This window comes from Frigoribacterium sp. Leaf172, assembly GCF_001424285.1.
Lineage (GTDB): Bacteria > Actinomycetota > Actinomycetes > Actinomycetales > Microbacteriaceae > Frigoribacterium.
In genome coordinates, this window is sequence record NZ_LMPB01000003.1 from 1 (window position 1) to 115343 (window position 115343).

The 115343-nt window shown below is 71.4% G+C and carries 92 protein-coding genes and 1 tRNA gene (1 of these 93 running past the window's edge); 43 read left to right on the top strand and 50 right to left on the bottom strand.

Features of this window, described 5'->3' with window-relative positions; genetic code table 11:
- Nucleotides 1-149: 149 nt before the first annotated feature.
- From gltX to ASF89_RS11625, 3 genes are all read left to right on the top strand, one after another.
- Nucleotides 150-1637 (top strand): glutamate--tRNA ligase, encoded by a 1488-nt coding sequence (gene gltX / locus ASF89_RS11615; protein ID WP_055814968.1) that lies wholly within the window; start codon nt 150-152, stop codon nt 1635-1637.
- A complete protein-coding gene (locus ASF89_RS11620) occupies nt 1637-2572 on the top strand; it encodes an NAD(P)/FAD-dependent oxidoreductase (protein WP_055794993.1) in 936 nt (311 codons plus the stop codon). Before gltX ends, ASF89_RS11620 begins: the two co-directional genes overlap by 1 nt.
- Nucleotides 2573-2624: 52 nt before the next feature.
- Nucleotides 2625-2696, top strand: a tRNA-Gln gene (locus ASF89_RS11625).
- A gap of 261 nt (nt 2697-2957) precedes the next feature.
- On the opposite strand, the gene purL is transcribed toward ASF89_RS11625, so the two are convergent.
- From purL to purS, 3 genes are read right to left on the bottom strand one after another with little or no spacing between them, the layout of a single operon-like run.
- Nucleotides 2958-5300, bottom strand: coding sequence for a phosphoribosylformylglycinamidine synthase subunit PurL (gene purL / locus ASF89_RS11630; RefSeq protein WP_055814970.1), 2343 nt, complete (start codon nt 5298-5300; stop codon nt 2958-2960).
- Complete coding sequence (purQ, locus tag ASF89_RS11635) at nt 5297-5992, bottom strand: phosphoribosylformylglycinamidine synthase subunit PurQ (protein ID WP_055794998.1); 696 nt, start codon at nt 5990-5992, stop codon at nt 5297-5299. The genes purL and purQ overlap by 4 nt, the downstream gene beginning before the upstream one ends.
- The gene (gene purS, locus ASF89_RS11640; protein ID WP_055795001.1) at nt 5992-6264 is read right to left on the bottom strand and encodes a phosphoribosylformylglycinamidine synthase subunit PurS; all 273 of its coding nucleotides are present in this window, start codon (nt 6262-6264) and stop codon (nt 5992-5994) included. The genes purQ and purS overlap by 1 nt, the downstream gene beginning before the upstream one ends.
- A 410-nt stretch (nt 6265-6674) precedes the next feature.
- Between purS and ASF89_RS11645 the strand changes: the two genes are divergently transcribed.
- Both ASF89_RS11645 and ASF89_RS11650 read left to right on the top strand, forming a co-directional pair.
- Nucleotides 6675-7145, top strand: coding sequence for a Fur family transcriptional regulator (locus ASF89_RS11645; protein ID WP_055795004.1), 471 nt, complete (start codon nt 6675-6677; stop codon nt 7143-7145).
- Nucleotides 7146-7207: 62 nt separating this feature from the next.
- Nucleotides 7208-8710: a catalase gene (locus ASF89_RS11650; RefSeq protein ID WP_055795007.1), complete on the top strand. Its 1503-nt coding sequence runs from the start codon at nt 7208-7210 to the stop codon at nt 8708-8710.
- Between the two features lie 100 nt (nt 8711-8810).
- Here ASF89_RS11650 and ASF89_RS11655 read toward each other — a convergent pair whose 3' ends face one another.
- From ASF89_RS11655 to purD, 4 genes are all read right to left on the bottom strand, one after another.
- Nucleotides 8811-9398 carry a GNAT family N-acetyltransferase gene (locus ASF89_RS11655; RefSeq protein ID WP_055814973.1) on the bottom strand — a complete coding sequence of 196 codons (588 nt, stop codon included), beginning with the start codon at nt 9396-9398 and terminating at the stop codon, nt 8811-8813.
- 139 nt (nt 9399-9537) lie between these two features.
- Complete coding sequence (locus ASF89_RS11660) at nt 9538-10446, bottom strand: VOC family protein (RefSeq protein WP_055814976.1); 909 nt, start codon at nt 10444-10446, stop codon at nt 9538-9540.
- Between the two features lie 101 nt (nt 10447-10547).
- Nucleotides 10548-11459 (bottom strand): phosphoribosylaminoimidazolesuccinocarboxamide synthase, encoded by a 912-nt coding sequence (locus ASF89_RS11665; RefSeq protein WP_055814979.1) that lies wholly within the window; start codon nt 11457-11459, stop codon nt 10548-10550.
- Nucleotides 11456-12724, bottom strand: a complete 1269-nt coding sequence (gene purD / locus ASF89_RS11670) for a phosphoribosylamine--glycine ligase (protein WP_055814981.1) — start codon at nt 12722-12724, stop codon at nt 11456-11458. Before purD ends, ASF89_RS11665 begins: the two co-directional genes overlap by 4 nt.
- Before the next feature lie 49 nt (nt 12725-12773).
- On the opposite strand from purD, the gene ASF89_RS11675 reads away from it, so the two are divergent.
- Both ASF89_RS11675 and ASF89_RS11680 read left to right on the top strand, forming a co-directional pair.
- Nucleotides 12774-13163, top strand: a complete 390-nt coding sequence (locus ASF89_RS11675) for a sterol carrier family protein (protein ID WP_055815478.1) — start codon at nt 12774-12776, stop codon at nt 13161-13163.
- Between the two features lie 73 nt (nt 13164-13236).
- Complete coding sequence (locus tag ASF89_RS11680; protein ID WP_055814984.1) at nt 13237-13674, top strand: hypothetical protein; 438 nt, start codon at nt 13237-13239, stop codon at nt 13672-13674.
- A 126-nt stretch (nt 13675-13800) separates the two neighbouring features.
- Here ASF89_RS11680 and ASF89_RS11685 read toward each other — a convergent pair whose 3' ends face one another.
- The 3 genes from ASF89_RS11685 to purF all read right to left on the bottom strand — a co-directional run bounded on the left by ASF89_RS11685 (nt 13801) and on the right by purF (nt 17840).
- A complete protein-coding gene (locus ASF89_RS11685) occupies nt 13801-15375 on the bottom strand; it encodes a transporter (RefSeq protein WP_156463390.1) in 1575 nt (524 codons plus the stop codon).
- On the bottom strand, nt 15357-16256 hold the full coding sequence (locus tag ASF89_RS11690) for an ABC transporter ATP-binding protein (RefSeq protein ID WP_082489979.1): 900 nt from the start codon (nt 16254-16256) through the stop codon (nt 15357-15359). The genes ASF89_RS11685 and ASF89_RS11690 overlap by 19 nt, the downstream gene beginning before the upstream one ends.
- Before the next feature lie 123 nt (nt 16257-16379).
- Nucleotides 16380-17840 carry an amidophosphoribosyltransferase gene (gene purF / locus ASF89_RS11695; protein ID WP_055795025.1) on the bottom strand — a complete coding sequence of 487 codons (1461 nt, stop codon included), beginning with the start codon at nt 17838-17840 and terminating at the stop codon, nt 16380-16382.
- Nucleotides 17841-17911: 71 nt separating this feature from the next.
- On the opposite strand from purF, the gene purM reads away from it, so the two are divergent.
- Nucleotides 17912-19036 carry a phosphoribosylformylglycinamidine cyclo-ligase gene (gene purM / locus ASF89_RS11700; protein ID WP_055814989.1) on the top strand — a complete coding sequence of 375 codons (1125 nt, stop codon included), beginning with the start codon at nt 17912-17914 and terminating at the stop codon, nt 19034-19036.
- A gap of 134 nt (nt 19037-19170) precedes the next feature.
- On the opposite strand, the gene ASF89_RS11705 is transcribed toward purM, so the two are convergent.
- Together ASF89_RS11705 and ASF89_RS11710 are read right to left on the bottom strand one after the other, a co-directional pair.
- Nucleotides 19171-19605, bottom strand: a complete 435-nt coding sequence (locus tag ASF89_RS11705) for a VOC family protein (protein ID WP_162240697.1) — start codon at nt 19603-19605, stop codon at nt 19171-19173.
- 12 nt (nt 19606-19617) lie between these two features.
- On the bottom strand, nt 19618-19815 hold the full coding sequence (locus tag ASF89_RS11710) for a DUF3073 domain-containing protein (RefSeq protein WP_055795034.1): 198 nt from the start codon (nt 19813-19815) through the stop codon (nt 19618-19620).
- 216 nt (nt 19816-20031) lie between these two features.
- Between ASF89_RS11710 and ASF89_RS11715 the strand changes: the two genes are divergently transcribed.
- Nucleotides 20032-20547: a VanZ family protein gene (locus ASF89_RS11715; RefSeq protein WP_156463391.1), complete on the top strand. Its 516-nt coding sequence runs from the start codon at nt 20032-20034 to the stop codon at nt 20545-20547.
- 4 nt (nt 20548-20551) lie between these two features.
- Here ASF89_RS11715 and ASF89_RS11720 read toward each other — a convergent pair whose 3' ends face one another.
- The 4 genes from ASF89_RS11720 to ASF89_RS11735 all read right to left on the bottom strand — a co-directional run bounded on the left by ASF89_RS11720 (nt 20552) and on the right by ASF89_RS11735 (nt 24707).
- Nucleotides 20552-21679 (bottom strand): glycosyltransferase family 4 protein, encoded by a 1128-nt coding sequence (locus ASF89_RS11720; protein ID WP_156463392.1) that lies wholly within the window; start codon nt 21677-21679, stop codon nt 20552-20554.
- Nucleotides 21676-22374 carry a hypothetical protein gene (locus tag ASF89_RS11725; RefSeq protein WP_156463393.1) on the bottom strand — a complete coding sequence of 233 codons (699 nt, stop codon included), beginning with the start codon at nt 22372-22374 and terminating at the stop codon, nt 21676-21678. Before ASF89_RS11725 ends, ASF89_RS11720 begins: the two co-directional genes overlap by 4 nt.
- A 242-nt stretch (nt 22375-22616) precedes the next feature.
- Nucleotides 22617-23267, bottom strand: a complete 651-nt coding sequence (locus ASF89_RS11730; RefSeq protein WP_055815003.1) for a low molecular weight phosphatase family protein — start codon at nt 23265-23267, stop codon at nt 22617-22619.
- Between the two features lie 3 nt (nt 23268-23270).
- Nucleotides 23271-24707 carry a polysaccharide biosynthesis tyrosine autokinase gene (locus ASF89_RS11735; RefSeq protein ID WP_055815007.1) on the bottom strand — a complete coding sequence of 479 codons (1437 nt, stop codon included), beginning with the start codon at nt 24705-24707 and terminating at the stop codon, nt 23271-23273.
- A 307-nt stretch (nt 24708-25014) separates the two neighbouring features.
- Here ASF89_RS11735 and ASF89_RS11740 point away from each other — a divergent pair, with 307 nt between their 5' ends.
- Nucleotides 25015-26805: a hypothetical protein gene (locus ASF89_RS11740; protein WP_055815010.1), complete on the top strand. Its 1791-nt coding sequence runs from the start codon at nt 25015-25017 to the stop codon at nt 26803-26805.
- Nucleotides 26806-26819: 14 nt separating this feature from the next.
- On the opposite strand, the gene ASF89_RS16240 is transcribed toward ASF89_RS11740, so the two are convergent.
- Complete coding sequence (locus ASF89_RS16240; RefSeq protein WP_055815014.1) at nt 26820-27314, bottom strand: DapH/DapD/GlmU-related protein; 495 nt, start codon at nt 27312-27314, stop codon at nt 26820-26822.
- 266 nt (nt 27315-27580) lie between these two features.
- Between ASF89_RS16240 and ASF89_RS11750 the strand changes: the two genes are divergently transcribed.
- The 5 genes from ASF89_RS11750 to ASF89_RS11770 are packed head-to-tail and all read left to right on the top strand — an operon-like array spanning nt 27581 to nt 34725.
- A complete protein-coding gene (locus ASF89_RS11750) occupies nt 27581-28711 on the top strand; it encodes a glycosyltransferase (RefSeq protein WP_055815017.1) in 1131 nt (376 codons plus the stop codon).
- On the top strand, nt 28712-30904 hold the full coding sequence (locus tag ASF89_RS11755) for a glycosyltransferase (RefSeq protein WP_055815021.1): 2193 nt from the start codon (nt 28712-28714) through the stop codon (nt 30902-30904).
- On the top strand, nt 30897-32156 hold the full coding sequence (locus ASF89_RS11760) for a hypothetical protein (protein WP_055815024.1): 1260 nt from the start codon (nt 30897-30899) through the stop codon (nt 32154-32156). Before ASF89_RS11755 ends, ASF89_RS11760 begins: the two co-directional genes overlap by 8 nt.
- A gap of 33 nt (nt 32157-32189) precedes the next feature.
- A complete protein-coding gene (locus ASF89_RS11765; RefSeq protein WP_055815027.1) occupies nt 32190-33392 on the top strand; it encodes a lipopolysaccharide biosynthesis protein in 1203 nt (400 codons plus the stop codon).
- Between the two features lie 10 nt (nt 33393-33402).
- Entirely contained in the window at nt 33403-34725 is a 1323-nt protein-coding gene (locus ASF89_RS11770) for an O-antigen ligase family protein (protein ID WP_055815030.1), read from the top strand.
- 36 nt (nt 34726-34761) lie between these two features.
- On the opposite strand, the gene ASF89_RS11775 is transcribed toward ASF89_RS11770, so the two are convergent.
- From ASF89_RS11775 to ASF89_RS11800, 6 genes are all read right to left on the bottom strand, one after another.
- Complete coding sequence (locus ASF89_RS11775; RefSeq protein WP_162240698.1) at nt 34762-36165, bottom strand: sugar transferase; 1404 nt, start codon at nt 36163-36165, stop codon at nt 34762-34764.
- Between the two features lie 305 nt (nt 36166-36470).
- Nucleotides 36471-37529 (bottom strand): LCP family protein, encoded by a 1059-nt coding sequence (locus tag ASF89_RS11780; protein WP_082489981.1) that lies wholly within the window; start codon nt 37527-37529, stop codon nt 36471-36473.
- Nucleotides 37530-37658: 129 nt separating this feature from the next.
- Complete coding sequence (locus tag ASF89_RS11785) at nt 37659-39638, bottom strand: glycogen debranching N-terminal domain-containing protein (RefSeq protein ID WP_156463394.1); 1980 nt, start codon at nt 39636-39638, stop codon at nt 37659-37661.
- Between the two features lie 61 nt (nt 39639-39699).
- Nucleotides 39700-40626 (bottom strand): carbohydrate ABC transporter permease, encoded by a 927-nt coding sequence (locus ASF89_RS11790; RefSeq protein ID WP_055815033.1) that lies wholly within the window; start codon nt 40624-40626, stop codon nt 39700-39702.
- Complete coding sequence (locus tag ASF89_RS11795; RefSeq protein WP_235484111.1) at nt 40623-41762, bottom strand: carbohydrate ABC transporter permease; 1140 nt, start codon at nt 41760-41762, stop codon at nt 40623-40625. The genes ASF89_RS11790 and ASF89_RS11795 overlap by 4 nt, the downstream gene beginning before the upstream one ends.
- Nucleotides 41763-41769: 7 nt before the next feature.
- The gene (locus ASF89_RS11800; protein ID WP_055815036.1) at nt 41770-43032 is read right to left on the bottom strand and encodes an extracellular solute-binding protein; all 1263 of its coding nucleotides are present in this window, start codon (nt 43030-43032) and stop codon (nt 41770-41772) included.
- Between the two features lie 328 nt (nt 43033-43360).
- Here ASF89_RS11800 and ASF89_RS11805 point away from each other — a divergent pair, with 328 nt between their 5' ends.
- A complete protein-coding gene (locus tag ASF89_RS11805) occupies nt 43361-44350 on the top strand; it encodes a LacI family DNA-binding transcriptional regulator (protein ID WP_055795072.1) in 990 nt (329 codons plus the stop codon).
- A 19-nt stretch (nt 44351-44369) separates the two neighbouring features.
- On the opposite strand, the gene ASF89_RS11810 is transcribed toward ASF89_RS11805, so the two are convergent.
- Complete coding sequence (locus tag ASF89_RS11810; RefSeq protein WP_082489982.1) at nt 44370-46631, bottom strand: APC family permease; 2262 nt, start codon at nt 46629-46631, stop codon at nt 44370-44372.
- A gap of 145 nt (nt 46632-46776) precedes the next feature.
- Nucleotides 46777-47403, bottom strand: a complete 627-nt coding sequence (locus ASF89_RS11815; protein ID WP_055815039.1) for a YitT family protein — start codon at nt 47401-47403, stop codon at nt 46777-46779.
- 62 nt (nt 47404-47465) lie between these two features.
- On the opposite strand from ASF89_RS11815, the gene ASF89_RS11820 reads away from it, so the two are divergent.
- From ASF89_RS11820 to ASF89_RS11830, 3 genes are all read left to right on the top strand, one after another.
- Nucleotides 47466-48926: a PLP-dependent aminotransferase family protein gene (locus tag ASF89_RS11820; RefSeq protein ID WP_235484112.1), complete on the top strand. Its 1461-nt coding sequence runs from the start codon at nt 47466-47468 to the stop codon at nt 48924-48926.
- A 166-nt stretch (nt 48927-49092) separates the two neighbouring features.
- Complete coding sequence (locus ASF89_RS11825; protein WP_055815043.1) at nt 49093-52215, top strand: efflux RND transporter permease subunit; 3123 nt, start codon at nt 49093-49095, stop codon at nt 52213-52215.
- Between the two features lie 385 nt (nt 52216-52600).
- Nucleotides 52601-54694 carry a DEAD/DEAH box helicase gene (locus ASF89_RS11830; RefSeq protein WP_055795078.1) on the top strand — a complete coding sequence of 698 codons (2094 nt, stop codon included), beginning with the start codon at nt 52601-52603 and terminating at the stop codon, nt 54692-54694.
- Between the two features lie 179 nt (nt 54695-54873).
- Here the strand turns inward: ASF89_RS11830 and ASF89_RS11835 are convergent, their stop codons facing one another.
- Entirely contained in the window at nt 54874-55380 is a 507-nt protein-coding gene (locus ASF89_RS11835) for a DinB family protein (protein WP_055815046.1), read from the bottom strand.
- Nucleotides 55381-55439: 59 nt separating this feature from the next.
- Nucleotides 55440-55943, bottom strand: coding sequence for a MarR family winged helix-turn-helix transcriptional regulator (locus ASF89_RS11840; protein WP_055815049.1), 504 nt, complete (start codon nt 55941-55943; stop codon nt 55440-55442).
- Between the two features lie 255 nt (nt 55944-56198).
- On the opposite strand from ASF89_RS11840, the gene ASF89_RS11845 reads away from it, so the two are divergent.
- The 3 genes from ASF89_RS11845 (at nt 56199) to ASF89_RS11855 (ending at nt 59836) form a co-directional block, all read left to right on the top strand.
- Nucleotides 56199-56798 (top strand): hypothetical protein, encoded by a 600-nt coding sequence (locus ASF89_RS11845; protein ID WP_055795086.1) that lies wholly within the window; start codon nt 56199-56201, stop codon nt 56796-56798.
- A gap of 374 nt (nt 56799-57172) precedes the next feature.
- Nucleotides 57173-58711 carry a signal peptidase I gene (locus ASF89_RS11850; protein ID WP_055815052.1) on the top strand — a complete coding sequence of 513 codons (1539 nt, stop codon included), beginning with the start codon at nt 57173-57175 and terminating at the stop codon, nt 58709-58711.
- Nucleotides 58712-58852: 141 nt separating this feature from the next.
- A complete protein-coding gene (locus tag ASF89_RS11855) occupies nt 58853-59836 on the top strand; it encodes a magnesium and cobalt transport protein CorA (protein ID WP_055795090.1) in 984 nt (327 codons plus the stop codon).
- Nucleotides 59837-60086: 250 nt separating this feature from the next.
- On the opposite strand, the gene ASF89_RS11860 is transcribed toward ASF89_RS11855, so the two are convergent.
- The 5 genes from ASF89_RS11860 to ASF89_RS11880 all read right to left on the bottom strand — a co-directional run bounded on the left by ASF89_RS11860 (nt 60087) and on the right by ASF89_RS11880 (nt 70028).
- Nucleotides 60087-62147, bottom strand: coding sequence for an acyltransferase family protein (locus tag ASF89_RS11860; protein ID WP_082489985.1), 2061 nt, complete (start codon nt 62145-62147; stop codon nt 60087-60089).
- A gap of 78 nt (nt 62148-62225) precedes the next feature.
- Entirely contained in the window at nt 62226-64625 is a 2400-nt protein-coding gene (locus ASF89_RS11865; RefSeq protein WP_082489986.1) for a GNAT family N-acetyltransferase, read from the bottom strand.
- A complete protein-coding gene (locus ASF89_RS11870; RefSeq protein WP_082489987.1) occupies nt 64622-66127 on the bottom strand; it encodes a lysine N(6)-hydroxylase/L-ornithine N(5)-oxygenase family protein in 1506 nt (501 codons plus the stop codon). The genes ASF89_RS11865 and ASF89_RS11870 overlap by 4 nt, the downstream gene beginning before the upstream one ends.
- Nucleotides 66124-67677: an aspartate aminotransferase family protein gene (locus ASF89_RS11875; RefSeq protein ID WP_055795094.1), complete on the bottom strand. Its 1554-nt coding sequence runs from the start codon at nt 67675-67677 to the stop codon at nt 66124-66126. Before ASF89_RS11875 ends, ASF89_RS11870 begins: the two co-directional genes overlap by 4 nt.
- A 191-nt stretch (nt 67678-67868) precedes the next feature.
- Nucleotides 67869-70028 (bottom strand): alpha-galactosidase, encoded by a 2160-nt coding sequence (locus ASF89_RS11880; RefSeq protein WP_235484113.1) that lies wholly within the window; start codon nt 70026-70028, stop codon nt 67869-67871.
- Nucleotides 70029-70137: 109 nt separating this feature from the next.
- Here ASF89_RS11880 and ASF89_RS11885 point away from each other — a divergent pair, with 109 nt between their 5' ends.
- Nucleotides 70138-71286 (top strand): ROK family transcriptional regulator, encoded by a 1149-nt coding sequence (locus ASF89_RS11885; RefSeq protein WP_055815059.1) that lies wholly within the window; start codon nt 70138-70140, stop codon nt 71284-71286.
- A 385-nt stretch (nt 71287-71671) separates the two neighbouring features.
- On the opposite strand, the gene ASF89_RS11890 is transcribed toward ASF89_RS11885, so the two are convergent.
- Nucleotides 71672-72478 carry a FadR/GntR family transcriptional regulator gene (locus ASF89_RS11890; protein ID WP_055815062.1) on the bottom strand — a complete coding sequence of 269 codons (807 nt, stop codon included), beginning with the start codon at nt 72476-72478 and terminating at the stop codon, nt 71672-71674.
- Between the two features lie 94 nt (nt 72479-72572).
- On the opposite strand from ASF89_RS11890, the gene ASF89_RS11895 reads away from it, so the two are divergent.
- The 3 genes from ASF89_RS11895 to ASF89_RS11905 all read left to right on the top strand — a co-directional run bounded on the left by ASF89_RS11895 (nt 72573) and on the right by ASF89_RS11905 (nt 76080).
- On the top strand, nt 72573-73478 hold the full coding sequence (locus tag ASF89_RS11895; protein ID WP_055815066.1) for a proline iminopeptidase-family hydrolase: 906 nt from the start codon (nt 72573-72575) through the stop codon (nt 73476-73478).
- 131 nt (nt 73479-73609) lie between these two features.
- Complete coding sequence (locus ASF89_RS11900; RefSeq protein ID WP_055815069.1) at nt 73610-75073, top strand: APC family permease; 1464 nt, start codon at nt 73610-73612, stop codon at nt 75071-75073.
- Complete coding sequence (locus ASF89_RS11905) at nt 75070-76080, top strand: acetamidase/formamidase family protein (RefSeq protein ID WP_235484114.1); 1011 nt, start codon at nt 75070-75072, stop codon at nt 76078-76080. Before ASF89_RS11900 ends, ASF89_RS11905 begins: the two co-directional genes overlap by 4 nt.
- Before the next feature lie 57 nt (nt 76081-76137).
- On the opposite strand, the gene ASF89_RS11910 is transcribed toward ASF89_RS11905, so the two are convergent.
- Nucleotides 76138-77301 carry a M20/M25/M40 family metallo-hydrolase gene (locus ASF89_RS11910; protein ID WP_200937172.1) on the bottom strand — a complete coding sequence of 388 codons (1164 nt, stop codon included), beginning with the start codon at nt 77299-77301 and terminating at the stop codon, nt 76138-76140.
- Nucleotides 77302-77384: 83 nt separating this feature from the next.
- Here ASF89_RS11910 and ASF89_RS11915 point away from each other — a divergent pair, with 83 nt between their 5' ends.
- The 3 genes from ASF89_RS11915 (at nt 77385) to ASF89_RS11925 (ending at nt 82088) form a co-directional block, all read left to right on the top strand.
- On the top strand, nt 77385-78551 hold the full coding sequence (locus ASF89_RS11915; protein WP_055815072.1) for an exonuclease subunit SbcD: 1167 nt from the start codon (nt 77385-77387) through the stop codon (nt 78549-78551).
- On the top strand, nt 78548-81685 hold the full coding sequence (locus ASF89_RS11920) for an AAA family ATPase (RefSeq protein ID WP_055815076.1): 3138 nt from the start codon (nt 78548-78550) through the stop codon (nt 81683-81685). Before ASF89_RS11915 ends, ASF89_RS11920 begins: the two co-directional genes overlap by 4 nt.
- A gap of 73 nt (nt 81686-81758) precedes the next feature.
- Complete coding sequence (locus ASF89_RS11925; protein ID WP_156357266.1) at nt 81759-82088, top strand: hypothetical protein; 330 nt, start codon at nt 81759-81761, stop codon at nt 82086-82088.
- Nucleotides 82089-82150: 62 nt separating this feature from the next.
- Here ASF89_RS11925 and yjfF read toward each other — a convergent pair whose 3' ends face one another.
- The 10 genes from yjfF to ASF89_RS15430 all read right to left on the bottom strand — a co-directional run bounded on the left by yjfF (nt 82151) and on the right by ASF89_RS15430 (nt 92843).
- On the bottom strand, nt 82151-83206 hold the full coding sequence (gene yjfF / locus ASF89_RS11930; RefSeq protein WP_082489988.1) for a galactofuranose ABC transporter, permease protein YjfF: 1056 nt from the start codon (nt 83204-83206) through the stop codon (nt 82151-82153).
- The gene (locus ASF89_RS11935) at nt 83203-84228 is read right to left on the bottom strand and encodes an ABC transporter permease (RefSeq protein WP_200913414.1); all 1026 of its coding nucleotides are present in this window, start codon (nt 84226-84228) and stop codon (nt 83203-83205) included. The genes yjfF and ASF89_RS11935 overlap by 4 nt, the downstream gene beginning before the upstream one ends.
- The gene (locus ASF89_RS11940) at nt 84225-85751 is read right to left on the bottom strand and encodes a sugar ABC transporter ATP-binding protein (RefSeq protein WP_055815079.1); all 1527 of its coding nucleotides are present in this window, start codon (nt 85749-85751) and stop codon (nt 84225-84227) included. The genes ASF89_RS11935 and ASF89_RS11940 overlap by 4 nt, the downstream gene beginning before the upstream one ends.
- 28 nt (nt 85752-85779) lie before the next feature.
- Nucleotides 85780-86763 carry an ABC transporter substrate-binding protein gene (locus tag ASF89_RS11945; RefSeq protein WP_055795112.1) on the bottom strand — a complete coding sequence of 328 codons (984 nt, stop codon included), beginning with the start codon at nt 86761-86763 and terminating at the stop codon, nt 85780-85782.
- A 123-nt stretch (nt 86764-86886) separates the two neighbouring features.
- Nucleotides 86887-87924 (bottom strand): LacI family DNA-binding transcriptional regulator, encoded by a 1038-nt coding sequence (locus ASF89_RS11950; protein WP_055795114.1) that lies wholly within the window; start codon nt 87922-87924, stop codon nt 86887-86889.
- A 73-nt stretch (nt 87925-87997) separates the two neighbouring features.
- The gene (locus ASF89_RS11955; protein WP_055815082.1) at nt 87998-89482 is read right to left on the bottom strand and encodes a sugar ABC transporter ATP-binding protein; all 1485 of its coding nucleotides are present in this window, start codon (nt 89480-89482) and stop codon (nt 87998-88000) included.
- Between the two features lie 214 nt (nt 89483-89696).
- Nucleotides 89697-90542 (bottom strand): hypothetical protein, encoded by an 846-nt coding sequence (locus ASF89_RS11960; protein ID WP_156463395.1) that lies wholly within the window; start codon nt 90540-90542, stop codon nt 89697-89699.
- A gap of 6 nt (nt 90543-90548) precedes the next feature.
- A complete protein-coding gene (locus ASF89_RS11965) occupies nt 90549-90809 on the bottom strand; it encodes a DUF6458 family protein (protein ID WP_055795120.1) in 261 nt (86 codons plus the stop codon).
- 292 nt (nt 90810-91101) lie between these two features.
- The gene (gene aroD / locus ASF89_RS11970; RefSeq protein ID WP_055795122.1) at nt 91102-91875 is read right to left on the bottom strand and encodes a type I 3-dehydroquinate dehydratase; all 774 of its coding nucleotides are present in this window, start codon (nt 91873-91875) and stop codon (nt 91102-91104) included.
- Nucleotides 91872-92843, bottom strand: a complete 972-nt coding sequence (locus tag ASF89_RS15430) for a shikimate dehydrogenase (RefSeq protein WP_055815088.1) — start codon at nt 92841-92843, stop codon at nt 91872-91874. Before ASF89_RS15430 ends, aroD begins: the two co-directional genes overlap by 4 nt.
- A gap of 234 nt (nt 92844-93077) precedes the next feature.
- Here ASF89_RS15430 and ASF89_RS11980 point away from each other — a divergent pair, with 234 nt between their 5' ends.
- From ASF89_RS11980 to recQ, 3 genes are all read left to right on the top strand, one after another.
- A complete protein-coding gene (locus tag ASF89_RS11980; RefSeq protein WP_055815089.1) occupies nt 93078-95627 on the top strand; it encodes a 5'-nucleotidase C-terminal domain-containing protein in 2550 nt (849 codons plus the stop codon).
- Nucleotides 95628-95754: 127 nt separating this feature from the next.
- The gene (locus ASF89_RS11985; protein WP_055815092.1) at nt 95755-96720 is read left to right on the top strand and encodes a CPBP family intramembrane glutamic endopeptidase; all 966 of its coding nucleotides are present in this window, start codon (nt 95755-95757) and stop codon (nt 96718-96720) included.
- Nucleotides 96721-96729: 9 nt separating this feature from the next.
- The gene (gene recQ, locus ASF89_RS11990; RefSeq protein ID WP_055815095.1) at nt 96730-98886 is read left to right on the top strand and encodes a DNA helicase RecQ; all 2157 of its coding nucleotides are present in this window, start codon (nt 96730-96732) and stop codon (nt 98884-98886) included.
- A 69-nt stretch (nt 98887-98955) separates the two neighbouring features.
- Here the strand turns inward: recQ and ASF89_RS15970 are convergent, their stop codons facing one another.
- The gene (locus ASF89_RS15970; protein WP_055815098.1) at nt 98956-99486 is read right to left on the bottom strand and encodes a hypothetical protein; all 531 of its coding nucleotides are present in this window, start codon (nt 99484-99486) and stop codon (nt 98956-98958) included.
- Between the two features lie 652 nt (nt 99487-100138).
- Between ASF89_RS15970 and ASF89_RS12000 the strand changes: the two genes are divergently transcribed.
- From ASF89_RS12000 to ASF89_RS12025, 6 genes are all read left to right on the top strand, one after another.
- Nucleotides 100139-100996, top strand: coding sequence for an NAD(P)-dependent oxidoreductase (locus tag ASF89_RS12000; protein ID WP_055815101.1), 858 nt, complete (start codon nt 100139-100141; stop codon nt 100994-100996).
- 245 nt (nt 100997-101241) lie between these two features.
- Nucleotides 101242-102327 carry an alkene reductase gene (locus ASF89_RS12005; RefSeq protein ID WP_055795137.1) on the top strand — a complete coding sequence of 362 codons (1086 nt, stop codon included), beginning with the start codon at nt 101242-101244 and terminating at the stop codon, nt 102325-102327.
- A 235-nt stretch (nt 102328-102562) separates the two neighbouring features.
- Nucleotides 102563-103612: a septum formation family protein gene (locus tag ASF89_RS12010; RefSeq protein WP_055815103.1), complete on the top strand. Its 1050-nt coding sequence runs from the start codon at nt 102563-102565 to the stop codon at nt 103610-103612.
- 132 nt (nt 103613-103744) lie between these two features.
- Entirely contained in the window at nt 103745-104356 is a 612-nt protein-coding gene (locus ASF89_RS12015; RefSeq protein WP_055815105.1) for a CDP-alcohol phosphatidyltransferase family protein, read from the top strand.
- An 83-nt stretch (nt 104357-104439) separates the two neighbouring features.
- Entirely contained in the window at nt 104440-105396 is a 957-nt protein-coding gene (locus ASF89_RS12020; RefSeq protein ID WP_055815110.1) for an SDR family NAD(P)-dependent oxidoreductase, read from the top strand.
- Between the two features lie 220 nt (nt 105397-105616).
- Nucleotides 105617-105904 (top strand): hypothetical protein, encoded by a 288-nt coding sequence (locus ASF89_RS12025; RefSeq protein WP_055795145.1) that lies wholly within the window; start codon nt 105617-105619, stop codon nt 105902-105904.
- A gap of 130 nt (nt 105905-106034) precedes the next feature.
- Here ASF89_RS12025 and ASF89_RS12030 read toward each other — a convergent pair whose 3' ends face one another.
- A complete protein-coding gene (locus ASF89_RS12030) occupies nt 106035-106358 on the bottom strand; it encodes a hypothetical protein (RefSeq protein WP_055795147.1) in 324 nt (107 codons plus the stop codon).
- 263 nt (nt 106359-106621) lie between these two features.
- Between ASF89_RS12030 and ASF89_RS12035 the strand changes: the two genes are divergently transcribed.
- Nucleotides 106622-106963, top strand: coding sequence for a hypothetical protein (locus ASF89_RS12035; protein ID WP_055815113.1), 342 nt, complete (start codon nt 106622-106624; stop codon nt 106961-106963).
- A 3-nt stretch (nt 106964-106966) separates the two neighbouring features.
- Nucleotides 106967-107728 carry an MBL fold metallo-hydrolase gene (locus ASF89_RS12040; RefSeq protein WP_235484115.1) on the top strand — a complete coding sequence of 254 codons (762 nt, stop codon included), beginning with the start codon at nt 106967-106969 and terminating at the stop codon, nt 107726-107728.
- 116 nt (nt 107729-107844) lie between these two features.
- Here ASF89_RS12040 and ASF89_RS12045 read toward each other — a convergent pair whose 3' ends face one another.
- Nucleotides 107845-108057 (bottom strand): hypothetical protein, encoded by a 213-nt coding sequence (locus ASF89_RS12045; protein ID WP_055795151.1) that lies wholly within the window; start codon nt 108055-108057, stop codon nt 107845-107847.
- Nucleotides 108058-108154: 97 nt separating this feature from the next.
- Complete coding sequence (locus ASF89_RS12050; protein WP_156463396.1) at nt 108155-109678, bottom strand: LPXTG cell wall anchor domain-containing protein; 1524 nt, start codon at nt 109676-109678, stop codon at nt 108155-108157.
- Between the two features lie 282 nt (nt 109679-109960).
- Between ASF89_RS12050 and ASF89_RS12055 the strand changes: the two genes are divergently transcribed.
- Genes ASF89_RS12055 through ASF89_RS12065 form a run of 3 tightly spaced genes read left to right on the top strand, consistent with a single transcriptional unit; the run spans nt 109961 to nt 113504 of the window.
- Nucleotides 109961-111739 (top strand): circularly permuted type 2 ATP-grasp protein, encoded by a 1779-nt coding sequence (locus ASF89_RS12055; protein WP_055795155.1) that lies wholly within the window; start codon nt 109961-109963, stop codon nt 111737-111739.
- Complete coding sequence (locus tag ASF89_RS12060; protein WP_055795157.1) at nt 111733-112662, top strand: alpha-E domain-containing protein; 930 nt, start codon at nt 111733-111735, stop codon at nt 112660-112662. The genes ASF89_RS12055 and ASF89_RS12060 overlap by 7 nt, the downstream gene beginning before the upstream one ends.
- A complete protein-coding gene (locus ASF89_RS12065) occupies nt 112659-113504 on the top strand; it encodes a transglutaminase family protein (protein ID WP_055795159.1) in 846 nt (281 codons plus the stop codon). The genes ASF89_RS12060 and ASF89_RS12065 overlap by 4 nt, the downstream gene beginning before the upstream one ends.
- Here ASF89_RS12065 and ASF89_RS12070 read toward each other — a convergent pair.
- On the bottom strand, nt 113488-114393 hold the full coding sequence (locus tag ASF89_RS12070) for a hypothetical protein (protein WP_055815119.1): 906 nt from the start codon (nt 114391-114393) through the stop codon (nt 113488-113490). The genes ASF89_RS12065 and ASF89_RS12070 overlap by 17 nt on opposite strands.
- A gap of 89 nt (nt 114394-114482) precedes the next feature.
- Nucleotides 114483-115343: the 3' portion of an endo alpha-1,4 polygalactosaminidase gene (locus tag ASF89_RS12075; RefSeq protein ID WP_235484116.1), read on the bottom strand. Its footprint extends 45 nt past the window's final position; 861 of the gene's 906 nt are visible here — the last part of the coding sequence; its start codon lies beyond the right edge, outside the window — the gene reads right to left on this strand; its stop codon occupies nt 114483-114485.

Below are 115343 nucleotides of genomic sequence, written 5' to 3' on the forward strand. Positions count from 1 at the left end.
CCGATGGTACTGCAAGGGGGACCTTGTGGGAGAGTAGGACACCGCCGGACTCCTTTTAGTAACACCAGATGGGCCCCTTCTTCGGAAGGGGCCCTTCTGCGTTTAAGGCGCCTCCTGGTCCCCGACGCGGAGCGGTAAGATCATGCTCGATGTCTGCTCCCTTCTCCACCGCGACCGGCACTGATGTGCGCGTCCGGTTCTGCCCCTCGCCCACCGGTACGCCCCACGTGGGCCTCATCCGCACCGCGCTCTTCAACTGGGCGTATGCGCGTCACACGGGCGGCAAGCTCGTCTTCCGCATCGAAGACACGGACGCCGCTCGAGACAGTGAAGAGAGCTACGAGCAGATCCTCGATGGTCTCCGGTGGCTCAAGATCGACTGGGACGAGGGTGTCGATGTCGGTGGTCCCCACGGGCCGTACCGTCAGTCGCAGCGCCACGATATCTACCGGGGCGTGATCGATCAGCTCCTCGAGCGCGGGCTCCTCTACGAGAGCTTCGCGACAGGCGAGGAGATCGAGGCGCGGAACGTCGCGAACGGCCGCGATCCCAAGCAGGGCTACGACAACTTCGAGCGCGACCTGACCGACGAGGATCGGGCGGCTTACCGGGCCGAGGGGCGGCAGCCTGCGCTGCGGCTCCGCGTTCCGGATCGGGACCTCAGCTTCGATGACCTGGTGCGGGGCGAGATCACCTTCCCGGCTGGATCCTTCACGGACTTCGTGGTCGTGCGTCCCAACGGCGTCCCGCTCTACACCTTCGTCAATCCCCTCGACGACGCTCTGATGGGCATCACCCATGTTCTCCGTGGCGAGGACCTCCTGTCCTCCACTCCGCGGCAGATCGCCTTGTACGAGGCGCTCGTCGAACTCGGCATCACCACGTTCGTGCCCCGATTCGGACACCTGCCCTATGTCATGGGCGAAGGCAACAAGAAGCTCTCGAAGCGCGACCCGCAGGCGAATCTCTTCCATCACCGTGATCGCGGCTTCGTGCCCGAGGGGCTGGTCAACTACCTGGCGCTCCTCGGCTGGTCTCTCACGCACGACCGAGACGTCTTCTCGATCGATGAGATGGTGGCGGCCTTCGATGTCATCGATGTGAATCCCAACCCTGCTCGGTTCGATCTCAAGAAGGCGGAGTCGATCAACGGCGACCACATCCGCCTCCTGCCGGCCGACGACTTCGTCGAACGGCTTCTGCCGTACCTCGAGGGCGTCGTCGCGAACCCGCCGAGCGAGTCGGAGCGTCGCATCCTCGCCGAGGCGGCTCCGCTCGTCCAGGAGCGCATGACGCTGCTGGGCGAAGCCCGTGGGATGCTGTCGTTCCTGTTCACGAGCGATGACGAGCTGGCCTACGAGGACGACGCGATCGCCTCGTTGCCGGACGGGTACGAGAACGTGCTGCGCACCTCCTCGGCTGCTCTCGCCGCGCTGGAGTCCTGGACGCATCCCGAGATCCAGGAGGCGCTCAAGGGCGCCCTCGTGGAGGGGCTCGGGTTGAAGCCGCGAGTGGCGTTCGGGCCGTTGCGTGTCGCGTTGTCCGGTCGCAGGGTCAGCCCGCCGTTGTTCGAGTCGATGGAGATCCTCGGACGGCACTCGACGATGGCGCGCCTCGAGAGGCTGCTGGCGCGCTGATGACCATCGACTACGACGTCGCCGTGATCGGCGGGGGGCCGGCGGGGCTCAGCGCGGCGCTCAATCTCGTCCGAGCGCGGAGGCGCGTGCTCCTCGTCGACGGCAACCGACCGCGCAACTCGGCGACCCTCCTGTCGCACGGGTTCATGACCCGGGACGGCATCTCGCCGCTCGAGCTGCGCAAGCTCGGTCGAGACGAGTTCCTGGGGTACGAGGGGGCCGAGCATCGGATGACGATGGCGACGTCCGTCGCCGTAGTCGAGGGCGGCTTCGAGATCTCGTGCGAGTTCCGCGGGCGGGAGAGCAGTGCCACGGCCGGAGTCGTCGTCGTCGCGACGGGTCTTCACGAGACCCTTCCCGAGATCGACGGGCTCAAGGCGTTCTACGGCACGTTCATCCACAGCTGCATCGAGTGCGACGGCTACGACAAGCGCGACCAGCCTCTCGCGGTCATCGGCGAGCATCCCGACCTCGCCGAGCGGGCGCACCTGCTGACGCAGTGGTCCGGCGATCTGGTGGTCTTCACGAACGGCGCCGATGTCGTCACCGCCGCCGAGGAGGCTGACCTCGTCTCGCGCGGCATCTCCGTCGAGCGGCGTCGTGTCGCGTCGATCGACGCCGATCGCGAGGGCATGCGCGCGGTGGTGCTCGATGACGGGACCCGGGTCGAACGGTCCGGCGGCTTCGTCCGGCCGGCCTGGTCGGGGGCTCTCGAGTACGTCGCCGAGACCGGTGCCGAGCTCGACGACGACGGCCTGCTCGTGGTCGACGCCCACGGGCGCACCTCGGTCGCCGGTCTGTACGCTGCAGGCGAGTCGACGGCTCCCGGGCCGCAGCAGCTCATCGTCGCCGCGGGCTCGGGGGCGCTGGTGGCGGCCACCGTCAACCGCGACCTCATCGGTGTCGCGCGAGGCCTCGGGGATGCTGTACAGTAGGTTCTCGGTTCGAGTTTGAACCACGTGATGTAGGGCTGACGCTCGTCATCATTGGGGTATGGTGTAATTGGCAACACGACTGATTCTGGTTCAGTTGTTCTTGGTTCGAGTCCAGGTACCCCAGCTTCGAGAAGAGCCCCGGCCGTGAAGGCCGGGGCTCTTCTGTTCACGGGCCCGGCGCGCCCGCTCGTGCGGAGATCACACAGGGCGCCCTGGCGGGGGCGAGCCTGGGTGGCGCGGCGAGGGTGGTCAGGTGTGACCCTTCGTGGGGTGCTGGGGGCGTCTTCTGCCCACCCATGGGGCAAGGCCCGCCGAGCAGACGCCCGGACCGACGACGAACGCCCTCACCGAGGGGCGAGGGCGTCGGTCGTGCAGCGGGGAGTGCTTACTGGGGGATCGTGGCCCCGAAGCGCTTCGGAAGGGTGGCGCGGTGGGTGCTGCGCAGCTCGTCGATCGAGACCGTGAAGACGTCCTGGATCTCGAGAGACTCGGACGCCGCGTCGGTCACGCCGATCCGGGCGACGGGGTAGCCGCGACCCTCGCAGAGACCTCGGAAGCGCACGTCGTCCTCTCGGGGCACCGAGACGATGACGCGGCCGGTGGACTCGCTGAAGAGCGCCGTGGCCGTGTCGATGCCATCGCGCTCGAGCACCTCGCCGAGCCAGACGCGGGCGCCGACGCCGAAGCGCATGACCGACTCGGCGAGGGCCTGCGCGAGGCCTCCGTCACTGAGGTCGTGCGCGGCGGCGAGCAGCGACTGGTCGGCCCCGGCGGCGAGCAGCTGGGCGAGCTGCTTCTCGGCGTCGAGGTCGACGGTCGGCGGACGACCGCCGAGGTGGTCGTGGATGACGCCCGCCCAGGCCGAGCCGTCGAGCTCGAGGGCCGTGGTGCCGAGCAGGTAGATGTTGTCGCCCTCGTCCTGCCAGCCGGACGGGACGCGCTTCGCGACATCCCGGATGACGCCGAGCACGCCCACGACCGGCGTGGGGTGGATCGGCACGGTGCCGGTCTGGTTGTAGAACGAGACGTTGCCGCCCGTGACCGGGATCTCGAGTTCGAGGCAGCCGTCGGCGAGGCCCTCGACGGTCTGCGAGAACTGCCACATGACCTCGGGGTTCTCCGGGCTGCCGAAGTTGAGGCAGTCCGTGACTGCCGCGGGGACGGCGCCCGTGACGGCGACGTTGCGGTACGCCTCGGCCAGCGCGAGACGCGCGCCCTGCTTCGGGTCGAGCTGGCAGTAGCGGCCGTTGGCGTCGGTCGCGATCGCGAAACCGAGTCCGCTCTCTTCGTCGACGCGGATCATGCCGCCGTCGTCGGGGAAGCTCAGCGCGGTGTTGCCGAGCACGTAGGTGTCGTACTGGTTCGTGATCCAGCTCTTGTCCGACAGGTTGGCTGAGCCGAGCAGCTCGAGGAACTGCTCACGGAGCACGCTGTTGCCCGTCGGCCGGGGGAGCGACGACGCCGTGTCGGCCTGCAGGGCGTCGATCCAGGTCGGGTAGGCGACGGGGCGCTCGTACACGGGGCCGTCGACGGCGACCGTGCGGGGCTCGACGTTGACGATCTCCTCGCCGTGCCAGTCGATGACGAGGCGCCCGGTGTCGGTGACCTCGCCGAGCACGCTGGTCTCGACGTCCCACTTCGCCGTGACGGCGAGGAACGCGTCGAGCTTCGACGGTTCGACGACGGCCATCATGCGCTCCTGGCTCTCGCTCATGAGGATCTCCTCGGCGGTGAGCGACGGGTCGCGCAGCAGCACCTTGTCGAGTTCGATGAACATGCCGCCGTCGCCGTTGGAGGCCAGTTCGGACGTGGCGCAGCTGATGCCGGCCGCTCCGAGATCTTGGATGCCTTCGACGAGCTCGTCGCGGAACAGCTCGAGACAGCACTCGATGAGCACCTTCTCGGCGAAGGGGTCGCCGACCTGGACGGCGGGGCGCTTGGTCGGGCCGCCCGACGAGAACGTGTCGGACGCGAGGATCGAAGCCCCGCCGATGCCGTCGCCGCCGGTGCGTGCTCCGAAGAGGACGACCTTGTTGCCGACGCCGCGGGCGTTCGCGAGGTGGAGGTCTTCATGCCGGAGGACGCCGACCGAGAGGGCGTTGACGAGCGGGTTGCCCTGGTACACCGGGTCGAAGTAGGTCTCGCCGCCGATGTTCGGCAGTCCGAGGCAGTTGGCATAGAAGCTGATGCCGCCGACGACGCCGTCGACCACACGGGCCGTGTCGGGTGCGTCGATGGCTCCGAAACGGAGCTGATCCATCACGGCCACGGGACGGGCGCCCATCGAGATGATGTCGCGGACGATCCCGCCGACGCCGGTCGCGGCGCCCTGGAACGGCTCGATGTAGCTCGGGTGGTTGTGCGACTCGACCTTGAAGGTCACCGCCCAGCCGCCGCCGACGTCGACGACGCCGGCGTTCTCGCCCATGCCGACCATGAGGTTCTTCTTCATGGCCGGAGTGACCTTCTGGCCGAACTGCCGGAGGTAGATCTTGCTCGACTTGTACGAGCAGTGCTCGCTCCACATGACCGAGTACATGGCCAGCTCGCCGCTCGTGGGGCGGCGGCCGAGGATCTCGCGGATCGATTCGTACTCGTCGGCCTTGAGCCCGAGGGCGCCGTACGGCTGCTCTCTGTCGGGCGTGGCCGCCGCGTTGGCCACGGTGTCGGGCGCGTGTCCCTCGGGTCGGACGTCGATCTGCTCGGCGGGCTTGTTGTCGATGCTCATCTGGCCAGGGCCCTCTCGATGACGGACGTGAAGAAGGTGAGACCGTCGATGCCGCTCGACATCGCTTCGGGGGTGTCGGGGCCGAATCCCGGCTCGGTGGCGTGCTCGGGGTGCGGCATGAGGCCGACCACGTTGCCGCGCTCGTTCGTGACGCCGGCGATGTCGTCCATCGATCCGTTGGGGTTCACGCCGAGATACCGGAAGGCGACCTGCCCCTCGCCCTCGATGCGCCTGATGGTCTCGGCGTCGGCGATGAAGCGGCCGTCGGCGTTCTTGAGGGGGATCGTGATCTCCTGCCCCTCGGTGAAGCCGTTCGTCCAGTCGGTCCTGGCGTTCTCGACGCGGAGGCGCTGGTCGCGACGGATGAACTGCTGGTGCGCGTTGCGGGTGTGCGCGCCCGGGATGAGCCGCGCCTCCGCCAGCATCTGGAAGCCGTTGCAGATGCCGAGCACGGGCACCCCCTTGTTCGCGGCGTCGACGACCTCGGTCATGATCGGCGAGAACGACGCGATGGCGCCGGCCCGCAGGTAGTCGCCGTAGCTGAAGCCGCCGGGCAGGATGATCGCGTCGACCCCCTGCAGGTCGTGGTCGCCGTGCCAGAGGGCCACGGGCTCGCCCCCCGCGAGGCGGACCGCGCGCTGCGCGTCGCGGTCGTCGAGGGAGCCGGGGAAGGTGACGACGCCGACGCGCATCAGACGGCGGCGGGGGCGTCGGCGGAGTCGGCGACGGTGATCGACACGACGTCTTCGATGACGGAGTTCGAGAACATCTCGTCGGCCAGGCGCTGGACGTCGGCCAGGACGGCGTCGGTGACCTCGCCCTCGACGGTGACCTCGAAGCGCTTGCCGATGCGGACGTCGGTCAGCTGCTTCTGACCGAGACGGGCCAGGGCGCCGGCGACGGCCTTGCCCTGGGGGTCGAGCAGTTCAGCCTTGGGCATGACCTCGACGACGATTGTGGGCACGTTTTACTCCTGCGGAGACGTCAGCGGGTGGACGCGACGAGTCTACGGCAGCGGGAGGCGCGGGCTCGTGGTGACCGGCGCCTCCTGGGGATCGCGGCGAGAGCGGGGAGGAGTCACGGGGACGCGGATGCTCAGCGGAATGAGGGTGGACGCTCAGCGTCGTCATCGGAAGGGGACGCAGGATGGGTTCAGCGGTGAGGAACGAGGCCTTGTGATCGGGCCTCCTCCCGCGAAATCCGGCCGAGGGCTCCTGATCCGCCCGACGCCGCAGGACGCCCGGTCGGATCCCCCCGTCCGACCGGGCGTCACCCCCTCTTCCCGGCCCGTGACGGCGCCGACTGCCTGAGTCTCCGCACCGAGTGATGCTCACCTGTTTTTGAACAGATCAAAAGAGTGCTTTACTGGAGGCCATGACGACGATCGCCGACGATGCCACCCGAGACGCCCTCCGCGGCGCGGGCCTGCGCATCACCGAACCCCGCCTCGCGGTGCTCGCGGCGCTCGCGGGTCGTGCTCACGCGCCGGCCGACGTCCTCTTCTCGGCGGTCGCGCCGCGCCTCCCCGGCACCTCGCTCCAGGCCGTCTACGGCGTGCTGAACGCCCTGACGGGCGTCGGGCTCGTGCGGCGCATCGAGCCGGCCGGCTCTCCGGCTCTGTACGAGCTGCGCACGGGCGACAACCATCACCACGTCGTCTGCAGCACCTGCGGCGCCATCGCCGACGTCGACTGCGTCGTCGGGCACGCGCCGTGCCTCGCCCCGTCGAACGACTCGGGCTTCTTCGTGCAGACGGCCGAGGTGACCTTCTGGGGCATCTGCCCCGAATGCCGCGCGGCGGAGCTCGACCAGCCGCTCGAGGTCGATCCCCCCGTGACCGACTGATCCGCGCCTCCCGCGCCCACAGACACATCGATCTGAACGACATCGACAGACAGGAAGACAAGATGACCGACGAGAAACGCGTCACCACCACCAACTCCGGAGCCCCCGTCGCCAGCGACGAGCACTCGCAGAGCGTCGGCGCCGACGGCGCGATCGCGCTGCACGACCACTACCTGGTCGAGAAGCTCGCCCAGTTCAACCGCGAGCGCGTCCCCGAGCGGGTCGTCCACGCCAAGGGCGGCGGCGCCTTCGGCACCTTCACCACCACCGGCGACGTCTCGAAGTACACGCGTGCCGCGCTGTTCCAGCCCGGCGTCGAGACCGAGCTCCTCGCCCGCTTCTCGACCGTCGCCGGCGAGCAGGGCAGCCCCGACACCTGGCGCGACCCCCGCGGCTTCTCGCTGAAGTTCTACACGACCGAGGGCAACTACGACCTCGTCGGCAACAACACCCCCGTCTTCTTCATCCGCGACGGCATCAAGTTCCCCGACTTCATCCGCTCGCAGAAGCGCCTGCCCGGCACGCACCTGCGCGACCACGACATGCAGTGGGACTTCTGGACCCTCTCGCCCGAGTCGGCTCACCAGGTCACCTGGCTGATGGGCGACCGCGGTCTGCCCGCCTCATGGCGCAACATGGACGGCTTCGGGTCGCACACCTACCAGTGGATCAACGCCGAGGGCGAGCGCTTCTGGGTCAAGTACCACTTCAAGAGCGACCAGGGCATCAAGATCCTCGAGCAGGCCGACGCCGACCGCATCGCGGGTGAAGACGCCGACTTCCACATCCGCGACCTGTCGGCCGCGATCGAGCGCGAGGAGTACCCGACCTGGAGCCTCTTCGTGCAGGTCATGCCCTACGAGGACGCCGCGACCTACCGCTTCAACCCCTTCGACCTCACCAAGGTCTGGCCGCACGCGGACTACCCGCTGATCGAGGTCGGCTCGATGGAGCTCAACCGCAACCCCGAGAACTACTTCGCGCAGATCGAGCAGGCGGCGTTCGCGCCCTCGAACTTCGTGCCGGGGATCGCCGCGAGCCCCGACAAGATGCTGCTCGCCCGCATCTTCAGCTACGCCGACGCGCACCGCTACCGCGTGGGCACCAACCACGCGCAGCTGCCCGTCAACGCACCGAAGTCGCCCGTGCACTCCTACTCGAAGGACGGAGCCGCGCGCTTCGACTTCCAGAAGGCCGAAGTGCCCGTCTACGCCCCGAACTCGCTCGGCGGCGCCCACGCCGACCCGCAGGTCGCCGGTGACACCGGCGGCTGGGAGAGCGACGGCGAGCTGCAGCGCTCCGCCGCGACCCTCCACGCCGAAGACGACGACTTCGGTCAGGCCGGAACCCTGGTGCGCGAGGTCATGGACGACGAGCAGCGCGACCGTCTCGTCGCCAACATCGTCGGCCACGTGTCGAAGGTCACGCGCCCCGAGCTGCGCGAGCGCGTCTACGAGTACTGGACGAACGTCGACCCGACCCTGGGTCTCCGCGTGCGCAAGGGCGTCGAGCCCGAAGCTCCCGGCTCGAACGAGGAGCCGGCCGTGGTCGGCGTCACCGCGTAGTCGGAAGCCGAGTGCCTGAAGGAGGCGCGGGTCCTGTTCGTCAGGACCCGCGCCTCCTTCCGTCTCCGCTGCGGAGCCGCCACGGCGGGATCGGGGATGGTCAGACCATCTGGCCGTTCCAGTGCAGGACACCCTCGGGCCACTCGGCCAGGGCGGAGGTGCCTTCGCGGGCCAGCCAGCCCTCCTGCTGGGTGACGAGCACGCCGGCGCCGTCGGCGCTGAACGCCGTGAAGTGCCCGGTGATGGGCAGGCCGTCGCGCTCGAGGGGCAGCCAGCCGGCCGAGCGGTAGAACCCCTGCACGGCCTCACCGGTCTCGAGCACGCCGAAGGGGACGCGCAGGTCGGTCAACGCGGTGTCGACGTGGCGCAGCAGCTCGGCGCCGAGTCCGGTCTTCTGCACGTCGGGCGACACGGCGACCATGCCGACGGCGGCCACGAGCAGATCCGTGGTGCCGACCGCGACGAACTGCCGGCGGAGGCCCGCGTGCGCCACGACGACGTCGTCAACGCGGGCGATGACGCGCCGCTCGGGCTGCATCCCCGCCCAGCTGCGGGCGCTGAGGTACCAGTGGTCGTAGCTGGGGAACGCCTGCGCCAGCATCGACGCGATGGCCTCGTGGTCGTCGAGCGAGAGATCCCCCTCGGCGACGGTGCTGAAGACGGGGGCGGAGACTGCGGCGTCGGACATGTCTCGACGCTAGCCCCTCGGGGTCGCACGCCGGCACCGGGCCGGGCGCCGGGCGAGGCGCCCGAGTTTCAACGCTCGCGCGCGGTCACCTCGATGCGGTTCGACCACGGGTCGTCGAAGCTGAGCAGGCGCCCGAGCCTCAGCGCTCGCGCGCGGTCACCTCGATGCGGTTCGACCACGGGTCGTCGAAGCCGAGCAGTCGCCCGTCGTCGCGGGTGGCGACGCCGAAGTGGCCGAGGCGCTCGCCGAGTGCGCCGAGGTCGTCGCCGGTGGGCACCTCGATGCGGACGAGCCCGAGCCCGAGGGCCTGCTGGCGGCGGCCGGCTCCGGCGCTGTTCCAGGTGTTCATGGCCATGTGGTGGTGGTAGCCGCCGGCGCTGACGAACAGCGCCTGAGGGCCGAAGCGGGTGGTGGCCTCGAAGCCGAGCTGCTCGACGTAGAACCGCTGGGCCGAATCGACGTCGCCGACGCTGAGGTGCACGTGCCCGACGGTGGCGGGGCGGAGCGCGGTGCCGGCCAGCGCCTCCTCGGTGACGTTCCTCTGCAGGAACTCGTTCGGGTCGAGCGCCAGCGTCGCCATGTCGATCTGGCCGTGGGTCCACGACCACTCCGTGCGGGCGCGATCCCAGTACAGCTCGATGCCGTTGCCCTCGGGGTCGGTGAAGTAGAACGCCTTGCTGACGAGGTGGTCGGCGCTGCCCGTGAACGACTGCGGGTGGCGCCTCGCGACCGAGTAGAGCGCGGCGGCGAGGTCGGACTCGGTCTCGAACAGGATCGCCGTGTGGAAGAGCCCGGCCTCGCGCGGCCCGGCATGCCGCAGCTCGGGGGCGTGCTCGAGGATCACGATCGGCGTCGCGCCGCGCCCGAGGGTCACGCGCCCTGCGGACGGCTCGGCGACGAGCACCTCGAGCGTGACGGCGTCGCGGTAGTAGGCCGTCATCGCGTCGAGGTCGGCGACCCGGAGGGTCACGGCGCCCATGCCGGTGTCGGGGGCGAGCAGGTCGGCCGAGGAGGCGCGGTCCGCGTCGGTGGGGGAGGTGTCGGTCATGCGGATCCCTGGCTCGGTGTCGTGGGACGCGTCCAGGTAGGTGACGCGTCACCGACCTGTAACCGGAGGAGGGGCGGGGGCATTCCCGCCGGGGCCCGGCGTCAGGCGGTGAGGCGCTCGATCAGCTCGCGGTAGCGGGCGGCGGTCTGCGTCACGACGTCGCCGGGCAGCGCAGGCGGCTCGCCCGAGCCGCTCCAGTTGGTGGAGAGCCAGTTGCGGACGATCTGCTTGTCGAAGCTCGCCGTCCGGTTGCCCGAGGCGTAGACGTCGGCATCCCAGTAGCGGCTGCTGTCGCTGGTGAGGACCTCGTCGCCGAGCGTGATCTCGCCGGTCTCGCGGTCGGCGCCGAACTCGAACTTCGTGTCGGCGAGGATCACGCCGCGGGCCTCGGCCACGGCGGAGGCCCGCCGGAAGACGTCGAGCGAGAGGTCGCGCAGCGCGGCGGCCGTCTCGGCGCCGACGAGCTCGACGGTCTGCTCGAAGCTGATGTTCTCGTCGTGGTCGCCGAGCGCCGCCTTGAACGCGGGCGTGTAGATGGGCTCGGGCAGTCGGTCGCCGCTCGCGAGCCCCTCGGGCAGCTCGACGCCGCAGACGGTGCCGTGGGCCTGGTACTCGATCCAGCCGCTGCCGACGAGGTAGCCGCGCACGACGCACTCGATCGGGAACATGTCGAGCGGCTTCACGAGCATCGCCCGATCGCGGACGGCCGTGGGCAGCGACACGGGAGCCGTCGTCGGGTCGACGAGGTGGTTCGGGACCGTCTCGAGCTGAGCGAACCACCAGAGGCTGAGCTGCGTGAGCAGCGCGCCCTTGCCGGGGATGCCCGGCTCGAGCACCTGGTCGAAGGCGCTGACCCGATCGCTGGCCACGACCAGGACGTGGTCGGCGGTCGCGAGCGACGGGAGCTCGTCACCCGCGCCTCCGGAGGGGATCGGCACGTACAGGTCGCGCACCTTGCCCGAGTAGACGGGCGCCCACCCGTCGAGGGGGAGGGGCGTGCCGAGGTCGGTCATCGGGTGACCCGCTCGGCGATGTCGCGGCGGTACTGGCCGCCCTCGAGCTCGATGCGCGACAGGGCGTCGTAGGCGCGGTGACGGGCCTCCGCGAAGTCGGCCCCCTCGGCCACGACGCTGAGCACGCGGCCCCCGGTGGCGATGAGGCGGTCGTCGAGTCGAGCGGTCGCCGCATGCGCGATGTGCACCCCGGCGACGGCCGTCGCGTCGGCGAGGCCCGACAGGGGTCGACCGCTGACGGCGGCCTCGGGGTAGCCCTCGCTGGCGAGCACGACCGTGACCGCCGACGTGGCGGAGAAACGGGGCGACTCGTGATTGGCGAGGGACCCCGTCGAGGCCGCCAGCAGCAGGCCGCTGAGCGGCGTCACGAGGCGGGGCAGCACGACCTGCGTCTCGGGGTCGCCGAACCGGGCGTTGAACTCGATCACCCGGATGCCCTGGTCGGTGAGGATGAGGCCGGCGTAGAGCAGCCCGATGAACGGCGTCGACTCGCTCTCGAGCTGACGGACGGTGGGGGTCGCGATGGTGTCGAGCACCTCGTCGACGAAGTCCTTCTCGCTGCCGAACCGGTCGGCGAGCCACGGCAGCGGCGAGTAGGCGCCCATGCCGCCGGTGTTCGGGCCCTCGTCGCCGTCGAGCAGGCGCTTGTAGTCCTGTGCGGGGCTGAGGGGCACGACCGTGTGACCGTCGCTGAGGAAGAACAGCGAGACCTCGGGGCCGGCGAGGTGCTCTTCGATCAGGATCGGCCCGTGCTGCAGCCAGTAGGTGGAGTGCTCGACGGCCGCGTCGCGGCTCTCGGTGACGAGCACGCCCTTGCCGGCGGCCAGACCGTCTGCCTTGACGACGTAGGGGGCGCCGAACTCGTCGAGGACCCGGACGGCCTCGTCGAGGGTGCCGACCCGCGTCGCGCGGCCGGTGGGCACGCCGGCCTCCTGCATGATGCGCTTCGCGAACGTCTTGCTGCCCTCGAGGGCCGCGGCCTTCTTGCCGGGGCCGAAGACCGGGATGCCGCGGGTGCGGAGCGCGTCGGCGACGCCGGCGACGAGCGGGGCCTCGGGGCCGATGACGACCAGCTCGACGTCGTTCTCGAGCGCGTACTCGGTGACGACCCGGCCGTTCGAGGGGTCGAGGTGCACGACCTCGACCTGCGCGGCGATGCCCGCGTTGCCGGGGGCCGCGACGATCTCGTGGCCGGCGTCTTCGCGCAGCAGGGCGGTGATGATGGCGTGCTCGCGAGCACCGGAGCCGAGGACGAGGATTCGCACGGGGCAAGCCTACCGACGACCGGGTGCGGAGCGGGCGTACGGTGTGAGCGTGAGCAAGGCACGGATCGACGACGCGGCGGGGGCCTCCGCCGTGCGTGAGGCCACGGCCGCCATCGACGCGGGCGAGACCGCTCCGCGGATGGTGACGGCGACCGCGGTCCGCTGGCTGCTGCAGGTCATGGCCGACGCCGAGCCGGGGGCCACCGTGGAGGTGCGGGTCCCGCCGTTCGGAGCCGTCCAGTTCCGCGAGGGGCTCAGTCACACCCGGGGTACGCCGCCGAACGTCGTCGAGACGGACGCCGCGACCTTCATCCGGCTCGCCGTCGGCCGCCTCACCTGGCCCGACGCCGTCGCCGGGGCCCTCGTGTCGGCATCGGGCAGCCGGGCGGACCTCACCGGCTACGTGCCCGTCCAGCTGCCGGGACTCCGCTCGGAGTGAGTTCGACGCGGGGTGTCGTTCGACGCCGAGAAGGCTGAGCGACGGATCGGCGGCGGTCTGGGAGACTTACCGGGTGACCAACGCCCCGGACCCCTCGCAGCAGCCCGACCCCGTTCAGCCGGTCGAGCCCTCCGAGCCGGTCGCGCCTGCCGAGACGGCCGCGCCGGCCGAGCCCGCAGCCCCCGTCGAGCCGGTCGAGACCGCGTCGCACGACGAGGTGACCGTGCGCCGGGCGCCGAAGTACCCCGTCTTCCTGATCATGGGGGCGCTCGCCGGCGTCATCGTGTCGCTGATCGTCACCTCGCTGTTCCCCTTCGACCAGGGGCAGGGCGTGGCATCGACCTACGGCTACTTCTCGCTCTGGGGTCTGACCTTCGGCGGGGCCATCGGGTCGCTCGTCGCGATCATCGTCGACCGCCTCTCGGTCAAGCGCGCCAAGTCGGTCACCGCCGAGCGCAGCCGTGTCGACGCGCCCGACGAGCCGCCCCTCGAGGGCGACGTCGAGGCGTAGGCCCGCACCGCGCCTCCTCGGCTCTCCGGTTCCCGCTACGTGCCGTTCGCACGGCGCAGGGGGATGAGCGGCTCGGCCCGCCATGCGCCCGTTCGCGGGGCGGAGGCGGATGAGCGCCTCGGCCCGCTACGCGCCGTTCGCGCGGCGCAGGCGGCTGAGCAGCTCCGGCCCGCGGGCGTCGAGCGACCGGCCACCGCGGTCGATGCCAACGAACAGCAGCACTGTGCCGAGCACGACGCCGACCGCGAGCGTCAGCCAGCCGAACAGCATGTCGCCGGTGACCAGCGCGATGATGGCGAGCACGATCTCGGGGATCGCCAGGGCGAACGCGATGATCCAGACCAGGTAGGTGATCAGGGCCGTCGTGAGGGTCGCGCCCTGCGGCGACTTGAACGGGCTCTCGCCGGCGGCGGGCACCGGCAGCAGGAACCTCGTCGACGCGACGCTCGAGACGCCGTACCCGGTCAGCATGATGCCGAGTCCGAGGCCGAGCAGCACGGGCACCAGGTCGAGCCGGTCGAGCACGATCAGCGGGACGACGGTGGCGAGCACGACCAGGGGCACGGAGAACAGCGACAGCGTCAGCACGCGACCGGCGCGGTCGGCGCGGCCCGAGACTCCGGTCGAGAGGTGCGCGGCGAAGGCCGTGCCGTCGTACGAGATCTCGGCGGTGAGCGTGATCATCAGCAGCGCGGCGATGGCGGGGCCGATCGCGTAGAGCATCCAGTCGCTGTCGGTCGTGATCGCGAGCACCACGGCCATCACGGGGATGAGCGGCACGGTGATCAGCGAGCCGCCGTAGCGCGGATCGCGCAGCCAGTAGACGGCGGCCCGGGCTGCGACCGCGCCGGTGGGCGTGGCCGGGAACCAGCGGAACGGTCCGAGGCCCTTGGCTGAGGACCCCGTGTCGGCGACGGGCGGGGCGAGGAGGGCCGAGGCCAGCCCGCGCCTCCAGAGCAGGAGGAGGAGCGCGAGGGTCGCGAGGGCGATCCCCGCCTTGGCGAGCGCCTCGAGACCTCGGCCGGCGGCGAGGTCGCCCGGGATCGACCACGCGGCGCCGAGCGGGGTGAACGACAGGGTGCGGGCGATCGTCGGCAGATCGGCGCTGAACGTCGCGAGCCCCTGCCCGGCGGCGATGAGGATCGGCCCGGCGAGGATGACGGGGATGAACACGAGCACGCCCATCAGCTCGCGGTAGCGGCGCTTCGAGCCGAGCGACGAGGTCAGCGACTCGACCGTGCGCGACGCGGCGACGCAGGTCAGCACGCCGACGACCGCGCAGAACGGCGCCGCGATGAGGGCGATCGGGTCGCGCAGCCAGCTCAGGGCCGTCGCGACACCGGCCAGGGCGGTCACGATCCCCGGGATTCCCAGCACCCCGCAGATCAGCAGAGCGACGAGGAGGCGCCCGGCCGGGATCGGGAACGACCGCAGCTTCTCGATGCTCAGGGTCTGGTCGATGCCGCGCAGCACGAGCGGGACGATCACCCAGCCGAGCACGAGCACCGAGCCGCCGAGCACCGCGGTCGTCCAGGCCACGCCCTCGGGCGCGAACGACAGGGCGACGAGGCCGGCGACGACGAACGCGAGGATGCCGAGGCCGTAGAGCGCCCCGATGATCGCCGCGACGAGCTGCCAGGTGCTGCGCGTGAACCCGTTCAGCATCACCCGCCAGCGGAGTCTCAGGAGGTGCGCAACCACGACGGCCCCTCGTTGTGACGTCGACCGCCGACCAGCTCGACGAACCGGTCTTCGAGCGTGGAACCGGCACGCACCTCGTCGGTCGTGCCCTCGGCCAGCACCCGGCCGTTCGCGACGACCGCGACGTGGTCGCACATGCGCTGCACGAGGTCCATCGAGTGGCTCGACACGATGACCGTGCCCCCGCCGTCGACGTAGCCGTGCAGGATGTCGCGGATGTTCGCGGCCGAGATCGGGTCGACGGACTCGAACGGCTCGTCGAGCACGAGGAGGCGCGGCGCGTGCACCAGGGCGCAGGCCAGCGCGACCTTCTTGGTCATGCCCGCCGAGTAGTCGACGACGAGCGTCCTGCCGGCCTCGCGCAGGTCGAGGAGGTCGAGCAGGTCGCCCACGCGCTGCGCGGTCGTCTCGCGATCCATGCCGTTGAGCAGCCCGTGGTACGTGACGAGCTGCTCGCCGGTGAGGCGGTCGAACAGCTTGATGCCGTCGCTCAGCACGCCGACCAGGGCCTTCGCGCGGGTCGGGTCGGACCACACGTCGTGGCCGAGCACCTCGATCGTGCCGGCGTCGGGACGCAGCAGACCCGTCGCCATCGACAGCGTCGTCGTCTTGCCGGCGCCGTTCGGCCCGACGAGCCCGTAGAACGAGCCGCGCGGCACGGTCAGCTCGACGCCGTCGACGGCGGCCTTCGCGCCGAACGACTTGCGGAGACCGGTGATGCGCAGGGCCGGCTCGGCCGGTGCGGTCTGCGCCGCGGATACCGCCGGTGCGGTCTGCGGGGCCTGCGCCGCCGGTGCGGCGGGTGCGGCGGGCGACGCCTCCGCGGCCGGTGCGGCGGGCGGGGCGGGCGGGGTCACGGGAGGAGGCGCGGCATCCGTCATGCGGTCAGCCTAAGGAGACCGACGGGGTCGCGACCACCGCCTCCCGGGGGAGATGCGGGGTGAAGACGACCCGCGCCTCCTCGGTGGGGAGGAGGCGCGGGTCGGCACGGTCGCGGGCGGCGGCTAGCTGAGCTGGTTGGCCTCGACCCAGGCGAGGTACTCGGGGCTGACCGTGCCGGTGACGTACTCGCCGGTGAAGCAGCTCATCTCGAGCTCGGTGACGTCGCTGCCCTCGATGATGGCCGCCTGCATGTCGGCCACCTCTTGGTAGATGAGGTGGTCGGCGCCGAGCTCGCGGGCGATCTCGGGGATCTTGCGGTCGTGGGCGACGAGCTCGTGACGGGTCGGCATGTTGATGCCGTACACGTGGGGGAACCGCACCGGGGGAGCGGCGGAGGTGAACGTGACCTCGTTGGCGCCGGCGGCCCGCGCCATCTCGACGATCTCGCGCGATGTCGTGCCGCGCACGATCGAGTCGTCGACGATGAGGATGTTCTTGCCCTTGAACTCGCTGGACATCGCGTTGAGCTTCTGGCGCACCGACCGCTTGCGCTCGGCCTGCCCCGGCATGATGAACGTGCGACCGACGTAGCGGTTCTTGTAGAAGCCCTCGCGGTACTCGATGCCGAGCTTCTGGGCGACCTGCATGGCGGCCGGCCGCGACGAGTCGGGGATCGGCATGACGACGTCGATGTCGCCCGTCGGCGCGTAGGTCGCGATCGTGTCGGCCAGGCGGTTGCCGAGGCGCAGACGCGCGTCGTAGACCGAGATGCCGTTCATGATCGAGTCGGGGCGCGCGAGGTAGACGTACTCGAACGAGCAGGGGATGAGGCGCGGGCTGGCGTGGCACTGCTTCGACACCATCTGGCCGTCGAGCGAGATGAAGACGGCCTCGCCGGGCGCGACGTCGCGGACGATCTCGTAACCGCCCGACTCGAGCACGAGGGACTCGGAGGCGGTGATCCACTCCTCGCGGACGCCGTCGGCGGCGAGACGGCGACCGAGCACGAGGGGCCGGATGCCGAACGGGTCGCGGAACGCCAGCAGACCGTGCCCGGCGATCATGGCGATCGCGGCATACGAGCCCTGCACCCGGTCGTGCACGCGGGTGACGGCGGCGAAGATCTGCTCGGGATCGAGGTCGCTGCCGTTGACCTGCTCCTGCAGCTCGTGGGCGAGCACGTTCACGAGCAGCTCGGTGTCGCTGTTCGTGTTGAGGTGGCGGCGGTCGACGTGGAACAGCTCGCTCGTGAGCTCGCGCGTGTTCGTCAGATTGCCGTTGTGGATGAGGACGATGCCGTACGGGGCGTTCACGTAGAACGGCTGCGCCTCTTGTTCGTTGCTCGCCGCGCCCTTGGTGGCGTAGCGCACGTGACCGAGGCCCATCGTGCCGAGCAGGGCTCGCATGTCGCGGGTGCGGAAGCCCTCGCGCACCTGACCCTTGGTCTTGTGGATGTGGAAGATGCCGCCCTCGGCGGTGGCGATCCCCGCGCTGTCCTGCCCGCGGTGCTGCAGCAGGAGGAGCGAATCGTAGACGAGTTGATTTGCTGGCTCGTGCGCGACGAGACCGACGATGCCGCACATGCGGATCTGGCTCCAGACCGTAGAGTTGGGGTTACCGCGTCAGTCTAGAGCGACACCGAATGGATGAACGAATGGCGACCTCAGCTGCCCCCTCGACCAGCGCCTCCTACGCCGCGGCAGGTGTCGACACGGCCGCCGGCGACCGCGCCGTCGAGCTGATGAAGGCCGCCGTGAGCGCCACTCACGGACCCGGCGTCGTGGGCGGCGTCGGCGGATTCGCCGGCATGTTCGACGTGTCGTTCCTGAAGTCGTACGACCGCCCGCTGCTCGCGACCTCGACCGACGGCGTCGGCACGAAGGTCGCCATCGCGCAGGCCCTCGACAAGCACGACACCATCGGGCAGGACCTCGTGGGCATGGTCGTCGACGACATCGTCGTGGTCGGCGCCCGCCCCATGATCATGACCGACTACATCGCCTGCGGCCGCGTCGTCCCCACCCGCATCGCCGCCATCGTCGAGGGCATCGCCCGCGCCTGCAGCGAGACGGGCACCGCCCTCGTCGGCGGCGAGACGGCCGAGCACCCGGGTCTGCTCGGCCCCGACGACTACGACGTCGCCGGCGCCGCGGTCGGCGCCGTCGAGGCCGACCGGCAGCTCGGGTCGCACCTGGTCGGCGACGGCGACGTCGTGCTGGCCCTCGCCTCGTCGGGTCTGCACTCGAACGGCTTCTCGCTGGTCCGGCACATCCTCGCGTCGCGCGACCTCGGCTACACCGACACCGTCGACGAGCTCTCGGGCACCCTCGGCGAGGCGCTGCTCGAGCCCACCCGGCTCTACACGTCGCCGCTGCTGCGCGTGCTCGACGACCCGGCGCTCGCCGGAGCCGTGCACTCGCTCAGCCACGTCACCGGCGGAGGCATCGCCGCGAACCTCGCCCGCGTGCTGCCGCGCGGCTCGTGGACCGAGGTCGACCGGTCGACCTGGTCGCCGGCGCCGGTGTTCCGCGTGCTGAGCGAGCTGGCCGGGTCGACGCTCGAGTCGAGCGAGGGCACCTGGAACCTCGGCATCGGCATGATCGCCGTCGTCTCGGCGGCGCAGGCGGCTCAGGTCGAGGCGACGCTGACGGCCGACGGCATCGAGACGTGGCGGGTCGGCACGGTCGCGACGGCGACCCGCGACCTGACGGGCTTCGAGCAGGGCGCCAAGGGAGTCGACGGAGGCGCGGTGCGTCTGGTCGGGGCCTACGCCGGCTGATCGCCCGGTCGCGTGATGCGACGACGCCCGCTCCGCTGTCGCGGGGCGGGCGTCATGCTGTGCTTGGAGTGACGCGCGGTGTCGGCGGCGTCGTGCTGCGTCACGCCTGGGGAGGCGCGTCGGTCACGAGGGACCTAGGAGGTGCGGCGTGCGCCGAGCACGCAGAACTCGTTGCCCTCGGGGTCGGCGAGCACGACCCACGACACGTCGGAGGTCTGGCCCACGTCGGAGCGGGTGGCGCCGAGCTCGAGCAGCCGGGTGACCTCGGCGTCTTGGTCGTCGGGCCGGAAGTCGAGGTGCAGGCGGTTCTTGAGGGTCTTGCCCTCGGGTACGCGCACGAAGAGCAGTCCCGGCAGGGAGTCGGGGCTGCTGCGGATCTCGGGTTCGTCGTCGCCGACGGGGGAGACCACGACCCAGCCGAGGGCTTCGGCCCACCAGTGCGCGAGGGTCGCGGGCTCGAGGGCGTCGACGACGACCTGCTCCCACTCGAGAGCGGGGCGGGTGCTCGCCGGATCACCCTGGCGACCCGAAGCCGTGGCGTCGGGTGTCGAGGAGTCGTCGACCGTCATGACAGAGGAGGCCTAAGCGGTCTTGTTCTGGTCGTGATCGGCGTCGTATTCGTCGTCGAAGTCGTCGGCCCACTTGTCGACGTAATCGTCGCCGGAGTCGCTCTTGGTAGCCAGCTCTTTTTCGAGTGCACCGTAGTTGGTGTCAGGGCTGAAGTACTTCAGCTCTCTGGCGACCTTGGTGTGCTTGGCTTTTTGACGGCCGCGCCCCATGCGTGACCCCCTCTGAATTCGGCCCGGAAGCGGTGTCGGACGAACCGGGTACAGCCGACTGATGACAGTTGCAAAACTGGACCGATCTTAGCATGTACCCCATGAGCCGACTGTGCGTCGGGCGGGGGTCATCGTGGGCCCGGTCGGGGTCTGTCACGATGGCAGGAGACACCGTCGGGTCAGCGAAGCTCACGACGCCCGACGAGAGGCGTGATCATGACCCCAGCGACACTGCGCGCTTCGTGGGCGAGCCGGACCATCGCGCTCGTCGCCCTGGTCTTCTACGGCCTCGGTGTCGCGCTCGTGGCCTTCTGGCCGTCGCCGGTCGACCAGGGCGCCCGCCCGCTGATCCTGCGCGGCCTGGCGCTGCTGCACCGTCGCGGCATCCCCGAGTCGTTCGACTACGCCGCCCTCGAGTTCGCGGCCAACATCGCCTTCTTCGTGCCGTTCGGTCTGATCGTCGTGCTGCTGGTCGGCGGCCGCCGGTGGTGGCTCGGCGTGCTGGTCGGCTTCTCGGGCAGCGTCGTCGTCGAGCTCGGGCAGCACTTCTTCCTGCCGTCGCGGTTCGCGACCGTCGACGACGTCATCGCGAACACCGCGGGCGCTCTGCTCGGGTCGATCGCCGGCGTGGTCGCCCTCTGGGCACGCCGCTCGAGCCGGATGGCGAGGAGGCGCGCGCGGCTCCAGCGCCGCCGGTCGCGCGAGCGGGTCGGAGCGTCGGGAGCAGGCTAGGCGGTCAGCGCTTCGCGGCGTGCGTTGCGACCGTCCAGTAGGCGGCGGTCGCCCGGTCAGGCGCGTATCGCATCAGCATCGAGTCGGTGTCTGGCGACGCCATCTCGGGTTCGGAGCCTTCCGCCAGACGGGCGAGGGTCTCGGCCAGCACTGCTGATGATGCGAGGACGACACCATGGCCGGTGTCCTGGACGATCTCGGCCGGGCCAGATCCCGCTAGGACGACCGGCAGTGCTCCGTGCGCCAGGGCCTCGACGATGGACCGGCCGAAGGCTTCCTGATGAGAAAGATTGACGATGACGTCGCACGAGCGCGCGTACTGCTCGATGTCGGGCACTCGGGCGAGGAGCCTGGACGCGTCGCCGAGGGCGGCGATCCTCTCAGCGCACTCCGCCTCGTATTGAGATCGCGACGACGGCGAGGTCCCCCCGACGACCGTCAGCTCGACGAGGCCCTTCGGCAGCGACTCAGCAGCCGAGATGAGATCGACGACACCCTTGTGAGGCGCGATCTGGCCGAACATCCCCACCCGAAGAGGTCGCGACGGGTCGCGGGGGCGCGCCGCCACAGGGTCGGCGGCGGCGGGGACCGGACGAGGAACGATGTGGACCCGGCCGCCGGTCGTCAGGCCGTAGCGCGTGAACACGTGCTGGGAGGGGGCGATGACGGCTGCGGAGGCAGCAGCCATGGCCCGAACGATCCGATTGACGACGCCGCCGCTGAAGTCGTCGTGGAGATCGAGCACGAAGGGCGTGCGTGACAGGCGCGCGCCCATCAGGAACTCGGGACACTGCCAGAGGCTGAAGCCCAGCACGACATCATGCTGGCGCGTGACCCGGCGAGCCCGGAGCGCGCCCTTGAGGAGGGACAGCGCCTCCTCGACCCGCTCTCGCGTGGTCGACGATCGGAAGCTTCCCGATCGCAGTGCGGGGTGGGAGGCGAATCCATACGTCTTGATCGTCACCCGCGCCGGCGGCTCGATGGCGAGAAGCGGCGAATTCGCTGCGACGAGCACGGTCGCCCTCCAGCTCGGGGGCAGCCCTTTGAGCAGTTCGATCAGCGAGGCCTCGGCACCCCAGCTGGACGCCGACTCGGTCACGACCAGAAGGGAGTGCTCGTGTCTGCTCGTCACGCCCACGTGATCCCGCCATCGGTGGAGACGACGACGACGTCCTGCACCTGAAGCCAGATGCTGTCCCGCGTTCCGGACACCAGCACGCGGCCGTCTTCCAAGGAATCCGAGTCCGTCTCGTAGCAGCCGAGGATCGCGGGGGCCTGATCTGACGGACCCAGGGTCGAGACGCGCACACCGGCACAGCCCTCCCGACCCGTCTGAGCGACCACGTAGTTCCCGACCCCGGTGGACGTAGCCACGGCGCCGCCGAGTGTCAGAGGGGCACCCCAGGTCGATCCACCATCGGTCGTCCGGCTCAGGGTGCGATCCGAGCACATCACGGCGGCATTCAGGTCATCAACGGCGATCACATCGACGACGTCCGAGCAGGGGGGCTCCAGGATCCCAGTGGGGCTGTTCAGCGTGCCATCCGTCGTGTCGCGGTACCAGACGCCGGTCAGCTCCTCCGGATAGCTGCCGAACCCCGTGCCGGAGGTGTAGGTCGCCGTGAAGTCGGGGTCGCAGGCGTCATTGAGCCCAACCATGTACGCGTACGTGTCCGACGTGGCGGCGAACTGCGTCACGGAGCGCAAAGTCGTGGTCACCGGGTTCGCCACCCAGCTGTCACCCGAGTCGTCGGATCTCTCGAGTGTCAGCGCCTCGTCGACCGAGCAGTCGCCCGCCGATACGCGATAGGCCGTCACGGAGTCCACGGCCGCCAGATAGGCGGCGGGGCTGGACAGCGGACCCAAGTCCGGTGCGGGTGCGGTGGTCTCGGTCGGCGAGGGGGAGGCCGAGGGAGCCGGAAGAGCGGAGGGTCTTCCGGCGTCACTGGTCGGGCCGGTGAGGGCGAGCCCCACGAGCGCGACGTCCACGACCAGGAAGGCGGCCAGGGCAGCGATCCAGACCTTGCGTCGACCGGCGGTCCCGCGACGACGACGCTTGTCGGCAGCCATCAGGAGACCTCAGCCGAGGTGATTGTCGCGGCCCTCTTCAGAGCGGCGACGACTACGTCCGCTGCCGGGACGAGCTGCCGCGCCGACTCGTCGAACACGTCGTCGCTCTGGCGGTAGGGATCGACGACATCCTCGTCGTAGGGGTCGACAGGTGCGGCGACCGCGCCTCGACGCGATGCGACGACGCCGACGAGTTCACGCAGGCGACCCGGTACGTCGTCCGTCGGCAGGAGGGCGATGTCCGCGAGGTCGCGGTCGGTGAGGTCGGTCGCGAGCCGAGCGAATTCGCGGAGCGTGAAGGTATAGCGGGAGGCTCGCGGGTGCATCTGCACGATGGCTCGCCGGTGCTCCCGCGCGAGACCGAAGACGAGATCCGCATCGGCGACGTGCGATTCGACGAGGAATCGGGCACCGTGCGAGTCGGGGTCTGCTCCCCAGGTCCTCGCCATGGTGATCGCTTGCGCAGGCATCCTGTCACCATCACGAGCCATCGTGCCGGAGCTGCTCACCGTGAGACGTGGCAGCTCATCGAGCTGTGCTCGCAGATATTGCTCGGCGAACGGTGATCGGCAGATGTTGCCCGTGCACACGGTCAGAATGCCGAAGTCTCCGCTGGGTCGATCGAAGAGACCCTCGAGAGAGAAGGACATCGTCTATCGGGTCCGAACGTCTGGCTTCGATGATTCGTCGGGCACCGGGGTGTCGACGTTCACGCTGTCCTGATCCATGCCGTAGTACGAGCCGTAATTCCCGTAGCCGTACGCATCAGGGCCCTTGGTGGGGAGCATCGTCATGACGATGCCCATCACCTTTCCGCCGATGTGCTCGAGCGTGCGCAGCGCCGACTCGAGCTCCTGCCGGGTGGTGCGGCCCGCAGCGGCGACGACGATCGCCCCGCCGGTGAGCTTCGACAGGATGGCGGCGTCGGTCACGGGAAGGAGCGGCGGAGCATCGATCAGGACATAGTCGAAGGACTGACTGAGCGACGCGAGCAGAGAGACCATGGCCTTGGACCCGAGCAATTCACTCGGGTTCGGGGGGATGCGGCCTGCGGGGAGGACGAACAGCGTGCCTCGGCCCCAGGGCTGGAGCACATCCTTCAGGTCTGCGCGACCGATGAGGACGTCGGTCAGCCCGACGGCACCCTCGAGGCCCATGGTGTCGGCCAGGCGCGGAAGACGGAGATCGCCGTCGATGACGGCCACCGTCGCACCGCTCTCGGCCAGCGCGACGGCGAGGTTCGAGGTCGTCGTCGTCTTGCCCTCACCGGGCAGGGACGACGTCATGACGAAACAGCGGTTCGACGACTCGAGGTTCACGAACTGGAGGTTCGTGCGCAGAGATCGGAACGACTCAGCCCGCGGGTTGCGCGGATCGACGCTGACGATGAGGGGGCGCTTCTTGGCATCGGGATCGAAGCTGATGCCACCCAGAATGGGCGCCTCGGTGACGATCTCGATGTCGTGGCTTCCGTGGATGCGCGTGTCGAGGGTCGCACGGAGGACGGCGACGCCGATGCCCAGCGCGAACCCGACGAGCAGCCCGAGCGCGAGGTTGAGCGTGGTCCGGGGACTCGACGGGGCGGTGGCCGCGATGGCCGGCTCGATCGTGGCGATCTTCACGAGGCTGGGGCCAGCGCCGTTCGGCGACTCGAGGTCGTCCTGGACGACGGTCGCGAAGCTCGTGCCCACGGCGTTCGCGATGTCGGCCGCCCTGACGGCCGACGCGTCCTCAGCGGTGATGTTGATGAGAACGGTGTTGACGGGCGACTCCGCAGTCACGACGGCGGCCAGTTCGGTGGCGGTCAGATCCAGTCCGAGGTCGTCGATGACGGGCTGCAGGACGCTCGTGCTGGTGACGACGTCGACATAGGACCGCACCTTCTGCTGAGCGGCGCTGCTGCCCTGGACCAGGTCGCTCGCGCTCGAGGCGTCCGAGGTCTGAACACTGACGAACAGCTGCGTCGAAGCCACGTACTTGGGAGTAGCGAGAATGGAGACCAGCGCCCCTGTCGCGACCCCGATCAGCACGAGTGTCAAGATGAGGAGCCATCCCTTACGGAGGATCCTGATGTAGTCACGCAGCTCCACGTGGCAGTCCTGTTCTCTCGGTCAGCAGGTACGCCCGACCGGGCCCCCGTACGATTCCACGCCTCCCGCAGTGCCTCTAAATGATCATCGGCACTCGTTAACAGGACGTGGGTCGACCTCAATAGTTGCACATGGCCCACAGTGACACGGCCGGCGCGGGGCCACGCGGGCTCCCGGGAGGCCCCGTCGAAACCCGTGTGACGGGGGCGGCACGGTAGGCAATCGGCTCTTCATCACGCATGATTGAGGCTCAATACCGGTCGATTACACGACGAGTGACGTGGCCGGCGAACGAGGGGCTCCCACAGTGAAGAAGCGCGATCGCGACGTCAGAGAACCGGAGTCGGGCACCCTCGCTCGGCGAGCGCTGCTCGGCACGGCAGCCGCTGGGGCCGTGGCGGCCGTCGCGACGAGCCGACCGCAGGCGGCGGAGGCGGCGGAGGCGGCGACGACGGTCTCGGTCGCCGAGCTGCCCGAAGGCGCGCGCACCCGAGCCATCGTCACGACAGAGGCGGAGAAGACGAAGCAGTTCGGGACGTACGCGCAGAGCGAGATGGTCGTGAACGTGCGCGACCTCTACCTCGCCTCCGACGGAACGGTGGCGTTCCCGGGAACGACGAGCGCCGTGCCGAACTACACGCGCGCAATGGCGCGCGCTCTGGCCGTTGCGGGAGCCACGGGGTCACTGGCCACCATCGGCTTCCCCTCGGGGTCCTTCGTCATGGAGCCTTTCGTCGTCAATCGTCCGATCCGCATCGTGAGCTTCGGCTCGGACACGTCGAATCACGGAACGGCGACGGTCGGACCGCCCGCCAGCACGGCGGCGAATGCGGCGAAGGTCTACGGCGGGACTCAGATCTGGCGTGCCGGTTCGTCGACGGCGCCTCTCATGACCGTCAACGCCGCGGGAGTCTCCATCGAAGGCATATCCTTCAACGGATCCGGTCGCGCCGGCGGTGGCATCCTCGTCAAGTACGGCTTCGAACTCCGCATGTTCCAGGTGCGGGTCATCAACGCGCTGGGAGTGGGGCTGCAGATCGACCGGGCCAACAACGCCCTCTTCCACCACGTCATGATCGATCGCTGCGGAGTGGCGGGGCAGTCGTCGTCAGTCGTGATCAACTCCGCGGACCTGGAGGGGGAGAGCGCTCCTTACGCCCGGACGAACACCCTCGACATCATGGGGCTCACGATCGAGCAGAACCGTCATACGGCTCTGGAGATCGGTGTCGACGCGTCCAGGAACGTGGCGGCGAGGGATCAGGCGCCTGAATACCTGCGAATCACGGATCTGCACATCGAATCGGCGTCGGCATCAAGCGAGAAGGAGTTCCTGCCCAATGTGCCCGTCGTGGCCATCGGCGTCGTGACCTCGCTCACCTTCGTCGATCCCTTCATCTACGGCGGGCCCGCGCCGCTGATACGACAGGAGGAGCCGACGACCCGCCCGAACCGGAGCGAGGGCGTGACGGTCATCGGAGGCACGCTGCGAGGTCAGTACCCGGCCGACGGCGTCTCCAAGACTCTCGTCGAACTCGTCCGCGGCAACTACTTCAAGATGCTCGGCGTGCGGCTGCTCCAGTACGGGCCGAACGACAGCCCCGTCGTCATCCAGCAGGGCTTCCGCGACAGCGCCCTCGTCGACTCGACCACCGAACTCCCGACCCGGCTCGGCGTCCCTCCGATCGCGGATCGTCGGGGCGTCCTGGTCTCCCCTTCGTTGCAGAGCATCCACGGCAAGCTGCGAGCGATGGATCACATCATCGCCGCGCAGCCGTCGGGTGTGGTGGTCCGACCGGCAGGTGCGAACGTCACGGACCGGATCGCTGTCAACGGAGCGAACGACTCCCGCGGCAAGATCATCTTCGTGACTTCCGGGTCTCCGGCCGCTGGGATGCAACTGAAGATCTGGTTGTCCCGGCGGTACACGACGGGGCTGCCGGTCGCCATCATGGCCGCGACGGACGAGCGCAGTGCAGCAGCCAGGCCATACCTGATCGTGCGCGACGATGCCTCGTCGACCTGGATCGAGGTCTATTTCGCGCTGGCGCCTCCGGCCAACGCGACGATGGGGATCAACTACATCGTCATGGGCTAGAGGCGGAGCCGGTCTCAGCTCGGCAGCGGCCCCTGCTCGCGTGCTGGCCGACCGAATGCCTTGGTGTTCGCGGCGACGTCCGTGAGGACCAGGCTGCCGGCGCCGATCACCGCCCCGGGCCCGATGGTCACACCCGGAAGGATGGTCGTGTCCGCGCCGATCCAGGCGCCGTCTCCGATGGTTACCGGTGCGGTCGACAGGGTGCCCGCCCGTCGCTCCGCTGGACCCATGACGTGGGAGCCGGTGATCACGATGACCCGAGGCCCGATGTCGACCTTCGCTCCGATCGTGATGGGAGCGCTGTTGTCGAAGTAGCACTGTTCATTGATGAACGCGCCCTTCCCGATCGAGATACGGGGGCCCCCGAAGAACGTTCCTGCGCGGATGGCAGAGGGCTCGGCCTTCAGCCCGAAGACTCGCACGAGGCGCCACCGGTGAGAGATGGGGACGATGCGCGAGCCCGCTATCGAATTGATGCCGATGTCGCGGACGATTCTCGAAAGACCCATGCGGGGATACTAGGGCCGCACATCATCTGAGGGGCGTCGTCGGAGGGTGCGATGTCGAGTCGGCCCGGAGTCGGCGCGGCTTCTCGATAGAATTTGATACCGAGCGCTCCTGCGCTCCATAACACTCGATGTCGAAAGACGCAGAACGTGCTGTAGCGGCGGCGGTGCCACATCGTTGTCTGGGGGATATCCATGACCATTTTTGCTCTAACGAGTTACCCGTCACCCGTGCCCAGGCACGTGCGGGTAGCCGATCGGGAGGCGCGATGACCGACCAGAAGTCCAAGACGGTGGCCATCATCGGCACGCGTGGATATCCGAGCTACTACGGCGGTTTCGAGACCGCCGTCCGACGGATCGCACCCTATCTGGTCGACGAGGGCTGGGACGTGACGGTCTACGGGCGTCCGGGGACGACGCGCGACGATGATTCGGATCGTGATCGACGCGTCTCGAGCGTCACGACGTGGGGCGTCGAATCCCAATCTCTCAGCACGCTCTCCTACGGGCTGTCGTCAGCGTTGCATGCGTTCCGTGCCAAGCCCGATGTCGCGCTCGTGATGAACGTCGCCAACGGGTTCTGGCTTCCCCTCCTCAAACTCCGAGGCATCCCGACACTGGTCAATGTCGACGGCATCGAATGGGAGCGTGCTAAATGGGGTCGTCTCGCCAAAACCATGTTCCGTGCAGGCGCCCTCGCCACCGCGCGCTGGGCGACGGGGCTCGTGTTCGACGCGAAGGCGATCGGAGAGCGTTGGCGTCAGGATTTCAGCCGCGACGGCTTCTTCATCCCGTACGGCGGTGACGCCGCGGAGGCGCTGCCGATCGAAGACGGCCTGACTCATCGCGGTTACGTCCTCGTCGTCGCGCGCTTCGTCCCGGAGAACACGATCCTGGAGTTCGTCGACGCGGCAGGCGTTCTGTCCGAGACCCATGATGTCGTCATCGTCGGGTCGAGTGGCTACGGCGGAGAGATCGAGGAGCGCGTGCAGGCCCTGGCGGATGCCAACAGCCGCGTCCGTTGGCTGGGGCATGTCAGTGATGATGCCCGTCTCCACGCCCTCTGGCAGCACGCCGGCGCGTACTTCCACGGGCACAGCGTGGGGGGGACCAACCCGGCGCTCGTGCAGGCCATGGCGCTCGGCGCCCCCGTCATCGCACGGGACACGGTGTACAACCGCGAGGTCCTCGGTGATGCGGGCGAGTTCGTGAGTCCGGAAGTAGGCGACCTCATTCGGGGCATCACGGCGGTGATGGATGACCCGGACCGGCAGGAGGAACTCAGTGCCCGGGCCCTGGCGCGAGGCAAGGCTCACTACACCTGGGAGGGTGTGTGCCAGGCCTACGAGGCCGCCCTCGTGTCCGTCCAGAAGTCGTCGACCACGAGGAGGCGCTAGATGCGACCGGACCGGGGTTCAGAGCCGCAAGGGATCACCGTTCTCTTCGACGGGTACTGGTGGGTCGATGGGCCTACGGCCAACCGGACCGTCCAACGGGATCTCATCACCTCCTGGATCGCCGCTCATCCGGAAGACGACGTCGTCCTCGCCGTCCGCAGGGGCCACGACCTCTCTGCAGCGGGAGCGCTTCCAGAGAACGTCCGCGTGGTCGAGACCCGGCTGTGGCCACACGCCATCTCGAACGCACTCGAACTGCCCGGCCTGGCGCGGAAGGCCGGAGCAGACGTGATCGTCGCTCATAATTTCGCCCCGCTGGCGGGGAGATCGCTCGTCTTCGTCCACGACCTCCTCTTCGAGGACCACCCCGAGTGGTTCAGCAAGGCGGAGCGGCTGTACTTCGCGTTGATGCCCCTCAGCCTGCCGTTCGCCGACGTGGTCGTCACCTCGACACAGACGGAAGCGAGGCGGATGGAACGGTTGCATCCCGCTCTGGCGCCGGTTCGCGCAGTCGGACTCGCCGTTCCCCAGAACCTCGCGCAGGCAGACAGTCGACGCCCCCAGGACGATCTGCAGGTCGGCGAGTTCGTCCTGTGCGTGGGTCGACTCAATGCCCGCAAGAATCTCGAGACGGTGATCCGAGGCGTCGCGTTGGCGGCCTCCGTCCACGCGGGTTCGCCTCTGGTGGTCGTGGGCAGTGCAGAGCACTCGGGCGTCGGCTCCGATCTGTCCGAGGAGTTCACGGACCTGCGTGATGCGGGTGTCGTCCGATTCCTCGGGCGAGTGGACGACGCCGGTCTCCGATGGCTGTACGAGAACGCCCGCGTCACCGTGTACCTGTCGCGCGACGAAGGATTCGGCCTCCCTCCCATCGAGGCGAGGACCTTCGGGTCACCGGTCATCGCGAGCGACATCCCCGTTCTCCGCGAGACGCTCGGAAACGGGGCGCGATTCGTGAATCCTCGCAGCGCTTCGGACCTGGCCTCTGCGCTGGACGATCGCGTCGACTCGGCAGACATGCCGGGGCAGGGGCCTGACGCACTCGGATACTCCTGGCCGGAGACGGTTGCGAAGCTGCGCGCCGCACTCCCCTGGGGGCGCATCCGCGCGTCACGCTCCTCCGCAGAGCCGCGACGTGTCCTGTACTACCGAGTCCACGATCAGACGTATCCGCGCAATCGTCTCGTGAGAGAACATCTCGAGCAACGGCCCGTCACCGTCCGCGTCGTCGAGAAGAGCGCCCGTTCGGGCAAGCTGCATCGCATGGCGCATGACCTCGGGCGACTCTTCCGTCATGCACGTGGTGCTGACATCATCGTCGTGGCGGAGATGTCTCTCACGCACGTCCCGTTCGCATGGCTCGCTTCACGCCTCGTCGGTGCCCGTCTGGTCGTCGACGGCTTCGTCGGACTCTACGAGACGGCCATCGGCGACTGGCAGCTCGCCTCGACCCGCTCGTTCCGGGCGCGACGGCTGGCTCTCCAGGACTGGCTCGCCATTCAGGCTGCAGACGTTTTCCTCACAGACACCCGCCTCCGCGCCGACCTCATCCGCGCCCGCAAGAGGAGCCGGGGCCCGGTCGAGTCGCTTCCCGTCGGCGCCCCTTCGTGGGCACGCACTGTCGAGGTTCCGAGGGCGATGGGGCCGCTCCGTGTCCTCTATTACGGCAACTACATCCCACTCCACGGCCTGGATCTCGTCGTCGACGCTCTGGTCCTCGCATGTCAGGAACGAGACATGTCCGTGACCTTCATCGGATCGGGCGACCTTCGGGCCGACATCGAACGACGCGTCTCCGAGGAGGGTCTGGCGGGGCGGGTCCTCTTCGCGGATCCCGTGCCGGAGGACGAACTGTTCTCACGCATCTCAGACCACGACGTGGTCCTGGGCATCTTCGGAGGGTCCGCCAAAGCGCAGTCCGTGATCGCGAACAAGGTCTGGCAGGGCTTGGCGTGCGAGCGGCTGGTGATCACGCAGAGGTCCGAGGCCTTGGAGGAGTTGCGCGGCCTCACTGACGGACATCTGATCGAGACGGATCCTGGCAGCCCGCGCTCGCTCGCCGACGCGCTCCTGGACGCCGATCCGGTGTCGGGGGACGGCGAGACGACTGCGCGCCTCGCCGGATACGTCGAAGCCGAATTCGACCGAGTGGTCGACATGGTTCTCGAACAAGACGGGGTGCCGCGTGATTGAGCGGCTGACGCAGAAGGTCTCGAAGAAGGCTGAGTTCGGCAGGCTGCTCTACGCGCAGAGGCAGCACGCGCGATTCGTCGATGGCCGCCTCGAGAGCGGGTGGGGCACGTATAAGGGCCTGGCTCCGACCAGCACGGCTCTCGCAGCTCTCGAGATCGGGTCGGAGTCTCCTCGGCGAGTGTCGATCCTGGTGCCCAGCGTTGCTCCGGGCGCGGTCTTCGCCGGCATACGCACGGCTCTGGCCGCTGCCTGCGTGATGGCTGATCGCCTCGGACTGCCTCTTCGGGTCGTCACCTTCGGCGGGGCGTTGAAGTCCGCGGAGGCGGCTGTCATCGATCAGATGATGAGGAGCGAGCTGGGTTACGAAGGGCCCCAGGTCGTCTTCGCATGGGTGTGGGCCACGACGGCGCTCCGGGCTTCGCCCGACGAGGTCTGGGTCGCGACCCATTGGGGCACGGCTCATGCGCTCGACGTGGCCGGCAAGGTCGGTCTCATCGACCCCGGCCGCGTCGTGTACCTGGTGCAGGACCATGAACCCAGCTTCTACGCGAGCTCCAGCGACTCGGCTCTGGCCCAGTCCACGTACCACGCCGGTTTCCGTCTCGTTGTCAACTCGTCTCCCCTCGCAGAGGCGCTCGCGCGGCGGGAGAACCTGGTCATCGAATCCTCTGCCGTCTTCCGGCCAGAGCTGGACGAGACGCGTCTCGAGGAGGTGGCCGCGGCAGGTCGGCCCTCTGGCCCCCTCGTCGTCGGTTTCTACGCTCGCCCGCAGAAACCCCGGAATGCATACGCAATCGGTATCGCAGCTCTCAAAGTGGCGGCCCGGCGGCTCGAAGAGTCGGGAACCGAGGTCGTGTTCCGGTCGATGGGCGATCTGCACCCTCCCGTGCGCCTGACACCTCGAACGACTCTGCAGAGCCTCGGCAAGCTGCCGTGGGCCGGCTACTTCGAAGAGCTGGCACGGACTGACGTCCTCCTCTCCTTGCAGATGAGCCCGCATCCGTCACACCCGCCACTCGATGCGGTCGTGGGAGGTGGATGGGCGGTCACGAACGACGTCGACGGCTCTCGGGCGACTCTGAGCCCGCGGCTGCTTGCGGTCCTCGCGGACCCCGGCTCACTCGCAGACGCGATCGTCAGAGCGGTCGGGTCGGCGCGCGATGACGAGAGGGTGTTCGACGATGGACTCCTGGCGTCGCTGGGCGCCCCGTTGGCCACCGTGATGACGAAGGTGGCCGATGACGTCCGTTGACCTCTGTTCCGCCGCGCAGCGGGTCCGCCGATCATGAGCAACGCCTGGAAGCTGTTCCTCTACATCGCGATCCCGTCTCTGAGTGCGGCAGCGCCTCTCGTCGTGATCCCTGCCATCACGTCAACCCACGGCGCGAGCGGATGGGCGAGTGTCGCCATCGCCTTGGCCATCGGCAACGCAGGCGCCGTGCTCGCGGAACTGGGCTGGGGAGTCATCGGGCCCCAGCGTGTCGGCCGCGAGCCGGACAATCGTCCGCGCATCTACGCCGAGTCCCAAGCCTCGAAAGGGCTCGCGGTCGCAGTGCTCGCTCCCGTCTCAGCGCTGGCAGCCTTCCTCGTCGTCACGGAGGACCGTGGCCCGGCAGCCCTTCTCGCCTTCGCCCTCGTGTCGGCGGCCATCAGCCCGAGCTGGTACTTCATCGGGACAGGGCGTCCGGGTTTCGTGCTGGCGTCTGACACGGTTCCGCGTGTCGTCCTGTCGCTCCTCGCTGCAGTCGTGATCGCGCGGGGCGGCAGTCTGTGGTTCTACGGGGCGAGCCTCCTGGCGGCGGCCCTCGTGACCTACGTCACAGGCAACCGACTCGGGCGCCTGCCCATGTTCCAGCGACTCATCGGTCCGCGGGCCGCCGTCGCGATCATGCGTCAGCAGTCCGTCGTCATCCTCGGACGCGGTGTGAGCACGGTGTACACGGCTCTTCCCGCCGCGTTCCTGGGCGTCGTCAGTCCGGGATCCGTTGCGACGTTCGCGGCCGTCGACCGCCCCATGCGGATGGGGCTGAACGTGCTCTCGGCCCTGCCGACGCGACTTCAGAGCTGGCTCGGACATCCCGACGAGTCGGTCGCGCTGTCGCGCAGCCGAAAATCGATCCTGCTCAACATCGGTCTCGGGATCTTCGCCGGCGGCGTCTTCGTCATCGCCATGCCCCTCATCGTGCCGGTGCTCTTCTCGAACACGATCACGGTCGAGCCGTCGGTGTCCCTGCTCGGCGGTTTCCTGGTCCTGCTCATCTGCGCCTCGAGAGGCATGGGGCTCAGCCTCGTCTCAGCCGCGTCAGCGAACTCCATCACGTATGCCGTGATCGCGGCAGCCGCGGTGGGTCTAGTCGGCATCTTCGTCTTGGGCGGCATCTGGGGCGTGCAGGGCGCCTTCATCGCGCTCATCGTCGCGGAAACCACCGGTCTGGTCGTGCAGGGGGCGCTGCTCATGCGACGCTGGCGACAGATAACAACGAAATGAGTCTTCTTCCATGCTGATCGCCATCGTCGTCGCCGCGCTCGTGCTCGGATGGCTGTTCCTCCTCGCCGTCGTCCCGCAGGACAAGGTCGCAGGGATCGGCGTCGGCATCGTCGTCGCTTTGTTCTTCCTGGCCTCGTCCCCTTCGGTACCCGAGGCGGTCCGTGACATCACCCTCATCGGCGGTCTCGTACTCCTGGGGCTGGCAGCGCTGTCTCGACCGTGGCCGAGGAGCCTCACGCACCCCGTGGTCCTGCTCGTGGCCCTCTTCTACATCGTCTCGATCGTCTCCACATACGCCGTCTTCGCGTCTGCGTTGAACTCCGTGCTCCGCTTCGGGGCGCTCGCCCTGATGATGTGCGTCGTGGTGTCTCAGCTGACCAGGCGCGACGTCATCGCCCTCCTCAAGTTCCTCGTGGGCTTCGCGGTGTTCCAGGTGGGTCTCGGCCTCATCGAGGTCGCCGTGCTGGGTCGGCCCGTGCTCTGGGGTTACGGGGCCCTCACCAGCGGGCTCCCCGCTCTGTACCCGAACACCCTCCTCGGCGAGGCCGTGCTCCGTGTGCAGGGGACGGCCGGGCATCCGATCCCGTTCGCCATGCTCCTGGCAGCCGCGTTCGTCATCGTCCTCTACCTCAAGGACGAGTGGAGGTTCCGATTCAGAATGGGGCTGCTGGCCATTCTCAGTCTCGGTCTCGTGCTCTCCGGTACTCGCAGCGCGCTGGTCGCCGTCGGCATCGTCCTGGTGGTCAAGCTTCTGACCACACGGTCCGAGAAGCGCATCCTCTCGGTGTTCGCGGTCGCCGTCTCCGTCGTCATCGTGGTGGTCCTCCTCGGGAGCTCGATAGCCGACGCCTACCGTGAGTTCACGGGAACAGGGTCGTTCTACAACCGAGTGGGAGCCCTCGCCTCGGTGCCCGCCCTGTTGGCACGACAGCCCCTCGAGGTCCTGTTCGGTTCGGGCGTCGGCTCAGAGGCTTCTCTGTTCGGCCGTGGATTCCTTCAGCAGAACGGCTTCAACATCGTCGACAATCAGCTCGTCACGACGTTGGCGACCGGAGGGGTGGTGGGCCTCTTGCTCCTCGTGGTGTTCATCGCCGTCGCCGTCAAGCGCAGCGACCCGCTGACGAGGGGTCTGATCATCGTCATGATCGTCGCCATGTTCTCGTTCGACTACCTCCGCTGGTTCAGCATGATCGCGTTGCTCTTCGTCGTGGTCACACTCCCCTCGGCGAAGACCGGTTTCACCGGTGAGGCCGACTCGAACGAGATCACGCGGCTCGAGAAGGCGAAGGACCGCAGAGCCTCGAAGAAGAAGTCGCTGCAGCTGTCGATATAGGCATGGACACGCCGCTCGGGGATGTCCGAGCAGTGTCTAGTAGGCGCCGCTTCCACGGAAGACGGCGCGTGCCGTGCGTCCGAGCAGGATCAGATCGTTGAGGACGGACCAGTTCTCGACGTAGTAGAGATCGAGACGGACCGAGTCCTCCCATGACAGGTCGCTCCGGCCGCTGACCTGCCACAGCCCGGTGATGCCGGGGCGGACCAGGAAGCGGCGGAAGTTGTGCTTCTCGTAGGCCTTGGTCTCGGCATCGAGAGGAGGGCGGGGCCCGACGAGCGACATCGTGCCGTTCAGCACGTTGAACAGCTGCGGCAGCTCGTCGAGGCTGTAGCGACGGAGGAACGCCCCGACACGCGTGACCCGCGGATCGTTCTTCATCTTGAAGAGCACCTGGTTGCCGGCATCGCGCTGCTCGGCCTGCAGGTGCGCCAGCTGCGCCTCGGCGTCGACCCGCATGGAGCGGAACTTGAACATGGTGAACGTCTCGCCGCCGAGGCCCACGCGCTGCTGCCGGAAGATGATCGGCCCGCTCGAGGTCGCGGCGACGGCGATAGTGATCGCCAGCAGCACGGGAGACAGCAGCAGGATGCCCAGCCCCGCTGCGGCCCGGTCGATGACCGTCTTCGTCCAGGCCTTGCGTCCGGCGAAGACCGGCGACTCGACGTGGATCAGGGGGAGGCCGGCGACGGGCCGCGTGTGCATCCGCGGGCCCGCGATGTCGGTCAGGGCCGGGGCCACGATGAGCTGGGTGCCCGACTCCTCGAGCGACCAGCCGAGCTGACGGACGGCGAGAGGCGACAGCTCGTCACTGCTCGTGACGATGACGCAGTCGACGTGATGGCGGGCGAGGACGGCCGTGACGTCGTTCAGTCCGCCGGCGACGGGCACGGACGCGGTGCCGATCGTGCTGCCCGACGTCCCGTGAGGCAGGCAGGCCAGGACCGGGCGGTAGCCGGCCGAGGGCTGGCCCGACAGGTGATTCGCCAGGTGCTCGACGGAGTGCCGTGATCCGACGAGGAGCGCCCGCGCCGAGTACTGGCCCACTCGGCGGTGCGCGACGAGCCATTGGCGCCAGCCCCACCGAGACAGGACGAGTCCGATAGCCGCGACGGGGAACGAGGTCAGCACGAAGCTGCGCCCGAGATCGAGCCGGAGGACGATCGCCACGATGGCGAAGACCCCGAAGAGCATCAGCGACGACTCGAGAACTCGTTTGTACTCGAGTGTGCCTTGGCCGATGATGCGGGAGTCGCGGGTGCCGTAGGCAGTCAGCACAAGCAGCCACGCGCCGAGCAGGAGGATGCTCACGACGGTGTGCCGGGTGGCGATCTCGCCCCACGACAGACGATCGGCCAACGACCCCATGTTCATGCCGTACCAGGTCAGCTCGCCGACGGCGACGGCGATGAAGACGACCAGAGTGTCGGTGAGGGTCAAACGCCTCGCGTAGTTGCGGGCCCAGGGTGCCGGCGCATCACCGACGAGGCCATGGCGCAAGGTCGATTCTGAGGCACCAGTCGTCAACAGTCCTGTCCCCCTCGGGCAGTCTTTGGATCAGTACCCATGGTTCGGGTCGCTGGGCTGAGGTCCTGTCGCTCGTCACGGGCTCATGACGATGGTTTCAAACACCCCAGATAGATCATAGTAATGATCAACCGTCGCTTAGACGCATCGATACTCGTGGGTATCCGAGTCGCCGTCGCCTCGGAGGGGACTCGGACGCCCGGAGATCGAGCTGCCGCTCACCCCTGCAGCGTCGGCAGGTAGTCGCCGAGGGTGTCGTTCGCGAGTGCGTCGCGCAGCCCGGGCATCTGCCCCTCGGCCTGCAGGACGACCGACTGCCCGCCGATCATCCCCGTGCCCGCCGTCGGGATCGTGAAGAACTTGATGTTCTCGTTCTTGACGTCGCGCAGGCTCACTCCGAGCGAGGCGATGGCACCCGAGTCGAGCGTGTCGTCGACGGTCAGGTAGTCCGAGACCGAGCCGACGAAGTTCGTGATCGCGCCCGGGTTCGTCAGGGTGTCGCGCGAGATCAGCTTGTCGGCGACGGCCTGGAGGAACCGCTGCTGGTTCTCGACCCGGGTGTAGTCGCCGTCGGTGAACGAGTACCGCTCGCGCACGAAGTTCAGGGCGTCCTCGCCCTCGAGGTGGTTGGTGCCGACCTGGATCTGCGTGCCGCGGGCGGTGAAGGCCTTGTCGCTCACGACGTCGACCCCGCCGATCGCCGTCGTCATGCCGGCGAAGCCCTCGAAGTCGATGATCGCGACGTGATCGATGCGCGCCCCGGTCAGCTGCTCGATCGTCTGCACGGTCAGCGGCGACCCGCCGTAGGCGAACGCCGCGTTGATCTTGTTGTCGCCGCGACCCGGGATCGGCACCCAGAGGTCGCGCATGATCGACATGACGTAGACGTTCTTGCGGTCCGCATCGATGTGCATCAGCATCATCGTGTCGGTCCGCTGGTCGCTCGACGACGCATCGTCGAGGTTCGTCTCGTCGCCCCGTGAGTCGGAGCCCATCAGCAGGATGTTCATCGCGCCGGTCGCCGAGGCGGTCGGGCGCGTGGACTCCTCCGGGAACGCCTCGGGCAGCGTCGTGGTGCGGTCGTCGAACGTGCGCGCGAGGTTCATCGCATAGAGGCCACCGGCGACGCCGACGATCACGAGGATCCCGACCAGCACCGACGCCACGACGATGAGCGTCTTCACCGGGCGCGACAGGCGCTTCTTGCGGCCGCGCCGGGTGGGCTGGTCGTCGCGCTTGTTCTGCTCGTCCGGGCCGAAGTCGAAGATGTCGGTCATGTGAGGGGCTCCCGTGGGCGGCGTTCGGTGGGCCGCCCGGTGTTGGCGTCCGATGAGCCTAACTGCACCAGGTGCACGACCCGGGGCGACTCCCACCCCCGTTCAGGGGGCGAGAAGGGCCCGCGAGCCTCACGACTCCGGCGCAACGACCCCGTGCGTCGCCGCCCACACCGCCACCGCGGCCGCCGCCGACCACGCCTGCGGCCGGCACGACGCCGGGTACGGCACCGGCGCGGGCACGTCGCGGGCCGAGTCGCCCGAGTGCAGCTCGGGCATCCGGTAGTCGAACGCCGGCGCCGCGGCGAGCAGCCCGTCGGCCAGCTGCTGCGCCTCCGCGGCGAACCCCGCGCGGGCCAGGCCCGAGACCGCGATGGCGGTGTCGTGGGTCCAGACGCTGCCCCCGTGATAGCTGAGGGGCCAGAAGCCGTCGCTGTCGCTCGACAGGGTGCGGAGGCCGAAGCCGCTCGCCAGCTCGGGTGAGACGAGCCGGGCGGCGACCCGCGCCTCCTCGGCTTCATCGAGCAGACCGGTGCCGAGCAGATGACCGAGGTTGCTGGTGACCGTGTCGACCGGCCGCTTGGCCGCGTCGAGCGCGATCGCCGGGAAGTCCCCGTCGACGTCGGACACCCAGAAGGAGGCGCGGAACCGCTCGCGCAGAGCAGCCGCCCACCGGCGCCACTCGTCACCCCCGCCCCGGCCGAAGCGGTCGAGCAGATCCGCGCCGTGGACCGCCGCCTCGTACGCGTAGGCCTGCACCTCGCAGAGCGCGATCGGCCCCTCGGCCAGCGAGCCGTCTCGCCACTGGACGCTGTCGCCCGAGTCCTTCCAGCCCTGATTCGCCAGGCCGTGACCGGTCTCGTCGACGTACTCGAGCAGCCCGTCGCCGTCGCTGTCGCCGAAGTCGCGCATCCAGGCCAGCGCCGCCTCGAGATTCGGCAGCAGCGCCTCGACCTCCGCCTCGTCGAGACCCCGGCGCCACGCGTCGTGCAGCAGGCAGACCCACAGCGGCGTCGCGTCGACCGTCCCGTAGTAGAGGGGCGGCAGGCTGACGCCCTCGTCGGGGATGGTGAGGGTCTGCTGCCGCAGCTCGTGCATGATCTTTCCGGGCTGCTCGGCCGTGTCGGGCACCGACTCCGTGCCCTGCAGTCGCGCGAGCACCCGCAGCGTGCCCGCCGCGATGCCGAGGTCGACGGGCAGCGTGAACCGCGCCGCCCACAGCGAGTCGCGCCCGAAGAGCGTGAAGAACCAGGGCGCCCCGGCGGCGTAGAAGACGTCGTCGGGCGAGCCGGGCGTCGTCAACCGCAGCGCCGAGAGGTCGGACCGAGCCCGGTCGAGCCAGCGCGCCAGACGATCGTCGCGGGGTGCCGGGTCGAACGGCGCCCACACCGCCTCGCCGGGCACGCCCGCCACCACGGCCGCCGGATCGACGGCTCGCAGGTCGAAGCCGACCTCGACCGCCGAGCGCGGGGAGATCTCGAGCGGCCATCGGAGGACGACGCTCTCGTCGCTCCGCCGCACCGCGCCTCCTCGGCCCGTCGACACGAGATCGACGGAGACGCCGCCGGCCACCCAGGAGGCGCCGGTCGCGTCGTCGGCGACCGTCACGCCCTCGGGCCGGTCGCCCTCGCGCCCCGACTTGATCAGCTCGAGCGCCGAGGCGTCGGGCCGCAGCGCGATCTCGAGCACGAGCGAGAGGGGGCGGTCGAGCCGCGAGGTCACGGTGACCCGTTCGGCGGCGCCGCCCGACGACACGGTGCGGACGACGGTCATCCGCACCCCGGGGTCGGCGCCGCGGTCGTCGACGGTGCGCAGCAGCGACTCGAACCGCACGGTCGAGGCGTCGACCGGGACCGTCGCGATGTGCTCGGCGCGCAGCCCGTCGACGGTCGTCGACGACTCGGCGACGAGCCGCACATCGCCGAGGTAGAAGCCGTGCACCCCGGCGGTCATCGAGCCGTCGTCGGCCGACCAGGCCTGCGCCGGCGCTCGCAGCACGACGATCTCGCGCCCGAGCAGGGGCTGGAGGTGCGGGGTGGCGGCGGGCCCGGCGGCGTCGGCCGGGCGCTCGGGGGCGGTGTCGGCCGGGTGCCGGGCGGTCGTGTCGGTCATGCGGTGCTCCGGGGGATCGGGGAGGGGGCGAGGGGGCTGGGCGCCGCGAGCGGCGGGCGGGTCACTCCTTGACCGCGCCGTCGCTGGCGTTCATGATCCGGCGCTGGAACACGAAGAACACGATCGCGACGGGAACCGTCATGATCGCCGCCGCCGCGAGCTTGATCGGATACTGCGAGCCCTGGCTCAGCTGACCCGACGCGAGACTCGCCACGCCCTTCGTCAGGGTCGTCAGCTCGGGCGACTGCGTCGACACGATGAAGTGCGAGAGCTCGTTCCACGACCCCTGGAACGACAGGATGATGATCGTCACGAGCGCCGGTCGCGCCATCGGCAGCACGATCGACCAGAACACGCGGAACGTGCCCGCGCCGTCGATGCGCGCCTGCTCCTCGACGCTGCGGGGGATCGACTCGAAGAAGTTCTTCATGATGAACACGCCCGCGGCGTCGGTCAGCAGCGGCACGATCATGCCCGAGTACGAGTCGTACATGCCGAGCTGGTTGATCACGAGGAACTTCGGGATCAGCAGCACGACCGTCGGCACCGCCATGACGCCGATCAGCAGCACGAAGATGACCCCGCGCCCTCGGAACTGGAGCCGCGCCAGCGCGTAGCCGGCGAGCGAGTTGAAGAACACGCGACCGGCGGTGACGAACACCGTCACGATCGTCGAGTTCGCGAACCAGGTCGGGAAGTCGCTGTTGAGGAACAGCTGCCGGTACGCGGCCGTCGTCGCCGTCGCGGGGATCAGCGACAACGGGTCGGCCGCCGCCTCGGGGTCGGTCTTGAACGACGTCGCGACGTTGATGAGGAACGGCAGGATGTAGATCGCCGCGATGACGATCAGCACCGCGTAGAGGATCGACGTGCCGGCCACGCGACCCGTGCTGCGCCGGGGTCGGCCCGCGGGGCGAGGCCCTGCAGGAGGCGCGGCGAGGGGGGACGCGGTCACCGCGCCTCCCGAGAGGGGTGCCGTGGTGGTCATCGGCGGGCCTCCGTCCCGGTCGACCCGGTGGTCCCGGTGGTCGAGTCGGCGGTCGCGGCCGCCGGGGCGTACATCGCGAGGCGGCGCTTCGACACGGCGCGGTCGCGGAGCACGATGCGCTGCAGGATCGTCAGCACCACGATGATCACGAAGAGGACGAACGCGATGGCCGCGCCGCGACCCCACTCCTGGTCGCCGAAGGCCGAGGTGTACGACAGATAGGCCGGGGTCAGCGTGGTCTTCTGCGGGCCGCCCTGCGTGCCCGTGTAGATCTGGTCGAAGACCTGCCAGGTGCCGATCAGCCCGAGCGTCAGCACGGTGAACAGCGTCGGGCGCAGCTGCGGCAGCGTGATGCGCCAGAAGCGCTGCCAGCCGGTCGCGCCGTCCATCATCGCGGCCTCCTGTACGTCGCCGCCGAGGTTCTGCAGCGCCGCCAGGAACAGCAGCATGAACGTGCCGCTCGTCGTGAAGACGGCCATCAGGATGAACGCGCTCATCGCCACCGACGGGCCCGCGAGCCACTCCCAGAGGGGGATGCCGAGAGCGGTGTTGTCGGCCAGCACGGCCGGCGCCTCGCGCACCCCGACCAGGGCGAGCAGGTTATGCAGCACGCCGCTGGCGTCGTTGAACCACGCCGGGCCGGTGATGCCGACGAACGACAGCAGCTTGTTGACCGCGCCGCTCTGCGAGAAGAGGAACAGCCAGAGCACCGTGATCGCGACCGAGCTCGTCACCGACGGGAAGTAGAACGCGGTGCGGAAGAACCCGCGCCCGCGCAGCACCTGACGGTTCACCAGCACGGCCAGCAGCAGCGACACCGCGGTCTGGATCGGGACGACCAGCAGCACGTACCAGGCGTTGTTGCGGAGGCTGAGCCCGAAGTCGCGCTCGGCGAGACCGCCGCCGCCGAGCAGCTCGCGGTAGTTGTCGAGACCGACGAAGCCGACGCCCGACGCGAAGGGCGACCCGCGACCCGTCCAGTCCGAGACGCTGACCCAGAGGGCCATCCCGACCGGGACGGCCAGGAACAGACCCAGGATGATCAGGATCGGCGAGACGAACAACCAGCCCGAGAGGCTCTCGCCCCGCGTCGCGGCGCTGCGACGACGCGGGGGCCTGGTGGCGATGACGGTCACGAGGGGCCTACTTGAGGATCGCGTCGAAGTTCGCCTGCGCGGACTCGAGGATCGCCGCCGGGTCGCCGGTCTTCAGACCCGACAGCTGCGAGTTGAGATCGGTGATGACGGCGGCCGAGCCGTCCTGGTTCGGAACCCCCTGCGCGAACTCGACCGAGTCGAGGAACGCCGCCTGGTCGGGGTTGTCGGTCTTCCACTGCTCGGCGGCCGACTCGATCGACGGCATCACGCCGAAGTCGTCGGCGAAGGCCAGCTGCTGGTCGGTGCTCGTGAGCTGCTCGACCAGCGCGACCGCCGCCTCCTGGTTGGGGCTGTCGGCGGCGATGCCCCAGCAGTTGGTGAACTGCAGCGTGCCCTGCCCGCCGGGGCCCGCCGGGAGTTCGGCGACCTGGTAAGCGACGTCGGGGTAGTCGGTCGACAGGGCTCCGCCGATCCAGTTGCCCTCGATGGTCATCGCGGCCTGACCGGTGCCGAAGGCCTCGCCGCCCCAGCCGGCGCCGAGGTCGCTCGTGAGCGCCGCGTCGCCGCTGGTCAGCAGGCTCTGGACGTAGGTCAGCGCCTCGATGTTCTCGGGGGAGTCGAGCGTCGCCTCGGTGCCGTCGGCGTTCGTCACCGTGCCGCCGGCCTGCGCCATGAACGCGCCGATGCGGGCGTACTCGGGGCTGAAGGCGAGACCGACGTGGTCGTCGGTGGTCAGCTGCGCGGCCACGTCGGCGAGCGAGTCCCAGTCGGTGGGCACGTCGGCGTCGGTCAGCCCGGCGTCGGCCCACATGTCAGTGTTGATGATGAGGCCGAGGGTCGAGAAGTCCTTCGGGGCGCAGAAGAACTGGTCGTCGACGGTGAAGTTGTCGACGAGCGCCGGGTAGAAGTCGTCGCGGTTCGTCAGACGGTCGCCGTAGGGCAGCAGGCTGCCGTTGCTCGCGAAACCGGCCAGCGCCTCGGTCGACAGGTAGAAGACGTCGGCGGGCTCGCCGGACGCGAAGCCCTGGCTCAGCTGCTGCGGCAGATCGGAGGCCACGCTGACCTCGGCGTCGGTGCCCGAGTCGGACGACCACGCGGCGACGGCGTCGGTGACCGAGGTCGCCTCGGCGTCGCCGCTCGCCGCGATCAGCACGCTGAGGCCGTCGTCGCTCGAGGTGAGCTCGCCCCCGGCCTCGCCTCCGCCGGTCGAGGTGTCGCTGAAGCCGGAGCCGCCGCAGGCCGTGAGCCCGAGGACGGTGATGGTGGTCAGGGCCGCCGTGGCTGCCAGTCGGGTCGTGCGTCGTCGCATGATGGGCCTCTCGTCGCGTCGTTGCGGGGTCGGGTGGTGCTGCGGGTGGTGCTGGTGCCTCGGGTACGGCTCGCGCCGCGCCGTGCTGCCGATCTGTAATTTGATCGATCAAATCCGTGTCGTCACAGTAGGCAGGCACTCCGCCGGGTGTCAAGACCGGAGGCGCGCGCCTGCGCACTCCGGACACCGCCGAGGAGGCGCGGGGCCTGAGGTAACGTGACCGCAGGCCGGTCGTCGGGCGGGCCGGACGGGAGGCGTCGTGGCTGGTGCGGGTGACGCCCCGGGTGCTGCGCCGCGCCTCCTCGGCTCCCGGTCGGCGACGACCCGGATGCCGACGGTCAGCGACGTGGCCTCGTCGGCCGGGGTCTCGCGGCAGACGGTCTCGAACGTGCTCAACTCGCCCGCCGTCGTGCGGCCCGGGACGCGCGAACGGGTCGAGCGCGCGATCGCCGAGCTGGGCTACCGGCCGCACGCCTCGGCCCGTCGGCTGCGGACCCGCAAGAGCTCGACCATCGGCATCCGCCTCGACCCCGTGCAGAACGGGATCTCGGGTGCGGTGCTCGACCGGTTCCTCCACGCCGTGACCGAGCAGGCCGACGCGCGCGGCTACCGGATCCTGCTGTACACGGCGGCGGGGCCGGATGACGAGATCGCCCAGTTCGAGCGCCTGCTCGACGGCGCCGACGTCGACGGGTTCATCCTCACCTCGACCTTCTTCGACGACCCGCGCACCGAGTGGCTCATCGCGGCGGGTGCCGAGTTCGTCACCTTCGGGCGACCCTGGGGGCTCGACGACCGGGGCGACCCCCGCCACCGCTGGGTCGACGTCGACGGGCGGCACGGCGTCGCCGCGGCGACCAGCGAGCTGCTCGGCCGCGGGGCGTCACGCGTCGCCTTCCTGGGCTGGCCGCCCGAGTCCGGCGCCGGCAACGACCGGAGGCGCGGCTGGCGCGAGACCCTCGACGCCGCGGGCGCGCTGTCCGCCGACCGCATCGACGCGCTCTCGCTCAGCGTCGAGGACTCGGTGTCGCTCGGCGCCGACGCCATCAGGGCGCTGCTGGCCTCGGGCGTCGAGATCGACGCGGTGGTGTGCGCCAGCGACACGCTCGCCCTCGGCGCGACGACGGTGCTCGGCGGATCGGTGCCGGTGATCGGCTACGACGACACCCCGGTCGCCGCCGCCCTCGGCCTGTCGAGCGTCGAGCAGCCCCTCGACGAGGTCGCCGCCGCCGCCCTGCAGCTGCTGCTCGACGGCGACGCGGGGGCCGGCGACGAGTCGCTGCACCGGCTGCTCCGGCCGCGGCCGGTCTGGCGCTGAGCGCCGGAGAGCGGGCGCTCTACTTCTTCTTGCGGGGGGTCGCGCCGGTCGAGTTGCGGGCGGCCGAACGGGCCTTGCGGGCGGCGGCGCCGCCCCCGCGGTTGCCCTTCGCCGAACCCGGGGCGCGGGGGGTCTGCTTCGGGCCGGGCTTCGCGGGCTGGGCGTCCAGGCCGCGCTGCACCGCGCCTCCTTCGATCGCCGCTCCCGAGCGGCCCGACGGGCCGGCGTCGGCGCCGAGCGCGCCGCCGGCGGACTCCGACCGGCGACCGGCCGGCTCGAGCGGACGACGCTGCACCGCGGGGCGGATGGGCTCGCCGCGGCGGTCCTGCCCGGGGATGGGGCGCGACCGGCGTCCGTAGAGCACCTCCGACGAGTCGAGCAGCCACGGCACGAGCGAGATCGTCACCCCGTGCACGAGCATCAGACGCTGGCGGATGCGACGGCTCTTGTGGTTGTGCAGCGCCGCCTCCCACCAGTGGCCGACGATGTAGATGGGCGTGTAGACGGTGACGACCTCGCTGCCGTGCTCGTCGCGATGCGCCTTGATGTACTTGATCAACGGCATGCTGATGTCGCGATAGGGCGACGGCACGATGCGCAGCGGCACCTCGATGTTCTGCTCGGCCCACTGCCGCTGCAGCAGCGCCGTGGCGGTGTCGTCGATGCTGACGTGGATCGCCTCGAGCGACTCGTGCCGTGCCGCGATGGCGTAGTCGAGCGCCTTCAGCACCGGCTTCTGCATCGTGCCGACCAGCACGATGGCGTGGTCGCCGTGCGAGCCGAACTGCGTCGTCGCGTCGGGCTCGATCTCGACCAGCACGTCGCGGTAGTAGCGGTTCACGCCGAGCATCAGCGTGAACAGGATCGGCATGATGACGAACACCAGCCAGGCGCCGTGCGTGAACTTCGTCACCGTCACCACGATCAGCACCGACGCGGTCAGCAGCGCGCCGAACGCGTTGATGCCCCGGGCGCGGTACACGGCTCCGCGGTCGGCGCAGCCCTCGCGCAGCATGCGCGTCCAGTGCACGACCATGCCCGTCTGCCCGAGCGTGAACGACACGAACACCCCGATGATGTACAGCTGGATCAGCCCGGTCACGCTCGCCTGGTACACGAGCAGGATCGCGCACGCGACCAGCGCCAGCACGATCACGCCGTTCGAGTAGATCAGCCGGTCGCCGCGGGTGTTCAGCGCCTTGGGCGCGTACTGGTCGCGGGCGAGGATCGACCCGAGCAGCGGGAACCCGTTGAACGCCGTGTTCGCCGCGAGCAGCAGCACCGCCGCCGTGCAGGCCTGGATGACGTAGAAGGGGATGCCGAAGAACGCGCCGCCGAACACCGACGCGGCGATCTGCGCGATGAGGCTGCGCTGCGGCGTGCCCTCGCAGTCGACGAAGCCCTGCAGATCGCAGGCGTCCTCCGCGTAGTGCACCTTCGCGATCAGGGCCACCGCGACGAGACCGGCGAACAGCACGATCGCGATGCCGCCCATCAGCACGAGCGTCTTCTGGGCGTTCTGCACCTTGGGGCGGCGGAACGCGGGCACGCCGTTGGCGATCGCCTCGACGCCGGTCAGAGCCGAGCAGCCGCTCGAGAACGCGCGCAGCAGCAGCAGGATGAACGCCGCCTGCGTCAGCTGATCGGCCTGCACCGTGTACTCGGCGCTCTCGGCCACGGGCGGGTCGCCGAGGGCGGTGCGCACCAGCGCGATGACGATCATCACGAAGACGCTCGACACGAACAGGTAGGTCGGCACGGCGAACGCCTTGCTCGACTCGCGGACGCCCCGCAGGTTGACCGCCGCGAGGGCGATGACGAAGAAGATGGCGAGCTCGACCCGGATCGGCGCCAGCTCGGGCACCGCCGAGATGATGTTGTCGACGCCCGACGCGACCGAGACGGCCACGGTCATGACGTAGTCGACCAGCAGCGCCGACGCGACGACCAGGCCGGCCTTCTCGCCGAGGTTGCGGTGCGCGACCTCGTAATCGCCGCCTCCCGAGGGGTAGGCCTTGATCAGCTGCCGGTACGACGCGACCACGACGAGCAGCAGCACGACGACCGCCACCGCGACCCACGGCGCGAGGGTCAGGAACCCGAGACCGCCGATCAGCAGGATCATCAGCAGCTCCTGCGGGGCGTACGCCACCGAGCTGAGCGGGTCGCTGGCGAAGATCGGCAGGGCGAGATGCTTGGGGAGGAGCTGCCCGTCGAGCTTCTCGGAGGGCAGCGGTTCGCCGATCAGCCAGCGCTTCGGCGACCGGGTGTCGTTGGTCACGAGCGGCGACTCTACTCCGTGCCGAGGGCCTGTCAACCACAGCGACGGCCGGGATATTCCCCGGTCACGCGCCGGTTCACCGAACCGTCCCGTTCTGTCTGCGCGCAACGGCCAGCGAGGCGGGCCCGAGCCGAGGAGGCGCGGGTCAGGTCGCGACGGCCACCGGCGTCGATCCCGTCGTCGCCGCCACCGCCCGCCGACGTGCGAAGAGCGGCAGGGTGATCGCGACCAGAGGGCCGATCAGGAGGGCCTCGGCGGCCGTGCCGATGCCGACCTGCCCGCCGAGCAGCCAGCCCGCGGCCAGGACCGTGACCTCGATCGCCGTGCGGGCCACCCCGACCCGCCACCCGAGGCGCCGGTGCAGACCGAGCATGAGGCCGTCGCGGGGCCCCGGGCCGAAGTCGGCCCCGATGTAGAGGCCGCTCGCGACGGCCAGCAGCAGCAGTCCGCCCGCGAAGGTCAGCCCCTGCGCCCACCAGACGCTCTGCTGCGGCAGCACGTGCAGCCCGAAGTCGGCCACCGGGCCGATCGACAGCGTGTTGGCGACCGTGCCGAAGCGCGGCCGTTGCCTGAGCGGGATCCAGAGCAGCAGCACGACGAGGCTCGTCAGGAACGTCACGAGCCCGAAGCTGAGCCCCGTGTGCTTCGAGAGCCCCTGCGTCAGGACGTCCCAGGGCGCGACCCCGATGCCGGCACGCACCATCAGCGCGATGGCGAAGCCGTAGGCGAAGAGGCCGACGGCGAGACGGAGGAGGCGGTGGATCAGGGGCATGACAGCGATCCAATCGTCGATGTGGCCTGGTGGCAAGAGTCCAATCGACCTAGGGTGGCACCGTGACCCACATCGACCCCGGTGCCGCCTCCGTCTCCGCCCGCGCTCTGGGGGTGCTGCTGGACTCGTGGCGCGCCTCCTCGGCTCCCGGGTATCTGGCGCTCGCCGACCGCATCCGGCTCCTCGTGCTCGACGGGCGGCTGCCGGTCGGCACGCGCCTGCCGTCCGAACGCGACCTCAGCGCGCACCTCGGCGTCAGCCGCACCACGGTCGCCGCCGCCTACGCCGCCCTGCGCGACGGCGGTCACATCGACAGCGTGCGGGGGAGCGGCAGCGTCGTCCGGCTGCCGACCCGCATCGCCCTGCCGCGACCGACCTCGACCGAGGGGCTGCTCGACCTCACCAAGGCCGCCCTGCCCGCCGCCGAGGGCATCGCCGAGGCGGCCCAGCGCGCGGCCGGCCGGCTCGGCGCGTACCTCGGCGACTCGGGCTACGACCAGATCGGCAGGCCCGTGCTGCGCGAGGCCATCGCCGAGCGGTACCGCAGGCGCGGGCTCGAGACGAGCGCCGACCAGATCGTCGTCACGCTCGGGGCGCAGCACGCCATCGCCCTGCTCGCCCGCGTGCTCGTCGGCCGCGGCGACCGGGCCGTCGTCGAGGCGCCCGGCTACCCCCACGCGTTCGAGGCGCTGCGGGTCGCCGGGGCGCGACTCGTCCCCGTCAGCGTCACCGTCGACGGCGGGTGGGACGAGCCGGCGCTGATGCAGACGCTCCGCCGCACGAGCCCGCCGGTCGCGTACCTCATGCCCGACTTCCACAACCCGACCGGCGCCACGATGCCCGCCGAGCAGCGGGCGCGCGTGCTCGAGGCGGCGGCGGCCGAGGGGACGATCGTCGTGGTCGACGAGACGATGGCGGAGCTGGCGATCGACGGGGTCGGTGCAGGTGCTGGTGCTGCTGCCGGGCGGCCCTTGCCGATGGCGGCGTACGGGCGGGCCGTGTCGATCGGGTCGGTCGGCAAGTCGCTCTGGGGCGGGCTGCGCATCGGCTGGATCCGCGCCGACCGGCCGCTCGTCGACCGCCTCGTCCGAGCACGCTCGGCCGGCGACCTCGGCACCCCCGTGCTCGAGCAGCTCGTCGTCGCCGAGCTGCTCGCCGACCTCGACACCGTGCTGGAGGCGCGGGCCGCGCACCTGAGACGAGGTCGCGACCGCGTCGTCGCCGGCCTCCGCAGCGCGTTCCCCTCGTGGGACGTCCCGTCGCCCGCGGGCGGGCTCAGCACCTGGGTCGGACTCGGCGCGCCCGTCAGCTCGCAGCTGACCCTCGCCGCGCGCCGCGAGGGCCTGCTGCTCGCGGCCGGGCCCGTGTTCGGCGTCGACGGCGCGTTCGAGCGGTTCCTCCGCGTGCCGTTCTCGTACGGCGAGACCGAGACGGACCGCGCGCTCGCGGCCCTGCGCTCGGCGTGGGACGGCATCGACGGCGTGCAGGCGCCGGCCTCGCCGCTGCTCGCCGAGGTGGTCTGAGGGTCGCCTGGTCGGAGCCGCCCCGCACCTCCTCGGCTTCGGTCGATCCCGTCCACAGGCGGGTATGAGGGGGCCGCCAGTTCCCAGAGAGAGTGGTGACAATGGGAGGCGCGGTGGACGTCGTGCACCGCGCCTCCCTCTCTCTCCTCTTGACCACCGGAGTCCCGTGCATCTGCTGTCCGTCTTCAGTCTCCGCAACCGCGCACTGATCGCCCTCGTCACGATCGTCGTCGCCGTCTTCGGCGGGGTCGCTCTCACGTCGCTGAAGCAGGAGCTGGCGCCCAACGTCCAGTTCCCGCAGATCGCCATCGTCAGCTCGTACCCGGGGGCCACGCCCGAGGTCGTCAACGACGACGTCTCGACGCCGATCGAGCAGGCGGTGCAGGTCATCCCGGGGCTGGAGGGCACCACCGCGACGTCGAGCACCTCGACCAGCACCGTCTCGGCGGAGTTCACCTACGGCACGGACCTCGACAACGCCGAGCAGAAGATCCAGTCGGCGATCAACCGGCTGACCCTGCCCGACGCCGTCGACACCCAGGTCGTCACCGGCAGCCTCGACGACCTGCCGATCATCCAGATCGCCGTCACCGGGTACGACGACTCCGACGCCCAGCAGCTCGTCGACCGGCTGACGAACACGACCGTGCCCGACCTGCAGAAGCTCGACGGGGTGCGCGAGGCCTCCATCTACGGCGACGCCGGGCAGCGCGTCACCATCACCCCCGACCGCGATGCGCTCGCCGCCGCCGGTCTGACGACGCAGGCGTTCCAGGACGCCCTCGACGCCAACGGGCAGCTGATCCCCGGCGGCACCATCACGCAAGACGGACAGACGCTGTCGATCCAGGCCGGTCAGCGCATCACGAGCGCCGATCAGGTCGCCGCCCTGCCGCTGCTCGGCGGCAGCTCCGCCGTCACCGTCGACGACGTCGCCGACGTGGCGCTGACCTCGGCGCCGGTCACCTCGATCAGCCGCGTCAACGGCGAGCCCGCCCTCACGGTCGCGGTCACGAAGACGCTCGACGCCAACACGGTCGACGTCTCCGAGACGGTGCGCGACGCGATCCCCGCCCTCGCCACCGACCTCGGCGACGGCGTCGACCTGACCGTCGTCTTCGACCAGGCGCCGTTCATCCAGCAGTCGATCGACAGCCTCGCGACCGAGGGGCTGCTCGGCCTCGTCTTCGCCGTGATCGTCATCCTGGTGTTCCTGCTGTCGATCCGATCGACGATCGTCACGGCCATCAGCATCCCCACCAGCGTGCTCATCACGTTCATCGGGCTGCAGGCGGCCGACTACACGCTCAACATCCTCACCCTCGGCGCCCTCACGATCGCGATCGGCCGCGTCGTCGACGACAGCATCGTCGTCATCGAGAACATCAAGCGGCACCTGACCTCGGGCGCCGACCGGCTGCAGGCCATCACCGTCGGCGTCCGCGAGGTCGCCGGCGCCATCACCGCCTCGACCGTCACCACCGTCGTGGTGTTCCTGCCGCTCGCGTTCGTCGGCAACATCACCGGCGAGCTGTTCCGACCCTTCGCCCTGACGGTCACCATCGCCCTCGTCGCCTCGCTGTTCGTCGCCCTGACGATCGTGCCCGTGCTGGCGTACTGGTTCCTGCGGGCGCCGAAGACGCACAAGCACGCAGGTGCCGCGGGTGCGGGCTCCTCCTCCGGGGCCGAGGCGGTCGAGGTGCTGACGACCCGCGCCTCCGACCCCTCCGCCGGGGCGCCCCTCGACCGTCTGCGCCGGGTCTACGTGCCGGTGCTGCGCGGCACCCTGCGTCGGCCCGTCGTCACGATCGTCGTCGCCGTGCTGATCCTCGGCGGGACGGCCGCGGCCGTGCCCTTCATGAAGACGAACTTCCTGGGCGCGAGCGGGCAGAACACGTTCAGCGTCACCCAGACGCTCGCCCCGGCGACGAGCCTCGACGCGCAGTCCGACGCGGCCACCCAGGTCGAGGAGGCGCTCGACGGCGTCGACGGCATCGAGACCGTGCAGCTGACCATCGGGTCGAGCGGCACCTCGATCGCCAGCTTCTTCGGCGGGACGGGCGACAGCACCGTCACCTACTCGATCACCACCGACGAGAGCGCCGATCAGGACGCCCTCCAGGCCGACGTGCGCGACCGGCTCGACGGGCTGGGCGACGTGGGCGACATCGAGGTCACGGCCTCGAGCGGATTCGGCACGAGCAACGACATCTCGATCGACGTCTCGGCGCCCGACCCCGAGACGCTGCAGTCGGCGACCGACACGGTGCTCTCGACCGTGCGCGATCTGCCCGGCACGGCCGAGGCGAACTCGAACCTCGCGTCGGCCCAGCCGATCATCGGCGTGCAGATCGACCGCGACGACGCGGCGGCGCTCGGCCTCAGCGAGGTCGCGGTCGGCGCCATCGTGTCACAGGCCGTGCAGCCGCTGCAGGTCGGCTCGATCGAGATCGACGACAGCTCGATCGACGTCTACACCGTCGCTCCGACGCCCCCGGCGAACCTCGACGAGCTCCGCGCCGTCGAGGTGCCCGGCCCCACCGGGCCGGTGCGCCTCGACTCGATCGCGACGATCGACGAGACCACGGGGCCCACCTCGGTCACGACCGCCGACGCCGTCCGCACGGCGACCGTCACCGTCACCCCGTCGGGCGACGACCTGTCGACCGCCAGCACGGAGGTGACCGACGCGCTCGCCGGTCTCGACCTGCCCGCCGGCGCCGACACCGAGATCGGCGGGGTCACGGCCGACCAGGCGAACGCGTTCTCGCAGCTCGGCCTGGCCGTGCTGATCGCGATCCTGATCGTGTACATCGTCATGGTGGCGACGTTCCGCAGCCTGCTGCAGCCGTTCCTCCTGCTGGTGTCGATCCCGTTCGCGGCGACCGGTGCGATCCTGCTGCAGATCGCCTCGGGCGTCCCGCTCGGCGTCGCCTCGCTGATCGGCGTGCTGATGCTCGTGGGCATCGTGGTGACGAACGCGATCGTGCTCATCGACCTGGTGAACCAGTACCGCACCCGCGGTCTCCGCGTGCGCGAGGCCCTGCTCGAGGGCGCGTCGCGGCGGTTGCGGCCGATCCTCATGACGGCGACCGCGACGATCTTCGCGCTGCTGCCGATGGCGCTCGGCATCACCGGCCACGGCGGGTTCATCTCGCAGCCGCTCGCGATCGTCGTCATCGGCGGGCTCGTGTCGTCCACGGTGCTGACGCTGGTCGTGCTGCCGGTGCTGTACTACCTGGTCGAGGGTGCGCGCGAGCGCCGTGCGGAGCGGCGCGCCGCCGCGTAGGCGGCGCGCGGCCGGGGCGCCGGGGCAGGTTCTGGCCGAGAAGGGACGACGCGCTTCGCGGCCGCAGCGCGTTTCGTCCCTCTCAGCGCATTTCGCCTGGCGGGCCGGGCGGGGCCGGGCCGGGCCGGCGGGAGTGAGACGGTGTACGGGGGGCTTTTGCCGGAGGCGCGGGTCGGGTATCGTCGTCTGGTCGGCTCAAGACACCGCGCCTGTGGCGCGACTGCACCGCCCGCTCGTCACGACGGGGGTGCGCATGAGGGTTTGTAAGTCTTGTGGGCCGGATTCCCGTCGGATCTCGACGGGATGAATTCACGATTGTGAATGGTCCTGGTCAACGGCTGCCCGGGTATTTCTTCGCGTCATCCGCAAGCCCGGAAAGAAACTCATGCCTCCTTACGACAAGACGCCCTCGCGCGCCAGCAGCACCGGCGGAGCCCGCGGCAACGGCTCCAAGAGCCCCAAGCACCGCGGCCACCGCGCCGAAGAAGCCGGCGCCCCCGAGCGCAAGCAGCGCTGGAACTCCGACTCGCGCGCCGAACGCCGCGGCGACGCCCCGCGCGCCGGCGCCGGCCGCCCCAACTGGGAGCCCCGCGAGAAGACCGGCAACAGCCGCTTCGCCCCCCGCGACCACGACGCCCGCAACGGCGAGCGCGGCCGTGACGGCGGACGCGACGCCGCCCGCGGCTGGGGTCGCGACGGCGGCAAGGAAGCTGCTCGCGCCGGCCGCGACGGCCGTCCGTCGCGCGGCTACGACCGCACCGACCGCCCGGCCCGCGACGACCGCGATCGCGCGCCTCGTTCGTACGACCGCGACGACCGTCCGCCCCGCGGCGACGACCGCGCCCCCCGTTCGTACGACCGCCCGACGCGCACCGACCGTCCGGCACGCGACGACCGCGCGCCTCGTTCGTACGGCCGCGACGACCGTCCGGCCCGTGGCGACGACCGCGCCCCCCGCTCGTACGACCGCCCGACGCGGAGCGACCGTCCGGCTCGTGACGACCGCGATCGCGCACCGCGCTCGTTCGACCGCGACGATCGCGCCCCGCGCTCGTACGGCCGCGACGACCGCACCGATCGCGCCCCGCGCTCGTACGACCGCAACGACCGCGCCGACCGCCCGGCCCGCACCGATCGCGCACCGCGCTCGTTCGACCGCGCCGATCGCGACTCGCGCACCGAGCGTCCGAGCGACTTCTACCCGAAGCGCGCCGGCGCCGGCTACTCGCCCGAAGACGACGTCAAGCTCGAGAAGCTCAAGGCCGAGGTCGTCACGGCGGCGGACGTCGAGGGTGTCAGCTTCGGCGACCTGGGTCTCGGTGACAACATCGAGCGTCAGCTCGCCTCGATGGGTGCCGAGGCGCCCTTCGCCATCCAGGCGGCGACGATCCCCGACGTCCTGAAGGGCCGCGACGTGCTCGGCCGCGGCCGCACGGGCTCGGGCAAGACCATCGCGTTCGGCGCCCCGCTCGTCGAGAAGCTCATGGAGAACAACGGCGCCAAGGGCCGCAAGCCGGGTCGCAAGCCCCGCGCGCTGATCCTCGCCCCGACGCGTGAGCTCGCGATGCAGATCGACCGCACCGTGCAGCCCATCGCCCGCTCGGTCGGCCTCTTCACCACCCAGGTCTACGGCGGCGTGCCCCAGGCTCGCCAGGTCGGTGCGATCAACCGCGGCGTCGACATCATCATCGGCACCCCCGGCCGCATCGAGGACCTCATCGACCAGGGCCGACTCGACCTCAGCGAGGTCGTCATCACGGTGCTCGACGAGGCCGACCACATGTGCGACCTCGGGTTCCTCGAGCCCGTGCAGCGCATCATCCGCGAGACCGCTCCGGTCAAGCGCGACGGCTCGCGCGCCCAGAAGCTCCTCTTCAGCGCCACCCTCGACAAGGGCGTCGCGAAGCTCGTCGACGAGTTCCTCGTGAACCCGGCCGTCCACGAGGTCGCCGGCGAGGACCAGGCCAGCGCGACCATCGACCACCGCGTCCTCGTCATCGAGCAGCGCGACAAGACGGCCGTCATCGAGCAGCTCGCCTCGGGCGAGGGCAAGACCCTCGTCTTCGCCCGCACCCGCGCATTCGCCGAGCAGCTGGCCGATCAGCTCGAAGACGCGGGCATCCGGTCGACGAGCCTGCACGGCGACCTGAACCAGGCCCGCCGCACCCGCAACCTGCAGATGCTCACGAGCGGTCGCGTCAACGTGCTGGTCGCGACCGACGTCGCCGCCCGCGGGATCCACGTCGACGACATCACCCTCGTCGTGCAGGCCGACATGCCCGACGAGTACAAGACCTACATGCACCGCTCGGGTCGCACCGGTCGTGCGGGCAAGCAGGGCACCGTCGTGACGCTGATCACGCGCCCCCGTCGCCGCCGCATGGAGGAGCTGCTCGACCGCGCCGAGATCGAGGCCGAGATGATCGAGACGCGCCCCGGCGACCGTCTGATCGACCAGCTCGCCGCCGCCAAGGCGTAGGCGGAGCGCAGGAGCCGAGGAGGCGCGGGTCAGGTACCCGCACCTCGTCGGCTTCTGCGTTCCCCAGGCCCTTACTGCGGGTTCCCGTCATGCGCGGCGGGTCGGCGCCGACCCGCCGGCGACGACGGGCACCCGCCGCAGCACCCCGAACCGCGGTCAGCGACCGTCCGGACGCTCGGTCAGCGGCGGTCGAGCAGGCCGCGCACGTACGACGCCTGGCCGATGTGCTGGCTGCAGTCGCCGAGGATGCTGACGAGGCGGGCGCCTGCGGTGACCGGCGGCTCCCACTGCTCGTCGACCACGTCGGCGTACGACGCGGGGTCGAGGTCGTCGAGGTAGCCGCGGGTCCGCAGCGTCACGGCCTCGAGGTAGCCGATCAGCAGGTCGGCCTCGACCCGGACCTCGCCGGCCTCGGCGGCGCTCTGCCCGTAGCCCATCTCGCCGGGCGCGAAGGGCAGCCCGAACGTCTCGGCCCAGCCGTCGGCCGTCCAGACCTGCTCGCTCGCAGCGAGATCGGCGATCTGGACGTCCTGCCCGCGGGCTGTGTGCCAGACCAGCCAGGCGATCGTGTTCGCCTCGGGATCGGGTCGCCAGGCGAGGTCGTCGACCGTCAGACCGGAGACGGCGTCGCGGGCGATGGCGGGGAGGCGGTCGAAGGCCTCGATGAGAACGTCGGACGGAGTCATCGACCCAGGCTACGAGGAACGACGCGGCGGCGTCCGGGGGACGGCGCCGGGCTGTGGGCTCAGAGCACCTCGTCGAGCCCGCTCCCGGCGCGGACCCGCAGGGAGTCGGCGAGCGAGTGCAGGGCGATGGCGAAGAACTCGAGGTAGTGGGGGTCGACCGCCTCGCGGAACGCCGCGCGGTACACCGCCGCCACGTCGGCGATGGCCTTCTCGCCTCGCGGGGCGAGCTCGAGCACGGTGCTGCGCCGGTCGGTGGGGTGGTCGGACCGGCGGACGTACCCGGCGGCGTCGAGACGATCGATCAGGCTCGTGGTGGCACCCGTCGACAGGTCGATGTGCTCGGTCACCATCTTGGGCGTGACATCGGCGGCACCGGCCAGGAACACGAGGGCGCGGATGTCGGTGACGCCGAGACCGAGCTGCGAGGCGACGATCTTCATCACCGCCGTGTTGCTCTGCTCGAGTCGTCCGAAGGCGATGATCGCCGCCGTCACGTCGACCTCGCCGTGCGGGTCGAGGGGCGGAGCCGCACCGCGGGCGGGCTGGGGCGAGACATCGGTCATCGGGGGAGGCTGCTCCTCGCAGTACGTCGCGGCATGCGCCACTCGTTCATTCAACAAGTATCTCGGTCATCAAGATACCCCCCTCACTGGGGACTTCTCTCCGCTTGCGAGCGATTCGATACGCAAGTATCTTGATTGTCGTACCACTTGGGAAACGAACAACTCGGGTAACGAACTACTCGGATTGCGAATCACTCGACACCGAGTACCCCACCCCCGTCTTGATCAGCCCCCGCTAACCACTTGGAGCACACCATGTCCCGTCCCACCCCCCGCATGACCCGCCTCGCCGCCTGGATCGCCATCCCCGCCGCCCTCGTCGCCAGCGGCGTCGTCGTCTCGCAGGCCTCGTACTCGGCCTTCTCGTCGACCACGGTCAACCCCACGAGCAACTGGACGGCCGGCAGCGTCGCCCTCACCGACGACGACAACAACACCGCGCTCTTCACGGCCGCCAACCTCAAGCCGGGCTCGACGGGCACCAACTGCATCGCCGTCACCTCGACCGGGTCGCTCGCCTCCACCGTCAAGCTCTACGGCACCAACGCCACCACCACGAAGGACCTCGCGTCGAACATCACGCTGAGCGTCGTCCAGGGCACGGGCGGCGGCTTCGGCACCTGCTCCGGCTTCACCGCCCTCGGCCAGGGCGCGTCGCTCTACTCGGGTTCGCTCGCCGCCTTCGGCACCTCCTCGACCAACTTCGCCACCGGCGTCGGCACCTGGGCCCCCACCGGCACCGCGTCCGAGACCCGCACCTACCAGGTCACCTACACGGTCAGCCCCTCGGCCCCCAACACCACCCAGGGCGGCACCGCGGCCCTCGGCCTCACGTGGGAGGCCCAGAACAGCTGATCTCCGGGCTGACCCGCAGTCCTCTCGACTCCCGCCGCCGGACGCCCTGCCCCCTCCCGGCCGGCGGCGGGAACCGATCCGACACCCCGAACCAGTCGGATCGACACACCGGTCACGGCGGCCCGAACCGCCGAGACCACCCCTTCCGCGGCGGCCCGAACCGCCGCAGGAGAACCGCACCACCCGCACGGCGGCCCGAACCGCCGTGCTGCACCACCCGCACGGCGGCCCGAACCGCCGTGCTGCATCACCCGCACGGCGGCCCGAACCGCCGTGCTGCACCAGCACCATTAACGACCCGCTCCAGCACCACCGCTACCCGCACCGCTCCACCCGCACCACCGCAACCCGAACCGACACCGAAGAGGCGCCCCGTGACCACGATCGACCTGAAGCTGCAGCCCTCGCCGGCGACAGCGTCGATCACGGTCCCGCGGGGCGCCTCTCGCTCGTCGGGCCCCTGGGTCCGCCTCCTGCTGGCGACGCTCGCCCGCACCGTGCTCGGCACGCTGCTCGGTCTGCTGCTCTGGTCGGCGGGTCCCGCCCTCATCGGCTGGACCCCCACCACGGTCATGACCGGCAGCATGGAGCCCCGCATCAGCCCCGGCGACATCATCGTCGCGAAGCCCGTCGCCGAGTCGTCGATCCACAAGGGCCAGGTGCTGCTGTTCGACGATCCCGACCACGCCGACCACCTGCGTCTGCACCGCTACCTCGACAACGGCACCGGCACCTCCATCGTCACGAAGGGCGACGCCAACCCCGAGGCCGACTCCACCCCCATCGAGCGCAGCGCGGTCGTGGGCGTCGGGTTCCTCCGCGTCCCCTACCTCGGCATGCCGTTCGTCTGGGCGGCCGGCCACCAGTACGGTCACCTGATCGTCACGGGCAGCGTCCTCCTGCTGCTGCTCGGGGCGTCGCGTCTCGACCGCGACCTGCTCCGTGAGGCCAAGGAGGCGCGGGTCGGCTCGATCCGCACCACCGGGCTCCGGTCGGTCGCCTCCGGCATCGCGACCCGCGCCTCCTCGGCGGGCACCCGCCGTGCCCTCCGCCGTCGCGAGCGTCGTCTCGCCCGGCTCCGCGCCTCCGCCGGCGTGCTCGGCCTGATGGTCGTCGCCTCGGGTCTCGCCTTCACGCTCGTCGTGGGCGGCGGCGCCGGCGCCGCCTACTCGGCTCCGGTGGCGAACCCCGGCTCGAACTACAACGCCGACGCCAACTACGACTGCCTCAAAGAGACGTACAGCAACGAGACCTCGTTCGGGTTCCCGTACAACGAGCTCTCGGGCACGACCACGACCGACGGCAGCAGCTTCGCCCGTGTCGGCACGCTGACCTCGGGCGCCACGTTCGTCAGCGGGTCGTGCGCCGTGAACGACAGCCCGTCGCTGCAGCTCGACGGCTCGACCGGGCAGGTCACGACCGCCATCAACCTGACCGGCCAGGCGTCGTTCACCATCGAGACCTGGTTCAAGACGACCACGGCCCGCGGAGGCGCGCTCGCCTCGTTCACGACCACGCCGACCGGCACCACGACCGCCAACGCCGACCGCGCCCTCTTCATGACGAACGCCGGCCGCCTCGCCTTCGGCGTCCGCCCCACCACGTCGTCGGTGAAGACGCTCACCACGACCGGTGCGTACAACGACGGCGCCTGGCACCACGTCGTCGCCACCCTGTCGAGCACCGCCGGCACCGTCGTCTACGTCGACGGCAAGTCGGTCATCACCGACTCGACGTCGCGCACCGCCCAGTCCGCGACCGGCTACTGGCGCATCGGCTACGGCCCGCTCGCCGGCTTCACCGGCACCCCGACCAGCAACTTCCTCGCCGGCCAGGTCGACAACAGCACCATCTACAACAACACGGCCCAGACCGCCACCGCCGTGCAGGCGCGCTTCACCGCCGGTCACTGACACCGCCTCGGCGGGTCCGCGGGGGCGATCCGCGCCTCCTCGAGTCGCGCCTCCCCGGTCGGCGCGTCCTCGAGCCGCTCCTCCCCGATCGGCGACGCGGCGGCGTCCGCAGGCCCCCGACGGTCCTGCGAGACTCGACCCATGCCCCTTCAGATCAACGACGTCTACGTCGACGGCCGCCTGCACGTGTCGCCCGAGACCCTCGACGACACCTATGCGGCCCTCGCCGACACGGGCGGCACGGCCTGGGTGGTGCTCGCCGAGCCCGACGCCGACGAGCTGGCCTCGCTCGCCCGCCAGTTCGATCTGCACGAGCTCGCCGTCGAGGACGCCGGGTCGGGCCACCAGCGCGCCAAGCTCGAGCGGTACGGAGCGACGCTCTTCGTGGTCGTGCGACCGGCCGTGTACCTCGACGACGAGGAGACGGTCGCGTTCGGCGAGATCCACGGGTTCGTCGGCGAGAACTTCTTCGTCGGCATCAATCACGTCGCGCACATCGACGCGCGGCACGTCAGTCGGGGCGTGGCCCGGCTCCGCTCGAAGCCGGACCTGCTCGGCGCCGGGCCGCAGGCCATGCTCTGGGCCCTGCTCGACGCGGTCGTCGACGCGTACAAGCCGGTGATCGACGGGCTCGAGAACGACATCGACGAGATCGAGCAGCAGCTGTTCGCCGGCGAGCCCGGCGTCTCGCGGCGCATCTACGAGCTGTTCGGCGAGGTCGCCGACTTCCAGAAGGCGTCGCGCCCGCTCATCGCGATGCTGGACGGCCTGCTGCGCGGCAGCGAGAAGTACCGGGTCGGCACCGAGCTCGAGCGCCGTCTGCGCGACGTGCAGGACCACGTCATCCGCGTCGTCGACCGGGCCGACACGTTCCGCGCCGTGCTGCAGAACGCCCTGGCGCTGAACGCCACCCTCGTCGCACAGGACAGCAACGAGGTCACGAAGCGCATCTCGGCCTGGGCCGCCATCCTGTTCGCTCCGACCCTGGTCGGCGCCGTCTACGGCATGAACTTCGACGTGATGCCCGAGCTGCACTGGGCGTGGGGGTACCCGTTCGCGCTGGGGCTGATGGTCGCGATCGCGGGCGGGCTCTTCGGCGCGTTCCGCTGGAAGCGCTGGCTGTAGGCGGGCCCGACGCGCTGCCGCGCGTCACTCGACGGCGCCCGCCAGCACCAGGTGGTGCCCGGCGGCGCCCGGCAGCTCCCGCAGCGCCCGCCAGCGCCAGCACCCGCATCGACTCCGCTCGCCGCCCATCCGCTCGGTCGAGTGGTCAGAAGATGCTCTCCAGGTGGAGAAAGAGCGCATCTTGTGACCACTCGAGGTCAGGTCAGGCGAGCCCAGGCGACACGACGCGAGGCGGGGTCGAGCGGGGCGGTCAGTCGAGCAGCGCGTCCAGCCGCGGCGCGAGCCGCATCGCGAACTCGTCGGTGAGGTGGTTGGTGTCGCGGTAGGCGAGGTGGTTCCAGACGACGGGCGAGCACAGGTCGGTGCACATCCAGTCGGTCGTCGCCTGCCACGAGGCTCCGGCGGCGAGGGCGCCCGCACGGTCGGCGTCCTCGGCGCCGGGGTCGACGAGGGCCGACGTCGGCAGGGCGCAGGCCCCCACGTCGTCGAGGTGGGCCGAGACGCACACGGCGGGCGGATCGGGCCACCGGGGAGTGTCGCCGACCACGATCACCCGGCTCGTCTCGGGCAGCGCGTCGATGAAACGGGCGAGGGCGGCCTCCCAGTCGGCGTCGAAGTCGCCCGTCTCGGCGACGAGGTCCCGGTAGCCGCTCACCGCATGCGAGATCACGACCGTGTCGACGGGGTCCGCCTGCAGGCGCGACAGGACGTCGGCGCCCCACTCGCGGCAGTCGGTGAAGTCGCCCGTGCCGAGCGGGTGCTCCACGTCGAGGTCGACGACCGGGCAGCTCCGCTTCGTGTGGGTGACGAGCTCGTCGCCGAGGCGGGTCGCCCGTGCTGCGAGAGGAGAGAACCACTGCACAGCGTGCGAGTCGCCGACCAGCGCCGTGGTCGCGCCCCCGGGTGCGCCGAACGTGCAGCCCGGCGAGACGTCGACGTCGTAGTCGACGTGGCAGTCACCGTCGTAGAGCGCCGGGAGCGAGCCGTCGACGTCGGCCAGCGTGGGCGTCATGTCGCGCGGGACGAACCGCGTCGCGACCGGTCCGGCGAGCACCTCGGCCACGGTGGGGTCGCCCACCGGTCGATCGGTGCTCAGGACCGGGGTCGAGAGGACGGTCGCCGAGAGCGCGACCACGCCGGCGGACGCGACGACGCCGCCGAGCACGGAGGTGCGCGGGCGCCACCGGGCGAGGCGGGGGATGCCCTGACGCTCGAGCGTCAGATGGGTGCCGACCGAGAGGGCGACGGTCAGCAGGCACGCCCCCACGAGCTCGAGGGGGCGCAGGTCGCGACCGAGCGCCGCCGCGGGCACGATCAGCAGCGGCCAGTGCCAGAGGTAGAGCGGGTACGAGGCGTCGCCCACCGCGGTGAGCGGGCGCCGTGCCAGGAGGGCGGTGGCCGTCGACGCGGACGGCCCGGTCGAGGCGGCGGGGGTCGGCGCGATCGCGCGCGGCGATCCGGCGGCGAGGACCAGGGCGGTCCCCACGACGGGCACGAGGGTGGCCGCGCCCGGGAACACGGTCGTCTCGTCGAACAGCGCGACGGCCGTGAGGATCCCGCCGAGGCCGAGCCAGCCGCCCGCCCGCGAGACCCACCCGGCCGGCAGGGCCGCGCGGGTGCCGAGGCAGGCGAGGAGCGCGCCGACCCCGAGCTCCCACGCGCGGCTCGGCAGGGTGAAGAACGCCCACGGCTGCGACACGGTCACGAGCCACAGGCAGAGCACGAAGGAGGCGGCGGTCGCGACCCCGACGACGGCGGTCAGTCGTCGACGCCCGGCGATCGCGAGCGTCACCGCCATGACGATCGGGAGCGCCACGTAGAACTGCTCTTCGACGCCGAGTGACCAGAAGTGCTGGAGGACCGAGGGGGAGTCGGTGCTGAGGTAGTCCGTCCCTCGTCGGGCGAACGCGATGTTCGCCACGCCGATCGTCGACGAGACGGCGTCTCGGAGGGCGGGGACCCAGAGCAGCGGAGGCGCCCAGACCGCGACCGCGAGCGTCGTCGCCGCGATGACGAGCAGGGCCGGCGGGGCGAGCCGCGACACCCGCCGGGCCCAGAACCGGGGCAGCGAGATCCGACCCGCCCGCGCGTGCTCGCGGAGGAGGTTGCCCGCGACCAGGAACCCCGACACGACGAAGAAGACGTCTACCCCGATGTAACCGCCCGAGAGACCCGGGACCCGGAGATGGTAGAGGACGACCGCGGTGACGGCGATCCCCCGGAGCCCTTGGATGTCCGCACGTCGAGGGTGGGTCGAGCCAGCGCCGCCCCCGCCTGGGCGACCCCCTGAAGCATCCGGACCGATATGCATAACGACAGGGTAGGGCACGTCGGTGCGGATCAGCGCCGGGGTGCATCGCTCCGTAGGGAGCCGATCGGCGCCGTCCCCTCAGCGCGCGATCGGGTTCGCGAGCGTCCCGGCGTAGATCAGCGACGACGACTGGGCCGCGAGGTCGACCATCTGCCGGGCGTCGCGCAGCTGCAGACGGTTCAGGCACGAGTGGTCGAACCGGTCGACGCGCAGATCGAGCGCGTCGGCGAGCGACGGGTGCTCGTCGGCGTGCCGGTCGACGCACTCGCCGACCAGGCGCCAGAACTCCCGGGCGGGCAGCATGCCGTCGTCGTCCAGCGCCGCCGCGAGGTACCGGAACACCCCGTCGAACACGTCGGTGAACACGGCCAGGGCCTTCTCGCGGTCGTCGACGGGCTGCACGATCCGGTCGACCAGGGGCGGCACCTCGCGGGGTGCGAGCAGCACGACCTCCTCGCCGATGTCCTTCATGAACACCGCCGTCGGCACGTGCCCCTCGAGCACGAGGATGAGGTTCTCGCCGTGCGGCATGAACGCGAGCTCGTGGGCGCGCAGGCAGTGCACCACCGGCCGCAGGTACGCGTGCAGATACGAGCGCACCCAGTCCTCGGCGCGCCTCCCCGACGCCCGGATGAGCGCCGACGCCAGCAGATCGCCCGCCGCGTCGCGGTGCAGCAGGCCCGCCATCGTCATGAGCCGCTCGCCCGGGGCGGTCAGCGGCACCGGGCTCTCGCGCCAGAGGGCGGCGATCATCTTCCGCTGCGGCGACGGGATCGGGGTGCGGTGGTAGGCGTCGCCGGTGTAGCCGACGGAGGCGCGCTCCCTCAGGATCCGGAACCGCGCCTCCTGCAGGGTCGGGTCGGTGGTGACGAGCTCGTGCACCCAGTCGTTGATCGCGGGCGTCGGCCGCATGTAGGCCGGCGACAGCCCCCGGAGGAACCCCATGTTCTGGATCGCCAGCGCCGTCTTCACGTAGGCCCGCTCGGGATGCGACCGGTTCGCCAGCGTGCGGATCGACTGCTGCGCCTGATAGTCGTCGTCGCCCTCGCCGAGCAGCACGAGGTCGCGCCGCCCGACGTCGGCGGAGAACGTGATCGCGATGCGGTGCTGCCACTGCCACGGATGCACCGGCAGATAGTGGTGGTCGGCCGGGTCGAGTCCCTTCGCGGCCAGGGTCGCGGCGAACCGGTCGAGGGTGCGCTCGCCGAGCTCGGCGTCGAGCAGCGTCCGCTCGTCGAGGCCGTCGCCGAGCGCGAGATGCGTGCCCGAACGGCGGGCGGCGAGCCAGACGAGCCGGATGGGCGCCGCCGTCTCGGGGGCGTAGGCGCGGAACTCGTCGAGCCCGAAGCCGATGCGCCCGTTCGCGGCGACGAACGCCGGGTGGCCCTCGGTCATCGCCGCCTCGATGCTCTGGAAGTCGGCCGTCGTCAGACGCTCCGCCGTCGGGCCGCCCTGCAGCCGCTTCGCCGCGGCGCTCGCCAGGGTCGACGAGAGCTCCTCGAGGTAGACGGCCATCAGCTCGTCGGGCAGCCCGAGGGCGCCCTGCAGCTCGGCGATCAGGTCGAGCGCGTCGAGCTCGGCGGGCGCGCCGTCGATCTCGCGGGCGACGCTCGGCTCGTCGACCACCCAGTGCTCGAGCTCGTGCACCCGGGCCCGGAACCGGTACACCACCGTCGGCGGACCCGACCGGGCGGGGCCCGAGGAGGCGCGGCTCGCCTCGCGCGGCTCGCCCGCCCCCTCGACGGTCAGCGACCACCACCCGTAGCCCTCGTCGTGCGGGGCGATCAGCCGCTCGTGCGAGAACTCCGACAGAGACTTCGCGACGAGGTGCCGGTGGGCCCAGCCCATCGGCCCGGGCGCCAGGTGCGCGGCCGCGGCGTCGTGCCGCGTCAGCACCGACAGCCGCGCCCGCTTGTCGGGCAGGTCGACGTCGCCGACGGCGCGGAACCCGACCTCGTCGTTCTTCGCGGCGATGCGGCGGTTCTCGACGTCGGGTTCGACCACCACACGCCGAGCGCCGAGTCGCTCGACGACGAAGCGCACGACGGACGCCATGATCGCCGAGGTCAGCCCCGGCACCCGCTGCTCGGGCGGCGGCGCCGGTGCGACCAGCAGGTGCATGCCGACGTCGCCCGGTTCGGCGTCGTGCACCTCGGTCAGCAGCACGTGCGCCGGGTCGTAGGTCTCGACGTAGAACAGCGGCTCGCCGTCGACCCGCCCGAGCCACGCGTTCTGGTGCGGGTCGGCCGCGATGCCCGCGGCGTGGGCGCGCACGTCGTCGCCGCTGACGCCGCTCATGCCCCACGCCGCCGACGCCGGGTGCGAGAGCCAGCGACGCAGCGGCACCGCGTACGGCTCCGGGTCGAAGGGCTCGAGGGTGACCGGACCGCAGGAGGTGCGGTGCGAGAACGGCGCGACCCGCGCCTCCTCGGCGGTTCGGGGCTCGGCGACGCCGGGCTCGGGGGTGAGGATGCTCATCGGACGACCTCCTCGGCCGGCAGGCCGAAGCTCTGGAACACCGTGCGGCGCTCGACGGGATGGACCTCGCGCCCGGTGATCGACGCGATGATGCTCGAGGCGCGCCAGGCGGCGAAGCCGAGATCGGGGGCGGTCAGACCGTGGGTGTGCTCCTCGGCGTTCATCACGAACAGGCGCGGGCGATGGGAGGCGCTCGCGGGATCGCCGCCGGGTGGGCGCTCGATCGAGTAGTCGCGGTTCACGGCGAGACGGCCCCGCTCGTCTCGCGCGACCACGTCGCCGAGCGGCTCGAGGAACGCGGGCACCCGCGCCGAGTACCCGGTCGCCAGCACGACCGCGGCCGTCTCGCGCTCGACGACCGTGCCGAGCTGCGCGTGCCGCAGGGTCAGCGTGAACACCCCGCGGTCCGGCCGCCACACGGCGCCGACCAGCTCGGTCCCGGTCAGCAGGGTCGTGTCGAGCGGCCCGTCGAGGGTGCGGCGGTAGAGCGTCTCGTGGATCTCGTCGACCAGATCGCCGCTGATGCCCTTGTAGAGACTGCGCTGCTCGCGCCCCAGCCGGTCGCGCTCGCCCATCGGCAGCGCATGGAAGTGGTCGGTGTACTCGGGGCTCGTCAGCTCGAGCGTGAGCTTCGTGTACTCCATCGGGAAGAACCGGGGCGAGCGGGTGACCCAGTCGAGGCGGTGACCGGTGCGGTCGTCGCGCGCCGCGCCTCCTCGGTCGGTGCCGGTGCCGGCGCCGGTGCCGGTGTCACCGCTGCGGTCGTCGCGCGCTCGGGCGGTGTCGAGCAGATCGCGGTAGATCTCGGCGGCGGACTGCCCGCTGCCGATGATCGTGACCGAGTCAAGCCCGCGGAGGCGATCGCGCTCGCCGAGGTAGTCGGCGCTGTGCACGACCGGCCCGTCGAGGTCGCGGACGGCGTCGGGTCGGTGCGGCTCGGTGCCGATGCCGAGCACGACGTGCCGGGTGCGCCAGACCTCGCGCTCGCCGGTGGTCGTGCGCTCGGCCTCGACCAGCAGGGTGCCGTCGCCGAGCTCCGAGACGGAGGTGACGCGTCGGCCCCAGCGCAGGGTGTCGAGCTGCTCGGCGACCCACCGGCAGTAGGCGTCGTACTCGGCCCGCAGCGGGAAGAAGCTCTCGCGGATGTAGAAGGCGTAGAGCCGCCCCGTCGCCTTGAGGAACGCCAGGAACGAGAAGCGCGACGTCGGATCGGCCATCGTCACGAGATCGGCCAGGAACGGCACCTGGATCGTCGCGCCCTCGATCATCATCCCCGGATGCCAGTGGAACCCGTCGGCGGCGTCGACGAAGACCGCGTCGAGGTCGTCGACCGGGTCGGTGAGGGCCGCGAGTCCGAGGCCGAACGGGCCGATCCCGATGCCGACGAGGTCGTGGACGCGGTCGGGTGCCGGTGCGGGTGCCGGTGCCGGTGCCGGCGCGGGGGTGGACGCGGACGCCGGAGCGGACGCGGTCGCGGGGGTGGACGCGGGTGCGGCGCTCATCGGGTCGACCCCTCGCCGGCCGGGGCGGTGGCGCCGGCCAGGTCGTCGCTCTCGAGCAGGGCCGCCGAGGAGGCGCGGATCAGCTCGAGCACGCCCGTCACGTCGGCGAGCACCGCCTCGGGGTTCAGCAGCGTGAGCTTCAGGCACGGCCGACCGTCGACGACCGTCTTCGCGACCACGGCGCGACCCGATTCGAAGAGCACCCGCCGGACGAGCGGCACGAGGCGGTCGGCCGTCGCATCGTCGACGTGCCCGGGCTGCCAGCGGAACAGCACGGTGCTGAGCTGGGTCTCGGCGAGCAGCTCGAAGTCGTCGTCGTCGCGGACGACGGCGTGCACCTCGGCCGCGAGGTCGACGACGCGGTCGACCAGTCGACCGATCTCGTCGGCGCCGAGCGCGCGGAGGGTCGCCCAGAGCTTCAGCGCGTCGAAGCGGCGCGTGGTCTGCAGCGACTTCGCGACCTGGTTCGGCTCGGGGTCGGCGAGCGGGTTCAGGTAGTCGGCGTGCCAGGCGACGGGGTCGAGGTCGCGGCCGTCGCGCACGATGATCGCGCTCGACGACACCGGCTGGAAGAACGTCTTGTGGAAGTCGACGGTCACCGAGCGCGCCCGCTCGATGCCGTCGAGCAGGTGCCGCCGGGTCGGCGAGACGAGCAGGCCGCCGCCGTAGGCCGCGTCGACGTGCAGCCAGACGCCGGCGCGATCGCAGACGGCGCCGATCGCCGCGAGGGGATCGATGCAGCCGCGGTCGGTGGTTCCGGCCGTCGCGACGACGGCGATCGGCAGATGCCCCGCCTGCACGAGGGCGTCGAGGGCGACCTCGAGGGCGTCGGCGCGCATCCGGCCCGCATCGTCCGTGGGCACGGTCACGACGGCGTCGTCGCCGAGACCCAGCAGGCGCGTCGCCTTCTGCACGCTGAAGTGGCTCTCGGCGGTGGCGACCACGACCATGCGGGCGAGCAGGTCGTGCAGCGACGTGGCACGGGGGAGGGGGCGGCGACCCGGGTCGCCCTGGTCGCGGACCCGCGCCTCCTCGGCCCGGCCCTCGTCGCGCGCCCTCGACGTGGCGCTCTCGCGGGCGAGCAGGAGGGCGTGCAGATTCGACTGCGTGCCCCCCGAGGTGAAGACGCCGTCGCGGGTGGCGGGGTCGAATCCGATGCGACCTGCGGTCCAGTCGACGAGGCGGCGCTCCATCAGCGTGCCGACGGTCGACTGATCGTAGGTGTCGACCGACGGGTTGATCGCGGCGAGCACCGCCTCGGCGGCGACGGCCGGCAGCGCGACGGGGCAGTTGAGGTGCGACTGGTAGGCCGCGTCGTGGAACCAGACGGCGTTCGCGGCGAACAGCTCGTCGACCTCGCGGAGGGCGTCGGTCGTCCCGGTGCCGGGCGCGTCGAGATCGACGGCGTCGACGAGCCGCTGCAGCTCGGCGCGGCTCTCGCCCGAGAAGGGCTGGCCGGTGGTGCGGAACCGGCCGGCGAGGCGATCGACGACCGCGGTCGTCTCGGCGGCGTAGGACTCCGCGGTGGAGGCGTTCAACAGATCGGACACGGGGCTCCCGGTGGTGCGTGGTCGCCGCCAGGCTCTCTGACGGCGCCGCCCAGGTTAGGTAAGGCTCACCTAAGTGTCAAGCGCGTCGGGCGGCTCGCCCGGCGTGTCGCGCGATGATGAAAACGCCTCATGATCAGGGGTTCAGGTGGTGTCCTCCGAAAGGGCGACGCGGGTGCGCACGGTGCTGCGGCCTACAGGGCGGTGACCTCGAGCAGCACGAGGCTCTCCGGGAACAGCACCGGGGCCTGCACCCCGCCGAGGCGGAGGGCGCGGCCCGGAGCGACGACCCCGTCGACGGCCCAGGGCAGCGGCGACTGCCCCGGTCCGCCGAGCACGTCGGTCGGCTCGGCCAGGGCGACGCGGTACGTCCGGTCGTCGTCGAGGCCGGGGAACGTCATCGGCCCGGGCGGGTAGCTCGCGCTCGCCGACACCTGGGTGAACGTGTAGAGGGCGTGCGACCGGTCGGCGGAGACGACGCCCCGGAGGTCCATCGACGCGTCGGGGAGGTCCGCGAAGACCGCGGTGCCCCGGTGCAGCAGGTCGCGGTGGCGCTTGTGGGCGGCGACCCAGCTCGTCAGCTCGGCCTCGACGTCGGGCTCGAGCGACGAGATGTCCCACTCGATGCCGAAGTGCCCGGGCAGGGCGACGCCGGCCCGCAGCGACAGGTCGTGACGCCGACCGGTCGAGTGCGACCGCGGTCCGCTGACGTGGGCGCCGGTCAGCTCGTAGGGCACGAGGAGGTTCGTGTACCTCTGGATGGTCAGGCGCTCGATCGGGTCGATGCAGTCGCTGGCCCAGATGCGGTCGGTCCGGTCGAGGATCCCGAGGTCGACGCGCGCGCCGCCCGAGGCGCAGTTCTCGATCTCGACCGACGGGTGCCTCCGCCGCAGCTCGTCGAGCAGGGCGTAGAGCGCGACGACGTTCTCGTGGACTGCCGGGTGCACGGGCGACCCGGCCCCCGCCTCCAGCAGGTCCCGGTTGTGATCCCACTTGAGATAGGCGATGTCGTTCTCGGTCAGCAGGGCGTCGAGTCGTTCGAGCAGGTAGTCGGTCACGGCGGGGTTCGACAGGTCGAGCACCTGCTGCTGACGCGCCGGGACCGGGAGGCGCGAGCCGGGTCGCAGGATCCACTCCGGGTGGGCGCGGGCCAGGTCGGAGTCTGGGCTGACCATCTCGGGCTCGACCCACAGCCCGAACTGCAGGCCGAGTCCGGTGACGTGCTCGATGATCGGGGTGAGGCCGTCGGGCCAGACCTCGTCGTCGACGTACCAGTCGCCGAGGGCCGACGTGTCGTCGCGACGACCGCGGAACCAGCCGTCGTCGAGCACGAAGCGCTCGGCGCCGACCCGCGCGCCCGCGTCGGCGAGGGCGCTGAGACGAGCGAGGTCGTGGTCGAAGTAGACGGCCTCCCACGTGTTGAGGGTGACCGGTCGGGGCGACGCCGGGTGCTGCGGGCGGGAGCGCAGGAGGCGGTGGTACCGACCCGAGAGCTCGGTCAGCCCGTCGCCCCACGAGCCGATCGCCGCGGGGGAGTCGTAGCTCTCGCCCGGTGCGAGACGGACCTCACCGGCCCCGAGCAGCTCGGCGGCGCGCGTGAGGGTGCTGCCTGTGACGGTCCGCTCGACGCTGACGCGGTGGTTGCCGCTCCAGGCGAGGTGGACGGCGTGCACGAGGCCGCGCTCGAAGCCGAAGCCGGGGGTGCCGGCGGCGAGCACGAGGGTGGCGTCGGCCCCCGGGCGACCCCGACGGCTCTCGCGGTCGTAGCGGCCGACGGTCACCGCGTGACGCTGCGGGGTGCGCTCGCGCAGGTGGCGGCCGGTGGTGTCGAGCACCTCGCCGGCCGTGTGCGGCAGGGGGAACGTCGCGGCGAGCTCGTGCAGGTCGTAGACGTCGTCGCCGGTGTTCGTGAGGCGGAGCGTCTGGTGCAGCAGGCCGTGCACGTCGAGGCGCAGCTCGATGCGGAGGCGCAGCCCGACCTCGGCGTCGTCGGCGGTGACGACGAGGGTCGCGCCGTCGCCTTCGACGTCTTCGGCGCCGGCGAGCTCGTCGACCTCGAAGGCGGGGGCGAAGTCCGAGCCCGCGCGGCTGCCGACGAGACCGGGCGTCCCCTGCCAGCCGTCGGACTGCAGGGGCACGAGCGTCAGACGCGTGGGCTCGTCGACGCCGCCCGAGACCCTCTGCGGACGCGAGGCCGTGACCAGGCCGACCAGCGCCTCCTCGGAGACCTCGCCCAGATCGGGCCCCCAGTACACGATGCCGGGCAGGCCCTGCGCGGGAGTGTCGATCACGACGCTCGTGCCGCCGAGGCGGAGGTGGCGGGCAGGGGTCATCTCGTCGTCGCGTCGTCGCATGACTAATTTCTACGGCGAAACGAATGGGGGTGTCAAGTCGCCGCCGGACGATCGAGGAGGCGCGTCGCCGGGGGACGGGTCGCCTCGCCCCGGTGGCTAGGCTGCGCTCATGACCTCAGGCCCGCCCCTCGACTCGGCGTCGGAGCTCGCCCGGCTCGTGCTCGTGCACGGCCCGATCTCGCGGGCCGAGCTCGGTCGTCGCCTGGGCCTCTCGCCGGCGAGCCTCACCCGGCTCAGCCGGCCTCTGCTCGACCGGGGGCTGCTCGTCGAGGGCGTCGAGACGCCCGGCCGCGTCGTCGGACGCCCCGCGAAGCCGCTCGACGTGCTCGTCGACTCGCAGCGGTTCGTCGGCGTGAAGCTGACCGGCGACCAGGCCTTCGGGGTGCTGACCGATCTGCGGGCGCGCCCGCTCGCCTCGGTCGTCGTCGACCTGCCCGGCCACGGCGTCGAGCAGGTGCTGGAGGCGGTGGTCGCCGTCGTCTCGCGGCTCTCGGCGGGTGTCCGCGCTGACTCACGGCCTGCGGCGGTCGGCGTCACCGTCGGGGGTCGGGTCGCCGGTTCGAGCGTGGTCGCGCGGGCGCCGTTCCTCGGGTGGCGCGACGTCGACCTCGGGGCGCTGCTCGGCGAGCGACTCCAACTGCCGGTCGTGGTCGAGAACGACGTCGTGGCCCTCGTCGAGGCCGAGCACTGGTTCGGCCTCGGCCGGGGCGTCGACGACTTCGCCGTCGTGACGATCGGCGCGGGCGTCGGCTACGGGCTCGTCCGGAACGGGAGGCAGGTCGTGACCGGGGACGCCGGGCTCGGGCTGGGCGCGCACGCGCCCCTCGACGCGACCGGCCCGGTCTGCCCCGACGGGCACCGAGGGTGCGCGACGGGGATGCTGTCGGCACCGAGCCTCTGCGCCGCGGCGGGCGAGGCGCTCGGCCGCGAGGTCGGGTACGACGAGCTGCTGGCGCTGGCGGCCGCGGGCGACGCCGTGGCCGCCGACGTCGTCGCCGGAGCGGGGCGGGCGCTCGGACGGCTGCTCGCCATCGTCGCGAACTTCGCGATGATCGACGTCGTCGTGCTCTCGGGCGAGGGCGTCGGCCTGCTCGACGTGCCGCTCGCCGCCGCCGGGATGCGCGAGGCGCTCGCCGACGACCGCGACCCCGAGGCGGGCGAGGTCCGCGTGATCGTCGGAGGCGCCGACTTCGGCGCCTGGGCGCGGGGCGCGGCCGCGGTGGCCGTGCAGGCGCGCTTCCGCGCGCTCGCGGGCTGAGCGGTCGGCACGCTCGCCGCGGGTCAGGCCCCAGGAAGTCGCCGAGACCCCCGCGCGCGAGGCAGGGTGTGAGCGGCTTCCCCGGGTCTCGCCTGGACGTCCGGCTGGTATGAGCGCGAGGACGAGGCCGCTGCGCGAGTCCCCACAAAGGGGGACTCGATACCCGTGAGTATCGAGTGCTACCTTCTCAGACGACGGCGAATGAGTCACGCGGACGACCGGCCCGAACCGGGAGTCCTCCCCCTGCGTGGCGACCACCCGACGATCTGCACGGCACCTCGAGCCCCCGCGAGGTCGTGACCACCGGATCGACGGACCTCGCCGTCCGTGGCGGCCGCCGTCGAGCAGGGCATACCCACCCGTTCGACGGCGCCGCGCACCCCGTTCAGTCGGCTGCGGCGGCGCCGCTCCGCAGCACCCGTTCGAGCAGCTCGAGGTCGATCTTGACGTGCTCGCGCGCGATGCGCGCCGCCTCGGTCGAACGGCCGTCGCAGATCGCGTCGACGAGCGCCTCGTGGTCGCCGAGCGCCCGCAGCTCCATCTCGCGCATGCCGTCGGGCCCGCCCCAGAGGTGGGCCGGCGCTGCGATGCTGACCCGCGCCTCCAGGTCGAAGAGGACCCCGCGCAGCGTCGCGTTGTGCGCGGCATCGGCGATCGCGACGTGCAGCAGCTCGTCGGCCCGCTGCGACGCACGCCCCGACTCGGCCCGGCGGTAGCCCTCGAGCCGTTCGCGCAGCACCTCGGCGTCGGCGGTCGTGCGGTTCTCGGCGGCGGCCTCGGCGATCGTGCCGTGCAGGCGGCCGATCGCGTCGCTCGTGTCGCTGAGGTCGGCCCACCGCGCCCCGAGGGTCCGCTGCACGATCGCGTCCGACGACGTCGTGTGCTGCTCGCGGACGAACGAGCCGCCGCCGCGGCCGCGCTGGGTCTCGATCATGCCCTGCTCGACGAGGCGGGCGAGGGCGGCCCGGACGGTCATGCGCCCGGCCCGCAGCGAGGCGGCGAGGTCCCGCTCGGGAGGTAGGCGCTGGCCGGGCAGGTACTCGCCGGTCGCGATCGCGGTCACCAGCCGGTCGGTCACGTCGTCGACGCGGCTCGACGACTCGACGGGCGCAGCGAGGGCTCCGGCGGGGGCGGAGGGGGTGCCGCCGGGCGCCCCGGGCGACCCGGCGTCGGCGGCCTCGTGTGGCGTCATGCGTCGACCCTCCCGAGCGGCGTTTGTTACACCCACGTTAAGTCATCGGCAAAGGTCTAGGCGCGAGACCTTTCCGTGTCGCACACTGTCCCGCATGTCGACGAGCACCTCCTCCACCCTCCCGTTCCGCGACGGTGTCACCTGGTACCAGGTCACGACCCCCGACCACCCGACGCCCGGCGCGCTGCCCCTCGTCGTGCTCCACGGCGGCCCGGGCATGGCCCACGACTACCTCCGCAACCTCGCCGCCCTCGCCGACGAGACCGGCCGCACCGTCGTGCACTACGACCAGTTCGGCTGCGGACGCAGCAGCCACCGCCCCGACGCCCCCGTCGAGACCTGGACCCCGGCGCTCTTCGTCGCCGAGTTCGAGGCCGTCGTCGCGCACCTCGGTCTCGAGCGGTTCCACGTGCTCGGTCAGTCGTGGGGCGGCATGCTCGGCGCCGAGATCGGCGTCCGCCAGCCTTCCGGTCTCGCGAGCCTCGCCATCTGCAACTCGCCCGCGTCGATGGAGCTCTGGGTCGAGGGAGCCGCCGAGCTGCGCGCCCAGCTGCCCGCCGAGACCGAGGAGGCGCTCAGCCGTCACGAGCGCGCCGGCACCACGACGGACCCCGAGTACCTCGCCGCGACCCAGGTCTTCTACGAGCGTCACGTCTGCCGGGTCGTCCCCATGCCGCAGGACTTCGTCGACAGCGAGGAGCAGATGGAGGCCGAGCCGACGGTCTACCACACGATGAACGGACCGAACGAGTTCCACGTCATCGGCACGATGCGCGACTGGAGCATCATCGACCGGCTGCCCCGCATCGCCGCCCCGACGCTCGTCGTCGCGGGAGAGCACGACGAGGCGACGCCGGCCACCTGGCAGCCGTTCGTCGACGGCATCGCCGACGTGCGCTCGCACGTCTTCGCCGGGGCGAGCCACTGCTCGCACCTCGAGCAGCCCGAGGAGTTCCGGGCCGTCGTCGCCGAGTTCCTCGCCGCGCACGACGCGGCCTGACCGCGCGACCGACCCGCGCCACCCGACCCGCGCCACCCGACCCGCGCCTCCCGACCCGCGCCTCCTGACCGACCCGACCCGCACCTCCCCGGCTCCACCCACCCCGCCCCACCCGAGCGAGAGAGCACACCATGTCCACTGGAACGACGACCGGCACCGCCGGCGGCGAGCTGAGCAACCAGCAGCAGCTCGAGCAGTACGGCTACAAGCAGGAGCTGAAGCGGTCGGTCACGACCGTCGACCTGCTCATCTACGGCCTGATCTTCATGGTGCCGATCGCGCCCTGGGCGATCTTCGGCTCGGTGTACAACGCCTCGTCGGGCATGGTGCCGCTCGTCTACCTGATCGGGCTCGTCGCGATGATCTTCACCGCGCTCGCCTACGCGCAGATGGCGAAGTCGATCCCGCTGGCCGGTTCGGTGTTCTCGTACGTCGGTCGCGGCATCCACCCGATCGCCGGGTTCTTCGCCGGCTGGGCGATCCTGCTCGACTACCTGCTCGTGCCGACGCTGCTCTACGTCTTCGCCGCCGAGTCGATGATCGGCATCTTCCCCGGGAGCGCCCGCTGGATGTGGGCGCTGATCTTCGTCGCGATCAACACCGCGATCAACCTGCTCGGCATCAGCTCGATCAAGCTGATGAACCGGGTGTTCCTCGCCATCGAGGTCGTCTTCGTCGTGATCTTCGTCATCATCGCCGTCATCGCGCTGAACGACGGCACGATTCCCGGCGCCGAGTTCACCACCGACCCGATCTGGGACTCCAGCAAGGTGACCGCGCCCCTGATCGCCTCGGCGCTGTCGATCGCGGTGCTGAGCTTCCTGGGCTTCGACGGCATCTCGACGCTGTCCGAGGAGAGCACCGGCAAGCGCGGCGGCGCCGGCAAGGCCATGATCATCGCCCTCGTCATCGTCGCGACCCTCTTCGTCGTGCAGACCTGGCTCGCCAGCGCCCTCGCGGCCGGTCGCGAGTCGTTCGGCGAGAACGAGGTCGGCAACGCGTTCTTCTCGCTCGTCGAGGCGGCGTCGAGCAGCGGCTGGTCGACGGCGTTCCTGGTCGTCAACGTGCTCGCCATCGGGATCGCCAACGCGATGGCCGCTCAGGCCGCCACGTCGCGACTGCTCTTCTCGATGAGCCGCGACCGCCAGCTGCCGAAGTTCCTGTCGACGATCAACAGCCGCCAGGTGCCGCAGGCCGCCATCCTGCTCGTCTCGGCGCTGTCGGCGGTGCTCGTGCTGTTCTTCGTCGGGCAGATCAACCTCATCGCGTCGCTGGTCAACTTCGGCGCCCTGTTCGGCTTCATGCTGCTGCACGTGTCGGTCGTCGTGCACTACATCGTCAAGAAGAGGTCGCGCAACTGGCTGCTGCACCTCGTCGTGCCCGTGATCGGGTTCCTCATCATCGGCTACGTGCTCGTGAACGCCGCACCCGAGGCCAAGATCGGCGGAATCGTCTGGCTCGTGCTCGGCGCGGGCGTGTTCCTCTACTACCGGAGCCGAGGAGGCGCGGCGCCGTCGCTCGGACAGGGCGCCGACGACCCCGCGGTCGCCACCACCGCCACCCCGGCCGCCGACTCCGAACGCCGCGACGCGTGAGCGGGGTGGAGGCGACCGCCCCGGGTTCCGGCGGGGGAGCGGGCGAGGCGACCCGCGCCTCCTCGGAGGGCGCCCGGGTGGACGGCATGGACCACTTCCTGGGCAAGGAGCACGGAAGACCCGGCTTCACCGCCGACGTCGAGCCCGCGCTCCGCATCACGCCCGGCACGGGGGAGCGAATCGGCTTCGAGACCAGCGACGCCGTCTACGCCGAGCTGCACGAGCACCGCGACCTGTCGCGGCTCTCGGTGCCGATCAACCCCGTCACCGGCCCCGTGTTCGTCGAGGGCGCGCAGCCGGGCGACGCGCTCGCCGTGACGGTGCACGAGATCCGGCTCGTGGCGCACGGCTGGTCGGTGGCGCTGCCCGGATCGGGCGCGCTGCAGCACGTCATGGGCGACGAGATGTTCACCCGCCGCGTGCCCATCGACGACGAGGGGGTGCACGTGACCGACCGGCACGTCTTCGCGCCCCGTCCGATGATCGGCTGCATGGGCACCGCCCCGGCGACCGGCGAGAACTCGACGATCATGCCCGCGTACGCGCAGGGCGGCAACATGGACGTCACCGAGAACCGCGTCGGCTCGACCGTCTACCTGCCCGTCATGGTCGAGGGCGCGTACCTCTCGATCGGCGACGTGCACGCGATCATGGCCGAGGGCGAGTCGTCGTTCGTCGCCATCGAGGCCGAGGGCACGGCGGTCGTGTCGATCGACCTCGTCAAGGGCATGGGGCTGCGCGCCCCGCGCATCGAGACCGCCGACGACTGGATCTTCGTCGGACTCGGCGACCCCGTGCAGGAGAGCATCCGGCGAGGCTACGAGGACGCCTTCTCGTTCCTGGTGGACGACCACGGGTGGACGCGGGGCGACGCCTACGCCGTGCTCAGCGCCGTCGGGCACTCCCGGCTCGGCGGACCGACGGGGTCGGGTGCTCCCGACCCGCTGCACCCCTTCGACGCGGTCGGGGCCGTGACGCTGCACCGCGTGCCGAAGAGCGTGCTGTAGCGCGCCCGCCGCGCGCCGCGGTGGGCGCCGGCTGCGACCGTCACCGCGGGTGCGGCGTCAGGCGAGGTCGGCGAACAGGGCGACGACGAACTCGGTGCGCTCGACCATGCCCGCCAGGCTGATCCACTCGTGGCGGGCGTGGGCGCCGCCGCCGACGCCGCCCACCCCGTCGAGCACGGCGCAGCCGAGAGCCGCCGCGAAGTTGCCGTCGCTCGCACCGCCGACCGACACCTCGCGCAGCTCGAACCCGAGCCCCGAGGCCACCCGGGCCGCACGCTCGTAGAGGGCGGCCGTGGGCGGTGTGCGCTCCATCGGCGGACGATTCCAGCCGCCGGTCACCTGCACGCGCGCCAGCGGATCGTGCGGGGCGAGGTCGGCGAGCACCCGCTCGATGCGTGCGACCTCGGCGGCCGACGTGACCCGCACGTCGACCGAGGCGCGGGCGTGACCGGCCCGGACGTTCGTCCGGGTGCCGCCCTGCACGATGCCCACGTTCAGCGAGGTGCCCGCGTCGATGTCGGCGGCGCCGTGCAGGTGCAGGATGATGCGGGCCATCTCGTCGATCGCGCTCGCGCCCGACCGGGGGTGCAGACCCGCGTGGACCTCGACGCCGAACGTCTCGATCTCGTAGATGCCGACGCCCTTGCGGGCCGTCTTGACCGCCCCCTCGGCGGCGGACTCGAAGACCAGCACCGCGCCTCCTCGGCTCACCTCCGCCTCGATGACGGGCCGCGAGGCGATGCTGCCGACCTCCTCGTCGCCGTTCAGCACGATGCGGACGCCCGGGCGGGGCAGCCCCAGCAGGTCGGACGCCGCGATGGCGTGACCCAGCTGCACGAGCCCCGACTTCATGTCGAAGACGCCCGGGCCGGTCATGACGTCGCCGTCGATGGTGACGGGCCAGTCGTCCAGGGTGCCCTCGGACCACACCGTGTCGTAGTGGCAGAGCGCCGTGACCCACTCGGACGAACCGGTCGGCGACGGGTACTCGAGCGTGACCGAGTCGCCGTAGCCCTCGACGAGGTGGGCCCGGCGCACCGCGGCCGGACCGACGGTCGCCGTCAGCCACGACTCGATCCAGGCGAGACCGGTCGCCAGCAGCTCGACGTCGTCGGAGGGCGTCTCGAGCGACGCGTAGGCGACGAGGTCCGCGATCATCCGCTCGTGACGCGCCTCGACCTCGGTGCGGAGGGCGGTCGGGTCGATGGTCTCGTGGTTCACGGTGCGGTTCTCCTCCGGCGCTGCGGTGTCGGACCTCGACGCTACAGTGACGACGACCCACCGGCACCGCAGAGAGGACACCCGTGCTGATCCTGCACACGAGCGACTGGCATCTCGGCCGCACGCTGCACGGTGTCGATCTGCACGAGCATCAGGCGGCGTTCGTCGATCACCTCGTCGAGCTCGTCCGCGACCGGGGCGTGCAGGTGGTCGTCGTGGCCGGCGACGTGTACGACCGGGCCGTGCCCGCGGTGCCCAGCGTGCGCCTCCTCGGCTCGGCCCTGCAGCGGCTGAGCGAGCTGGCGACCGTCGTCGTCACACCGGGCAACCACGATTCGGCGGTGCGACTCGGCTTCGCGGCCGAGCTGATGCGACCGGGGCTGCACCTCCGCGCCCGGGTCGACGAGCTCGCGACGCCGGTCGTCGTCGACGACCCCGACGGGCCGGTCGCGTTCTACGGTCTGCCGTACCTCGACCCCGACACCGTGCGGCACGCCCTCGCGGGGCCCGACGCCGACGGCCCGCTCGCGCGATCGCACGAGGCCGTCGTGGCCGCGGCCATGCGCCGCGTGCGGGCCGACCTCGCCGGGCGCCCCGGCACCCGTGCGGTGGTGATCGCCCACGCCTTCGTCTCCGGAGGCGCGGCGAGCGAGAGCGAGAGGGACATCCGGGTCGGCGGGGTCGACTCCGTGCCGGCGGGGGTGCTCGACGGCGTCGACTACGTCGCCCTCGGGCATCTGCACGGTGCCCAGCGGGTCGGCGCGGTCGACGCCCGGCCCGTCATCCGCTACTCGGGGTCGCCGCTCGCGTTCTCGTTCGGCGAGCGGGGGCACGTCAAGTCGTCGGCGCTCGTGACGCTCGCGGCCGACGGCGGCGTGACCGTCGAGACCGTGCCGACCCCCGTGCCGCGACCGCTCGTCGAGATCGACGACACGATCGACCGGCTGCTCGACGGTCGGTACGACGATCACGTCGGGGCGTGGTCGCGCATCACGGCCACCGACGCCGTGCACCCCGACCGGCTGTACGCCCGGGTCCGCGAGCGGTTCCCCCACGCCCTCGCCATCCACCACGTCCCCGTCGGCGCCGTCGACGAGCCGGCGCTCCGGGCCGTGACGGTCGAGACCGACCCCGTCGAGGTCGCCGCCGACTTCGTCGCCTTCGCCTCGGGCGCGCCGGCCGACGAGCTCGAGCTCGACATCGTCCGCTCCGCCTACGAGGCGGCCCGCGCGACGGAGTCCAGCGAATGATCCTCCACCGTCTCACCCTGCGGGCCATCGGGCCGTACGCGGGCGAGCACGGCATCGACTTCGCCGCGCTCGGGGCGTCGGGGGTGTTCCTGCTCGAGGGGCCGACCGGGTCGGGCAAGTCGACGATCATCGACGCCCTGGTGTTCGCCCTCTACGGCGGTCTCGCCGGCTCGACCTCGAGCACCGACCGGCTGCGCAGTCACCACGCCGCACCCACCGTCGAGCCGTTCGTCGAGGTCGTGTTCGAGACGGCGGCGGGCATCCACCGGGTGCGGCGCACTCCCGCCTACCGTCGCCCCAAGACCCGGGGCACGGGCACGACCCCGCAGAACCAGACCGTGACCCTGGTGCTGCTGACCTCGCCCGACGCCGTCGAGGGCACCGTGATCTCGACGAGCGCGCAAGAGACCGGTGCCGAGATCGGTCGCATCCTCGGGCTCACTCGCCAGCAGTTCGTCCAGACCGTCGTGCTGCCCCAGGGCGAGTTCGCGGCGTTCCTCCGGTCGACCGGCGAGAAGCGCAAAGAGGTGCTGCAGTCGCTGTTCGGCACCGAGATCTACGAGAAGACGACGGCCCAGCTCGTCGACCGCCGGGTCGCGGCCCGTGCCTCGATCGCCGCCGCCGAGCACGAGGTCGAGCTCGCGCTCGGGCGGCTGCGCGAGGCGACGGGGGCGGACGACGAGGTGTTCGCCGAGGCGCTCGCCGCCGAGGGGGCCGGCGGTCGGGGCGGGTCGGAGGGGCCGTCCCGGCCGGGTGGACCGACCGGGCTCGCCGGGATGGCCGGGATGGCCGGGCTGGTCTCGGCGCTGGCCGACGAGGCCGACGACCTCGAGGGTCGGCGGTCGGCAGCGGTCGCCGCCCGCGACACCGCGCGGGCGCGGCTCGACGAGCAGCGCCGACGGCTGCGCGCCCTCGAGCGGCGTGCCGGCCTGCTGCGACGCGAGGCAGCGGTCCGCGAGGCCGAGACCGGGGTGCGGGCGTCGCAGGCCCTCGTCGAGCGGGCACGCCGCGCCTCCTCGGTCTCCATCGCCCTCGAGGGCCTGCGCCGGGCCGACGAGCGTCTCGCGGCGACGGGCGAGCAGGTGCGGGCGGCCCGTGAGGCGGACGACCTCGACCCCGACCTGGTCGAGTCGGATGATCGCGAGAGCGCGGCCGGCCGCCGCGACGCCCTGACCGCCGAGCTCGGATCGTCGACCGAGACCGCGCGCCTCGAGGCGACGCTCGCCGGTCGTCGCGCGGCCCTGGCCGAGGCCGACGAGGCGGTGTCCGCCGAGACCGAGCGCCTGGCCCGACTCGAGAGCGCCCTGGCCGAGAGGCCGGCCGCCCGCCACGACCTCGAGATCGCTCTGACGACGCTGACCGAGGCGGTCGTCGCCGTGGGGCCGGCGGAGGCCGACGTGCTCGCCGCGGTCGACCGGGGCGTGCGTCTCGACGAGCTCGCACGCCTCGACGCCGAGGCGGAGCACGCGACGAGCGAGGTGCACGCGGCTGCCCGCGCCGCGCTCGACGCCGCCGCCGTCGAAGACGCACTGCGCCGACGCAAGATCGCGGGCATGGCGGGCGAGCTCGCCGCTGGTCTCGTCGACGGCGACCCGTGTCCCGTCTGCGGGGCCGAGCACCACCCCGCGCCCGCGGTCATCACCGCCGACCGTCCCGACGACGAGGCGGTCGACCGGGCCGCCGACGAGCGCAGCCGGCTCGAGACCGTCCTGGCCGACGCGGCCGCACGCCGGTCCGTGGCGATCGACCGACGAGACGAGCGGGCCGCGGCGCTCGAGGGCGTGACCCGGGCCCGGGTCGAGACCGAGCTGCGCGACGCCCGGGCCCGTGTCGACGCCGCCCGGCGGGCGATCGACGCGCGCGATGCCGCCGCTCTCGCGCTCGAGCAGCACGACACCGCGACGGAGGCCCGGCGTGGGGAGCTGGCTCAGGCTCGTGTCGACGCCGCGACCGGACGGGAGCGCGCCGAGGCGGACCGTCGGCGTCTCGACGACGACTCGGCCGCCGTCGAGCGGCACCTCGCGGGGCGGGCCGCGAGCGTGGCCGAGCTGGTCGACGCGCTGCGGCGCCGTCACGGCGCGGCGGTGCGACTCGTCGACGCGCTCGACGCCCACCGGCCGGCCTCCGCCGAGGTGGAGCGCCGCCGGGTCGACCTCGACGACTCGCTCGCAGCGGCCGGCTTCGCTGACGTCGAGGCCGTGGCGGCGGCCACCCTGCCCGGTGCCGAGGTCGACCGGCTCGCGGCCGTCGTCGCAGCGCACGAGCGCGAGGTCGCCGTCGTCGCCGCCGGGCTCGCGGAACCCGAGATCGTCGCCCTGGGGGCGGCATCGATCGATCCGGTCGGGGCGACCGACGGCGGCGGGGCGGTGGCCGAGGTCGACTCCGACGCCGAGATCGACGCCGCCCGTGCGGGCGAGACCTCCGCCACGGCCGATCTCGCCGCCTCGGAGGCCACGGCGGCCGAGGTCGCCGATCGGTCGGCGCGCGCTCGGGAACGTGCGACGCGGTCGGCGACGGCGCTCGACGCGCTGACGCGGGCTTCCGCCGTGGGCGACGAGGCGGCGGAGCGGGCCCGGGCGGTGGTGCGGATGGCCGACCTGGCCAGCGCCTCCTCGGCCGTCAACGTCAAGGGCGTCACGCTCGGCACCTACGTTCTGCTGCGGCGCTTCGACGACGTCGTCGCCGCGGCCAACATGCGCCTGTCGGTGATGTCGAGCGGGCGCTACCAGCTCGAGTCGTCCGACGAGCGCGAGGCGACGTCACGGTCGCGCAAGACCGGCCTGTCGCTCGCGATCCGCGACCACGCCACCGACACGACCCGCGACCCCGGCAGCTTCTCGGGCGGCGAGACGTTCTACGCGTCGCTCAGCCTGGCCCTCGGCCTCGCCGACGTCGTCCAGGCCGAGGCCGGCGGGCTCGAGCTCGGCACGCTGTTCGTCGACGAGGGGTTCGGCTCGCTCGACCCGACCACGCTCGACGCCGTCATGACCGAGCTGGGTCGGCTCTCGGCCTCGGGCCGCGTCGTCGGGATCGTCAGCCACGTCGACGAGCTGAAGCAGCGCATCGCCGACCGCATCGAGGTGCGTCGCCTGCCCGACGGATCGTCGACCCTCAGGTCGACGGCTGCGGGCTGATGACGGCCGCGGGCTGACGACCGGTGGGAGGATCGACGCCGGGGGCGATCGTCGCGCCCGAGGGGGTCAGACCATGAGCAGGATCACGACCGCGACCGCAGTCTTCATCACGGCGGCCGCGATGGTCGTCGGTGTCGCCGGCTGCAGCGCCGAGGCCACGCCGACGGTGTCGGCGGACGCGTTCGCCACGGTCGTCGCGGACGCGCTCGAGGAGAGCGTGGGCCAGCGACCCGTCGTCGACTGCGGTGACGAGGCGATCGGCGTCGTGGACGGCGACGAGGTGCACTGCGACATCGGGGCCGCCGGCGACGACACGGTCTACGACTCCGTGTCGACGATCAGCGCCGACGGGGGCGGCGACTACTCCGTCGCCGTTGAGGTCGACCAGACACCCCGGAGCTGAGTCGCCGATACGAGACCCGACCGACCGTCGCCCGGAACGGGGCGGCGGTCGGTCCGGTCGACTCAGCGGCCGCTGGTCCGCGAGCGGCGGGTCAGCAGGCGCTGGATGAGGATGAAGATCAGGAGGAGTCCTCCGATGACGATCTTCGTCCACCACGAGCTGAGGGTCCCTTCGAAGCTGATGACGGTCTGGATCAGACCGAGGACCAGCACGCCGAGCAGCGACCCGAGGACGAACCCCGTCCCGCCCGTCAGCAGCGTGCCTCCGATGACGACGGCCGCGATGGCGTCGAGCTCGAGGCCGATGCCGGTCAGGCTGTAGCCCGAGAGCGTGTAGAAGCTGAACAGGATGCCCGCGATACCGCTGCACAGGCCGCTGACCGTGTAGACGAGCACCTTGGTGCGGACGACGGGGAGGCCCATGAGCCGCGCCGACTGCTCGTTGCCGCCGATCGCGTACACGGTGCGCCCGAAGCGGGTGTACTTCAGGACGAGCGCGGCGAGCACGACGATCGCGACGGCGATCAGGGCCGCCGGGGTGATCGAGATCCGGGGGGCCAGCTGGATGCGCGCCTGGGCCAGCTCGGTGAAGAGCGGGTCGGTGATCGCGATCGACTTGAGGCTGATGAGGTAGCAGAGGCCGCGGGCCAGGAACATCGCCGCGAGCGTCGCGATGAACGGCTGCACGTCGAAGTAGTGGATCATCAGCCCGACGAGCAGGCCGAGGACGGTCGCGGCGGCGATGACGAGCACGATCACGACGGGGGCCGGCCACCCCGTCTGCAGCAGGGACGCAGCGATCATCGTGGACAGCGCCACGACGGATCCGACGCTCAGATCGATGCCGCCGGTGAGGATGACGAAGGTCATCCCGACCGCGAGGACGATCAGGAACGCGTTGTCGACGAACAGGTTCAGCACCACCTGAGGCGACGCGAAGTTGTCGTAGCGGCCCGCCCCCACGGAGAACATCGCGACCAGCAGGGCCACGGTGATGAGCACCGAGGCGTACTTGCCGAGGAACGGGCTCGTGAGGATGCTCGTCCGGCCGGGGCGACCCGCGCCTCCTCGCTGAGGAGGCCGGGCGGGGGAGTCGAGGTGCGGGACGGTGGCGGTCACGAGACGACCTCCTTCGTGAGAGGGGTGAGGCGGCGGGGGCGTGCGAGACGCCGTGACAGGGCCGGCGACTGGAGGAGGCACACGGCCACGACCACGAGGGCCTTGAAGATGAGCGTCAGCTCGGGGGCGATCCCGACGCTGTAGACCGTCGTGGTCAGCATCTGGATGACGAGGGCTCCGAGGAGCGTCCCGATCAGGGAGAAGCGGCCGCCGGCCAGCGACGTGCCGCCGATCACGACGGCCAGGATGGCGTCGAGCTCGATGAAGAGGCCGGCGTTGTTGGCGTCGGCGGCCGTCACGTTGGAGCTGATCATGAGTCCGGCGACGGCGGCGCAGACGGCGCTGAAGACGTAGACCGTCATCATGATGCTGCGGGAGCGGACGCCGGCGAGGCGGCTGGCCTCGGGGTTGATGCCGACCGACTCGATCAGCATCCCCAGGGCGGTCTTGCGGGTCAGGAGGGCGGTGCCGGCGAAGATGACCGCCGCGATGAGGACCGAGACCGGCAGCAGGAGGAAGAACCCGCCGCCGATCACCTGATAGGCCGGAGACGACACGCTGATGATCTGACCCTCGGTGATCAGCATGGCGATTCCTCGGCCCGCGGTCATGAGGATGAGCGTGGCGACGATGGGCTGGACGCCCACGATGCTCACCAGGGTCCCGTTGACACCGCCGAGGACGAGCGCGACGGCGACGGCGGTGAGGATGGCGACGGCGACGACTCCGATCGAGCCGGGATCGGGGGAGCCCGCGATGATCGTGCAGGCGATCGATCCGGAGATGGCGACGACCGCCCCGACGGAGAGGTCGATGCCCCGTGTCGCGATGACGAGGGTCATCCCGAGGGCGACGAGCAGGGTCGGCGAGCCGTTCCTCAGGACGTCGATGATGCTGCCGAAGAGGTGTCCGTCCTGCAGGCGGACGGAGGCGAACCCGGGTTCCGCGATGATGTTCAGCGCGAGCAGGGCGACCAGCAGGGCGGTCGGCCAGAAGAGCCGGCGGTGCACGAGGCCGGTCACGACACGCCTCCGGCGGCGATGACGTCCAGGACGTCGTCCACGGTCAGGTCACGGTTGGGCATCTCGGCGATCTTCCTTCTGTCTTTCATGACCACGACTCGGTGGCTGATGCGGAGGACCTCTTCGAGCTCGGCCGAGATGAAGACGACGGACATGCCGTCGTTCGCCAACGTCGTCACGAGCTTCTGGATCTCGGTCTTGGCCCCGATGTCGATGCCGCGGGTGGGCTCGTCGAGGATGAGGATCTCGGGCGATGTCGCCAGCCAGCGGGCGAGCAGCACCTTCTGCTGATTGCCGCCGCTGAGATTCCTGATGAGGGCGTCGGGGTCGGGCGGGCGGATGTTGAGCCGTTCGATGTAGTCCGCGGCCAGCGCGTCGAGCTCGGCCCGGGGGATCGGGCGCATCCAGCCACGGCCCGCCTGGACGGCGAGGGCGATGTTGTCGCGGACGGAGAGGTCGTCGATGATGCCCTCGTGCTTGCGGTCCTCGGACGAGAACGCGATCTTCGACGTGAGGGCGCCTCGCGGGTGGCTGACGGACCGATCCTGGCGGGAGACGCGGACGTCGCCCGTGTCCGACCGGTCGGCTCCGTACATGAGTCGGGCGAGCTCTGTGCGGCCGCTGCCGAGCAGCCCGGCGAGACCGACGACCTCGCCCTCGAACAGCTCGAGATCCGTCTCCTCGAGGGTGTTCCTGCGTCCGACGCCGACGACGGTCAGCACCGGCTGGGCGGTGGTCGATCGAGGAGGCGCGGACGCGTCGACGGCGTCGTCGAGCGCATCGAGGGTGTCGAGTTCACGGCCGATCATGAGTCGGATCAGGTCGCCCTTCGGAAGATCCGACACGAGGTGCTCGCCCACGAGGGCGCCGTTCCGGAGGACCGTGAGCCGGTCGGAGACCTCGTAGACCTGGTCGAGGAAGTGCGACACGAAGAGGATCGCGACGCCTTGCGCACGGAGGTCGCGCATGACCCGGAAGAGCTCCTCGACCTCGTCGGCGTCGAGGCTCGAGGTGGGCTCGTCGAGCACGAGGACGCGGCAGTCGAGATCGACGGCACGGCCGATGGCGACCAGCTGCTGGACGGCGATCGAGTGCGTCCCGAGGGTGGACCGGGGGTCGATGTCGAGGTTCAGGCCCTGGAGGATCGCTCGAGCCTTCGAGGACATCGCCGACCAGTCGATCCGGCCGCCGCTGCGGGGCTCGTGTCCGAGCAGCAGATTCTCGGCGACGCTCAGATTCGTGACCAGGTTGACCTCCTGGTACACGGTGCTGATGCCCGCAGCCTGCGAGTCGGCGGGCCCGGTGAAGGTGGTCTGCTCGCCGAGCACCGTGATCGTGCCGGCGTCGATGCCGTAGACGCCGGTGAGCGCCTTGATCAGCGTCGACTTCCCGGCGCCGTTCTCTCCCATCAGGGAGTGGATCTCGCCGGGGAAGAGGCGGAAGGACACACCGTCCAGTGCCTTCACGCCGGGGAAGCCGATCTCGATGTCTCGCATCTCGACCAGGGGTGACGTCGTCGTCATGGGGTGTCCTTCCGCCTCTTCCGGGTGCTCAGTACTTGCGGTCGGGCAGCGCGGCGGTGGCCTGCTCCTGGTCGAACGTCGTCTCCTCGGTCACGATCCGCTTCTCGACCTCCTCGCCGGCCGCGACCTTCTCGACCGTCTCCATCAGCTGGTCGCCCAGCAGCGGGGAGCACTCGACGATGAAGTTGATCTGCCCTTCGGACAGGGCGGTCATGCCGTCCTTCACCGCGTCGATCGAGACGATCTTCACGTCGGTGCCGGGCTTCTTGCCCGCCGCCTCCAGGGCCTCGATGGCACCCAGGGCCATGTCGTCGTTGTGGGCGAAGATGAGGTCGATGTCGGGGTTGGACTTCAGGATCGCCTCGGTGACCTGCTTGCCGCCGGAGCGGGTGAAGTCACCGCTCTGCGAGGCGACGATCTCGAACTTGGAGTCCTCGCCGATCACGTCGGCGAAGCCCTCCTGCCGGTCCACCGCGGGGGCGGAGCCGGTGGTGCCCTGCAGCTCGGCGATCGTCACCGAGTCGGCGTCGGCGAACTCGTCGACGACCCAGTCGCCGGCCTTCTCGCCCTCCTCGACGAAGTCCGAGCCGATGAACGACTCGTAGAGCGTCTCGTCGGCCGAGTCGACGGCGCGGTCGGTCAGCACGACGGGGATGCCCGCGGCCTTGGCCTCCTTCAGCACGGTGTCCCAACCGCTCTCGACGACGGGCGAGAAGGCGATGACGTCGACGTTCTGCTGGATGAACGAGCGGATGGCCTTGATCTGGTTCTCCTGCTTCTGCTGCGCGTCGGAGAACTTGAGGTCGATGCCGGCGGTCTTGGCGGACTCCTGCACGGAGGCGGTGTTCGCCGTCCGCCAGCCGCTCTCGGCTCCGACCTGCGAGAAGCCCAGCGTGAGACCGTCGGTCGATCCGCCGTCCGACCCCGAGGCCGAGCATCCCGCCAGCGAGGCGGTGAGGGCCGTGACGATCGCGATGGCTCCGATCGAGCGCGCTGCGAGGGATTTCTTCATGTCGAACCTCCTTGTTCGGGTACACCACCATGGTGTGACCGGCCGAGCCGGTGGCTAATTGTTAGCGTTCACAATTAGCTGCGTCAAGTGCGTGATCGAAATGAGATCCGATCCGATCGCCCGTCAGCGAGGGGCGGGCGGACGCTCGCGCGTCGAGGAGCGGCGGATCAGCGAGACGGGCAGGCGGTGCCCGGAGGGCTCTCCGCCGTCGATGAGGACGAGGGCGTCCTCGAGCGCCCGTCGTCCGAGCGCGGCGAAGTCCTGACGGATCGTGGTGAGCGCCGGACGGTAGAACTCGGCGTCCGGGAGATCGTCGAATCCGACGACGCTGACGCTCCAGGGGACGCCCATCCCCCGGGTCTCGAGCGCCGCGACCGCGCCGAGGGCGAGATGGTCGTTGGCGCAGAAGAGACCCGTCCAGGAGGCCGTGTCGAGCAGGTGGCTCGCCGTCCGGAAGCCGGCGGCCGCCGACCAGTCGGCCTGCACGATCAGGGAGGGATCGAGGCCCGCCCGGGTCATGGTGTCGGTGAAGCCGCGACGTCTCTCGGTGGCGTCGGAGGCCCACGCGGGGCCGGCGAGGTGCGCGATCCGCGTGTGGCCGAGATCGATGAGGTGCTGGGTGGCGAGCACGCCGCCGGCGTACTGGTCGAGGGCGACGGACGCGACGCCGGGCGGGGGGTCGGCGTCGACGACGAGGATCGGGACCTTCACGTCGAGCCCCGCGGCCGTAGCGGCGACCGAGCGATCGCCGCTGATGACGACGATGGCCTCGACGTTCTGCGACAGGAAGCGCTCGAAGGCGGCCAGGAGGTACTGCTCGCTGAGCTCCGTCCGCGATTCGACGGTCACCTGGTACTGCGCTGCACGCGCGGCGTCGGTGAAGTCCCGGGTGACGTAGGCGGAGCCCTCGTCGGGTTGACCGACGGCGAGCAGGCCGAGCGTGCGGGATCTCCTGGTGACGAGGGCGCGTGCGAGGGCGCTCGGTCGGTAGCCCAGCTCGGCGATCGCCTTCTCGACGCGGTCCTTGGTCGACGCCCGGACGTTCGGGAGGTCGTTGACGACCCGCGAGACGGTCTGGTGCGAGACCCCGGCGAGCCGGGCGACGTCGAAGATGTTCGGGGCGTAGTCGCGCTCCGTCACGTTCTTCTTCTTCGCGCTCACGGCGACTCTCTCCGATTCCCAGCGTGATGCGGCGTCCCGGTCGGACCGCGGCTGTCGTCACGCCAGGCTAGCGTCAGCTCATGAGCGTCAGGAGGGTGCGTGATGTCACCTTCTCGGCGGCCAGATCGCCGACGAGTCGCCGGTCTCGGAACACGAGTATCCGGTCGCTGACCCGCCGGACCTCGTCGATGTCGGCGGACGAGTAGACGACGCTCATGCCGTCCGCGGCCAGTTCGCGCACGATCTGCTGGATGGTGAACCGACCGCCGACGTCGACGCCCCGGGTCGGTTCGTCGAGCAGGAGCACCCGAGGCGCGGTGGCCAGGGCGCGGGCGAGCATGACCTTCTGCTGGTTCCCGCCGCTCAGGGTGTCGGCTCGGGCATCGGGGTCGAGCGGCTTGATGTCGAGCGACTCCATCCAGCTCAGCGCGAGCTCCCGGGCTCGCGCAGCGGACATGCGGCGCCACCAGCCCTGGTCGGCGCGGACGCTGATCAGGATGTTCTCCTGGACGGTCAGGGCTCCGACGATGCCGTCGCGACGGCGGTCCTCCGTCAGATAGACGACCCCGTTGGCCAGCGCATCCCGCGGCGCCCGCACCAGCGCGCCTCCCGAGGTCGTGACGGAGCCCTCCGAGACGGGGTCGACGCCCCCGAGGAGGCGCGCGGCGGTCGTGCGCCCGCTGCCCCTCAGCCCGGACAGGCCGGTCACCTGGCCGGCGTGCACGGAGAGGGTCAGAGCGTCGGGGAGGCGGTCGGACACCACTCCCCGGGCGTGGAGGACGGTGGGTCCGACGTCGTCGAGGTCGGGGCGCGTCGGATCCGTCGAGGCGGAGTCGGGGTGCCCCGCGCCCATCACGTCCGCCACGGCCCCGGCGGCGAGGACGTCGCTCGTCTCCCAGCAGCCGACGAGGTGGCCGTCCCGCAGGACGGTCAGGCGGTCGGCGATCTCGTAGACCTGGTCGAGGAAGTGCGACACGAAGAGCACCGCCACCCCGCGATCGGTGAGGCCGCGGATCGCGCCGAACAGGTCGGTGACCTCGTCGGCGCCCAGGCTCGACGTCGGCTCGTCGAGGATGACCACCCGGGCGCTGGCGTGCACGGCGCGCGCGACCGCGACGAGCTGCCGTCGCGACGGGCTCAGGTGCTCGACCAGCGTCGCCGGGTCGAGGTCGCACGAGATGGCGGCGAGCGCGGCGTCGACGTCCGCTCGGGATCGACGCCGGCTGACCCAGGGGGTCCGGTCGGTCGTGAGCGAGATGTTCTCGGCGACCGTCAGGTTGGGGAGCACGGCCGGATCCTGGTGCACCATCCCGATGCCGGCCCTCAGCGCATCGGCCGGACCGGAGAACCGGACGGGCTCGTCGTCGAGGAGCAGCACCCCCGAATCCGGGCGGATCAGACCCCCGAGGACCGCCGCGACCGTCGACTTGCCCGCCCCGTTCTCGCCGATGAGAGCGTGGACCTCCCCGGGAAGCAGGCTGATGTCGACGCCTTTCACGGCCAGCGAGCCGGGGTAGGAGAGACGGATGTCGCGCGCCTGGAGCACGGGTGACGTCATGGTCCCTGCCTCCTCGTCGAGTGGACTCTCGTGTCGATCGGGCACAAGGTACCACCGAAGGTGCGGCGCCTCTCGAGCGGCGGTCCGTCCACGGGCCGCACGAGACGAGCGTGAACCGCCGTGGCGCCCGCTGACCGGAGCGTCGTGGTTGTTAGCGTTCACAACCGTGTTCGCCCGTCGGCGTCCTCGTCGACGACCTGATGCGGGTGGCGTGCTACCCGCCGGGGCAGTCCCCGCTCGTGCCGAAGCAGGGGCGCGGGCCGTCACGAGGGCCCTGATCCGACCCGCGGAACCGACTGTCGAAGTACTCGGCGGCGTACTGGATCTCGAGCACGTAGCCGGCTCCCGTGGCGCGGACCGCGGTCGTGAGGTCGTCCCCCTCCAGCCCGGGCGTCGACGCGACGACGACGTCCGTCGCCCGCGGGTATCCGCGGTCCGAGAGCTCCTCGGCGGTCGCCAGGGTGATCGTGGTCTCGTCCGACCCGTACGCCTTCGACGCCGGATGCGTCGTGACGACGCCGGTCGACGGATCGCCGAGAGACGAGGGGGCGTCCCCCTCGACGAACGGGTTCACGGGCGACACGTTCGAATCACGCAGAACCCTCGCCGCAGCCGTGAGCGCCTGGTCCGGAGTCGTGGCGCCGAGCAGCGCGTAGACGACCCGGCCCTGCTGAGAGCACCGCGTCCCGCTCGGCTCGGTGAACCACCCGGACGGCTCGGCGGAGGTGCAGGTGTCCTCGCGGGTGAGCGTCACGCGGGGCGCGGAGGCCGAGCCGGGCCAGGCCAGGGCGTCGTCCGCCCGGGCGATCGCCTCGGGCCGCACCCGCTCGGCCAGCGAGGGGTCGACGGTCTCGGCGGCGCAACCCGCGAGCAGCAGCGACGCGAGCGCCAGCACGGCCAGGCCACCGCCTCCCCTCCTGGCTGCGGAGGTCCTGGCTGCGGAGTTCCTGGCACCGGAGTTCCTGGCACCGGAGGTCCCGGCACCGGTGGTGCCGACGCCGACGGCCCCGCTCCACCGCCGCGAGGGCGGGGAGACGGGGCCGTCGGTCGACCGGTGCATGCTCGCTCAGACGAGCGGGCCGCCGCCGTCCTCGGTCGAGCGACGCGTCACGCGCTCACCCGTGGTGGGGTCGACCGCCGAGCGCGAGGTCGAGGTGACCTGGCGACGACGGGTCAGCAGCACGATGCCGAGCAGGGTCACGAGGACCCCGGCGGCGATGAGGATGTAGCCGATCAGCTGGATGTCGATGCCAGCCACCTGCACGTCGAGTGCGAACGCGAGGATCGCGCCGATCACGATCAAGGCGATTCCGCCGCCGATGCTCATGGGTTCTCCTTCGTCGCGCATCCGGGGGTCCGCCCGGGGGATGTCCCGGACGACCGGATGCAGTCCGGCCCAGGCTACGCACGACGACGCCCCCGTGGTGCGTGCAGCCCCGAGCTGGGGGTGGCGGGTCGCCTCTCAGCGACGCCCGCGCGAGGGCTCGACCAGACCCCCCACGACGGGATAACCTCGTCTGACTCCGAGGTGAGCCCTTCCCGACGGCCCTTGTTGAGCGACGACCGTCGCTCGTCTTCCCGGTGGTAGGGCCCGGGCGGGCTCCCTCGGAGACCCGCCCTCAGCCGCGGTGCAGCAGCTCGAGCGCCGCCCGCAACCCCGCCGCGTCGAGCTGACCGGGGGCGCTCGCGTCGCCGACGGTGCCGAACGTCAGGCACGACCCGAAGGTCTCGCCCACCACGCGCGACACGGCCCCGAGAGGACCCATCGACATGGTCACGGCGGGCACGAGCCCTGCCCCGGCCCGGAACTCGCTCGTGGCCGAGAGCACCGTCAGCACGTCGTCGACCGTGCGGGGCATGGCGGCGAGCTTGACGATGTCGGCGCCGAGCTCCTGCTGCAGCAGCAGTCGCGAGACGATCTCGTCGCGTGTCGGCGTGGCCGAGAAGTCGTGCGACGACATGACGACGACGACGCCGGAGGCGCGGGCCGCGTCGACGACGGACTCGAGCACGTCGGGCTGGGTGAACATCTCGACGTCGACGGCGTCGGCGGCGCCGGTGCCGATCAGGGCTCGCAGCAGCAGCCCGTAGTCGTCGGGGGTGATGTCGCGCTCGCCGCCCTCCTGCTTCGTGCGGAAGGTCGCGATGAGGGGCACCTCGTCGGGGAGCGCGCCTCGGACGGCGACCAGGGCGGACATGGCCTGGGCGATGTCGTCGACGGCGGTCAGCCAGTCGACCCGCAGCTCGACGACGTCGTACGCCTCGCGGGGGAGGGCGGCGGCGGTGGCGACCAGCGCCTCCTCGGTCCGACCGGTCAGCGGCACGCAGACGGCCGGCCGGCCGTCGCCGAGCACGACCGACCGCAGGGTCACGGGACGCGGGGTGGGGATCATGCCGGGCGGCCTTCCCGGGCGGGAGCCGAGGAGGCGCGGGTCGGCTCGGAAGGGAGCCCCACCGACCGGCGCATCGCGCCCCGCACCCGAGCCGCCTCGACCGGTTCGTCGACCAGCGGATCGACGAGCCCGGCACCGGCCGCGTCGGGGCCGCCGGACCCCGCGCCGCCGTCCAGGCCCGCGCGGGCATCACCCGCACCCCCGTCGGCGAAGAGCGCGACCTGCGAGATCGCCTGCTCGACGAGCATGTCGAGCCCGTTCAGCACGGTGCCGCCGGCGTCGGACCAGCGGGAGGCGGCCCGCGTCGGCCACGGCGCGTAGGCGACGTCGAACAGCAGGGACGCCTCGTCGGCCGGGACCAGCGGGAGGTCGTCCGCCGCGCCTCCGGGGAGGGTGGAGACGACGAAGTCGAGAGCTCCGAGCCCGCCGAGCGACGACAGCGGTGCGATCGTGAGATCGACGCCGAGCCCCGCTGCGAGCGGTTCGAGGTCGCCGGCCCGGGCGGTGTCGCGCACGAGCACGACGGCCGTGCGGGCTCCGAGACGGTGGGCGGCGAAGAGGGCGGAGGCCGCGGTCGCACCGCCGCCGAGCACCACGACGGTCGATGGCCGGGGCCGGTTCAGCAGCGCGACCGAGCGCACGATGCCGTCGACGTCGGTGTTGTGGCCGTGCCGCCGACCCGCGGCGTCGACGACGAGGGTGTTCGCCACGCCCAGACGACGGGCGAGGGGCGACACGGTGTCGAGCAGGGGCAGCACCTCGCGCTTGAGCGGCATCGTGAGACTGAGCCCGCGCCAACCGCCGTCGAGCGAGTCGACGAACGATGACAGCGACCCCGCCGCGACCTCGACCCGGTCGTAGGAGAAGGGCAGACCGAGCACGTCGTAGGCGGCTCGATGCAGCACGGGCGACAGCGAGTGCGCGATGGGCGAGCCGAGCACGGCCAGGCGGCTGCGGTCGAGGGTCACGCGGGCACCTCCGGGCTCTGTCGGCGGACGCCCACAGCCTAGCTCGACCCTCCGACACGGCCCGAGGCCGTGCCGCGTCGATCCCCTCACAGAGGTCGCCCGCGTGAACAACACGTGACGTTCGTCAGCGGATCCTTGCCGAACACCCAGCGGAAACCTAGGCTCGCCGGGACGACCCCCCCCTACAGGGGTGCCGCCGGCCCCGATCCGCACGTACCAGGAGCACAACCGCCCATGCGCACAAGCCCCCCGTCCCCATCGAGCACCAGCCAGGGAGGCGGTCGTCGCGTCCGCCGCTTCGCCCTCGTCGGCGCCACCGTCACCGCACTCGGTCTCGGCACGCTCGTCGCGGTGCCCGCCCAGGCGGCCACCACGACGATCGACATCCTCGGCATCAACGACTTCCACGGGCGTCTCGCGCAGGAGGCCAGCCCGACGGCCGGGGCCGCGGTCATGGCCGGCAAGGTGAACCAGTTCCGCGCCGCCAACCCGAACACGCTCTTCGTGTCGTCGGGCGACAACATCGGCGCCTCGACCTTCACGTCGTTCATCCAGGACGACCAGCCGACCCTCGACGCCCTCAACTCGATGGGCCTCGACGTCAGCACGCCGGGCAACCACGAGTTCGACAAGGGCCGCGCCGACTTCGACGACCGCGTCGTTCCGGCCAGCGACTTCCCGTACGTCAGCTCGAACATCCTCGACAGCGCCACGGGCGAGCCCGTCTACGACCCCTACTACGTCGAAGAGGTCGGCGGCGTGAAGGTCGGGTTCATCGGCGCGATCACCGAGCTCATGCCCGAGCTCGTCAGCCCGGCCGGCATCGAGGGTCTCGAGTTCGGCGACATCGTCGACTCGGTCAACCTGGCCGCCGACGAGCTCACCGACGGCGTCGACGACGCCGAGAACGGCGAGGCCGACGTGCTCGTGCTGCTCGTCCACGAGGGCAACGCGACCGCCGTCGAGGCCGACGCGACCGGCGACTCCGACTTCGCCGACATCGCGAAGAACGTCTCGCCCGAGGTCGACGCCATCCTCTCGGCGCACACGCACGCCACCTACGACTTCGAGAACATCGTGCCCACCGGCGGCACCGTCCCGCGCCCGATCATCCAGACGGGCAGCTACGGCGCGAACCTCAGCCACCTCGAGGTCACCTACGACAGCGTCACCGACCAGGCGTCGGTCACCGGCTCGCTCGTGCCTCTCTACCAGTCGGCGACACCCGACCCCGCCGTCGCGAAGATCGTCTCCGACGCGGTCGCCGTCGCCGCGGTCGAGGGTCGCAAGCCCGTCGGCACCATCACCGCCGACGTCCTCCGCGCGAAGCAGCTCGACGGCAGCGAGAACCGCGGCGGCGAGTCCACGCTCGGCAACCTCGTCGCCGACGCGCAGCTCGCGGCGACGGTCGAGAACGGCGCGCAGATCGCGTTCATGAACCCCGGCGGTCTCCGCGCCGACCTGCGGTACGCCTCGAGCGGCGACGCCGCCGTCGACCCCGACGGTCGCGTGACCTTCCAGGAGGCCGCCGCCGTCCAGCCCTTCGCCAACACGCTCGTCGTGTCGACCCTGACCGGCGCCCAGATCCGCCAGACGCTCGAACAGCAGTGGCAGCCCGCCGGCTCGTCGCGGCCGTTCCTCAAGCTCGGCGTCTCGAAGGGCCTCAGCTACACGTACGACCCGACGGCCGCCGCCGGATCGCGCATCGGTCAGATCCTGTTCGAGGGTCGCCCCCTCGACGCCGCGGCCAGCTACAAGGTCACGGTCAACTCGTTCCTCGCCTCGGGCGGCGACAACTTCACGGCCCTGAACGGCGCCTCGTCGAAGGCCGACAGCGGCAAGGTCGACCTGCAGAGCCAGGTGGACTACTTCGCCGCGAACCCGGTCGTCTCGCCCGATCTCGCCCAGCGCGCCGTCGGCGTGACGAAGACCGCCGCGCCCGAGGGCGGCTTCGCGGCCGGTGACACCGTGTCGCTCGGTCTCTCGTCGCTCCTGTTCAGCAACGGCGGTCCGACCACGGGCACCGTCACGGCCTCGATCGACGGCACGACGGTCGGATCGGCCCCCATCGACGGCACCGTCGTCACCGGGACCGACGAGCAGGGTCGCGCCACGCTCGCGGTGACCGTGCCCGAGGGGCTCGAGCCCGGCACCCGCCAGCTGACGCTCACGGTCGACGGCACCGGGACGACCGTGTCCGTCCCGCTCGAGATCGCCGCGCCTCCTGCGCTGCCCGTCGAGTCGGTCACGGCGCCCCGCATCTCGGGCGACGCCCGCGTCGGCCGCACCCTCCGGACCGACGGAGGCGCGTGGGACGTCGACGACGTCACCCGCGCCTACCAGTGGACCCGTGACGGCCAGGCCATCGACGGCGCGACCTCCGACCGGTACCGCCTCGTGGCGGCCGACGCCGGTCGCTCGATCGCCGTCACCGTGACGGCGACCGCCGAGGGTCGCACCGAGGCCGCGGCGAGCTCGACGTCGGTCACGGTCGACAAGCTGTCGTCGCGCATCCGCGGCGGGGCCTCGTCGCTCTTCGCGACGTCTCGCCAGTCGGTGAGCTACACGGCCACCGTCACCGGCGCCGTCGCCCCCACCGGCACGGTCGCCGTGCGCGACAACGGCCGCACCGTCGGCACCGTCGCGGTCGGGTCCGACGGCCGGGCCACCGTCCCCCTCGGCCGACTCGGCCGCGGCGTCCACCTGCTGACGAGCGAGTACAGCGGCGACGCCGCCCTCGACGGCTCGGCAGGCGGTCTCTCCGTGGTGATCGTCCTGTTCTAGCGGGTACCGGTCTCGGCGTCCGCGCCGGTCCTCACGGCCCGTGCCGCACCTCCCGGGGTGTCGGCACGGGCCGTTCCGCTGCGCGGACGCCCGCCGGATCGTCAGACGCTAGCCGTACCCTCGACGCGTGACCGTCGCCTACCACCGCATGTTCCGCGCCCTGCCGACCTACCGCTGGTACAGGCCCGTGCTCGCGGCGGTGATGGCGGTCGTGTTCTACGTCGTGTTCTCGGGTGCGGTGGGGCTCGGCATCTCGGCGGTGCTGACGGCCGTCGCGGGCCCGACCGAGGCCGATCGCGTCTTCGGCGCGCTGCGAGCCGACCCGCTCGACGCGTCCGAGCCGGTGGTCATGCTGCTCAGCCTCGGATCGATCGCCACGATGCTGCCCGCCGTGCTGCTGGCGACGCGTCTCGCCGGGCTGGGCGGGGCGGGTCGCCTGTCGAGCGTCGCCGGGCGGATGCGCTGGGGCTGGCTCGCCCGATGCATCGTGCCCGCCGTCGTCTTCATGGCGCTGACCCTGCTGCTGAGCAGCGTCGTCGCTCCCCTGCTCGTCGGCGAGTCGCTCGGGTCCGGCCCGGTGACGACACCGCCCTCCGCGCTCGTCTGGTCGCTGATCATCATCGTGCTGCTCGTGCCGCTGCAGGCCACGGCCGAGGAGTTCGCGTTCCGCGGTTTCGCCATGCAGGCCCTCGGCTCGTGGATCGCCTGGCCCGTCGTCGCCATCGTCGTGCCGACCATCGCCTTCGCGGCCGCCCACGCGTACAACCCCTGGGGTCTCGCCGACGTGGCCGTCTTCGGCGTGGCCGCGGCCTGGCTGACCTGGCGGACGGGCGGCCTCGAGGCGGCGATCGTCGCGCACGTGCTGAACAACGTCGTCCTCTTCGTGCTGCTGGCGCCGTTCGCCGGCACGCCGTCGAGCGACGGCAGCCCCGTCGGGCTGATCGTGACGCTCATCACGACGCCGGTCTACCTGTGGCTCGTCCTGCGGGCGTTCGGCCGGTCGGGGGTCGACCGGTCCTCCCCGGACGGCCTCTCCGGGGCGGCTCTCCCCAGGAGGCGCGGGGCCGGTGAGGCTGTCGGTCGCGCCTCCTAGACTCGCCTGGTGACCAACGCTCCCACCACCTCCGCCGTCGCCCAGCCCGGGTCCGCCGCACCGCTCGAGGTCCTGCACCGGGTGTTCGGGTACGACGCGTTCCGGGGGCAGCAGGCGGCCATCATCGAGCAGGTCGTCGGCGGGGGCGACGCCCTCGTGCTGATGCCGACCGGCGGCGGCAAGTCGCTGTGCTACCAGGTCCCCGCGCTGGTGCGCGAGGGCACGGGCATCGTGGTCTCGCCGTTGATCGCTCTCATGCAAGACCAGGTCGACGCCCTCGAGGCGGTGGGCGTGCGGGCCGAGTTCCTGAACTCGACCCAAGATCCCGACACCCGCCGCGAGGTCGAGCGGGCCTTCGTCGCGGGCGAGCTGGACATGCTCTACCTGGCACCCGAGCGGCTGCGACTCGACTCGACCAAAGACCTCCTCGACCGGGGCCGGCTGTCGCTGTTCGCGATCGACGAGGCGCACTGCGTGGCGCAGTGGGGGCACGACTTCCGGCCCGACTACCTCGAGCTCTCGGTGCTGCACCAGCGGTGGCCCGACGTGCCGCGCATCGCCCTGACGGCGACCGCCACCGAGGTCACCCACCGCGAGATCTCGTCGCGGCTCGAGCTCGACGACGCCGCGCACTTCGTCGCCGACTTCGACCGGCCGAACATCCAGTACCGCATCGAGGCCAAAGACGGGCCCCAGCAGCAGCTGCTGCGGTTCATCCGCGCCGAGCACGACGGCGACGCCGGGATCGTCTACTGCCTGTCGCGCAAGTCGGTCGAGAGCACGGCCGAGTTCCTCGTCAAGCAGGGCATCGCGGCGCTTCCTTACCACGCTGGTCTCGACGCCGGCACGCGGGCCCGCAACCAGTCGCGGTTCCTCCGCGAAGAGGGCATCGTCATGGTCGCGACCATCGCCTTCGGCATGGGCATCGACAAGCCCGACGTCCGTTTCGTGGCGCATCTCGATCTGCCGAAGTCGGTCGAGGGGTACTACCAAGAGACCGGCCGCGCGGGCCGCGACGGCCTGCCGTCGACCGCGTGGCTCGCCTACGGCCTCCAAGACGTCATGCAGCAGCGGCGCATGATCGACCAGTCCGAGGGCGACGCCGAGCACCGACGGAAGCTCAGCGCCCACCTCGACGCCATGCTGGCGCTCTGCGAGACCGTCGAATGCCGTCGGGTGCAGCTGCTCGGCTACTTCGGTCAGGCCAGCACTCCGTGCCGGAACTGCGACACGTGCCTGAACCCGCCGCAGGCCGTCGACGGCACCGTGCCCGCGCAGAAGCTGCTCTCGACCATCGTCCGCCTGAAGCGCGAGCGCGACCAGCAGTTCGGCGCGGGTCAGATCATCGACATCCTGCTCGGCAAGACGACGCCCCGCATCACGCAGAACCGACACGAGCAGCTCGCGACCTTCGGCATCGGCTCGGAGCTCACCGAGATCGAGTGGCGGGGCGTCGTGCGGCAGCTGCTCGCCCAGGGTGTGCTCACGGTGTCTCCCGACGGCTACGGCACGCTGCTGATCACCGACGCGGCGGCCGAGGTGCTCTCGGGCGGCCGACCGGTGCGGTTGCGCAAGGAGCCCGAGCGGGCGCCCCGCGCCGCCCGGTCGAGAACGGGCGCCCGGGGTTCGAGCGGCTCGCGCACCGGGGCCGGCGCCGCCGATCTGTCGGCGACCGACCAGCCGCTCTTCGAGACCCTGCGACAGTGGCGGGCGGGCATCGCCAAGGCTCAGGGAGTCCCCGCCTACGTGGTGTTCGGCGACGCGACCCTGCGGGGCATCGCGTCGACCCGCCCCACCTCGTTCGATCAGCTCGCGACCATCAGCGGAGTCGGTCAGAAGAAGCTCGACACGTACGGGCAGCAGGTGCTCGACGTCGTCGGCGGCGCGACACCCGAGGACGCGGCCGCGGCCGCGGCCGGCGCCGGTCCCGAAGCCGGAGGCGGTGAGGCCGGGGGCTCCGGGGGAGCGGCTCGTGCGTCATCGCGGCCCGCTGGAGCGGCGGCCGCTCCGCGTACGGGGTCGGCCCGAGGTGCGCGGTCGGCGGCGTCGCCGCGTTTCGCTACCACGCCGCCGCTCGACGAGCCCCCCGTCGACGACGTCCCGCCGGACGACGAGCCTCCGTACGACCCCTACGACGAGACCGTCCCGCCCGACGACTGGCGCTGAGCCGAGCCGCCGCGGCGCCGGCGCGGCCGGGCCCGGCGCGGACGCGGGCCGGCCCGGACGCGGGGCGGTCTAGGAGCGCGACCGGCGCGACAGCAGCACGAGCGAGAGCGTCGTCAACAGCATCGCCGCCCAGCCGCCTGCGAAGGCGCCGCCGTTCAGCTGCGAGACGTAGGCCCCTGCCAGCATCAGAGCACCGGTGAAGGGGCTGGTCGAGTAGACCAGCGGGATCGTCAGGGCGGGTAGAGCCCCTCCGCGTCGCACGCGCAGGCGCATGGTCACGATCAGCGCGGTCAAGAAGAACGACAGCAGCGCCGACGACAGATACAGGAGCCGCGCGACCGTCGCCGCCATCGGCCCGAGGTCCGCCTCGCTCATCGCCGCGGCACCGGCGACGGCCAGCACGCCGAACAGGCCGTGCACGATCGGCGACAGCAGATACACCGCCCGGCGGACGGGGCCGGGTCGCATCGGGACGGCGGCGTCCGGCGACTCCGCCGTCGCCGTCCGTGCGCCGAGCGGGTCGTGGCGTCCGTGCGAGTCGAAGCGCGCATGCGTGTCGCGACCACCGTGCCGGTCGTGACCGCCGTGTGAATCGCGCACCGCGCCTCCTCGGCTCGTCGGCTCGTGCCCGGGTGCGCCCGGACCCGCTTCAGTCTTCTGGCTTCTCGCGCCGTCCATCAGCAGTCGCGACCCCCGCGCTGCCCGTCTCTTCGGTGTCATCCCCACGGGGCGAGCATAGGAGGCGCGGTGCACCGCGACAACGCTCCCCGCGGAGGACACCCGCCCGTGTCGCCCGCATCCCGCCCGCTCGCCCAGCTGATACCCGCAGGTATCACCCGACCGGCTCACCCGCATGAGACGCAGCTCGCCCCATCGAGCCGCACTCAGCGGCCAGAGGCGCGTGCCGGGGAGGCGAGTGTCCCGGATCGTCGGCGCTCGCGTGCCCGCCCGAAGATCGTGGGCCCTCGCCGGCGACCAGCGGGCCAGGACGCTCAGCCGGGTCGGCTCGACGAGCAGGGCAGCGCGCTCGGCAGGGCCCGCGCGACCCGCAGGGCCCTCGCGACCCGCGCGACCCGCGCGACCCGGAGGGCCCGCGCGACCCGCGCGACCCGCAGTGCCCGCGCGACCCGCGCGACCCGGAGGGCCCGCGCGACCAGCGCGACCACAGCACCAGGAGGCGCGGGTCTCCCTCCGAGCGTAGGTTCGACTGACGATCAGGCGGGCTCCGGCCCCGAGCGGAACGGACGTCACGATGAGGGTCGCAGTACTCGGCACGGGGATCATGGGTCAGGGAGTCGCCCGCTCGCTGCACCGCGAGGGTCATGAGGTCACGGCCTGGAATCGCACCCGCGAGCGCGCCGAGCCCCTGGCTGCCGACGGCATCACCGTCGTCGACACCGCCGAGGAGGCGGTCGCGGAGGCCGACGTCGTGCTGCTCGTGCTCTTCGACGGCGACGCAGTGCTCGAGGTGCTCGACGCTGCGGCGCAGGCCGGCCCCGCCTCCGCCGTCTGGGTGCAGGCGAGCACGATCGGTCTCGAGGCGACCTCCCGGGTGGTGGCCCGGGCCGACGAGCTCGGGGTCGACCTGATCGAGGCGATGATGCTCGGCACGAAGAAGCCCGCCGCCGACGGCAAGCTGGTCATGCTGGCAGCCGGCCCGACCGCGCTCGTCGAACGGGTCGCTCCGGTGCTCGACGCGATGGGCGCGAAGACCGTCACCGCAGGGGATCGCGTGGGCGCGGGCACCGCGCTCAAGCTCGCGGCGAACGCCTGGATCGCGAGCGTCACGGCGGCCACGGCGCAGTCGATCGCGCTCGCCGAGGGGCTGGGGCTCGACCCGCAGCTGTTCCTCGACGCCATCTCGGGCGGGCAGTCCGACACCCCGTACGCGCACGTCAAGGGCGCGTCGATGATCGCGGGCGACTACCCGGCGCAGTTCGCCCTCGACGGGCTGCGGAAGGACATCGACCTGATGCGGGCAGCAGCCCCCGGCGCGTCGCTCGACCCGACCCTCCTCGACGCGCTCGCCGAGGTCTTCGCCGCGGCGTCCGAACGCGGTCACGGCGGGGACGACATCGCGGCGGTCCGAGCAGGATTCACCGCGAGCTAGGGTCGCCCGCCGGGTATCGCCCGACCGGAAGTGTCGCCTGGCCGACGGTGTCGCCGGGCCGGCCGTGTCGCCTCGCTGAGGCCCCGCCGGGCCGACGACACCCACCAGCCGGGCCGCGCCTCCCTGTGAGACCGCTGCGGAACGCCGACGTGACGTCCGCGGCCGGAATGAGCGCGCCTCCTCGGGGGTTCGTCTCGGGGTGCGCTCCGGCGCGCAACGACATCCGTCTTCGAAAGGACTCCCCTGTGGACCTGTTCTCCTCCGCCACCTTCGGCGATCTCGTGCTCGCGAACCGCGTCACGATGGCCCCGCTCACCCGTGTGCGCGCGAACGCCGACGGCGTGCCGAGCGACCTCCAGGTCGAGCACTACGCGCAGCGCGCCACGATGGGTCTCATCGTGACCGAGGGGACCTGGCCGACGCAGGAGGGCAAGGCCTACCCGGGTCAGCCCGGCATCGTCACCGACGAGCAGGTCGCCGGCTGGAAGCGCATCGCCGATGCCGTGCACGCCAAGGGCGGCACCATCGTCATGCAGGTCATGCACGGCGGTCGCGTCTCGCACCCGGAGGTGACCGGCACCGAGCGCATCGTCGCTCCGAGCGCCGTCGCCATCGACGGCGTCGTCCGCACCCCCGAGGGCAAGCGCGACTTCCCCGTGCCCCACGCCCTCACCACCGAGGAGGTGCACCAGGCGATCGCCGACATCGTCACCGCCTCGAAGCGCGCCGTCCTCGAGGCCGGTCTCGACGGCGTCGAGCTGCACAGCGCCAACGGCTACCTGCTGCACGAGTTCCTGTCGCCCGTGTCGAACGTCCGCACCGACGAGTTCGGCGGGACCCCCGAGAACCGCGCCCGCATCGCCATCGACACCGCCACCGCGGTCGCCGAGGCCATCGGAGCCGGTCGCGTCGGCATGCGCATCTCGCCGATGCACAACATCCAGGACGTCGTCGAGACCGACCTCGACGACGTGACCGCGACGTACGACGCGCTCGTCGACGGTCTCGCGCCCCTGGGGCTCGCCTACCTGAGCGTGCTGCACGCCGACCCGCGGGGCGACCTCGTGCAGCGCCTGCGCCGCCGGTTCGACGGCAACGTCATCACCAACAGCGGCTTCGGCACGGTCACCGACCTCGCCGAGGCCCGTGATCTGGTCGAGAGCGACTTCGCCGACGCCATCGCCGTGGGACGCCTCGCCATCGCCAACCCCGACCTCGTCGCCCGCTGGGAGCGCGGCACCGAGCTGAACGAGCCGAACCCGGCCACGTTCTACGGCGAGGGCGCCGAGGGCTACACGGACTACCCCGCGCTCGAGTCCGCGACGCGCTAGTCGCGACGCGCTCCTCCCACCCCCGCCGCTCGGTCGACTGGTCGGAAGGTGCTCTCCGCCTCGCGTGCGAGGGCATCTTCCGACCACTCGATCGAGTGGTCGGAAAGTGCCCTCCGCCTCGCGCGCGAGGGCATCTCCTGACCGACGCCCTCGGGCGGGCGCGCTCCCCGGAGGCGCCCGACCGCCGCCGGATACGATCATCGGGCGGCACCGCATCCGCCGCGAGGAGAAGACCGTGACGAACTCGTACCTGCCGCCGCTGTTCGACCAGCTGGCGGCCCGGCTCCGGCGGGCTCTGCCGGGTGTCGAGATCGACGGGCGCCCCTCCGACTACCTGCCCGGCGGCGCGGCCCTGCGGCTGCGGCTCGGGCACCGGCTCTACCTCGACCTCGCCGACGACGGGCGCGAGTGGTTCGTCGCCGGCCTCTCGGCCGACGCGGCCGGTGTGACGCCGGTGGCCGAACGCTCGGTCGAGCGGCTCGGGCTGCCCCTCCACAGCGATCAGGCCGTGGTCGTCGACGCGGTCGTCGCCTCCGTGGGGCGCTGGGTCGAGGCCGTCGGTCCGGATGAGGCGGATGCGCCGGCGGTCCTCGCTCGCCGACCCGCGCCTCCCGCGATCCCCTCGCCGTCGTCGTTCGGCGCGCCGACCCCCGCCCCGTACATCCCCCGCGATCAGGCGTACGGGCCCGACGGGCTCTGGCAGCCGTCGCCCGAGGGGTCGCCGAGCCCGCTGCGTCGCCGCCGGCCGCTCGTCGCCGTGGTGGCCGTGGTCGTCATCATCATGCTCGGGCTGTCGTCGGTCGGTCTCATCCAGGCGGTGCGCGGTGTCGTCGAGGCGGCGTCGAGCAGCGGTCTCCGCGGCGGCTCGGCCGGGCCGGACGGAGGCGCGGGTGACGGAGGCGCGGGCGGCAGCGGATCGGGCACGCCCGTCGACCAGCTCCGGCTCGGCGACTGCTTCTCGTTCGGCAGCGGCACGACCGGGGGAGTGGTCGTCGAGGTCGAGCGCGTGGAGTGCACCGTGCCGCACGACAACGAGGTGTTCTTCGAGAGCGAGGCCGCCGCGACGGAGTTCCCCGGCGAGCAGGCCCTGACCGAGACGTCCGACCAGCTCTGCTTCGAGGCCTTCCCGGACTTCGTCGGGCTCGACTACGAGAGCTCGGTCGTCGAGTACGACTTCCTCCAGCCGACCGAGGAGGGGTGGCGCGCGGGCGACCGGGTCATCAGCTGCTACGTCTACGTCGAGGGCCGCCTCGTGTCGAGCAGCCTGCGCGGTTTCAGCGGCTGACCCGCCCCGAGGAGGTGCGGCTCGGCCCCGGAGGAGGCGCGGCTCTGCCCCGAGGAGGCGCGGCTCGGCCCCGTAGGATCGATTCACCGAACACGTCGCCACCTGGTCGACGCCCGAGCGAGAGGACGCCGCGTGACGCTCGTCGATCGACTGTTCCGCCAGGACGAGTGGCGGACGGTGCCGAACGCGATCACCCTGGTGCGCCTCCTGCTGCTCCCCGTCTTCATCGTCCTGATCGTCGACGAGCACTACTGGTCGTCGATGGTCGTCATCGCGATCGTGTTCCTGACCGACTTCGTCGACGGGTTCGTCGCTCGCCGGACGGGCGCGATCTCCGAGCTCGGCAAATGGCTCGACCCCGTCGCCGATCGGCTCACCGTCATCGCGGTCGTCGCCGCGTTCGCGCTCGGCGGGCTGCTCAGCTGGCCGGTGTTCGTGCTGATCCTGCTGCCGGACGTGCTGCTGAGCATCGTGTCGCTGGTCGCGTTCGGCGGGGCGTCGTTCCCCGTCACCTGGATCGGCAAGGTCCGCACCGCGTTCATCTTCACGGGTCTGCTGCTGCTGCTCGTCGGGGTCGCTCTGGTGGATCAGGGCCGGGTCGACGGGGTCGCGGGGCTGGAGTCCGCCGGGCGGACGACCGAGACCGTCGCCGGAGTCCTGCTCGTCATCGGGCTGATCGGGCACTACGTCGCCGCCGTCGTCTACGCCGTGGCGCTGACCCGGCGTCTGCGCGCCCACGACTGACCGGGTCGGCGCGACCCGCGCCTCCTGCGCTCCGGCGTCCGACCCTCACCGGCGTCTCGACGGGACGGCGTAGCGTCCCCTCCATGACTCGCATCACCACACCGTTCACCGCCGGCACCACCGCACGCGAGGTCGTCGAGGGCCTCGACCTGACCGGCACCCGCGTCGTCGTCACCGGAGGGTCGTCGGGGATCGGCGTCGAGACCGTCCGGGCCCTGGTCTCGGCCGGAGCCGACGTCACCATCGCCGCCCGCAACCTGGAGCAGGCCGAGGAGGTGCGGGCCGGCATCGCGGGCTCCACCGACTCCGGCGAGGTCCGGGTCGCCTACCTCGACCTGCAGAAGCGCGACACCCTGCGGGCCTTCGCCGACGACTGGCAGGGGCCGCTCGACGTGCTGATCGACAACGCCGGCGTGATGGCGACCCCCGAGACGCGCACGCCCGAGGGGTGGGAGCTGCAGTTCAGCAACAACCACCTGGGGCACTTCGCCCTCGCGACCGCGCTTCGTGGCGCACTCGTCGCGGGTGCGGAGGCCTCGGGGTCGCCGTCACGGCTCGTGTCGCTCAGCTCGACGGGGCACCACATGTCACCCGTGGTGTTCGACGACGTCATGTTCGAGCGACGCGCGTACGACCCGTGGGCGGCTTACGGGCAGTCGAAGACGGCGAACTCGCTCTTCGCGGTCGGGGTCACGGCTCGCTGGGCGGATGACGGCGTGCTCGCGAACGCCGTCCACCCCGGCGGCATCATCACCCCGCTGCAGCGTCACCTGCCGAAGCAGGAGATGATCGACCGCGGCTGGATCGACGCCGACGGCACCCCGAACCCGGCGTTCAAGACGACCGAGCAGGGCGCGGCGACCTCGGTCCTCGCCGCCGTGCACCCGCTCGTCGAGGGCGTGGGGGCGCGCTACTTCGAGGACGTCGCCGAGGCGGAGCCGTTCCGCGACGACGCCCCCGGTCGCGGCGTGAAGCGCTACGCGCTCGATCCCGAGGAGGCCGACCGCCTGTGGGATCTCAGCGAGGGGCTGCTCGCCTGACCGCTCACGCCGACCGGAGAGGCGGACGAGGAGGGGTCTCGATCGCCCGCACCGCGCCTCCGCCCGCCGAGGGACTGCGCATCGCCGCGTCGTTGTCAAGCCGCTCGCGTCGGCGCTCACGGGGCCTAGTGTTGATCAGGTCGCACGTGAACCCATCACTCGTCACTCCAGCCCCCGGTGATGAGCGTCGGTCGCGGAAGCTGCGACCACAAAGGGCACAATGCTGATCAACAAGCTGCGCATCGACAGCCAGATGTTCTACCTCGAACCCGACGAGGACATCGAGGCGCTGAAGAAGCAGATCCTCGAGACGGCCCGCGGGGTCGCCGACTTCATCGTCTTCACACCCATCGGCCTCGGCAAGGTGTCCGTGCTCATGACTCCGCACACACCGGTGCGCTTCGAAGAGCAGGAGCACACGTCGGACGAGCTGCAGGAGTGGGAGGACGAGACTCCGCGCACCGACTACGACCTCGACTTCGACGCGTTCGGCGGCAGTCCGGCCTAGGCCCGTGCTCGGCTCGACCCCACGCCGAGCGGACCGCCTCGGTCGATGCTCCCGTCATCGGCGATCCCGGTGACCGCGAGGCCGACCCCTCGTCCGTGCCTCCGGAGCGCAGGGTGATGCGGCTTCATGCTCAGCGGTCGCCCCTCGGCCCGGCCGGCGAGTTCGGCTCTTCCAGGATCTGGAGCCCGCCGTTGCTGTTCGCGGACTGCTCGAGGGCGATGAGCCAGTCCCGGTTCACCGCGGGCATCCGACTGCCGTAGTACTTGAACACCAGCGAGATGGTGGGGTGGACCCAGATGGTGGTGCGCCCGTCACCGACCCGCTGGTCGTCGCGCCACGAGAAGTAGAACGACTCATTGCGGCGCAGCTTCGCACCGATCACGAGCTGCAGGTGCCCGAGAACCCGATCGTCGAACTCGACGGACAGGGAATGGTCGTATGTCAGGCTTCCCATGACATCGCCTCGCTCCCTGATCGGCACCCGCCGGCCCCGGAGGCAGGCACTGTACGACGGCCTCCGCGTGAGCGGATCCCTCGTCCAGAAGGATACCGTCCGGCACAGAACTGCCCCGGAGGGGTTGTGGAGCAGGCTGAGGTTCGGCTATGCGATCTGCCGCCCGCCTCGCCCGCGGCCTCCATCCGTTCCACCCGCTGACGGACCCCGCCCCTGATGTCAAGGGTCGGCTCGAAACCGCCCCTCCGCCTACCGTCGGGCGCATGAAGCACATCACGTATGCCGAGAAGTCCCTCCTCCTCGGCGATGCCACGGCCGATCTCCTGCTCGAGTACGCCGCGGCGCTCGGCTCGGACGGCACGAGCGACTCGATCTCGATCCACGCCATCAGCTCCGACGGCGACGAGGTCGACGCCACGTTCCTGATCGGCGAGGGGTCCCCGCTCATGAGCGAGACGACGACGAGCACTCTGCCCGAGCCCGACAACACCGCCGCCGAGGAGCACATGCGCGAGCGCATCGGGCGACTCGCCCGGCCCCCGCACGGCGGCTCGCTCGACGACGACGAGATGCTGCGCGACGACTACGACGAGTTCCCGGGCTGACCCGTGGTGCTCCTCCGCCCCTCCGCAGTGCTCGAGCGCGACGTCGTCGCCGGGGTGCACCGGCTCGAGGTCGCCGACACGAACCTCTACCTCGTCGAGCACGACGACCGGGTGCTCGTCGTCGACGCGGGCCTCCCCGCCGCGTGGCCGCACCTCCTGCAGGCCCTCTTCGAGACCGGTCACGGACGCGACGACGTCGACGGGGTGCTGCTCACGCATGCGCACTTCGATCACGTCGGCTGCGCTCGGCAGGTGCGGCGTCGCTGGGGCCTGCCCGTCTGGGTGCACGACGCCGATGCGCGTCTCGCGGCCCATCCCTACGCGTACCGGCACGAGAGGCCGCGCTGGCGGTACCCGGTCGAGCACAGGGCCGCCCTGCCGGCACTCGCCCGGATGACCCTCGCCGGGGCCCTCGCCGTGCGCGGCGTGCGCGACACGCGGCCCCTCGGATCGGACACCCCTCTGCCCACCGGGGCCGTCGTCATCCCCACCCCGGGTCACACCGACGGGCACATCGCCCTGCACCTGCCCGATCGCGACGCCGTCATCGTCGGCGACGCGCTCGTGACCCTCGATCCCTACACCGGCGAGCGGGGTCCGCAGATCGTCGCGGGGGCGGCGACGGCCGACAGCGACGCGGCCCTGGCCTCGCTCGACGCCCTCGTCGCGACCGGGGCCGGCGTCGTGCTGCCCGGGCACGGCGCCCCGTGGCGGGAGGGCGTGGGCCGCGCGGTCGAGCTCGCGCGCCGTCGCGGAGCCCACTGAGTCGCTGCGCTGCGCTGCGGCTGCCGCCGTGACGGTCGCCGCTGCCGCAGGCGCCGATCGGCGCCCCCACGAGAGAGACCCCCGTGCGAACACGGGGGTCTCGTCGTCGGCGTGAGTCAGCTGCCGAGCTTGTGGGCCTTCTTGACGGCGGCCTTGCGGGCCTTCAGCACGTCCTTCTTGGCGGCCTTGCGGGCCTTCTTGACCTTGGGGTCGTTCCAGAACGAGCCGAGGTAGTTCGAGATCTCCTTGTAACGACCCTTTCCGGCCTTGGCTCCGTAGGTGTACGCGATGAACGCGATGACGGCGATGACGAGGTAACGGAAACGCATTGAGGGTCCTCCCGGTGGGCGATCTGGTGTCGATACGACGGTAGTCCTCCGGCCTGGGCGCGTGTCCACCCGGGCCGGAGGCGGCCGACGGCGGCGGTCAGGCCGAGCGGCGACGGCGGGCGACGACGAGCGCGCCGAGGCCGAGGGCGACGAGCAGCCCGCCGATCAGGCCGAGCGTCGCGGTGCCCTCGTCGGTGCCGGTGTAGGCCAGGTCGCCACCGGTGCCGGTGCCCGTCGCGGTCCCGCTGCCGGAGCCGGCCGGGGTGCCCTGCGCCCCTCCGGTGCCGGCGGGGACGACGCCCGGGGCGCTCTCGCCGTCGGCGGTGACGACGGAGAACGAGGTCGACACGGTGGGGGAGATGCGGCGCACCTCGGCGTCGACCGGCCGCGAGTCGTCGGCGTAGGTGACCGCGCGGGCCGTGTAGCGGAGCTCACCGGGCCGTTCGACGCTGTGCACCGACCAGGCGCCCGAGGGGTCGACCCGCGCCGAGATGACCTGGCCGTCGGCGAGGGTCAGCTCGACCCATCCGCCGGGCGTGCCGGTCCCCTGGACGTCGAACGCGGCGGCGGGGTCGTACAGCCCGACGTGCCCTTCGGGGACGGGGAAGGTGTCCTGCGGGTACTCGACGTCCGCCACGATGCGACCGCCGTCGCGGGGCGTCGTGATGGTCGGCGCGGCCAGCGTGACCGGGCGCAGGTCGATCGCCCGACCGCCCGAGACGGGCGACTTCTCGCTGAGCTGCAGGCCGCTGGGCGACACGAGGTACTGGCGGGTGCTGATGCGCCACTTGCCCGAGGGGATGACGGCGTCGTAGACGAGGGTCCCCGAGGCCGGGATCGTGGGCTCCGGAACAGCGGTGCGGTAGCGGTTGCCGCCGATCTCGCGGTACGAGAACTCGGCCTTCGCCCCCGGGACGCCGGTGATGACGATCCGGACGGGCCCGCTGTCGCCGACGGCCCCGTCGATCGCGGTCGGCTCGATCTGCGCGCCGTCGACCGGCGTGATCATGACCGGGGCGGCGGGCGTCGCCCGGAACGCCGTCTCGAGCGTGAACGAGAACACCGTCTCGGGCGAGGCGGCTCCCACGGGGGAGCCGTCGGCACCGGCTTCGTACTGACGGCTGGTGAGCTTCCAGGTCGTGTTCGCGAGCGTGAGCGTCGTCGACCACGCGCCGTCGGCGGCGACCGGGACCTCGGCGTAGCGGACGGGCGAGACCGAGGAGGCCGGGTCGAGGCGGAGCTTGACCACGGAGCCCGGCTGCGCCGTGCCGGTGAAGGCGAGCGGCGCGGTGGTGGCGGTGCCGCCGTCCTCCGGGGTCACGCCGACGGTCTGTCCGGAGCGGGGGCTCGTGACGACCGGGGCGGCCGCGATGGCGGCGGCGCCGATCGGCGCGTCGTCGGTGACGGCCTCGTCGGTGACGGCCTCGTCGGCGACGGGCGTCTCGACAGGAGCGTCCGTGGCGGGAGCCTCGACCTCGGGAGTCGCGCCCTCCGACACCTCGGCGGTCGGTGCGGCGGCGGGCTCGGCGCCCAGAGCGGGGCCGACCGAGATCAGCGCGCCCCCGAGAGCGATCGACACGGTCGCAGGGATGGCGAGCGCCTTCTGCCAGGTGGTGTTCATGATGAAGCCCTTCGTGTGGATCGTCCCCTGCGAACCGCCCGGATCCACCGAGGGCGAGAACCGCCGGCCCGGTGATCCCGACGCCGACGTGCTCGACGCTACGTCGCCCCTCCGTCGACCGAACCACCTGTTGCGGTTCCGTTACACGAAGTCGTCCGCTCGGATGAGGGGGCCTCATCAGAGCGGCGCACCAGAGGTACCGCACGACGGACGCGCGGCTGCGCAACACCCCCGCCGCCCACCGGAAACACCCTCGCAACACCGCCTCGCTACCGTCATGCCATGGGCGACCTCTTCAGCGGATACGCGGCCACGGCCACCGGCGGCGGCACGGGCAGGAGGAGGCGCGTGGTCGAGAGCGCGCGGGTCGCGCCGCGTGCCTGGGACGAGATGTTCGACACCGACGGGCAGGCCCGCCGCGCCTACGCCGACATCCACGCGACCCTCGAGGGCATGACGCAGGACGACCTGCGCGGTCGGACGGCGGCGCTCGCCGACTCGTACCTCGCGCAGGGCGTCACGTTCGACTTCGCGGGCGAGGAGCGCCCGTTCCCCCTCGACGCCGTGCCGCGGGTCGTCGAGCACGACGAGTGGTCGGGCGTCGAGGCGGGCATCGCGCAGCGGGTCAAGGCGCTCGAGGCGTTCCTGTCCGACGTCTACGGCGCGCAGCGGGCGGTCGCCGACGGCGTCATCCCCGCGAGCCTGCTGACCTCGTCGAGCCACTTCCATCGTCAGGCGGCGGGCATCGAGCCGGCCAACGGCGTGCGCATCCAGGTCTCGGGCATCGATCTCGTGCGCGACGAGGCGGGCGCCTGGTGCGTGCTCGAAGACAACGTGCGGGTGCCGAGCGGTGTCAGCTACGTCATCTCGAACCGCCGCGTCATGGCCCAGACGCTGCCCGAGCTGTTCGTCTCGATGCGGGTGCGCCCGGTCGGCGACTACCCGAACCGTCTGCTGTCGGCCCTGAAGAAGAGCGCGCCGTCGGGCGTCGACGAGCCGACCGTCGTCGTGCTGACCCCGGGGGTCTTCAACTCGGCGTACTACGAGCACACCCTGCTGGCGCGTCTGATGGGCGTCGAGCTCGTCGAGGGCCGCGATCTCTACTGCTCGGGCGGCCGGGTGTTCATGCGGACGACCGGCGGCCCCGAGCGGGTCGACGTCATCTACCGCCGGGTCGACGACGAGTTCCTCGACCCGCTGCAGTTCCGGGCCGACTCCGTGCTCGGTTCGCCGGGCCTCCTGATGGCGGCTCGTCTCGGCACCGTGACGATCGCGAACGCGGTCGGCAACGGGGTCGCCGACGACAAGCTCGTCTACACGTACCTGCCCGAGCTGATCCGCTACTACCTCGGCGAGGAGGCGCTCCTCCCGAACGTCCGCACCTGGCGTCTCGAGGACCCGGGCGCCCTCGACGAGGTGCTCGACCGCCTCGACGAGCTCGTCGTGAAGCCCGTCGACGGCTCGGGCGGCAAGGGGCTGGTCGTCGGGCCGGCCGCCAGCCGTCGCGAGCTCGACGTGCTGCGGTCGCAGCTGCTCGCCGACCCGCGCGGCTGGATCGCGCAGCCGGTCGTGCAGCTGAGCACCATCCCGACCCTCGTCGACGAGGGACTCCGCCCCCGGCACGCCGACCTGCGGCCCTTCGCCGTGCACGACGGCGACGACGTCTGGGTGCTGCCCGGCGGGCTCACCCGGGTGGCCCTGCCCGAGGGCCAGCTGGTCGTCAACAGCAGTCAGGGCGGCGGCTCGAAGGACACCTGGATCGTCGGCGGCGACGTCAACGCCTGGGCCGGACACGACGTCAGCGCGCTGATCGCCGAGCAGACGACGCCGACCCAGTCGATCCCGATCGTCGACGCGTCGGCGCACCACGGCGACCACAGCCCCGATCACGCCCCTCAGGACGACCCGCGCAACGACCAGCAGGCGCAGCAGCAGCAGGAGCACCAGGAGCAGCAGCAACAGGCCCGGGAGGCGCGGGTCGGCCCACGAGGCCGCGCCGCGCCTCCTGCGGGCCCCCGCCCCGACCCCGGGGTCACCACGTCGGAAGGAACGTCATGCTGAGCCGCATCGCCGAGAGCCTGTTCTGGATCGGCCGGTACATCGAACGGTCGGACGGCACCGCGCGCATCCTCGACGTCCACCTGCAGCTGCTGCTGGAGGACCCGTGGATCGAGGAGGACACCGCCTGCCGCAGCCTCCTCGCGGTGATGGGCAGCGAGGCCCCCGCCGATGTCGAGCTGACGCGGGGCGACGTGCTCTCGATGCTCGCCGTCGACCGTCACAACCCGGCGTCGATCGCGTACTCGCTCGGCGCCGCGCGCGAGAACGCGAGGCGGGCCCGCGAGATCGTCTCGACCGAGCTCTGGGAGTGCCTGAACACCACCCGGGCCCGCATGCCGCGCAAGGTCGCCGACGACAAGGTGCACGAGTTCTTCGGGTGGGTGCGCGAGCGCAGCGCCCTCGCCGTCGGCATCATCGAGTCGGCCACCAGCCGCGACGAGGTGTGGCAGTTCTTCACCCTCGGCCGGTCGATCGAGCGCGCCGACATGACCGCCCGGCTGCTGGCGACGCGCACGCTCACCGAGGCGTCCGGCCCGTCGTGGACGACCATCCTCCGCTCGTGCGGCGCCTACGAGGCGTACCTGCGCACCTACAAGGGGGTGCCGAGCGCTCGCAACGCCGCCGAGTTCCTGCTGCTCGACCGGCTGTTCCCCCGCAGCGTCCTGTTCGCGATCAGTCGCGCCGAGGCCTGCCTGCGCGAGGTCGAGCCGTCGAACCACCGGGTGGCGGCCTCGGACAGCGGGGTGCGCATCCTCGGTCAGATGCGCAGCGAGCTCGAGTACAAGCCCATCGGGCAGATCCTCGACGACCTGCCCGGTCAGATGGACGTCGTGCAGGAGGCGACGAGCGCCGCCTCCGAGGCGATCCGTCAGCGGTACTTCCCCACCAGCGCGGCGCCCACCTGGGTCGGTGAGCGCTCGTGAGCCGCCTGCGGATCCGCCACCGGACCGGCTTCTCGTACCGGGGCGAGGCCGTCGCGAGCTACAACGAGGCGCGCATGCTGCCGGCCCACACCGAGGGCCAGTTCGTGCTGTCGTCGCATCTGCGCATCGAGCCGGTCGCGGCCACGCACGAGTACATCGACTACTGGGGCACCCGGGTGTCGTCGTTCGAGGTGCTGCTGCCGCACCGCGAGCTCTCGCTGACGGCGACGTCGCTCGTCGAGGTGCGCCCGCTCGAGCACCCCGACTCCGAGATGGACTGGACCGAGCTCGCCGCCGTCGCGGGGGCGACCACCGAGTTCGTCGAGCACCTCGAGCAGACGCCGCTCACCCGGCCGCCCGCCGAGCTCGTCGCCCTGGCCCGCGAGACCGCGGCGAAGGCCTCGTCGCCCCGCGCCGCCGGGCTCGCGATCTGCGAGCAGCTCGGCGACGCGGTCGCCTACCTGCCCGGGGTGACGAACGTGAAGACGACCGCCTCCGAAGCCTGGGAGGCGCGGGCCGGGGTCTGCCAGGACATCGCCCACATCACCGTGGGCGCGTTGCGCGCCGTGGGCATCCCCGCACGGTACGTCAGCGGCTACCTGCACCCGAAGCCGGCCGCCGAGCTGCGCGAGACCGTCACGGGCGAGTCGCACGCGTGGGTCGAGTACTACTGCGGATCGTGGCGCGGCTACGACCCGACCAACCTGATCGACATCGGCGAGCGGCACGTCATCGTCGGGCAGGGGCGCGACTACCGCGACGTGCCGCCGTTGCGCGGCGTGTACGCGGGGTCGTCGAACTCGACGCTGTTCGTGACGGTCGAGATCACCCGGGAGGCGTGAGGGGCGGGGCACCGGTGGCGGTGCCGGTGCCCGTCGTCGCCAGGTCGGCGTCGAGCCGTCGGAGGCCGGGGTGGTTCGCCACGCCGTCGAGGCCGTGCGTGCCGAACAGGGTCATCACCGCGGCGAGGGGCACGGCGACGCCGCGGAGGCGCAGGGGGGCGCTCAGGCCGTCGAACTCGCACACCAGGGCCCAGTCGGCGATCTCGGGGTGGACGGCCGTCATCGCCGAGTAGGGGAAGCTCAGCCACTGCCCGCCGGCCAGGCAGATGAGCCGCTGGTTCGAGACGACGAGTCGCCCGTGCTGGTGCTCGCGCCACTGGTCACGGGCCTGCGCCTCGGCGCTCCGTCGGGCCGACGCGCTGCTCACCGTCGAGACCGCGAGCCCGGCGAGCATCGCCGCGGGGCTGCCGAAGAAGAAGCGCGGACCGCCGCCGGGTGCGACGCTCTGCCCGTAGTAGCGCTCGTACTCGACGGGGAGGTCGTAGAAGAAGACCTCGCCGGGCTGCGGCACGACCTCCCAGACGGCGATCGTCGGCGGGACGCGGTGCTCGAGCAGGCTGCCGCGCAGGTGCCGTGCGTCTCGCCACGCGATCTCGCTCGCGGTCCACCGGTCGACCCGGGCGAGCTCGGCGCCGCGCTCGGCCGCGGTGAGGCGGCCGGTCCGATGGCGCCAGTCCCGGAAGGTGCGGAGCGCGCCCCGCACCGTGAGGACGATCGCGACGGCGGCGACCGCGGGGACGGCCAGCGCGAGGGCCGGAGACGCGAACGACATCGCGGTGACCGTGCCGTCGGCCGTCGCGGCGGAGGCGGCTGACGAGAGCAGGAGGAGCGCGATGACACCCGCGGCACCGGCCGCGAGCGGCACGACCCAGCGGAGATGACGCCTCATCCCGCGAGTCTAGAGCGGAGCGGTGTTGGCCACCCCTCCGCCATCCTGGCCGCCGGGCGGGCGATGCCGAACCCGCCGCCGAACCCGGGTCAGCAGGCGGTGTACGAGTAGCCCGGCTCGTCCGCCGGCACGAGGTCGCGGTCCCGCACGATGGTCGACGGCGCGGTGTCGAGTGCGTCGACGCGTGCGCACACCTCGTCGGCCGTGCCCCGCAGGTCGTCGGTGTACTCGATGTCGAAGACGAGTCCGCCGTAGACGTCGGTGAAGGCGTCGCACTCGTCGAACAGATCGCACTCCTCGGTGACCGCGAAGTCGAAGCCGATCTCGTCGCGCCCCCGGGCCGCGAGATCGGCGGAGTTCTTCTGGGCCGCGGCGAGCCCGGCGTCGTGCGCCTCGGCGACGAGCAGGGTGGCGAACGCCACGGCGTCCTCTTCGTCGAAGGCGCCCTCCGATCGGGTCCACGAGTCGAGGTTGTCGAACTCGACGGCCTGGTAGCCGGCATCGGCGCAGGCGGTGATCGTCTCGGCCTGGCGTGCGGCGATGGCCTGGCGGTTCACGTCGGTCGCGATGTCGAGCAGGTGCTCGTCGGGCCAGCCCGGGTCGACCAGGGGCTCGCCGCCGGGCAGACGGACGAGCAGGTCGCGCGGCCAGTCGACGCCCGGCTGCGTCTGGAATCCGTTGACGTAGCAGACGCCGTACGCGTCGGCGGCGGGCGCCTCGGTGCTGTCGCGGGCGACGACGGCGGCTCCGTCGGGGACGGGCGACGCGCCTCCCAGCTGGTAGTCGAAGCGGGCTCCCGCGGGTGGCAGGCCGATGTCGGCGGCCTCGGACGAGGAGGCGCGGGTCGACGCGTCGCCCGCCCCCGCCGAGCAGGCGGTCGCGCCGAGCACGAGCGCGGTGGCCGTCAGCACGGCCGCCCCGATGCGACGGCCCCGGGCGTCGAGACGCCG

Bases quoted from the DNA above. Each gene is read 5' to 3' on its own strand.
- gltX (WP_055814968.1), top strand. From the start codon at position 150: ATGTCTGCTCCCTTCTCCACCGCGACCGGCACTGATGTGCGCGTCCGG.
- ASF89_RS11620 (WP_055794993.1), top strand. From the start codon at position 1,637: ATGACCATCGACTACGACGTCGCCGTGATCGGCGGGGGGCCGGCGGGG.
- purL (WP_055814970.1), bottom strand. From the start codon at position 5,300: ATGAGCATCGACAACAAGCCCGCCGAGCAGATCGACGTCCGACCCGAG.
- purQ (WP_055794998.1), bottom strand. From the start codon at position 5,992: ATGCGCGTCGGCGTCGTCACCTTCCCCGGCTCCCTCGACGACCGCGAC.
- ASF89_RS11645 (WP_055795004.1), top strand. From the start codon at position 6,675: ATGACGACGATCGCCGACGATGCCACCCGAGACGCCCTCCGCGGCGCG.
- ASF89_RS11650 (WP_055795007.1), top strand. From the start codon at position 7,208: ATGACCGACGAGAAACGCGTCACCACCACCAACTCCGGAGCCCCCGTC.
- ASF89_RS11655 (WP_055814973.1), bottom strand. From the start codon at position 9,398: ATGTCCGACGCCGCAGTCTCCGCCCCCGTCTTCAGCACCGTCGCCGAG.
- ASF89_RS11660 (WP_055814976.1), bottom strand. From the start codon at position 10,446: ATGACCGACACCTCCCCCACCGACGCGGACCGCGCCTCCTCGGCCGAC.
- ASF89_RS11665 (WP_055814979.1), bottom strand. From the start codon at position 11,459: ATGACCGACCTCGGCACGCCCCTCCCCCTCGACGGGTGGGCGCCCGTC.
- ASF89_RS11690 (WP_082489979.1), bottom strand. From the start codon at position 16,256: ATGACGGATGCCGCGCCTCCTCCCGTGACCCCGCCCGCCCCGCCCGCC.
- purF (WP_055795025.1), bottom strand. From the start codon at position 17,840: ATGTGCGGCATCGTCGGTCTCGTCGCGCACGAGCCAGCAAATCAACTC.
- purM (WP_055814989.1), top strand. From the start codon at position 17,912: ATGGCGACCTCAGCTGCCCCCTCGACCAGCGCCTCCTACGCCGCGGCA.
- ASF89_RS11705 (WP_162240697.1), bottom strand. From the start codon at position 19,605: ATGACGGTCGACGACTCCTCGACACCCGACGCCACGGCTTCGGGTCGC.
- ASF89_RS11710 (WP_055795034.1), bottom strand. From the start codon at position 19,815: ATGGGGCGCGGCCGTCAAAAAGCCAAGCACACCAAGGTCGCCAGAGAG.
- ASF89_RS11715 (WP_156463391.1), top strand. From the start codon at position 20,032: ATGACCCCAGCGACACTGCGCGCTTCGTGGGCGAGCCGGACCATCGCG.
- ASF89_RS11730 (WP_055815003.1), bottom strand. From the start codon at position 23,267: ATGTCCTTCTCTCTCGAGGGTCTCTTCGATCGACCCAGCGGAGACTTC.
- ASF89_RS16240 (WP_055815014.1), bottom strand. From the start codon at position 27,314: ATGGGTCTTTCGAGAATCGTCCGCGACATCGGCATCAATTCGATAGCG.
- ASF89_RS11750 (WP_055815017.1), top strand. From the start codon at position 27,581: ATGACCGACCAGAAGTCCAAGACGGTGGCCATCATCGGCACGCGTGGA.
- ASF89_RS11755 (WP_055815021.1), top strand. From the start codon at position 28,712: ATGCGACCGGACCGGGGTTCAGAGCCGCAAGGGATCACCGTTCTCTTC.
- ASF89_RS11765 (WP_055815027.1), top strand. From the start codon at position 32,190: ATGAGCAACGCCTGGAAGCTGTTCCTCTACATCGCGATCCCGTCTCTG.
- ASF89_RS11770 (WP_055815030.1), top strand. From the start codon at position 33,403: ATGCTGATCGCCATCGTCGTCGCCGCGCTCGTGCTCGGATGGCTGTTC.
- ASF89_RS11780 (WP_082489981.1), bottom strand. From the start codon at position 37,529: ATGACCGACATCTTCGACTTCGGCCCGGACGAGCAGAACAAGCGCGAC.
- ASF89_RS11785 (WP_156463394.1), bottom strand. From the start codon at position 39,638: ATGACCGACACGACCGCCCGGCACCCGGCCGACACCGCCCCCGAGCGC.
- ASF89_RS11790 (WP_055815033.1), bottom strand. From the start codon at position 40,626: ATGACCACCACGGCACCCCTCTCGGGAGGCGCGGTGACCGCGTCCCCC.
- ASF89_RS11800 (WP_055815036.1), bottom strand. From the start codon at position 43,032: ATGCGACGACGCACGACCCGACTGGCAGCCACGGCGGCCCTGACCACC.
- ASF89_RS11805 (WP_055795072.1), top strand. From the start codon at position 43,361: ATGCCGACGGTCAGCGACGTGGCCTCGTCGGCCGGGGTCTCGCGGCAG.
- ASF89_RS11815 (WP_055815039.1), bottom strand. From the start codon at position 47,403: ATGCCCCTGATCCACCGCCTCCTCCGTCTCGCCGTCGGCCTCTTCGCC.
- ASF89_RS11830 (WP_055795078.1), top strand. From the start codon at position 52,601: ATGCCTCCTTACGACAAGACGCCCTCGCGCGCCAGCAGCACCGGCGGA.
- ASF89_RS11835 (WP_055815046.1), bottom strand. From the start codon at position 55,380: ATGACTCCGTCCGACGTTCTCATCGAGGCCTTCGACCGCCTCCCCGCC.
- ASF89_RS11840 (WP_055815049.1), bottom strand. From the start codon at position 55,943: ATGACCGATGTCTCGCCCCAGCCCGCCCGCGGTGCGGCTCCGCCCCTC.
- ASF89_RS11845 (WP_055795086.1), top strand. From the start codon at position 56,199: ATGTCCCGTCCCACCCCCCGCATGACCCGCCTCGCCGCCTGGATCGCC.
- ASF89_RS11855 (WP_055795090.1), top strand. From the start codon at position 58,853: ATGCCCCTTCAGATCAACGACGTCTACGTCGACGGCCGCCTGCACGTG.
- ASF89_RS11860 (WP_082489985.1), bottom strand. From the start codon at position 62,147: ATGCATATCGGTCCGGATGCTTCAGGGGGTCGCCCAGGCGGGGGCGGC.
- ASF89_RS11865 (WP_082489986.1), bottom strand. From the start codon at position 64,625: ATGAGCATCCTCACCCCCGAGCCCGGCGTCGCCGAGCCCCGAACCGCC.
- ASF89_RS11870 (WP_082489987.1), bottom strand. From the start codon at position 66,127: ATGAGCGCCGCACCCGCGTCCACCCCCGCGACCGCGTCCGCTCCGGCG.
- ASF89_RS11880 (WP_235484113.1), bottom strand. From the start codon at position 70,028: ATGCGACGACGCGACGACGAGATGACCCCTGCCCGCCACCTCCGCCTC.
- ASF89_RS11885 (WP_055815059.1), top strand. From the start codon at position 70,138: ATGACCTCAGGCCCGCCCCTCGACTCGGCGTCGGAGCTCGCCCGGCTC.
- ASF89_RS11890 (WP_055815062.1), bottom strand. From the start codon at position 72,478: ATGACGCCACACGAGGCCGCCGACGCCGGGTCGCCCGGGGCGCCCGGC.
- ASF89_RS11895 (WP_055815066.1), top strand. From the start codon at position 72,573: ATGTCGACGAGCACCTCCTCCACCCTCCCGTTCCGCGACGGTGTCACC.
- ASF89_RS11900 (WP_055815069.1), top strand. From the start codon at position 73,610: ATGTCCACTGGAACGACGACCGGCACCGCCGGCGGCGAGCTGAGCAAC.
- ASF89_RS11920 (WP_055815076.1), top strand. From the start codon at position 78,548: ATGATCCTCCACCGTCTCACCCTGCGGGCCATCGGGCCGTACGCGGGC.
- ASF89_RS11925 (WP_156357266.1), top strand. From the start codon at position 81,759: ATGAGCAGGATCACGACCGCGACCGCAGTCTTCATCACGGCGGCCGCG.
- ASF89_RS11940 (WP_055815079.1), bottom strand. From the start codon at position 85,751: ATGACGACGACGTCACCCCTGGTCGAGATGCGAGACATCGAGATCGGC.
- ASF89_RS11945 (WP_055795112.1), bottom strand. From the start codon at position 86,763: ATGAAGAAATCCCTCGCAGCGCGCTCGATCGGAGCCATCGCGATCGTC.
- ASF89_RS11955 (WP_055815082.1), bottom strand. From the start codon at position 89,482: ATGACGTCACCCGTGCTCCAGGCGCGCGACATCCGTCTCTCCTACCCC.
- ASF89_RS11960 (WP_156463395.1), bottom strand. From the start codon at position 90,542: ATGCACCGGTCGACCGACGGCCCCGTCTCCCCGCCCTCGCGGCGGTGG.
- ASF89_RS11965 (WP_055795120.1), bottom strand. From the start codon at position 90,809: ATGAGCATCGGCGGCGGAATCGCCTTGATCGTGATCGGCGCGATCCTC.
- aroD (WP_055795122.1), bottom strand. From the start codon at position 91,875: ATGATCCCCACCCCGCGTCCCGTGACCCTGCGGTCGGTCGTGCTCGGC.
- ASF89_RS11980 (WP_055815089.1), top strand. From the start codon at position 93,078: ATGCGCACAAGCCCCCCGTCCCCATCGAGCACCAGCCAGGGAGGCGGT.
- ASF89_RS12000 (WP_055815101.1), top strand. From the start codon at position 100,139: ATGAGGGTCGCAGTACTCGGCACGGGGATCATGGGTCAGGGAGTCGCC.
- ASF89_RS12020 (WP_055815110.1), top strand. From the start codon at position 104,440: ATGACTCGCATCACCACACCGTTCACCGCCGGCACCACCGCACGCGAG.
- ASF89_RS12025 (WP_055795145.1), top strand. From the start codon at position 105,617: ATGCTGATCAACAAGCTGCGCATCGACAGCCAGATGTTCTACCTCGAA.
- ASF89_RS12030 (WP_055795147.1), bottom strand. From the start codon at position 106,358: ATGGGAAGCCTGACATACGACCATTCCCTGTCCGTCGAGTTCGACGAT.
- ASF89_RS12035 (WP_055815113.1), top strand. From the start codon at position 106,622: ATGAAGCACATCACGTATGCCGAGAAGTCCCTCCTCCTCGGCGATGCC.
- ASF89_RS12045 (WP_055795151.1), bottom strand. From the start codon at position 108,057: ATGCGTTTCCGTTACCTCGTCATCGCCGTCATCGCGTTCATCGCGTAC.
- ASF89_RS12050 (WP_156463396.1), bottom strand. From the start codon at position 109,678: ATGAACACCACCTGGCAGAAGGCGCTCGCCATCCCTGCGACCGTGTCG.
- ASF89_RS12055 (WP_055795155.1), top strand. From the start codon at position 109,961: ATGGGCGACCTCTTCAGCGGATACGCGGCCACGGCCACCGGCGGCGGC.
- ASF89_RS12060 (WP_055795157.1), top strand. From the start codon at position 111,733: ATGCTGAGCCGCATCGCCGAGAGCCTGTTCTGGATCGGCCGGTACATC.
- ASF89_RS12070 (WP_055815119.1), bottom strand. From the start codon at position 114,393: ATGAGGCGTCATCTCCGCTGGGTCGTGCCGCTCGCGGCCGGTGCCGCG.